This is a genomic window from uncultured Jannaschia sp. (assembly GCF_947503795.1).
Classification (GTDB): domain Bacteria; phylum Pseudomonadota; class Alphaproteobacteria; order Rhodobacterales; family Rhodobacteraceae; genus Jannaschia.
Map to the genome: position 1 here is coordinate 2107002 of NZ_CANNEZ010000001.1, position 112412 is coordinate 2219413.

Sequence of the window (112412 nt, forward strand, 5' to 3'; positions counted from 1 at the left end):
CCGCGCCGTAGACCGACTTCAGCCCGGCATCGAGATCGCGCATCACCTCCTGGAAGGCAGCCGACATGTGGTTGAGCGAGCGGTCCGTAAACACGACCGAGAACTCCTCCAGCCCCGTCGGGTCCACCGTGTCGAGCATTGCCATCGTCGATCCTCCCCTGGCTGCGCCCGCTTTTTCCATGGGGCCGCGCGCTTGGCAAAGCCTATCTCGGCATACGACGCGGCGGGCGCCCGGTCGCGCGCCCCGTGACCGATGGTCGCCAACGCCTTAGGCTTTGGCCGCGCGCCACTCCCGGCGCGACGGGGGGACGCGCATGATCTACCACCATCTCTACAGCGATGCGGACGGCGAAAGCCGCTGGCGCGACGTGACCGTCGATCTCGAGGAGCGCAGCTTCGCCCCGCCCGCTCGCGCCATCGAGATCTCGGCCCCCCGCGATGCCCGCCGCAGCCTTTTCCTGCGTCTGCGGGCCGGCTGGAACGAACCGATCCACCCGACCCCGGTCCGCCAGATGCTCGTCCCGACCGCCGGCCGCATCCGCGTCACGGCCAGCGACGGGGAGGCACGCGAGATCGCGCCGGGCCGGATCTGGCTGATGGAAGATCGCAGCGGCAAGGGACACCACACCGAGGTGATCGGCGACGAGGATTTCCTCTGCGTGATCGTGCAATACGACTGAGGCGCGCTCAGATCGGGCCGGCCAGCCGCTCTTCGCTCAAAAGGACGTTCGCCTCGACCTCGCCCACCCCCGGCAGCGCCATGACCCGCCGCCGCAGGACCCGCTCGAAATCCGCCAAGTCGCGTGCCGTGACCCGCAGCCTGTAATCATAGCGCCCGAGTACGTGATCGACCCGCCGCACCTCGGGGATCGCGCTGACGGCGCGCTCGAAATCCTCGAGACTGACCCGCCCCTTCGTCGCCAGCTTCACCCCGAGGAACACGGTTACCCCGAAACCCAGCTTCTCGAGATCGAGATCGAGGACGCGCCCGCGCAGCACACCCGCCTCGCGCAGACGCCGCATCCGCCGCCACGCCGCCGGCTGTGACAGCCCCACGGCCCGGCCCACGGCCCCGGCCGACAGCGTCGCGTTGCCCTGAAGCACCCGCAGGATCGCCCGGTCCAGATCGTCGATCATCGGGCCGCCTCCTCTGGCCGGAAATACCTCGGGGGGTCGAGGGGGGCGGCGCCCCCCCGCCACGACATCCGCCTCACAGCGGCAGGCTCTGGTCGGTCTTGACCGTCGCCACATGCATCAGCGCCTCGATCTCGGCGATGTGCGGCAGGGTCAGGATACCGTCGCGATAGACCGACTGCCAGTGCCCCATGTCGCGGGCGATGGCGGTCAGGCGCGCGTCGACGCGGCCGAGAAAGGTCTGGACCTCCGTCACCTCGGGCACCTCGCGCGCGGCCTCGAGAAAGGCCTCGAAGGCGCGCGGGCGGGACTTTTCGAGCTGGATGCGCAGCGACACCTCGACCGTGTAGCCCAGCGCCGCCCAGTCGATGACCGCATGCACGCCACGCACGACCCCCGTCTCGCGCAACTTTTCGATCCGCCGCGCGGCCCGCGCGCCCGTGATCCCGAGCCGGGCGGACAGGTCCGCCGCGCTCATCTCCGGATCCGCGAGCCAGAGGCGCAGCAGACGACGGTCGATATCGTCGAGCATGAATTATCCGTTCAGCATCATTTCGGCGAATGGATAATGCAATCAGAGCGACAGTTCCACCTGTATCCCTTCTCGCATACGCCGATCCGACCGCATATCCACGGGCTCAGGATTTCAAACCGGAGGGATACCCCATGCGCGTTTACTATGACCGCGACTGCGACGTGAACCTGATCAAGGATATGAAGGTGGCCATTCTCGGCTACGGCAGCCAGGGCCATGCCCACGCGCTGAACCTGCGGGATTCGGGTGCGAAGAACCTCGTCGTGGCGCTCCGCGACGGCTCGCCGTCCAAGGCCAAGGCCGAGGGCGAGGGCCTGAAGGTCATGGAGATCGCCGAGGCCGCCGCCTGGGCCGATCTGATCATGTTCACCATGCCCGATGAGCTGCAGGCCGAGACCTACAAGCGCTACGTCCACGACAACATCCGCGAGGGCGCCGCGATCGCCTTCGCCCACGGTCTCAACGTTCATTTCGGCCTGATCGAGCCGAAGGCGGGCGTCGACGTCATCATGATGGCGCCCAAGGGCCCCGGCCACACGGTGCGCGGCGAATACGTCAAGGGCGGCGGCGTGCCCTGCCTCGTGGCGGTCGACAACGATGCTTCCGGCCGCGCCCTCGAGATCGGCCTCAGCTACTGCTCGGCCATTGGCGGCGGACGCTCGGGCATCATCGAGACCAACTTCCGCGAGGAATGCGAGACCGACCTCTTCGGCGAGCAGGCCGTCCTCTGCGGTGGCCTGGTCGAGCTGATCCGCATGGGCTTCGAGACGCTGGTCGAGGCGGGCTATGCCCCCGAGATGGCCTATTTCGAGTGCCTGCACGAGGTGAAGCTGATCGTGGACCTGATCTACGAAGGCGGCATCGCCAACATGAACTACTCGATCTCGAACACGGCCGAGTACGGCGAGTATGTCTCGGGTCCGCGCGTTCTGCCCTACGACGAGACGAAGGCGCGCATGAAGGCGATCCTGACGGACATCCAGACCGGCAAGTTCGTGCGCGACTTCATGGGTGAGAACCAGGTCGGCCAGCCCTTCTTCAAGGGCACGCGCCGGATGAACGATGCCCACCAGATCGAAGAGGTCGGCGCCAAGCTGCGCGAGATGATGCCGTGGATCTCGGACGGCAAGATGGTCGACAAGGCCCGCAACTGATCGGCCTCACGACGGAAACACGGCGGGCGCGGGGGACAACCTCCGCGCCCGTTTTGCATTCAGACGTCGGCGGGCTTGCCGTGGCTGTCCTTGTCGGCGGCCAGCGTGGACTTGCGCGCCTTGTCGTCATCCATGCGCTTGTGGATCTTCTCCTGGCTCATGAAGGCGAAGACGACGACGCCGAGCAGCGTCATGAAGGCGAGTGCGGGCAGCAGGAAATCGACCATGTTGGGACCTCTGGGTTCGGGTTGCAGGCGTATTCCGTCGAAACGCGCCGCCCGAAGCCGGGGTTCCGCCGGTCAGCCGGGCGGAAAGGTCGCATCGAAGGCGCGCGCGCCCGGTGGCGTGAAGCGGATGGCGCGACTGGCGGGATCGCGCCGCACCCAATGCCGCGCCTCCATCGCCGTAAGGATCGCACGCCCGAGCCGCCCCGAGAGATGCGAGCGACGCTCGGACCAGTCGAGGCAATCGCGGCAAAGCGGCGCACGCCCCGGAAGACCCGTCGGGTCCACCTCCAGCGGTGCGAGCGCGTGGGCCATCGCCGCCGTCGCGACGGGTCCCTCGGTCAGCGCACCTGACCGCATCAGCGCGTCATACATCTGCACGCCGCGCCGCCCCGCGAGGTGGTTGTAGCAGACCCGCGCCTCGCGCAGGTCGGCGTCGCGCGGGCCGGGCCGGACGCGCGAGGTCCGGGGTGCCGCGAAGGCCATCAGCCCCTCCAGCAGAGTCGCCACCTCGGGGCCGGCCAGCCGCAGATAGGCGTGGCGCCCCTGTCGCGCCCGCGCCAGAAGACCGCCCGCCTCGAGCTTGGCGAGGTGACTGCTCGCGGTCTGGGGCGTGATCCCCGCCGTCTCCGACAGCTCCCGCGCGGTCAGGGCGCGCCCATCCATCAGCGCGGCCAGCATCGCCGCGCGCGCGGGGTCGCCGATCAGCGCGGCGGTTCGGGCGATGTCAGGGCCGTTTCGCATGGTTCGATCATGACCGAACCATGCACCGCCGTCGAGCCGCTAGCCTCGTCATGGAACACACCCGGAGGCCCCATGCTCACCTGCATCATCCGCTACGAGATCGACCCCGCCAAGCGCGACCACTTCGCGCGCTACGCCCGCAACTGGGGCACCGCCATTCCCCGTTGCGGGGCCGATCTCACCGGCTATTTCGCCCCACATGAAGGCTCAAGTACGCTGGGCTACGGGATCTACGACATCGAAAGCCTCGCCGCCTACGAGGCCTATCGCGCCCGCCTTGCCGACGACCCGCTTGGGCGCGAGAACTACGATTTCGCGCGGGCCGAGGGATTCCTGCGCTCCGAAAGCCGGACATGGCTGAAGCGGGTGGACCGGTGATCGCGGTCATCTTCGAGGTCCGGCCCACGGATGCGGACGCCTATCTCGACCACGCCGCGCGGCTGCGCCCGCTCCTCGACGGCCATCCGGGATTCGTATCGGTGGAGCGGTTCCGCAGCCTCGCCGATCCCGGCCGCTACGTCTCGCTGTCGTTCTTCGAGGACGAGGCGAGTGTGCGCGCCTGGCGCACCCGCCCCGAGCATCGCGCGACGCAGGTGGCGGGCCGGGCGGGCCTTCTGTCGGACTACCGGCTCAGGATCGCGGAGGTCGCGCGGGATTACGGTCTGCATGATCGCGCGGCCTGTCCGCTGGATTCGCTGGCCGTCCACGCCGCGCCGCGCTAGCTCCCCGCGAATGTCCACGACCAACACCGCACCCGTCACCCGTCCGACGCTGGACAACTGGATCTCCATCGTCTCGCTCGGGGTGATCTGGGGCGGGACGTTCATGATCGTCGCGATCGCGCTGCGCTGCTACGGCCCGGTGACCGTGGCCGCGGCGCGTGTCGCGCTCGGCGGGCTCGCACTGGTCGGGCTGGCGCTGGCCTCTGGGCGACCGTTCCCGCGCCTCGACGGACTGCTCGTGGCGTTCCTCCTGGGGCTTGGCCTTCTCAACGCCGCCCTGCCGTTCCTCCTGCTGGCCTGGGGGCAACAGCACGTGCCCTCGGCCTTCGCGGGGCTCAGCATGGCGGTGCTGCCGCTGTTCCTCCTGCCGCTCGCGCATGTCTTCGTCCCCGGCGACCAGCTTACGCCCCGCCGGAGCGCGGGCTTCGGCATGGGATTGATCGGCGCGGTCGTCCTGCTCGGGCCGGGCGTGCTGGCCGCGGGCGAGGGCGATCTCGCGGCGCTCGGGCGGCTCGCCTGCATCGCGGCGACGCTCTGCTACGCGGTCTCGTCGATCATGACCCGGCGCTGCCCCCCGATGGACGCGACCTGGCTCTCGGCGGCGATCCTCGTGGTGGCGGCCCTCGGGCTGGTGCCCGCGATGCTCTGGTTCGAGGGCGTCCCCGGCCCCGCCACACCGGGCCAGATGGGCGCGATCGTGGCCCTCGGGCTGGTGCCGACGGCACTGGCGGGGCTCCTCCGGGTGCGGATCATCCGGACCGCCGGGCCGGGCTTCATGACGCTGGTGAACTACCAGGTGCCTGTCTGGTCGATCGTCTTCGGCGTCACGCTTCTGGGCGAGGACCTCCCTGGTCGCTTCTACGTGGCACTGGCGCTGATCGCGGGCGGCCTCTTCGTCAGCCAGTCCGGGCGCAAGACCTGACGCCGCGCGTGCCGTTGACAGGCGCGGCCGGGCGACGGACACCAAGGCAATGCTGGACATTCGCCCCGTCGGATATGTGATCGGACTGCTCTTGTTGATCCTCGGGGGTGCCATGGCGCTGCCGCTCGGGGTCGACCTGGCGGCGGGCAACGGCGAATGGGCGCCCTTCGCCGAGAGCATGATCCTGACGACGCTGGCAGGGATGTGCCTCGCGCTGGCCTGCTCGAACGCCGTCCGCGACCGGCTGAGCCTGCAGCAGACCTTCATGTTGACGACGGGCGTCTGGCTGGCGCTGCCGGTCTTCGCGGCCCTGCCCTTCATGCTGGGCGCCACGGAGAGCAGCTACACCGACGCCTTCTTCGAGGCGATGTCGGGCCTCACGACGACCGGTTCGACGGTGCTGAGCGGCCTCGACACGCTGCCCCCGGGCCTCCTGCTCTGGCGGGCGCTCCTGCAATGGTTCGGCGGGATCGGCGTGATCGTCATGGCGATGGTGTTCCTGCCGGAGCTGCGCGTCGGCGGAATGCAGATCTTCCGCACCGAGGCCTTCGACACGATGGGCAAGGTCCTGCCGCGCGCCGCCGAGATCAGCTCCAGCATCGGCGTGATCTATATCGGCATCACCCTCGCCTGCGCGATGTCCTACGGGGCGGCGGGCATGGACGCGTTCGACGCGGTGACCCATGCCATGACGACCGTCTCGACCGGCGGGTTCGCCAATTACGACGCGAGCTTCGGCGCCTTCAAGGGGCCGATCGAATACATCGCCGTCGCCTTCATGATCGTCGCCGCCCTGCCCTTCGTCCTCTACATCCAGGCGCTCGCGGGGAACGGCCTGGCGCTCTGGACCGATCCGCAGGTGCGCGGCTTCGTCGGCGCGCTCGCGGCGGCGGCCGCGATCGTGGTCACGGTCCTGACGCTGGGATCGTCCTACCCGCTGGAACGGGCCTTCCGCGAGGCGCTCTTCAACGTCACCTCGGTCATGACCGGCACGGGCTATGCCAGCACCGACTACATGCTCTGGGGCGGGTTCCTCATCACGGTCTTCTTCTTCATCGGCCTGATCGGCGGCTGCGCCGGCTCGACCTCCTGCTCGGTCAAGGTGTTCCGCTACCAGATCCTGTTCGCCGCGGTGAAATCCCAGATCCGCCGCATTCACTCGCCCCACGGGATCTTCCGGCCGCGCTATGACGGGCGCACCGTGACCGACGACGTACTGTCCTCAGTGATGTCGTTCTTCGTCCTCTTCGTGGTCACGTTGGGCGTGTTCGCCGTGGCCCTCGCGATGACGGGGCTCGATTTTGTCACCGCCGTCTCGGGCGCGGCGACGGCGGTCGCGAATGTCGGGCCGGGCCTCGGCGACACGATCGGGCCGTCGGGCAACTTCGCGCCGCTGAACGACACGGCGAAATGGCTTCTCTCGGCGGCGATGCTGATCGGTCGGCTGGAACTGATGGCCGTCTATGTCCTCTTCACCCGGCGGTTCTGGCTGGCCTGACGGCCGGCGCGGAGGGGCGCGTCGTCGTCGCGCGGGGATCGGAAAGACCAAGCGCCTCACCCCGGACCAGCTCGCAACGCGACAGGACCGGCTGGGCTCCGCCCGTTCGCGCCTCGGTGGCCCCACCGGGGCCCCCGCCGGGCTGCGCCCGGACAGGCGCTCACTCCCAGCAACTCACCAATACGGTCATGCCGGTGGCGCGGACGGTCAGGTCCTCGGGGGCGAGCGGGGTCGAGAGGTCCGAGGTCTCGGGCGCCACGCCAGCCGCCGCCAGCACATCCGCCAGCCGACGCGCCTTGACGGCGAAGGCCACGTCGCCCGGCAGCGCGCGGTCGCCGTCCCCGGTATCCGGCAGCAGCATACCCGCGACCCGACCCGCGCCATCGAGCACCGGGCCGCCCGCATCGCCGTCCCGCGCCACGAGCGACAGGCGCACCCGGTCTTCGGCCCCGTCGAGACCGCGCACATCCTCGAGCGTCCCGAAGCTCAGCGTCGCCGCACCCAGCACGCCGCCATAGGGGAACCCACCGACCGAAACCGCCGACCGAAGCCGTCCCTCCTCGGGGGCCAGTCGCGCGATCTCGACCGGCGCCAGCCGGGCCAGGGGGCGCAGGATCGCCACCGGCCCGTCCACCGCCGCGATCTCGACCTCGTGCATCCGGTCGAGCGTCACGCGCCCGCAGCCCGCGACCGTGTCGGCGGCGGTCACAACCGTCCCCTGCCCGTCCACGAAGAACCCCGAAGCCGAGCGCAGCGGACGCCGCACCTCGAGCCCGGAGACCATGTCGAAGCTCTGCTCGGACGCCTCGAACCCGGCATCGACCGCGAGCGGCGCACCGATCGAGGTCAGCGTGCGCTCCATCTCGGGCAGCGCGCGTGCGGCGAGATCGCCCTGCGCGGGCGGCCAGGACAGGATGTAGCCCATGATGTGCCCGTCCTCGAGCTTGGCGAAGACCTGCGTCGCGCGGTCGGCGGCCAGCCCCGAGATCCGGAAACTCTCGCGCGATTTCGACCGCTCGCCCTCGGGCGGGACGATGTCGAGCGTTTGAAGGATCTCGTAGAGCCCGGCCAGCGTCGCGCGGTCGCCGGGCTGCGAGATCAGCGACAGGCGCACGCCGCTGTCGCCGCGGGGGAGGTAATGCACGAAGGGCGCCTCGATCCGGTCGAAGGACACGAGCCCCATCGGCGCCGTGATCGACAGGCCCGCGGAGGCGAGCCGGACGGGCGCGAGCCCCAGCTCCGACTGCGCTTCGGCATATTGCTCCAGCAACGTCGCGCGCTGGCGGGTCGTCAGGACGCCGGTAACCTCGACGCCGTTCTCGGTCTGCCACGCGGCCATCGAGGTGCGGGTGCCGCGTCCGTAGCTGCCGTCGATGGCAGCGGTGTAGAAGCCGAACCACTGCAGCGCGCGCTGCAGGTCCATCTTCTCGTCCCGCGTCAGCAGGGCCTCCGAGCGCTGCGCCTCGCGCCGCGTCTCCTCGGGCTCGACCAGCGGTGTCGGCGCCACGATGGCATCGGCGTTGTCCGAGGCCGCCGTATCCTCTGCGTCTGGCGCCTCCGGGGCGGCCGGGGTGGTCCCCACGACCGCGCCCGCGCCGACCGGCCAATAGCGGTCGCGATAGGTCTCGCCCTCAACGATGTAGCTGTCGCGCGGGATCAGCCCGTCGCGCCGCAGCCGCGACAGCGTCGCGCGGGCCCCCTCCGCGTCATAGGGCCCCAGCGCGATGCCGTACCACCCGCCCCGCAGGCCGAAGCCGTTCACGTTGGGAAGGATTCCGCCATAGGCCCGCACCCGCTCCTGCGCGACGGTCAGCGACGGGTGCGCCTCGATCTGCACGTAGATGTCCTGCGCCCGCGCGCCGGTCGTCCAGAGGGCCATAACCATCAGTGCCGTCGCCAGAATCGCGCGCATCGCCAAACCTCACCAGAAGTGTCCGGGCATCTTCCTTCCCGATCGCGACGCGATTGCAAAGGGCACCGATGGTCACATTGCCCCGTCCAGCCCGCGTTGACCCACCGAGTGTTGCCCACTAGACGCGGTGCCGACCCCCGAGACAGGCCCCCGCCCCATGATCGACGCCCCCGAAACGGCCCCGCCCCGCTCCTTCCAGGAGATTATCCTGCGGCTCCAGAGCTACTGGGCGACGCAGGGCTGCGCGATCCTGCAGCCCTACGACATGGAGGTTGGCGCGGGCACGTTCCACCCGGCGACCACGCTGCGCGCGCTGGGCCCGAACCCCTGGACCGCGGCCTACGTCCAGCCCTCGCGGCGGCCGACCGACGGGCGCTACGGCGAGAACCCCAACCGGCTGCAGCACTATTACCAGTATCAGGTCCTCATCAAACCCAGCCCGCCCGACCTGCAGGAGCTCTATCTCGGGAGCTTGCGCGCCATCGGGATCGATTTCGAGCTCCACGACATCCGCTTCGTCGAGGACGACTGGGAGAGCCCGACGCTCGGCGCATGGGGCCTTGGGTGGGAGGTCTGGTGCGACGGCATGGAGGTCAGCCAGTTCACCTATTTCCAGCAGGTCGGTGGCCATGACTGCCACCCCGTGTCCGGCGAGCTGACCTACGGGCTCGAACGGCTTGCGATGTATGTTCTCGGCGTCGACCACGTCATGGACATGCCGTTTAACGACCCGGACGCGACGATCCCGATGACCTATGGCGACGTCTTCCGCCAGACCGAGGAGGAATACGCCCGCTGGAACTTCGATGTGGCCGACACCGCCGTCCTCCTCAAACAGTTCGAGGAAGCCGAGGCCCATTGTCACGAAATCCTGTCGCGAGACGCCGACGACCGAAAGACCGGCCGCCGCATCGTCATGGCCCACCCGGCCTACGACCAGTGCATCAAGGCCAGCCACATCTTCAACCTGTTGGACGCCCGAGGCGTGATCTCGGTCACCGAACGCCAGGCCTATATCGGCCGCGTACGGACGCTGGCGAAGGCCTGCGCGGACGCGTTCGTGCAGACGCGGGCTGGGGGTTGGAGAGAGGACTTGGCGTGAGCTGACTCTGCGCCATTCGGATCGCTCACGTGCGGACGGCCCAAAAGAGACATTGAACGCAGCGATCGACCCCGCGGTGCAGCTTCACCAAAGCAGACATCATAAAGGATGGCCGAGAAGTGGCTTTACCCGCTCAGTGCGGTATCTCTTCCTGAATTCGCGAAGCACCATTTCGAGCGTCGCCTCAAACGCGCTCTGGTCAAACATCATCGTTTTCTTTGCTTCGTGGAGATACCGCCAGTCGATAAATGCATCTTTGTGCTGTGAAAGAATGTCACGAATACCGTAGTCGATGAAAAAGACACTGGGATGACGAGGATTAACTGATCGCTTGAACTCATCGTCAAGCCTCTGCCGGCTCTCGAGCAGCAAGGCATCAAACAGCTTGGTCACGTCATGTGACTTGACTACATTTGGATCGTCGTAGTCAAAAACGAACCATGCCTTGAGCGCCAACTCCATCGAAAGCGCCAGCAGCATTGGCTCTACGCCGACATGTTCGCGATCGGCCCAGTCTTCAACCCCCTCAAAACGCTGGTCTGGAAAGCTCTTTGTCTTTCGCAAAATCGCCCAAGCGGCATCGCCAATCCTGATTGCTGTCGATAAACGGGCACTCATCGTTAGTCCTCTAGTTTGTCCGTACACAGATTGGAGACCAAGAAGCCGCTATGCAAGAAAACAATCGCACGGTGTCGACGGCCCGTTGCTGCCGTTTGCATGACAAGTCGATGGCGCAGTGCGGCTGCCCCGAAGCGGACCTTCCGCGCGGGATTGATACGACGTAGGTGCGATCGGCATCTCAGTGGGCAAAGCCGCCCTTCCTTTTGCAGTTTCAAAAATCCGGCTCGAGCGCGCGGTGCGTGATCAAATGCATACCTCGGAAGGCTCTTGAAGCTGACACTATTGTGCATGTCTTGCCGCACGTCGATTGCCATCCTGACCTGCGCGTTCGGAGGACTCCAACTTGAATGGAATAGCCTTTCGACGGCCTCTAAAGTGATCGCTACCGCTTCAAAGTTCCGAGAGAGATCTTCGCTCAGGGAGTTCCTACTTACTTCGGCGGTCCCGCAATCTGCCAAGGGCACCTGACCGACAACCCCGCAGGCAGTGTCGTGCAGATCAGGCACCTTCGAGAACAGCCGCAATCCGCAGTTTGATACACGCCGGTTGGTCCGTCCGGTTCAGAGAGAACATTTGGGCTTGTTTGTGATCGGAGAGTGCAATCCAAATACATTAAATGCGGGCGATATTTTTTCGGCGATGCTTGGCATCTCCGGTGCACAAGTGCCGACCTATAGATTGGCCATTCTCATTCTTGACGAATCGAGGGGTCGGTCTGCCGCACAATCTGGCAAATACGCTGGATCTGCGACGGAAAACCATCGATAGTCGTGCGCAACGAACTCTATCGTCGGAGTGGCCGTACTTGGGAGTTAGGGACCCGGTGGCCTCAAAATCGCTTCGGTACGTAGCGTGGACGCCTGAAAGGCCGTGGCAACCAAGATCTTGGATCAATGAGCAACGAATATCAGTCCATCTTTCAAGTCTGATTTGGGAAATCTAATGCCTGTCCGCTCTCATGAACAACGACGCGTTGCTCTGTCTTCCCAAGGCTTGGCAGGTTTGCTTCGGGACATCGCATCGTCCGGGTCCGGAGAACGCGTCAGTGTCGGCGATATCACGAGCGCGCTCGGGCAGGCTGGTCTGGGCGGTGCCATCCTCGTCCCGTCTCTGATCGCCCTGTCACCCGCGACGGCGATTTTCGGGGTGGCGACGGTCTGCGGGATCGCGATCGCAGTGATCGCGACGCAGATCATGCTGAACCGAAAGAAACTCTGGTTGCCGAGATGGATGTGCCGCCTGCGGGTCCGCAGGACGGCGCTCGTCTGGCTTCGCAACCGTCTCGAACGGCCGTTCGTCTGGCTGGAACGGCGATCCAGCCAAAGGCTGACGTGGCTGATGCGGACGCCGATGGGCTATGTGCCGGGAATCCTCAGCTTTCTGGTCGGCGCGTCGATGCCATTTCTCGAACTTGTCCCTCTGTCCGCCACGACGGGCGGGGGTGCCGTCACCCTGATGGTCCTCGGGCTGCTCTTGGATGACGGTCTGCTCGTTCTGGGCGGAATACTCGCAGCCGTTTGCGTGGCATTGCTGGTCATCGGAATTGGCAGCGGACTCTCGGGTTTGATTTTGTAACGGACGTAGTGGTTCTCGCGGCGCATGATCGTCCCGCGCGTCATCCGATTAAAATCGAATATGCCGACGGATCGGTTCCCGCTGCAATCTTCGGGCAACGGGATGCCACCTGTCCATCACCCTTTCAGGCAACGCAAATCACCTTTGAGAACCGTATGATACGCCGCGCGTCCCGTCCGCCGGCCCACGGCTACCCGAGTTTATCTGCGATCTCCGGCATCAGCCCTGCCAGCCCGGCGGCGTTCCGACCGACGGCCTCGTCAGCTGTCGCGGTCTCGTTCATCTCTTGGCTGAAAGTCTCGGGCCCGACGGACCGGATCGGCCCCATCCCGCGCAGGACGTCAAGCGTGCGGGTGAGGTCGAAGTCGCCCTCGCCGGGCACGCGGCGGTGATAGAGCAGGTCGGTCTGGAGGTCTTCGACGATCTCGGCCCCGCCATCGGCGACCTGCACTTCGAGGATGCGATCCATCGGTACGGTTGCCAGCAGATCGTGATCGGGGTCGGACCGCCAGAAGTGCCACGTGTCGAAGGTCAGCCCGACATCTGCACCCGATGCCTGGATCAGTGACCAGCCTTCGCGCAGGCCCGCGATCTTGGAGGTCGGCATGAACTCGAAGGTGGGGCGCAGGCCCCGAGCCTTGGCGCGTTCGGCAAAGGCGGCCATCGCGTCCGCGTAGGCCGTTTCCTCATAGGCGGCGCCAGCGGATTCGACCATGTTGATCTGCCCTGTCTCCAGCACATCGGCCATGCGGAACACCTCATCCTCGGAGTAGCCGATGAACCCGCGAGTGAACTCGTCGAGACCTTCCAGCGACCAGCCGGGGACCCAGCCCGTGTAGGGATCGATGGTCGCGATGCCGACGCCTGACGCCCGGATGGCACGCGTGATATCGGCATCCGTCAGGCCACCCTCCCGCCAGCGGGCGACATCGGCGGGGAAGACGGTCATGTGGGTGAAGCCGCTCTCGGCCACGGCGTCGAGCCGCGCCTGAAGCGGGTGCACCATGAGGGCAGCGCCCCACATGACAAGGCGGGGCTGGTCGGTCATCTCGGTGTCTCCGGTCGTTTGGGCGCGGGCGCCGGTGGCAGTGGCGGCAAGGGTCGCGGCGGTGCCCGCGAGCATGGTGCGACGGTCCATCATTGGTTCTCCTCCAGGAAGTCGAGGATGCGCGACGATAGGGCGTCCGGTGCCTCCTCGGTCAGCCAGTGACCCGCTCCGTCGACGGCGCCCCCGGTGACGTCCGAAGCGATCGCCTCCATCATTTGCAGGACGTAGGGCTCAGGCGACAACGCCCCGGCGTTGAGTGCTAGCACCGGCATCGGCAGGGGTGTGCGCATCTTCACCGCATTGTCTTCGGCGTCCTGCGGGAAGGCGCGATACCACTCGAAGCCCGTGCGCAGGGTTTCGGGGTCTTCGTAGGCCTCGACGGACGCCGCCACGACCTCGTCGGGCGGTCCTGCCGGGTCGGCCCAAAGCTCCGTCATGAAGTGATGGACATAGAAGTCGACCGAGTTGCCCACTACGGCCTCGGGCACCTCCTCGACCATGTGAAAGGCGAAGTGCCAGGCACGCGGGTCGGAGGCAATGAAATTGTAGACCTGTGTACCGGGCAGCGGGGCGTCCATCACCGTCAGGGTCGCGACGTCCTCCGGGAAAGCACTGGCGTAGGCGTAGGCGACCATGAGGCCGATATCGTGCCCGACCAGATGAACCGGCCCGATGCCCGCGCTCGCGATGGCGGCGTGGATGTCCTCGGCCATACCCGCCTTGGTGAAATCGTCGTCGGAGTTCGTGCTGTCGCGGATACCGGGCAGATCGCAGGCATGGACGGTGTATTGGCCCGAAAGAGCGGGCAGGACGGGCTTCCATTCCGCCGCTGTCTGAGGCCAGCCGTGCAGCAGGAGCATCGGTGGCCCCTCCCCGCCGACCATGCAGGTCAGCACCTCGTCATTGCCCGCCAGATCGACGCGCTCGAAGCCTTCGGGCGGCTCCATGACGGCCTGTGCGAGAACTGGTCCGGCCATGATCGTGCCGATGGCGAATACTGCGTAGCGGATCATTCTGTATCCTCCTCTTGGGATCTGCCCGTTCCGGCATCGTCCGTGGACGCACCGTTCACGCCGGCGTTCGGCCCGTTGATGTGGCGCCCGTAGATCTGCGTGACCGCCTCGCCTTCGGGGCTGTCCCAGACGTCGAGCAGTTCCGAGGTCATGGAGATCCAGTTCGTCGTGATGGCGCCGGCGTCGCGCAGCCGGAACAGCGCGGCCAGTTCGGCCTGCGCCGAGTCCGCGCCGGAGATGTCGGTGATGACGCGCACGTCGTAGCCGTCCCGCAACATGCCGAGCGACGTGTGCAGCGTGCAATTGTCGGTGCTGATGCCGCCGATCAGGACCGTGCCGCGTCCGGTCGCCTCGATTGCCGCGCGCAGGGGACCACTGTCCCATGCCGACGGCGTCTCGCGTCCGAACGGCTGGCCCTCGCCCGCATGGGCCGCGATGGCGGGATGCAGATCGCCGTAGTAGCCGCCCTCGCTGCCCACAACCATCACCGGAATGTCAAACGTCTCGGCCACCTTGGCCAGCGCGACCGCATTATTGAGCATTTCGTCCACTTCGATCGTGTCGACGATGGGAAACAGGCCGGACGTGTAGTCCACCAGAACCAAGACGGCATCGTCGGCTTCGAGCCGTTGCAAGGCTTCCGCGGCGTTTCGTTCGGCCGGCAACTGCGTGGCCTGCGCCTGCGCCGCGACGGCCTGCGGGAGAGAGATGCAGCACCCCAGGACAAGCGCGGCCCCGATAGCGTGTGAGTATAGTCTCATTGATCTGGGCCCTCTGATGATGTGATGCGTGAAAGGTGAGGCCTGTCCATCCAGACGACAACGTGGAACCCGTCTCACTGCTGGACGTTGTCGTTGCATGAATGGAACGCCACGGGATCTGAACGACATCGTCGCCTTCGTCGAAATCGTCCGTGCGGGCGGTATCTCCCCGGCTGCCTCCCGAACCGGCATGCCGCGGTCGACGTTGAGCCGCGGGCTGAAGCGGCTGGAAGGATCGCTCGGGGTGACGCTTGCCCGACGCAGCCCCAAGGCCTTCTCCCTCACCGATGACGGTCGGCGCTATTTCGAGGAAGTGCAGGGGGCCGTGGAGCAGTTGCGCGCATCGCACGACAAGGTGACGTCGGGCTCGCGGGACCGCACGATCCGGGTCTCCGTTCCAATCCTGATATCCCATTTTTTCTTGCCGCCCGCACTGGAGCTGTTCCGCCAATCCTTCCCGTCCACAGCCGTGCGCGTGCGGGTCGAGGAAGACCGCATCGACATGGAGGCGCAGGGCATCGATCTCGTGGTGCGCGCCGGCGACCCCCGCGGCGATGCCAAGGTCGGGCGGGAACTGTTTCAGTCCCGCCGCCGCATATACGCTGCGCCGGACTATCTGGAGCGTCGCGGAACGCCGGTGGCGATAAACGACATCTCAGGACACGACACCATCAGTTGCGTGCCGCTGCTACGGATCGACGAAGCGATCACCTGGACGTTGGACGGGCCGTCAGGGCCAGTCTCGTCGACGATACGGCCCGTCCTCGCCATCAACGATCCTGAGGCCGGCTGCGACCTCACCTGCCGGGGTGCCGGTCTTTGCCTTCTGCCGGAGTTCGTCGCCTGGCCCGCCGTGCGGTCGGGCCGGCTGACGCGCGTTCTGACCGACTGGCAAGAGTCCGCCATACCCGTCCGCGCCCTTCTTGCCGACGGTCGGAACGCGACCGAGCCCGTCCGCGGCCTCATGACCGCACTCGCGGAGCGCGCCCCAGCCATACTTGGCAACTGACGAAAGGCACGGACAAAAAATGGCTAAGCATTGTTAGAACGCCGAATGTTCATTGCGAAGGGTCCCGAACAAGAGTGCCCCACAGGACGAGCAAGCCGTTTCCGGCGTTAACGCTCAGTAGATCCGCGAGGGATCTTGTCAGGTTTCTGAGATCGGGCTGAACGGGAATTGCCGCGTTCCTATCTGCAAAACAGTTCTTCGTCCCTAGTTCAGCATGGGTCGGAACGGTCTCGAAGCGGACTGGCGGCACTGCGGCAGGACCTGGCTCACCGGACTACAGGAGTAGTACCTCCCCGGCCCAAACCGGCCGTTCATGGTGTGTGCAGCGGCTGGCGGGCTCGAGCCCAAGAGTACAGTCTTTACACACGCAGCAATAACAAGATTTCCTAGCTCCGACTTCTGCTCAAAACCAGTCCGAAGGTAACAAGACAGGCAGAAACGAAACGCCAAACGCCAAAGCGTTCTTTTAACAGGAAAGTTGAAATCAGGGCGGCAAATAGAACACTGGTTTCACGCAGGCCGGACACCATTCCCATCGGTGCGACAGCTAATGCGTACACGATTATCCAGTACGCACCGACTTGCATCGCACCCCCAGCTATACCGGTAACGACATTATTCTTCGCAACCTCAATGACCTCTTTTCGCTTACACATGAATGCGATCAGAAATGTCAGTAATCCATTACCTATCGTCAGCCAGACGGCAAATCCCAGAACTGAACCGGCCTGACGTGCGCCCAATCCATCAGCAACCGTATAGGACGCGATACAAACGCCGGTCATTAAAGCAAATACTAGCGCTTTGGAGTTGATGTTGCTTGCTTTTCCGCCGTCGAAGGTCAGTGCCATCACGCCGATGGAAAGGCACAGAATGCCCAATAGTGCTACTTGGCTGATATGCTCTCCAGCAAAGACATACGCTCCCAAAGAAACAAGGATAGGCGCCGAGCCTCGGGCAATCGGATAGACTTGCCCGAGATCACCGTGGTCATAGGCTATAGGCAGAAAGAAGTGATACCCAGTGTGGATCAAGATCGACAGCGCAAGAATCGCCCAACTGGCAGGATCAGGGCTGTCCACGAACGGCAGGGCAAAAAGTGAGAGAACACTTCCAGCCAAAGTGACGACTGCCATCACCGCTACACGGTCGCCACTTACCTTTATCATCGCATTCCAGGCAGCATGCAGAGCAGCGGCCAGCAAAATCAAAAGTGCCAAATCATAGGTCATGTTTGCGGAGGCTACTCATTGGCCGGAGAAAAGCTAGAAGCGACTTCTGACCAATGACCGCTTCGTCCGCCGGGCAGGCCTTGGTGCCGTTGGCCGCAAATGTCCGCTCTCCGCCCTCAGCGCCCGGCACACCAAGCCCACCCTCACTCCCGAAACACCGCAATCTCCCCCAGCCCCTTCTTCACCTTCGCCGCCGCCGGCACCGCAGCCCCTTCGGCGGGATGCCCGGCCACGAGGATCATCACGGCCTTCTCGTTGTCCGGGCGTCCCAGCAATTCGCGCAGGAAGCCCATCGGGTTGGGCGTGTGGGTCAGCGTCGCCAGCCCCGCGGTGTGGAGCGCGGCGATGAGGAACCCGCTGGCGATGCCGACGCTTTCGGGGACGTAGTAGTGCTTGACGCGGGTGCCGTCGGCCCGCGTCCCCCAGCGCTGGGCGAAGATCACGATCAGCCAGGCCGCGTCCGTCAGATGCGCCTTCTCGGCATCAGTCCCCAGCGGCCCCAGCGCGTCGAGCCATTCCTGCGACGCGCCGCCTTCGTAGAACTTGCGCTCCTCGGCCTCGGCGGCCTCGCGGATGCGGGCCTTGAGGTCGCCGGCCGCAATCGCCTCGAAATGCCACGGCTGCTGGTTGGCGCCTGAGGGGGCGGTGCCCGCGGCGGCGATGCAGGCCTCGATCACCGCGCGGGGTACGGGCCGGGGGTCGAAGTCGCGCACCGTCCGGCGCGTCGCCAGCCCGTCGCGGAACGCTTCTGCCGCCGCCAGCATCTCGGCCTCGTCGCGCGCGCCCGGCCCCTCCAGCGGCGTCGCCTCGTAAGTCGTCCCGGCCGTCATCGCATCACCTCCGTCATCGCACCCGATCCATGCACCGATCCGCCCCGCGGGGCCAGACCGCGCCGCCCCAGTCTTGTCCCCGCCCGGCGTGCGCGCTACCCCCGCGCCGACCCCATCCTTCGGAGACCGTCTTGGGCAAGTTCGCCGTCATCGCCATCCTTCTGGCCGCTTTGGGTGCCGGCGCGGGACTCTGGTTCGCCCAGACCCGCGGCTATTACGCGCCGGTCGAGGGGCCGGTGACGCTGACGCTACTCGCCGAAGACGGGCTGACGACCCTCCCCGCAAGCGGGGTCGCAGCCATCGCCTCGGGCTCGTCGCCGCTGGGCTTCCGCGCCTGTTTCACGACCGATCTGGACCTCGCCGCGCTGGAGGGCGAGATCGCCGCGACCCCGCATCCCGACGCCGCCCCGACCATCGCGCCGCCCTGGTTCGACTGCTTCGAGGCGGAGACGATCGGCGCCCTCCTGACCTCGGGCGAGGCCCGCGCCTTCATCGCATATCAGGACGTCGCCTTCGGCGTGGACCGGATCGTGGCGCTCGCCGATGACGGGCGTGGCTGGGCCTGGCACGAACTCAACGATTGCGGGCGGAAGGCCTATGACGGCACCGCCGTCGGCCGCGCCTGCCCCGCGCGCGAGACCTTCGTGCCGCTCACCGAAGGAAGTCTCTGACATGTCCGACCTGCTGATCGAGCTCTTCTCGGAAGAGATCCCCGCCCGCATGCAGCGCCGCGCCGCCGCCGACCTGCAACGGCTGGTGACCGACGGTCTGGTCGAGGCCGGGCTGACCTATGCGGGCGCGGTGGCGCATACGACGCCCCGGCGCCTCGCCCTGTCCGTGCACGGCCTCACTGACGAAAGCCCGACCACCACCGAGGAGCGGCGCGGCCCCAAGGTCGGCGCCCCCGACAAGGCGATCGAGGGATTCCTGCGCGGCGCGGGCGTGGCGCGCAAGGATCTCGAGGTCCGCGCCGACAAGAAGGGCGAGGTCTACATCGCCCGGATCACGACCCCCAGCCGCCCCGCCGCCGCCATCGTGGCCGAGGTGCTGGAGCGCACGATCCCCGACTTCCCCTGGCCCAAGTCGATGCGCTGGGGCGACGGCACGCTCCGCTGGGTCCGCCCGCTGCGGCGCATCCTCTGCATCCTGACACGCGAGGACGGCGCGGAGGTGGTGCCGCTCGAGGTGGACGGCATCGCTTCGGGCAACGTCACCGAGGGCCACCGCTTCATGGCCCCCGCCCCGATCACCGTCACCTCCTTTGACGATTACGAGGCGAAGCTCGCGCGTGCGTATGTCGTCCTCTCCTCCGAAACCCGCGCCGACACGATCTGGCAGGACGCGACCAACCAGGCATTCGCCGCCGGGCTGGAGGTGGTCGAGGATGCGGGCCTTCTGGCCGAGGTCGCAGGCCTCGTCGAATGGCCCGTGGTCCTGATGGGCCGGATCGGGGATGCCTTTCTCGATCTGCCGCCCGAGGTCCTCCAGACGTCCATGCGTGAGCACCAGAAGTTCTTCTCGGTCCGCGACAAGACCGGCCGGATCACCCATTTCATCACCGTCGCCAACCGCCAGACCGCCGATGATGGCGCGACGATCCTCGCGGGCAACGACCGCGTGCTGTCGGCGCGCCTCTCGGACGCGGTGTTCTTCTGGGAGAACGACCTGCGCGTGGCGAAGGCGGGGGGCGAGGACTGGGCCGCGCCGTGGCTCGCGAAGCTGGCCGACGTCACCTTCCACGCAAAGCTCGGATCGCAGGCCGAACGCATCGACCGCATCGCGGCGCTGGCCCGCGAGATCGCGCCCTCCATGGGGGCCGACCCCAAGCTTGCCGAACGCGCGGCGCGGCTGGCCAAGGCCGACCTGTCGTCCGAGATGGTCTACGAGTTCCCGGAGCTCCAGGGCTTCATGGGCCGCACCTATGCCGCCGCTGCGGGCGAACCCGCCGAAGTGGCCGCGGCCGCCGAAGAGCATTACTCGCCGCTGGGTCCCTCCGATGACGTCCCCACCGCGCCGGTCTCGGTCGCCGTGGCGCTGGCGGACAAGCTCGACACGCTGGCGGGATTCTGGGCCATCGACGAGAAGCCGACCGGGTCGAAGGATCCGTATGCGCTGCGGCGGGCGGCGTTGGGGTTTATTCGGTTGGTGCTAAACAACGGGATAAGCCTGTCATTGAGCGGAATCATCGCGACATGGATTGGATCTGCTATCAAATCTTTCCGGTTGAGGGGATACCACACGGTTCTTCCGCCAGAAGAAGGAACGAAGTTCAGTTTTGGCCCGGATTTCGACGAACCGGTAAATTTCGAAGACTTTGGCGATCAAATCGGTTTCGTGAGATCGGATCGGCTGGATGAAAATTTGATGCAGTTCGCGGACATAGTTTTCAGTTTGCCAAGTGTTTGGTCCCCGGACCTCCTCGCCTTCTTCCACGACCGCCTCAAGCAACACCTCAAGTCCGAGGGCATCCGCCACGACGTGATCGACGCCTGCCTGACGGGCGAGCGAACCGATGATCTGACCGATCTCGTGGCCCGAGCCCGTGCGCTCAACGCCATGATCGCCACCGAGGACGGGGCGAACCTGTTGCAGGGCTACAAGCGGGCCAAGAACATCCTCGATCAGGCGCAGGCGCAGGACGGGGTGGAATACAGCTATGGCGGTGATGCCAAGTTGGCTGAGACCGAGGAAGAGCGCGCGCTCTTCGCTGCCCTGGCGGATGCGCGCCCGAGGATCGACGCGGCCATGGCGTCCGAGGACTACACTGCCGCGATGTCCGCGCTGGCGAGCCTCCGCGCGCCCATCGACGCTTTCTTCCAGGCGGTGCAGGTCAATGCAGAGAACCAGATCACGCGGCGCAACCGCCTGAACCTGCTGTCGGAGATCGTAACCATGGGGACCAAGATCGCCGACCTGTCGCGCATCGAGGGCTGAGACCCACCACGCTCGACCACCACGACCCTGCGGGGCCCGCCTGCGACCGGGCGAACCCCGCCCCGACCCTGCTATGCAGCAACGCAACACCAGGCGCATTGGCCGCATCCGGGATGCGGGAAATCGTTCGGAAACGGCGGCGCGACCTGTAACGTCACGTTTACACGAACGACCTTGCCGCATTGCAGCATTACGCTATGCTGCAAGTGCAAAGGAAACCGGCCATGCTTGATACGCCACGCTTCACCGAAATCACGCCGACCGCCGATATCAAGGGCGAGCGGCATGGCAAGCGTGCCAAGTGCCTGCAGCGGCTGATCCGCATGGAGCTGCCGGTTCCGCATACCGTCGCCATCCCGTTCGACGCCGTGCGCGACATCGCGGGGGGCAAGATGATCGACCTCTCGACGCTGATCTCGCTCTTCGACGGCGAGCCGCGCCTGCTGTCCGTGCGGTCCTCCTCCGAGACGCCCGATTGGGGCGGCCCCGGCGCCGTCCTCAATATCGGCATGAACGATCACGCCCATGCCTGGCTGTCGAACACGCTGGGCGACGCGGTGGCCGACAAGCTCTACCTGCGCTTCATCCGCTCCTTCGCGATCGAGGTGATGCGACTGGACGAGGCCCCGTTCGAGGCGGCCACCACCCCCGCCGCCGCCCGCGCCGTCTTCGAGGAGGAGATGGAAGAGCCGTTCCCGCAGGATATCCGCGACCAGCTCGCCGCCGTGCTCCGCGCGATGGCCCGCGCGTGGGAGGGCACCTCCGCGCGCCTTCTCCGTCAGGCCCAGGGCGCGCCCGCCGATGCGGGGCTCGGGCTCGTGGTACAGCGCATGGCGCAGGGCATGGGGCCGGGCCAATCCGGCTCGGGCGTGGTGCAATTCGTCGATCCGGCGACCGGCGTGCCGCAGGTCACGGGCCGCTACATGGGGCAGGCCATGGGCCGCGAAGCGCTCCGCGCGCCCGACCGCGCGCTGTATCTCACGCGCGACGCGCGCGGCCCCTCGCTCGAGGAATTGCTGCCCGAGGTCTATGCCGAGCTTCTGGACGTCGGCGCCCGCTGCCGCGCCCGCCTGCGCGAGGAGATGCAGGTCGAATTCACCATCGACCAGGGCCGCCTCGCCGTGCTCGACGCCGTCCGCTGCCCGCGCGAGGCGCGCGCCGGGGTCGCCATCGTCACGGCGCTGGCCCGCGACGGCATCATTCCGCGCTCCGAGGCGCTGCTCCGGATTGCGCCTGCCACGCTCAGCCGCCTGCTTCACCGCCAGATCGACATCGACGCGCCCCGCACGGTGCTTGCGCGCGGCGTCGCCGCATCGCCGGGGGCCGCGTCCGGTCGCCTCGTCTTCGATCCGGCCGAAGCGCAGGCGGCGCTCTCGCGCGACGAGGCCTGCATCCTCGTCCGCCGCGAAACCTCGCCCGACGACGTGCGCGGCATGCATGCGGCCGACGGCGTGCTGACCGAGCGCGGCGGCACCACCAGCCACGCCGCCGTGATCGCGCGCGGCCTCGGCTTGCCCTGCGTCACAGGCGCCACGGGCCTGCGCGTGTCGGGCAAGGACAGGACCGTCACGCTGGCCGACGGGCGCGTGCTGGGCGAAGGCGACAACATCACGATAGACGGCTCCTCGGGCGAGGTGCTCGACGGGCTCGTCCCGACGCAGGAGCCGATGCTCGACGACGCCTTCCGCGACATCATGGCATGGTCGGACCAGGCACGGGATATCGGCGTGCGCGCAAATGCGGACACCGTGGCCGACGCGACGCTGGCGCGCGGCTTCGGCGTCGACGGGATCGGACTTTGCCGGACCGAGCACATGTTCTTCGACCCCGCCCGCCTGACCGTGATGCGCGAGATGATCTTCGCCGAAGGCCCATCGGACCGGGCCGCGGCGCTCGAACGCCTGCTCCCGATGCAGCGGGACGATTTCACCGAGCTTTTCACGCTGATGTCGGGCCTGCCGGTCTGCATCCGCCTGCTCGATCCGCCGCTGCACGAATTCCTGCCCTCCGAGGGGCAGGGCATCAGCGATCTGGCCGCCGCGCTCGACCGGCCGCTGTCCGAGGTGAAGACCCGGATCGCGGCGATGCAGGAATACAATCCCATGCTGGGGATGCGGGGCGTCCGCCTCGGGATCGCCATGCCCGAGATCTACGAGATGCAGGCCCGCGCCATCTTCGAGGCGACCGTCGCGGCCCTTGGCGAGGGCTCCGTCGTCACCCCGGAGATCATGATCCCGCTGGTCACCGCCCGGCGCGAGGTCGAGCTGGTCAAGCGCCGCATCGACGCCATCGCCGCCGCCGTCCGCGAGGAATCGGGCACCGAATTCGACTACCGCCTTGGCGTGATGGTCGAGACGCCGCGCGCCGCTCTGCGCGCCGGCGAAATCGCCGAGATGGCCCATTTCCTCAGCTTTGGGACCAACGACCTGACGCAGATGACCTATGGCCTGTCTCGCGACGACGCGGGGCGGTTCATGTCGGCCTATGTCAATGAGGGCGTCTATCCCGAGGACCCGTTCGGCACGCTCGACGTGGACGGGGTGGGCGAACTTCTTCTGCTGGGGGCTGCGCGCGGGCGGGCGGTTCGGCCCGACATCACGGTGGCGCTCTGCGGCGAACATGGGGGCAGTCCCGAATCGATCGCCTTTTGTCGTTTGGCCGGATTCGACTACGTGTCCTGCTCGCCCTTCCGGGTGCCCGTGGCCAAGCTCGCGGCGGCCCATGCGACAATTCTCGGCAGCGATGCGGCAGATTCGCGCCGATCCTGACTAAAATCGGCAGGAATTCGCGAATCCGGTCCCGTTAGCGCCGCCGAACGCAACCTTTCGCCCAATGCTGCGGTTGCAAACATCGCTTCGAGACCGCACCTGTCCCGCTCAGACAAAAGGGTGGACGTTGACGGAACGATAACCCGCAAAGGGTACAGCCGTCACAGCGTCCGAACGGATAGGACAGACTTGAATATGCTTAAGGTTTTCGGCGTGGTCCGCGTGGTTGCGGTCTCTCTTTTCGTGTGCGTTGCGACCCAGGGTGCGGCACAGGTGGTACAACCCCAGCTCGGCGGTGTCGGGCTCTCCGGCTGGACGAAACTGGCCAGCCTCAACTCCGGCCCCGAAGCGGGCGGCTCGGTCCTCGACCGCCGCGCGCGGCCCCTCTCGGACGCGCGGGCCGACGACGCCGCCCGGATCGAGCAGATCGATCGCGATCTTCTCAGCGACATGGACCGCGCCACCGGCAACGCGCAGTGGCGCTGCCTGACCGAGGCGATCTATTTCGAGGCGCGGGGCGAGCCTGTCGCGGGCCAGGTCGCCGTCGCCGAAGTCATCCTCAACCGCGTCGACAGCCCCCGGTATCCCCGCTCGATCTGCAAGGTCGTGAACCAGGGCACCGGCCGGCTGCACGCCTGCCAGTTCAGCTATACCTGCGACGGCATCCCCGAGCGCGTGACCGAGCCGGCCGCCTGGGACAAGGCCGGCAAGATCGCCCGCCTCCTGATCGACGGCGCCCCGCGCGCGCTGACCGCCGACGCGACGCATTACCATGCCGATTACGTGAACCCGCACTGGGCCAAGGTCTATCCGCGCACGGCCAAGGTCGGGCAGCACATCTTCTACAAGCAGATCCCCGGCGCCTGATCGGCCGCCGCATGACGCAAACGACCCCCGGGCCGACGGTCCGGGGGTTTTTTTCCGTCCCGACCCGTGGTCTGAGATGGAGGCCCTTCGCGCCTTGGACCCTCTGCCCCATGTCCGACCGTCACGCCCGCGACCAGCATGCGCTGCGCCTCGCCTTCGCCGCCCCGCTCGACCGGGCGCGCGCGGACGCGTTGCCGCTGGACCGGATCTCGCTGCGCGAGCATGTCCGCGAGGTCGAGATCGGTGCCTTCCAGCTGGAACGCGGCGTATTGCAACGGGTCCGCTTCGACATCGTGGCCGAGGTCGTGCCTGACACCGAGGCGGTGCTGGGCGACGACGTGGACGGCATCCTGTCCTATGACACGCTGATCGAGGCGATCGATGTCGAACTCGAGGCGGAGCGCCTGAACCTGCTCGAGACGCTGGCCGAGCGCATCGCCGCCCGCGTCCTCCTGCACGACCGCGCCGCCCGCGTCTTCGTGCGGATCGAGAAGCTGGATCGCGGCCCGCATGTGCTGGGCGTCGAGATCGTGCGGTCCCGCGCCGCCGGTCCCGTGGTCCCCTTGGCCGAGGATGCGCCCACGCCGCGAATCGTCCTGCTGGCCGAAGGGGCGCAGGACGATCCCGCGCTGGGCGCGATGCTGGACCGGCTTGCGGGCGACCCGGTGCCCACCATCCTGATCGCAACGCCCGATTTCGACGCACCGCGCGCGGCCCACCCGATGCCCCAGCGCCGGATCGACCTTCTGGCGATGGAGCAGGCGGCCTGGCGGCTGGCGGCCCGCGACGATCGCTGCGTCGTTGTCGACAGCCGGACCGAGCTCGACTGGTCGATGCGCCGGGGCGGCATCACCCTCTGGGCGCCGTCCCGCATCGTGCTCGACGCGACCCATGGCCCCGAGAATGCCGACCCCGCAACGCTGGCCCGCTGGTTCGCGGCCGAGTTCGACGCGGTCGAGCTTGTCCTCCCCGGCCCGGCCGCGCCCGGCGGCTCAGTCCCCGAGCGGCAGGCCGGATCGCTCGACGCGGTCTGATGGCCTATCTTCTGCCCCTGCCCGCGCGGGACGCCGACGGCCCGAACCTCGCGGGCGGATGGCTGCGCTTCGATCGCGTCGCGCGGCTCGAACGGGGCCGCCCGCGCGAGGTCGTGCCCGTCTCTGACTGCGACGCGGCCGAACTCGCCCCCCTCATCTCCCCCCGGGCACCGGTCGCGGGCCTCACCTTCGATGCCCCGCGCGTCATGGGCATCCTGAACATCACGCCCGACAGCTTCTCGGATGGCGGCGCCCATCTCGCGGTGGAGGCAGCCACCGCCGCCGCCGAAGAGATGGCGGGCGCAGACATCCTTGACCTCGGTGCCGAGAGCACGCGCCCTGGCGCCGCCGAGATCCCCGCGGCCGAGGAGATCGAGCGGCTCGCTCCCGTCCTCGCCGCGCTCGGCGGCCGCCGGATCAGCGTCGACACCCGCAAGGCCGAGGTGGCCCGCCACGCCCTCGGGGCCGGGGCCGCGATGATCAACGACGTCTCGGCTCTGGCCTTCGACCCCGAGATGGCCGCCACCGTCGCGGCCTCGGGGGCGGCGATCTGCCTGATGCACAGCGTGGGCACGCCCGCGACGATGCAGGACGACCCGCATTATGGCGATGTCCGTCTCGACGTGTACGATGCGCTGGCGGACCGGATCGGTGCGGCACTCGCCGCGGGCATCCCGCGCGACCGCATCGTGGTCGATCCGGGCATCGGTTTCGGCAAGACGCAATCCCACAACCTCGCCCTCCTGCGCGATATCGGCCTGTTCCACGGGCTCGGCGTGCCGATCCTGCTGGGCGCGTCGCGCAAGCGGTTCATCGGCGATCTGGGCGCCGCGCCTGCGCCGCGCGATCGGGGACCGGGAACGCTGGCGGTGACGCTGGCATCCGTGGCACAAGGCATCCAGATTCACCGTGTGCACGACGTGCCCGAGACGGTGCAGGCGCTCGCGCTCTGGCGGGCCGTGACGGGAGAGTGAGCATGGGCCTGTTCGGGACCGACGGCGTGCGCGGGCGCGCCAACGAGGGCAATATGACCGCCGAGATGGCGCTGCGCATCGGGGCGGCGGCGGGGCGCTACTTCCGGCGCGACGCGGGCCATTCGCTGCATGCGCACCGGGTCGTCATCGGCAAGGACACGCGGCAATCGGGCTACATGATCGAGAACGCGCTGACCGCGGGCCTGACCTCGACGGGCATGAACGTGCTTCTGCTCGGGCCGGTCCCGACCCCTGCCGTCGGCCTCTTGGCGCGGTCGATGCGCGCCGATCTCGGCGTGATGATCTCGGCAAGCCACAACCCCGCCGACGACAACGGCATCAAGCTCTTCGGGCCGGACGGCTTCAAGCTGTCGGATGCCGCCGAGGCCGAAATCGAGCGCATGGTCGAGGAAGGGGTCCGCCCCGCCGAGGCGCAGAACATCGGCCGGGCCAAGCGGATCGACGACGGGCGCGGGCGCTATGTCGAATACGCCAAGACGACGATCCCCGCCGGCATGACGCTGGAAGGGCTGAAGATCGTGGTCGATTGCGCCAACGGGGCCGCCTACCGCGCTGCCCCAGAAGTGCTGGCCGAACTGGGCGCAACCGTCATACCGATCGGCGTCGCGCCGGACGGGCGCAACATCAACCGCGAATGCGGCTCGACCCATACCGACACGGCGGCGGCGGCGGTCGTCGCCCATGGCGCCGACCTGGCCATCTCGCTCGATGGCGACGCGGACCGGGTGATGATCCTCGACGCCGCCGGGCGCGTGGCGGATGGCGACCAGCTCATGGCGCTCTTCGCGGCGCGCTGGGCGGGCGAGGGTCGGCTCGCGGGCAACACGCTTGTGGCGACCGTGATGTCCAATCTCGGCCTCGAACGGCATCTCGCGTCGCAGGATCTCAAGCTTCACCGCACCAAGGTCGGCGACCGTCACGTGGTCGAGGCGATGCGCCGGGGCGGCTTCAACCTCGGCGGCGAGCAATCGGGCCATATCGTCATGACCGATTACGCCACCACCGGCGACGGCCTTATCGCGGGACTGCAATTTGCCGCCGAGATGGTGCGAACCGGGCGCCCCGCGTCCGAGCTGATGGACGTGTTCGAACCGGTGCCGCAGCGGCTCGACAACGTGGCCTATGCCAACGGCGCGAACCCGCTGGCCGCCGCCGGCGTGCAGACCGCCATCGCAGCGGCCGAGGACGCGCTGACCGGCAAGGGCCGCCTCCTGATCCGGGCGTCGGGGACCGAGCCGTTGATCCGCGTGATGGCCGAATGCGAAGATCCGGCCCTTTTGGATCGCGTCGTCGACGACGTGGCCGAGGCGGTCCGCGCCGCGGGCTAGACTCCCGCCAGATGCGCCGCCGCCCCGAGGGTCGCGGCCAGCACCAGCGTCTCGAAGAGGCCGCGCTTCAGGACCAGCAGCCAGACCAACGCGATCGCAGCCAAAGCGCCGGCGATCGGGTCGAAGGACGCCCAGTCGGGCACCGGCGGGCCGAACCCGCCCTCGTCCACCCGCCGGAAAAGGACGTGGATGGCAAACCAGAGCGACAGGTTCGCGATTACCCCCGCGACCGCCGCCGACACCATGTCGAGCGCGCCGCGCAGACGCGGCATCGCCGAGAGCCGATCGAGATGCGGCGCTCCCGCGAAAATCCACAGAAAGCACGGCGCGAAAGTCGCCCAGAGCGTCACGAGACCCGTCGCCGCCGCCACCGGCCAGCCCCCCGCCTGCGCCCCGCCCAGCCAGCCCGTGAACAGCGTCACGAGGATCAGCGGCCCCGGCGTCGTCTCGGCCAGGCCCAGCCCGTCGATCATCTGCTCGGGGCTCAGCCAGCCCTGTGCCTCGACCGCCGTTTGCGCCAGAGCGGCGAGCACGGCATAGGCGCCGCCGAAGCTAACGGTGGCGAGCCAGCTGAAGAACACCGCCGCCTCGGCCGGGACCGAACCGGGCGCCAGCGCCATCACCGCCAGAAGCGGCAGCCACCAGATCGCAAGCCAGGTCGCCACCGTTCGGACCGTGCCCGCGTGGCGGACGGGCGCATCCTCCGGCGCCGTGCCCGAGGGGCGCGCGAGCCCCAGCAGGATCGCCGCCCCCAGCACCGCCCAGAAGGGCGCGCCGAAGACGAAGAGCGCCGCGAAGGCCGCGACCGCGACGCCGAGCGCGACCGGCCCGCGCAACGCCTTGGCCCGGAGCTTCCAGAGCGCGCCCGCCACGATCGCCAGCGCCGCGGCCTTCACCCCGAGGAACGCCGCCTCGACGAGCGGCAGCCGCCCATAGCTCAGGTAGAGCGCCGCCAGCGCCGCCATCACCACCGCGCCGGGCAGTACGAAGAGCAGGCCCGCAAGAAGCCCCCCGGCCGTGCCGCGCAGCCGCCAGCCCGCGAAGGTCGCAAGCTGCATCGCCTCGGGCCCCGGCAGGAGCGAGCAGAAGCCCAGCCCCCGGAGGAACAGGTCCTCGTCGAGCCAGCGCGTCCGGTCCACCAACTCGCGATGCATCAGCGCGATCTGCGCCGCCGGTCCTCCGAAGGACAACACGCCGATGCGCCCGAAGACGGCCGTCATCTCGGCCCAGGACGGCACGGTCATGCCGACCGCCCGGCCAGCCAATCATCGACCAGATCGAGCGCGTCCAGCGGTGTCACAACCCGTGTCAGACGCCCGGCCAAAATCCGTTCGGGGCCGCCGGCAAGCTGCGCCAGCGCGGGATGATCGAGACCCGCCAGCGCCGCCATTTCGGCCGCCGTTCCGGGCACGGGTTCCGCGTCGCGCACCGCCAGCGCGGGCTCCAGCCAGTCCCGCGTGACCGGCAGGACCGAGGCGCGGCGATCCACGAGGCGCCGCAGCACCCAAAGCGCCGCGAGCTCGTCCCAGCCCGCATCCGCGGCCACGATCCAGCGCGCGGGCAAGTCCCGCGCTGTCATCAGCGGCAGCCCCGCGGCTACCCAGTCCAGATGGCCGCCGGTCATCGACAGGGCCGCTACGCCCCGCGCGCGAAGAAGACCCGCGCCGATCTGGCTCAGCTTGCCGCCCTTCTGGCAGGTGCAGACGGCCGGACCCGCGGGCAATGGCCCGTCCTCGAGCGCGGCCAGTGTGTCCGCGCGGGCGCCGGGAATGCGGCGCGGATCGGCGGCCGCATCCTCGTCGTCGCGCAGGTCGATCAGGACCGGCGCGTCGGGCGCGTGCAGGATCGTGGCAAGTGCTGCGGGGGTGATCGTGGTGTGGTCATGGGCCAAGGGGCATCCTCCGATTGAACGGTTTCTGGATGCGCGACTTGGGTCCGGGGACCTGTGGCGGGGTGTGCGCGACCCCGTGGCGAACCGTGCCACGGGCGCGCGGACGGGTCTAGCCCGGATGCACGAGCGTCCCGAAGAGACGCGGCTCGAGCGTCTCGGCGGCGAAGAGCGGGCCATGGGTCAGGACCGAGACCGCGTCATGGCTGTGCAGGCTCTCCTGATGCGAGGCGACGACGCGATGATCGCCGGTGCCCGCCAGCGCGGCAAGCCCTTCGGAGAAGAGGCGGACGGCGTCCTCCACGAAGATCGGGTTCGCGGCGTTGAGTTCGGCGAAGGCCTGCTCGTCCTCGCGCTTGACCATGACCTGCGTCTCGGTCGGCACGACGCGGCGGCACATGTCGATCACGTCCTCGATCGCCACATCGCCCGTCACCTCGATCGAAAGACGCGCGACGGAGCGCTGCGAATGCGGCGTGGCGAGCTGGCCCCGGGTGCGCCGCGCATGTTCCGACAGCTCCAGCGAACAGGGGCAGGTCGAGGAATAGACGTAATCGAGATGGATCATCCGGCGGCGCGTGTCCCCCGACCGGATCACCTCGAAGGCGGCATCGTAATACTGCCAGCCGGTCAGGCCCGAGCGCAGGCTCTCGACCTCGAGCGGCAGCGCGAAGCGCAGAAGGATGCGCGCGTCCTCGGCCCCGAGATCGGCGAGATAGGCGTCGAGCGCCGCATCCACCGCGTCGAACCCGGCCGCCCCTGCGGCATGGGCATAGAAGCTGCGCATGATGCGGCTCATGTTGATGCCCTTCCGGCCCGCCGCGAGGCTGACCGTGCCGGTGACCGACGCATCGACGCCGCGCGGCCCCGCGCGCGTCGGCACCTGAAGCGGCAGGCGGAAGTTCGAGATCCCGACATGCTGGATCGCGACATCCGCGCCCCGGATCAGGTCGGCGGGGCCGTTCTGCAGGTCGGGCAGCGTCGCGCGGTAGGCCTCGTCGGCCACCAGCGCCGGGTAGGCATCGGCGAGGATCGGGTAGGCCTCGGGCAGCGGCGCCCCCCCGGCCTCGGCATAGCGGCGAAGCGTCTCGAGCGCATCACGCACGTCGTCTTCGTCGGGCTGGCGGTCAATATCCGGTGCGTGGACGTTCATGGCCGTCCCTCCCTTCGGTTCGCGCATAGGCCGCATCATGTGGGGATTACGCGGCGGAATCCAAGCCCGATCCGACCGGGAGGGGGCCGAACGCGGGGCCCCGGCTGGACGGCAGGGACGCGTTCAGGCCGCGCGCGACGCGGTGCCGTGTCCAAGGTCGCGCATCATGTCGGTCGCCCGGATCGTCACGCCATCGCGGACCTGCGGCGCGGGGGCGACCACCGTCCAGCCCAGCCGTGCGAGGAACGGGCGCGCCAGGTCGCTGGCCCGCGCCGTCAGACGGGTGTGGCCCGCCGCGCGCGCGCCGTTCTCGAGGACCGCGAGCAGCGCATCGGCGGTGCCCTGCCCCCGTTCTTCGGGCGCGACGTAGGCGAGGTCGAGATAACCGTCGCCGCGCAACGTCATGAAGCCCACGGGCGCGCCGTCGCGCTCGGCCACGCGGACGGTCTGGTCGGCCAGGCGCTGCGCGAACGCCGCCACATCGGGCCGTGCGGGCAGCCACGCCACCCGTTCGGCGTCGTCGTAGCGGGGGGCCGCGCCCTCGTGGACGCCGCGCCAAAAGATCTCGATCAGCGCGGGCAGGTCCGCCGCCCGACCCTCGCGGATCTCAAGCATGGTCCAGCGCCCCCAGCACGTCGGCCAGGAGATCGCCCGCGTCTTCCAGCCCGCAGGACAGCCGGATCAGGCCCGGCGTGATCCCCAGCATCGTCTTCTGGTCATCGGGCAGCCGTTGATGCGTCGTCGTCGCCGGATGGGTCGCGATGGATTTCGCGTCGCCCAGGTTGTTCGAGATCAGCACAATTTCCAGCGCGTTCAGCACCCGGAAGGCGGCGTCCTTGCCACCGGTCACGTCGAAAGACAGGACGGTTCCCCCCTCCTCCATCTGCGCACGGGCGAGGTCACATTGGGGATGAGAGGCCAGATGCGGATGGATCACGCGGGCGAGCTTCGGGTGACCTTCGAGCGCCTCGGCCAGCGCGCGGCAGGTCGCGGCCTGCGCCCGGACGCGCAGGTCCATATGCTCCAGACCCTTCAGCATCACCCAGGCGTTGAAGGGCGACATGCTGCCGCCGGTGTGCTTGAGATAGGGCTCGGCCGTCTTGCGGATGAACTCGGTCGTCCCGCAGATCACCCCGCCCAGACAGCGCCCCTGCCCGTCCACATGCTTGGTCGTGGAATAGACGACGACATCCGCGCCGAGCTCGACCGCCCGGCTGAAGACGGGCGTGGCGAAGACGTTGTCGACGATCACCAGCGCGCCGACGGCATGGGCGAGTGCCGCGACACCGGCGATGTCGACCACTTCCAGCGTCGGGTTCGAGACGCTCTCGAAGAAGCAGGCCTTGGTGTCAGGCCGGATCGCGGCCTGCCACGCCGCAAGGTCGGTGCCGTCGATCAGCGTGACCTCGACGCCGTAGCGGGGCAGCACCTCGTCGAGGATATAGAGACACGACCCGAACAGCGCGCGGCCCGCCACGACGTGGTCCCCGGCCCGCAGCATCGAGACCAGCGCGCCGTTGACCGCCGCCATGCCGGAGGCGGTGGCGAAGGCGTCCTCGGTCCCCTCGATGGCGGCGATCCGGTCTTCGAACATCGCGACGGTGGGGTTGCCGTAGCGCGCGTAGATGAACTCCTCGCGGCATGCCTCGAGGAACCGTGCCTCGGCGGCTTCCGCACTGTCGTAGACGAAGCCCTGGGTCAGGAACATCGCCTCCGAGACCTCGCCGTATTGCGAGCGGCGGGTGCCCGCGTGGACGGCCTTCGTGCGGGGCGAGAGCGGGCGGTTGGACGTGTCTTTCATGGCGGACCTCTTCGGGGGCCGATGGCGTGTCACCAGAGTATCGAGGGAGGGCCACAGGCGTGCCCGATGCCTCTTTAGCGGAGTTGCGACCGGGTTTCCCCGATCAGAGGGCCGCAAGCTGGATCAAATCCCCTCGGGGACGGCGATAGCCCGCATCCGCCCCCCGGATCAAGTCACAAGCTTGCAACCGGGGCCACGGCCCGCCACCGTCGCCGCATCCCGCACGGAGGCCCCCATGTCCGATCCCATCGACCTCTATTTCTGGCCCACGCCCAACGGCTGGAAGGTCTCCATCGCCCTCGAGGAGATGGACCTGCCCTACAAAACGCATCTCGTGAACATCGGCGCGGGCGACCAGCACAGGCCGGACTTCCTCGCCATCAGCCCCAACAACCGGATGCCTGCCATCGTCGACCCCGATGGCCCCGACGGCGCGCCCATCGCCATCTTCGAGAGCGGCGCGATCCTGCAATACCTCGCCCGCAAGACCGGCACCTTCTGCGGCGCGACCGAGCGCGAGCGGATCGCGGTGGACCAGTGGCTGATGTGGCAGATGGGCGGCCTCGGACCGATGGCGGGCCAGGCGCATCACTTCCTGAAATACGCGCCCGCGATGGACCCGCCCAACGACCTGCTCTACGCCAAGGACCGCTACCGCGCCGAGACCGGGCGCCTCTACGGCGTGATGGACCGGCAGCTTGCCAAGTCGCGCTATATCGCGGGCGAGTGCTACTCGATCGCGGATATGGCCTGCTGGGGCTGGGCCTCGCTCTGGGAAGGGCAGCAGCAGACGCTCGACGACAAGCCCAACCTCGCGCGCTGGCTCGACGAGGTCGGCGCGCGCCCCGGCGTCATCGCGGGCCGCGCGCTCCATGCCGACCGGCGCGCGGCCGACCCCAAGGTCAATGCGCAGGCCAAGGGGCTGATGGCGGGCAAGGGCTAAGACGCGCATGTCCCGAGCTTCCTCTGGAACAACACCGCGTGCTTCGCGTAGGGTTCGCGGGACACGGCTGGGGAGTCACCGATGAAATCCGAGGGGCTGCAAAAGATCGCCTTCACGGCCCTCGCCGTGCTCGTCGCGCTGGCGGGCTCCGGCATGCTCGATGGCGGGGCCCTCTGATCCATGGCGCGACGGTTCGGCGGTGAATTCAGCCCCCAGGGCAAGACGGCGGCGGGCGGACCGCCGCCCGCGCCGTTGAAGCCTCCCATGATGGGCCGCGCGCGCACGTCGATCCTGATGGCGCTGGCCGTCATCCCCGTCATCGCCGCCTTCGTCCAGACCGGGGCCATTCCGCTGGCCGTCAACCTTCTGTCCGGGGCCGCGATCTTCGGCTCGGCGATCCTGACGCGCGAAGGGCTCAAGGCCGAGGCCGCATGGGCCGCGCGCCGCATCGCCCGCCGCCCCGCCGTGCCGCGCAAGATCTTCGGGGCCGTCCTGATCGGCGTCGGCGTCGCGCTGGGGGCGATGACGGGCTTCGGCGGCCTCGTCGCGGGCGTCATCTACGGCATCGTGGCCGCGGCGCTTCATCTGGTGTCCTTCGGCCTCGACCCGATGTCCGACAAGGGGATGGAGGGCGTCGACGCCTTCCAGACCGAGCGCGTCGCCCGCACCATCGAGGAGGCCGAGACCCATCTCGCCGCGATGGAGGACGCCGTGTTGCGCGCCAGGGATCGCGAGGCCGAGGCCCGCGTCGCCTCGGTCGCCGCCAAGGCCCGCGCGATGTTCCGCACCGTCGAGGACGACCCCCGCGACTTGACGGCGGCGCGCAAGTTCCTCGGCGTCTACCTGATGGCCGCGCGCGACGCGACGGCCAAGTTCGCCGACCTTTACGCCCAGACGCGGGATGCCGGCGCCAAGACCGAGTATTTCGCCCTTCTGGACGACCTCGAGCGGGGGATGGACGCCAAGCGCGAGACCCTGCTCGTCACCGACCGCACCGACCTCGACGTCGAGATCGAGGTGCTGCGCGACCGCCTGAAACGCGACGGCCTGCCCGTCCGAGACTAGACCAACCGGAGAGACCGCATGGACACGACCACTCGCCAGAAGGCCGCCGAAGACGCATCCGAGATCGCGGCCGTCACCGCCGTCACCCTGCCTGAGCCGGGCGGCGCGATCGTCCCGCTGGACCAGGCCCCCGCCCCCGTCGCGGCCGATATCCGCAAGCGGATGGACGAACTCGATATGACCGACACCCAGTCGATCATCGAATTCGGCTCGTCGGCGCAGGCCGAGTTGCAGCAGATCAGCCAGGCCATGCTGCAGGACGTCAAGAACAAGGATGTCGGCCCCGCGGGCGATTCCCTGCGCGGCATCGTCAGCACGATCCGCGGCTTTTCCGTCTCCGAACTGGACGTGCGCCGCAAGCGGTCCTGGTGGGAGAAGCTTCTGGGCCGCGCCGCACCCTTCTCGAAGTTCGTTAGCCGGTTCGAGGACGTGCAGGGCCAGATCGACAAGGTGACCGACGACCTCCTCAAGCACGAGCATGTGCTCCTCAAGGATATCAAGTCGCTCGACAAGCTCTACGAGAAGACGCTCGATTTCTACGAGGAGCTGGGCCTCTACATCTCGGCGGGCGAGGCCAAGCTGGCCGAGATCGACGCGACCGTGATCCCCGCAAAGGAGGCCGAGGTCGAGGCCGCGCCCGAGGATCAGAAGATGATCCAGAGCCAGGAGCTGCGCGACCTGCGCGCCGCCCGCGACGATCTCGAGCGCCGGGTCCACGACCTCAAGCTGACGCGGCAGGTGACGATGCAGTCCCTGCCCTCGATCCGGCTGGTGCAGGAGAACGACAAGAGCCTCGTGACCAAGATCAACTCGACCCTCGTGAACACGGTCCCGCTGTGGGAGACGCAGCTGGCACAGGCCGTCACCATCCAGCGCTCGCGCGAGGCCGCCGAAGCCGTGCGTGATGCCAACGACCTGACCAACGAACTCCTGACCTCGAACGCCAAGAACCTGCGCGAAGCGAACTCCGTCGTCCGCCAGGAGATGGAGCGCGGCGTCTTCGACATCGAGGCCGTGCGCCAGGCCAACGAGGACCTCGTCGCGACCATCAACGAAAGCCTCCAGATCGCCGACGAGGGCAAGGCCCGCCGCGCCGCCGCCGAGGAAGAGCTCGAGAAGATGGAGCGCGAATTGCGAGAGACGCTGGCCTCCGCCTCGGCCCGCCGCGACGGCGTCGGCGACAACACGGGCACGTCGGTTCCCACGGCGTGAGGCACGCCCGGCGGATCATGGCGGCGCTTCTCGGCGCCGCCCTCGCGACCTCGGCCTGCCAGCCGGTCGCGACCCCCGTCGATCCGTCGCCGACCCCGACCGCACGCCCCGCCGTGCCCGTCTCCAGCGCCGGCCCCTCGGCCGAAAGCCAGGCCGCCGCAGCCTTCTACCGCCGGATCGAACGGCGCCTCCTGACCGAAGGCCTGCTGCGCCGCGACGGCGGCGGCCCCGACACGGCCTATGGTGCGACCGAGCTGGCGCGCAATTTCGAGCGGATCGCGCTGTTCTCCGAATACACGCAGATCGGCGGGCGCTACGTGGCCCAGCAAAGCCGCGCCCAGCTTCGCCGCTGGGACGGACCCGTCCGCCTCCAGCTCCATTTCGGCGACAGCTCCGATTCCGCCACCCGCGAACGAGACAGCCTGCGCGTGCGATCCTACGTCGCCCGCCTGCGCCGCCTGACCGGCCATCCGATCAATGTCGTCAACTCGGGCGGCAACTATCACGTCTTCGTCGTCTCGGTGGACGAACAGCGCCGCCTCGGCCCGGCCATCAGCCAGCTTGAGCCCGGCCTCAGCCGCGGCACGGTGCGCGAGATCACCAATCTCGACCGCAACACCTATTGCGCCGTCTACGCCTCCTCGACCGCCGACCGGCCCAACACCTACGTCTCCGCCATCTCGCTGATCCGGTCCGAGCACCCGGACCTCATGCGCCTGTCCTGCTACCACGAAGAGATCGCGCAGGGCCTGGGCCTCGCCAATGACAGCCCCTCCGCGCGCCCGTCGATCTTCAACGACGACGAGGAATTCGCGCTCCTGACGACCCATGACGAAGAGCTTCTGACGATGCTCTACGACCCGCGGCTCTCGATCGGCATGAACGCCGCGCAAGCCCGCCCCATCATCCAGCGCATCGCGTCCGAACTGCGGCCCGCCGGCCCGGTCTGACGCGCTCAAGGGAGGTCCCCATGCCCATCTTCGACTTTCTCTCCGGCCAGTTCATCGACGTCATCGAATGGACGGACGACACCCGCGACACGCTCGTCTACCGGTTCGAGCGCCACGGCCACGAGATCAAGTACGGCGCCAAGCTGACCGTCCGCGAGGGCCAGGCCGCCGTGTTCGTCCACGAGGGGCAGCTCGCCGACGTCTTCATGCCCGGTCTCTACATGCTCGAGACCAACAACATGCCGATCATGACGACGCTCCAGCATTGGGATCACGGGTTCAAATCGCCCTTCAAGTCCGAGATCTACTTCGTCTCGACGACCCGCATGACCGATCTCAAATGGGGCACCAAGAACCCGATCACGCTGCGCGACCCGGAGTTCGGCCCCGTCCGCCTGCGCGCCTTCGGGACCTATTCGATCAAGGTCGGCGACCCCGCGAAGTTCATGACGGAAATCGTCGGCACCGACGGCGAGTTCACCCGCGACGAGATCCAGTTCCAGATCCGCAACATGATCGTGCAGGCCGCCTCCCGAGCGCTCGCCGGAAGCCGTATCCCCGTCCTCGACATGGCCGCGAACACCGACGATCTCGGACGCATCGTGGCCGAACAGATCAGTGCGACGATCGCCGAGTACGGCCTCACGGTGCCCGAGCTCTATATCGAGAACATCTCGCTGCCGCCGGCCGTCGAGGCGGCACTCGACAAGCGCACCTCCATGGGGGTTCTGGGCGATCTCGACCGCTACCGCGACTTCGCCACGTCCGAGGCGATGCAGACCGCCGCCGCCACGCCGAACTCGGGGATGGGCGCGGGGCTTGGCATGGGGATGGGCATGGGCATGGCGCAGCAGATGGCCAATCCCGGCCCTTGGGGCGCGGCGCCCGCCGCCGCACCGCCGCCGCCCCCGCCGGTCGAGCATGTCTGGCATATCGCCGAGAACGGCGCGACCAAGGGCCCGTTCTCCAAGGCGCGGCTCGGACGGATGGTCGCCGATGGCGAGGTCACGCGCGAGACGCTGGTCTGGACCCAAGGCCAGGACGGCTGGATGACGGCCGAGGACGTGACCGAGCTGGCGCAGCTCTTTACCGTGATGCCCCCGCCCCCGCCCCCGGCGGGCTGAGGACATGCGGGACGCGATCGTTCCCGACGCCCCGGCCGAGGCCACGCGGCGCACCGGCGTCCGCCCGGCCATGCGCGCGGCATGAGCCGGGGCCCGGCCGCCCTCCGCCCCGTGGTGATGGCGCTGCACTGGACCGCGCTCATCGCGATGGTGGCTTGGCTCTTCGGGGCGCTGCCGGGCTGGGCGCTGGCCCTCCACGCGCTCGGCTGGGGCACGATCACCGCCGTCTTCGGCCTGCGCGGCGGCCCCTCGCCCGCGCTCAAGGGCGCGCTCCGCCGCGTCGCGCATCTCGCCCATGCGGTCCTTCTCGCGCTCTACGGTCTCGCGGCACTTGCGACCGCGCTCGACCTTGCCGCCGCCCGCGCTCTCGTGCTCGCCACGCTCGCGGCAGCCGCCCTCCACGCCGTCTTCAACCTCTGGCGCGCCTCCGTCCTCGGCGACGGCGCCCTTCGCCGCATCACGCCGAAGGTGCTGCATTGACCCGCGCACCCCACCCGTCCTCTGGCCCGAAATACCTTCGGGGGTTCTCCAAGGGGGCGGACGGCCCCCTTGGGCGGGGGAGCGCGAGGGGGCGGGCCCCCTCGCCCCGCTTCACCCGCCGCACCTGGCTGAAGCTGATCCACTGGACGACGGTCCCGTTCTTTGTCTGGTTTCTCCTCGTCACCCCCGCCCATGTCGCATCATGGGGCTGGGCCTGGGTCGAGCTGCATTCGGTCTTCGGCCTGGTCTTCGTCAGCCTCGCCCTCATCTGGACGGCCGATCTCGTGATCCGCGGCCTCGCCTCGCGCCCCGGCCCGAAACTGCGCGGCACCGCGCGCGCGATCCACCGCCCCCTCCATCTCGCGTTGATCTGGGGTCTTTTCGGCGTGGCCTTCACGGGCTTCCTCCTCGGGCTCACGGCCAGCCGGACGCTCTTCGCGGGCACCGTCCTGCCCATCGCGCCGCCCCTCGGCCTGCCCGAGGCCAACCGCTGGGCCGGCACGCTGCACACGGTCGAGTTCTACGCCGTGGCCGCCATCGCCGCGATCCACGTCGCCTATCACCTCTGGCGCCATCTGTGGCTGCGCGACAACGCGCTGCGGATCATGGTGCCGCGCGCCCTACATCGGTTCCTATGAAGATCCCGACCGTCCGCGGCGCCCCGCGCCCGCCCGAAATTCCCAAGACGGAAGAGCATCGCTTCCCGTGCGACAATTGCGGCGGCGACATGCGCTTCGATCCCGGCGGCGACCGGATGATCTGCGACCATTGCGGCAATATCGAAGGGCTGGGCCGGGCCAACCCCGCCGCCATCCGCGAGATCGACATCCGCGCGGGTCTCGACCGCGGCGGCGCAGAGACCGAGGAAACCCGCGTCCTCTCCTGTCCGAACTGCGGCGCGCAGGTCGAATTCGACCCGGCCATCCACGCTGCCGAATGCCCGTTCTGCGCCACGCCCGTCGTCACCGACACGGGCACCAACCGGCATATCAAGCCCGCGGCACTCGTGCCCTTCGGCCTCGACGAAGCGACCGCCCATGCGGCGATGAACGACTGGCTGGGCTCGCTGTGGTTCGCGCCGAACGGCCTCCAGAAATATGCCCGCAAGGGGCGCAAGATGTCGGGCGTCTACGTCCCCTACTGGACCTTCGACGCCCAGACCGACAGCGCCTATGCCGGTCACCGGGGCGACACCTACTACGTCCGCCAGACCGTCATGCGCGACGGCAAACCCGTCTCGGTGCAGGTGCCCAAGATCCGCTGGACGCCCAAGCGGGGGCGCGTCCGGCGCTTCTTCGACGACGTCACGATCCTCGCCTCGACCTCGCTGCCCAAGCGCCACACCGACGCGCTGGAGCCGTGGGATCTCGCGGCGCTGGCGCCCTACGCGCCCCAGTTCCTCGCGGGCTTCCGCGCCGAAGCCTACCGCGTCGAGCTCGAGGACGGGCTGACCGAGGCGCGCGCGCGCATGGATGCCGTCATCGCGCGCGACGTGCGGATGGATATCGGCGGCGACCAGCAGCGGATCACCTCGATCGACACGCGCCTGTCCAACGTCACATTCAAACATGTCCTGCTGCCCGTCTGGGTCGCGGCCTACAAGTATCGCGGCCAGTCCTTCCGCTTCGTCGTCAACGGCCAGTCGGGGCGCGTCCAGGGCGAGCGGCCTTATTCCAAGTGGAAGATCGCACTCGCCGTCATCGCCGCACTGATCGTCGCGGCCATCGCGCTCTTCATCTATGCGGCGGCCGAGGGCGGCGGCATCTCGACCGGGGGCCTCTCGCTGCCATCGGGTGGCGGCGCGGGCTGGCTGTCGGAGTGACCGGCAATCCGGTTGGCCCCGGCGCGCGGGGGGCCTAGGGTCCGCGCGGATGACACGGACGGGAGGCCGAGGGATGATCCTCTGCGCGGGCGAGGCCCTGATCGACATGTTGCCGCGCGAGACGGCGGACGGGCCGGGCTTCTACCCGGCCACCGGCGGCGCGGTGTTCAACACGGCCATCGCCCTCGGGCGGCTCGGCGCGCCCGTGGGCCTGCACACCGGGCTTTCGACCGATCTCTTCGGCACGCGGCTGGCCGATGCGCTCGCCGCTTCGGGCGTGACCGACCGCACCGCGCGCTCGGACCGGCCGACCACGCTGGCCTTCGTGACCCTGACCGACGGGCAGGCGGAATACGCCTTCTACGACGAGGGTACGGCCGGACGGATGCTGTCGCCCGTGGACGCGCCCGACATGCGCGGCGTCACGGCGCTCTTCGTCGGGGGTATCAGCCTCGCGGTCGAGCCGTCGGCCCAGGCCTACGAGGGGCTCGCCCTCGGGCACCAGAACCTGCCCCTGATGATCGACCCGAACATCCGCCCCGATTTCATCGCCAACCCCGTTACCTACCGCGCCCGGCTCGACCGGCTGCTCGGCGCCGCCGATATCGTCAAGCTCTCGGATGAGGACATGGCCTGGCTCGGAACCGATCCGGCAGAGGTTCTGGCCCGCGGCGCGCGCATCGTCCTGCTGACCGAAGGGTCCAAGGGCGCGACCGCGATCACCGCGGAAGGCAAGATCCACGTCCCCGCCATCCGGGCCGAGGTCGTCGACACCGTGGGCGCGGGCGACACGTTCAACGCGGGCGTCCTCGCCGGGCTGCACCGCGCGGGCGCCCTGACCAAGGCGACACGCGACGCGGACGCCCTGCGCACCGCACTCGAGCTGGGCGTCGCCGCCGCCGCGATCACCGTCGCGCGCGCCGGGGCGAACCCGCCCTGGGCCGAGGAACTGAACCTCGCCGATGCCGAGAGCTGAGGTCCGGCGATGAAGGCCCTCGTCCAGCGCGTCACCGAGGCACGGGTCGAGATCGACGGCGCGGTCGCCGGGCGCTGCGGCCCCGGCCTCCTGATCCTCGTCTGCGCGATGCAGGGCGACGCCGAGACCAGTGCCGAACAGCTCGCCGGCCGCATCGCCAAGCTGCGGATCTTCCGCGACGATGACGGACGCATGAACCGCTCGCTCCTCGACACCGGCGGCGGCGCACTCGTGGTCAGCCAGTTCACGCTGGCCGCCGACACGTCGCGCGGCAACCGCCCCGGCTTCTCCGCCGCCGCCTCACCGGACTTGGGCGAGCATCTCTACGAACATTTCGTCGCGGCACTGCGGGCCGAGGGCGTCACGGTCGAGACCGGACGCTTCGGCGCGGACATGGCAGTGCACCTGGTCAATGACGGACCTGTGACGATCCCGATCGAGCGCTGAGGCGCGGGTCCGATCTCGCGCTGACGCGAGGGTCCGATTTCGCACTGAGGCGTGCGCCGGGGTGCATCACTCGGCGGCCGCGGCCCCCGTTTCCAGCATCTCGAACGCCTCCGCGAAGAACCGCTCCGAGCCGAAATTGCCCGATTTCAGCGCCAGCGCCGTATCGTCATTCGTAAAGCACCACGGCACGCCGGGCGCGATCTCCGGGCCGATGCGCAGGCTCTCGACCTCCAGAGCGCGTGTCACGGCACCCGACGTCTCACCGCCCGCGACCACGATCCGGCCTACGCCCATCTCGCGCGCATCGCGGGCCAGTTGCGCCAGCGCATCCTCGACCAACGTGCCCGCGCGGGCCACGCCCAGCGCCTCCTGCGCGGCGGCGACGGTCTTGGGCTCGGCGGTCGCGAAGATGATCTTCGGGGCGTCGACCGGCTGCGCCGCGAGCCATGTCCGCGCCGCCGCGAGCCCGCCCTTCGCCAATTCCATCGGGTCCAGCCGGTAGCCCGACGCGCCCGCATCGATATACGCCCCCACCTGCGCCCGCGTCATCGCCGAGCACGAGCCCGAGAGAACGATCTGCCCGCCCCCGGCCTCCGGCAAATCGGCGGGCGCCGCGAGCCCCGCGCCCGCGTCGCGCCAGAGCGCCGGCAGCGGTTGCGCGATCGCCGAGCCGCCGCAGACCAAGTCCGCGCCCTGCACCGCCTCGGCGATCACGGCGAGATCGTCGCCTTCGACCGCGTCCACCACCACATGCCCGCGCAGGTCGTCCAGTGCCGCGCGCACCGCCGCCGCCCCCGCCCGTACGGTCGGAAACGCGATCAGCCCCGTCTCGCGCGCGACCTGCGGCGCCAGCAGCCGCTCGAGCGACGAGTCCCGCATCGGGGTCAGCGGGTGATCCTTCATCGGGCTCTCGTGCAGGGGCAGTTCGCCCACGTAGAGATGCCCCATGAACACGCGCCGCCCGTTCTCGGGGAAGGCGGGGCAGTGAATGGCCCGGTCGAGCCCCAGATCGGACATCAGCGCGTCGGCCACCGGGCCGATATTCCCGCGCGGCGTCGAATCGAAGGTCGAGCAGTACTTCCAGAAGATCCGCTCGGCCCCCTGCGCGCGCAGCCAGCGCAGCGCCGCCCGCGCCTCGGCCACGGCATCCTCGGGCGGGACGGTCCGGATCTTCAGCGCGATGACCTCGAAGGCCGTCGCCTCGGTCGGGCCCTCGGGCACACCGATCCGAAGGGTCACGGCCACGCCCGCACGCGACAGCATCGCGGCGAGGTCGGTCGCCCCGGTGAAATCGTCTGCGATCGCTCCAAAGAACGTGGATGACATGGCGGACCTCCCGGGGTCCGATCCTGACGGGCGCGCCAAGCCATTGAAAGTGCGCGCCCCTCCGGCGGCGCCCTTTCCGGCCAGATGATGCAGGAAGGTCGCGGATGGACGGCGCGAAGGCACGGGCGTAGCGTCGTGCAGACCCTCTTCCAACGGTGATCCCATGCCCGACACGACCCTGCCGAACTCCTGGGACGCGCGCGCCCGCGCCCACAGCTTCTTCGGCTTCACCGACCTCCCCTCGATCGAGGCGCGTGGTACCGTCGTCGTCACCCATGGCGAGGGGCCCTACGTGATCGACACCGAAGGGCGGCGCTATCTCGACGCGAATTCCGGGCTCTGGAACATGATCGCGGGCTTCGACGACCCCGACCTGATCCGCGCGGCGCAGGACCAATACGCAAAGTTCCCCGGCTACCACGCGTTCTTCGGACGCATGGCCGACACCACGGTCGAGCTGTCCGAAAAGCTGGCGGCGGTCGCCCCCTTCGACGGCGCGCGGACCTTCTACACGAATTCGGGGTCCGAGGCGAACGACACCATGGTCAAGATGCTGTGGTTCCTCCACGGCGCGGAAGGCCGGCCCCAGCGCCGCAAGATCCTGACCCGCGTGAACGCCTATCACGGGGTCACCGCCGTTTCGGCGTCGATGACCGGCAAACCCTACAACTCGGTCTTCGGCCTGCCGCTGCCGGGCTTCGTCCACCTGACCTGCCCGCATTACTGGCGCGAGGGCCGCGAGGGCGAGAGCGAGGCCCAGTTCACCGCCCGCCTCGCCGCGGAACTGGAGGAGGTGATCGCCCGCGAAGGCGCCGACACCATCGCCGGGTTCTTCGCCGAGCCAGTGCAGGGCGCGGGCGGCGTCATCCCGCCGTCCGAGGGCTATTTCGACGCGATCCTTCCGATCCTGCGCGCCCACGACATCCCCGTCATCGCCGACGAGGTCATCACCGGCTTCGGGCGCACGGGCGAGATGTGGGGTTGCCAGACCTACGGCTTCACCCCCGACGCCATCATCGCGTCCAAGGCCCTGACGGCGGGCTATTTCCCCATGGGCGCCGTCATCCTCGGCCCCGAACTGGGCGACCGGCTGCAGCGCGCGACCGACGCGATCGAGGAATTCCCCCACGGCTTCACGGCCTCGGGCCACCCGGTCGGCTGCGCCATCGCGCTGAAAGCCATCGAGCTGGTCGAGGGCGGGCTTCTCGACAACGTCCGCCGCCTGACCCCCGCCTTCGAGGCCGGTCTCGCCCGGCTGGCCGAACACGAGCATATCGGCGAATGGCGGGGCCGCGGTTTGATGGGCGCGCTGGAGGCCGTCAAGGACAAGGCCACCAAGACGCCTTGGGACGGCGATCTCTCGGTGTCCGAGCGGATCGCGAACACCTGCACCGATCACGGGCTGATCTGCCGTCCACTGGGCCAGTCGATCGTGCTTTGCCCGCCCTTCATCACCACCGACGCGCAGATGGACGAGATGTTCGACAAGCTGGGCGCGGCCCTCGACGAGGTCTTCGCGGGTCTGGGCTAGGGCCCGGTCTGCGCCTGCTTGGCGCGGAGATAGCGCAGCTTCTTGCGCAGCTCCGGGTCTTCCAGCCGCGCGAACGCGCCGCCCGAGAAGAGCGGCCAGTCGAGCGCCAGTCCGCGCCGCACGAGCTCGCCCGCGATGTCCTCGTCGTCGCCTCGATAGCAGCGCGCGACATAGCGGTCATAAGACACGTCGCCCGTCAGCACGGCGGTGATCGTCTGCCCCTTGCAGATGTCGATCATCGCCCATTTCGCCTTCTGGCCCCACGGCTCGTCCAGTTCGGGTGCGTCGATCCCCCAGAGGCGCAGGCGCACCCGCCCGATGATGATGGTGTCGCCGTCGATGACGTGCACCCGCCCGCGCAACTCGCGCCCGGCGATGGGATGCGGCAGCGGATGGGGCCGCGGCGCCGGGTCGGTTGACGGGACCGTCCGGGTCGCGCTGCGCGTCCGATGGGGGAAGCCGCTCGGCTCGCGCCAGGTGGCCGGGTCGTCATGGACAGGCGGGCGCCTCGGGGACCGAAGGCGCGGGCGCTCAGGGGACCGGGCGGGCGGGGCCGCGCGCCGGCCGGACGACCGCATCGACGCCCCCGCGACCTTCGCCACGAGCAGGATGATCCCGCCCAAGGCGAAGAACAGGATGACCGCAGAGGCGCCGTCGCCGTCCATCGCCGGGCGAGGATCAGTCGGCCAGCTTGTTCAGCCGCGCCACGAGGCTCGACGTGTCCCAGCGGCCGCCGCCCATCGCCTGCACGTCCTTGTAGTACTGGTCGATTAGCGCCGTGCCCGGCAGGGACGCGCCGATATTCTCGGCCTCCGACAGGCAGATCCCCAGATCCTTGCGCATCCAGTCCACCGCGAAGCCGTGCTCGAATTCGCCGTCGAGCATCGTCTCGTGGCGGTTCACCATCTGCCACGATCCGGCGGCGCCGCCCTGGATCACGTCGATCACCGCGCGACCGTCCAGCCCCGCCTTCTGGGCGAAGGCGATCCCTTCCGAGAGGCCCTGCAACAGGCCCGCGATGCAGATCTGGTTCACCATCTTGGTGAGCTGGCCCGCGCCCACCTCGCCCATGCGGCGCGACTGCTTGGCATAGGCCGCCATTACCGGCTCGGCGCGGGCGTAATCGGCCTCGGCCCCGCCGCACATGATGACGAGCTGGCCGTTCTCGGCCCCGGCCTGCCCGCCCGAGACCGGCGCGTCGACATAGGCGATCCCGGCCGCCGTGGCCGCTTCGGCCAGTTCGCGCGTGACCTCGGCCGAAACGGTCGTGTGATCGACGAAGACCGTGCCCTCGGCCATGCCCGCGAAGGCCCCGTCCTCGCCCAAGCAGACCGAACGGAGGTCATCGTCGTTCCCGACGCAGGCCATGACCATCTCGGCCCCCTCGGCCGCCGCACGCGGCGTCGCGCCGTGGCCGCCGCCATGCTCGGACGCCCAGGCCTCGGCCTTGGCGGCGGTCCGGTTGTAGACCGTGACGTCGTGCCCCGCGCGGGCCAGATGCCCGGCCATCGGCCCGCCCATCACGCCCAGTCCCAGAAATGCAAGCTTCGCCATGGGGCCACCCTTTCATCCGGTTGTACGCGGGGTTAGACCGCCCGTGGGTCAAGGGGTCAACAGGGGTCAGGATGGAACGCGCCTTTCGATGGACGGTCCGCATCGTGGCAGCGGTGCTGCTGGTGGCGGGCCTCTCGGTCGTCGCGGTCCTCTGGCTCGCGTCGCGCAGCCTGCCCGATTACGACCGGACCGAGGCCGTGCGCGGCATCGACGCCCCGGTCGAGATCGTGCGCAATACCCACAACGTGCCCCATATCTTCGGCGCGGGCGACGCGGACGTGTTCTTCGGCCTCGGCTATGCCCATGCGCAGGATCGCCTCTGGCAGATGACGCTGCTCCGGCGCACGGCGCAGGGCCGCCTCTCGGAGGTCTTCGGCAACCGCACCTTGCGCACAGACGAGCTGATGCGCCGTCTCGGGATCTACCGCGCCGCCACCGCCAGCGTCGCCGCCCAGGACCCCGAGACCATGGCGATGCTGCGCGCCTATGCCGCCGGGGTGAATGCCCGCATTTCCGTCGTGAACCGCGATGCCTCGGGGCGGGGCGCGCCGGAGTTCTTCCTCTTCGAGCCGCAGATCGCCCCGTGGCAGCCCGCCGACAGCATCGCCGTCGTCAAGCTGATGGCCCTGCAGCTTTCGGGCCACCTGACCGAGGAGGTGCGGCGCGCCCGCGCTTCGCTGATCCTGCCCGACGAGCGTCTCGCCGACCTGCATCCCGACATCCCCGGCAGCGGCACGGTCGTCCTCGCGGGGATGCGCGACCTCTTCCCGACGCTGGCGCCAACGCAATTCGCCGGGGCCGCGACGCCCGATCTCTGGCCCGTCGCACCCAGCGGGCTCGCGGGCGCGTCAAATGCCTTCGCCATCGCCCCCAACCGCGCCGCCGCGGGGGCCGCACTTCTGGCCAATGACCCGCATATGGGTCTGTCGGCGCCGACGCTCTGGTATCTCGCGCGGCTGGAACTCGAGACGGGCGGCGTCATCGGCGGCACCATCCCCGGCATGCCCATCGTCCTCGTGGGCCGGTCCGAGCGGATGGGCTGGGGCCTGACCTCGACCTATGTCGACGACCAGGACGTGATGATCGAGCGGCTGAACCCCGACGACCCGACCCAGTACGAGACCCCCGACGGCTGGGCCGCCTTCGAGACCGAGCGCTCCATCGTCTCGATCAAGGACGCGAGCCCCGTCACCCTGACCCTGCGCCGCACCCAGAACGGACCCGTTCTCACGGCGGGCCAGTTCGACCTCGGGACGATCACGCCGCGCGGTCATGTCGCCGCACTCGCCTGGACCGGCCTCTCGCCCGAGGACACCTCGATGCGCACCGGTCTCGAGATCATGCGCGCCGAAACGCTCGACGACGCGCTCGACGCCGCCCGGCATTTCATCGCGCCCGCCCAGAACCTGATGCTGACCGACGGCACCCGCACCGCGATGACGATCATGGGCCGCCAGCCCGACCGCGACGCCCGCCACCAGTCGCAGGGCCGCATCCCCGCGCCCGGCTGGCTGGGTGCGAACCGCTGGGCCGGTCTGAAGCCCGCGGAGGCCAATCCCGTCTGGGAGACGCCCGAGAGCGGCCTTCTGGGCAATACCAACAACAAGGTCGTCGACCGCCCCTTCCCCGACCATATCAGCCATTACTGGGGCGACAGCCAACGGGTGCAGCGGATGTCCCGCCTGTTGCAGGCGCGCGAAGTCCATACCCGCGAAAGCCTGATCGAGGCGCAGCTTGATTCCGTTTCGATCACGGCCCGCGCGCTCCTGCCGCTGGTCGGACGCGACCTGTGGTTCACCGGCGAATCCGCGCCCGGCGGCACGCCCGAGCGTCGCCGCCAGACCGCGCTGCAGCTCCTGGCCGCGTGGAACGGCGAAATGTCCGAGCACCTGCCCGAGCCGTTGATCTATGCGGCCTGGATGCGCGCGCTGCAGGACCGGCTGATCCGTGACGACCTCGGCCCGCTCGCCAATGAATACGGCCGCGTCCAGCCCCTCTTCATCGAGCGGGTGTTCCGCGACATCGGCGGCGCCGGAACCTGGTGCGACATCATCCAGTCCACGGCCGTCGAGACCTGCACCATGGTCGCGCGGCTGGCGCTGGACGACGCGCTGCAATGGCTCGACGACCGCTACGGCGCCCGCGTCGAGACGTGGCGCTGGGGCGACGCCCACGAAGCGCGGCACGACCACCCCGTGCTGGGCGACGTCCCCCTGCTGGGCGCGATCGTCAACATCCGGCAAAGCACCTCCGGCGGCGACCACACGCTTCAGCGGGGCCGCACCTCGGGCGAGGATCCCGACCCCTTCACCAACGTCCATGCCGCCACCTATCGCGGCGTCTACGACTTCGCCGACCCCGAAAGCAGCGTCTTCATCACGTCCACGGGGCAATCCGGCCACCCGCTCTCGCGGCATTACGACGATCTGGGCGAGCTCTGGCGGCGAGGCGAATACATCCCGATGACGCTCGATCCCGACCTCGCGCGGGCCGGGGCCGTGGGCGTCACCACCCTGCGCCCCGCGCCCTAGGCGGCGGACCTAGCCCGCGCCACCCTCGCCCAGCGCCTTGCCCAAACGCGGGAGGCGCGCGCGTTTGAGAAGTGGTCGGAGCGGCATCGCCTCGCCCGAGAGGCGCGCGGCTTCGACGCGGACCGCCTCGACCGCCGCGCCGACCGCCTGCCCATCCCGGATCCACAGGTCCATCAGGAACGCGTCGGGCGGCTGCAGCGCGATCCCCTCGGCCGAGACGTCGCGGCGCGGAAAATCCCTGAGGTTCAGCGTCACGAGCACATCCGCCCCCGCATCCGACGCCGCCGCGAGAACGTGGATGTCGTTCGGATCGGGCAGCCACATCCGAGCCTCGGTCGCCGCACCCGGCCGCACTTCGGCGCCCGAAAAGGCCGCCCGGAGGGCCGCGATCTCGCCCCGCGCGATAGTCTCGCCATCGGGCAGTTTCCGTGCCGCGCGCGCCCATTCCTCCAACACGCGCGGCGACCAGAGCGGCTGGTAGAGCCCCGCCCGCGCCACCCCGATCAGGATTTCGCGCAGGACCGTCGGATAGAGCACGCAGGCGTCGAGAAAGACCTTCACGCGCGCGTCAATCCAGCATCCGGAAGGTCAGCGCCTTGAGATACCCGCTCTCGGCCAGCTGCGGATGGACAGGGTGATCCGGCCCTGCGAAGCCTGTGTGGATCAGTTGCGCGGCGCGCCCGCCCCGCCCGATCCCGCGGATCGAGGCCGCGCGGAACTTCGACAGCTCGGCGGCATGGCTGCACGAACAGACCGTGAGGTAGCCGCCCGGCGCGACCAACGGCGCGGCCAGCCGCGCGACCCGCTCGTAGGCGCGCAACCCCGCGGTCAGCGCGGGCTTGGCGGGCGCGAAGGCGGGCGGATCGGCCACGACGATTCCGAACCGCGCCTCCTCGGTCGCGAGCGCGGCCATGACATCGAACGCATCGCCCCGGCGGGTCGCGAACCGGTCCGATGCCCCCATCGCCCCGGCCCCCTGCTCGGCCAGCGCGAGCGCGGGGGCCGAGCCGTCGACCGCCAGGGCCGACGCGGCCCCGCCCGCCAGCGCCGCCAGTCCGAAGCCGCCGACATGGGCGAAGACATCGAGCACCGACGCGCCCCGCGCCAGTCCGGCCACCAGCGCGTGGTTCGGTCGCTGGTCATAGAAGAGCCCCGTCTTCTGCCCGCCGGCCAGATCCGCCAGGTAGATCGCGCCGTTCATCGGCACCTCGACCGGCGCGTCCAGCCCACCGCGCAGCCAACGCGTTTCGCCCTCGAGCCCTTCGGCCGTCCGCGCCCGCCCGCTTGCGTTAAGAAGGATATGGGCCATCCCCATCCCGGCCAGCGCGTCGGCGAATGCCTCGATCCGCGCGTCGGCCCAAGCCGCGTTGGGCTGGATGACGCAGGCCGCGCCGAAGCGGTCGATCACCACGCCCGGCAGCCCGTCCGCCTCGGCATGGACCAGCCGGTAGAACGGGGCATCATAGGCGCGCGCGCGGTGGGCCAGTGCGCGTGACAGCCGCGCGGCGATCCAGGCACCGTCGATTTCGGCCGCGGGGTCGGCATCGAGCATCCGCGCCCCGATCCGCGAGCCAGGCGTCACCGCGACCGCGCCCAGCGGCGACCGCTCGGCATCCTCGAGCACGGCGATCGTGCCGGGGGCCAGCCCCCGCGCGCGGCGGTCGAGCACGAGGTCGTCGGCGAAGACCCACGGATGCCCGTGGCGGATGCGGCGGGCATCGGCGCGGGGCTTCAGGCGGATCACGGGGCGGGAGGTGTCTGTCATGCTCCGCCTCTAGGCCGCGCGGCGCGCCCGCGCAATCGGCCCGGACATGGAAACGGCCCCGCGCGGGGGCCGTCTCGGGTCGTTGTCCAGCGCGCCTCAGGCGGCGCGGGAGGCCGCGGCCGGGGCGGCGGCGGTGCCGCGCAGGCGCGCGACGAGCCGCGCAAGGCCCTGGCGGACATATTCGGCCCGCAGCGCGCGGGCGCGGGTTTCGATGGTGATCATATCATGGGTCATGTTCGTCTCCGGACAACAGGTCTCAGGGCGACCGGACAGGTCAGCCCCGTTGACCCATCACCTAGGCCCCGCCCTGCCCGATGACCAATGCCGGTGCCGCAAGTCCCCGTTGCGTCCCGCGAAAGGCTCCGTCGCGTCAGCCGTCGATGGCGGCGATCTCGGCGGCGACCGCCCGCGCGCCCTGCAGGATCCAGCCGTGCTCGGACGCCACCACGAAGAGCGTGAACCCGTGCCGGGACCAGTCGGCGGCCGTCGCCGCGTTCGGCACCCAGGTCGCGTAGGTCTTGCCCGCGTCCCGGCAGGCCGCGCCGACGCGCGCCATCGCCTTGGGCAGGTCCGGATTGTCGAGCCCGCGATGACCGTAGCCCACCGACAGGTCCGCCGGCCCGATGAAGAGTCCGTCGATCCCGTCCAGCGCCGCGATCGCCTCGCAGGCCTCGACGCCCTCGGGCTCCTCGATCTGGACCAGCACGACGGTTTCGGCGGCCGAGCGGTCGAGGAGGTCGGGCATCGTCTCGGCGGTGTAGTTGGCCCAGCGGGTCGATCCGGCGAAGCCGCGTCCGCCATGGCCGAACCGCGCGGCGGCGGCGATGGCGCGGGCCTTCTCGGCGCTGTCGACATGGGGCACGACGATGCCCGTGGCCCCCATGTCCATCACGTCGAGGATGCGCGCGGGCGTCCCGTCGAGGATGCGCACGAGGACAGGGAAGTCGCGCGCGCGCGCCACCGCGAGACAGGCGTCGAGCGCGGTGCGGTCGAAGGGCGAATGCTCGGCGTCGACGCAGACGAAGTCGAGCCCGGACATCATCAGGATCTCCAGCGCGACATGGCTGGGTGTCTTCATGAAGGTGCCCGCCAGCCGGTCGCCCGCCCGCATCCGCGCCAAAAGGCCCGTGGCCTTGCTCGTGTCGCCCATGTCGATCCCTCCCGTCGCTTCGTGGCCGCCAGCTTGCAGCCCCGCGCCCGCGACACAACCCCACCTGGGGATGGGAGGTAGGGCCACGCCCGCAACGGCCGGCCGACGGGGTCCGCCAGCATGTCGCGGCCTCGCCTGACGGGCGACATACCGGCCGCGAGCGGCGAAGCGGCGCGACACGCTGCCCCCATCACGGCTCGGGGATCGCCGGGGCCGGGGGCGGCGCGGTGAGGTCGGCGAGGTCGGACGGGGGTGGCGCGCGTGTGGCCGGCTGCCCCGGCAGGTCGCCCAGCTTGACCGCCCGCGCGCCGTTGAGCTGGCCCAGCCGCGCGGGCAGCGCCACGCCGAGGCCGGTGCGGTGCCGGCCGGGGATCGAGACGCCCGACGCGCCGCCATGCAATGTCAGCTCCATCAATGACGTCGGCGGCAGCGGCAGCACGTCGCCCACCTTGAGCGCCGTCAACGTCGCCAGCGAGATCCGCAGCGGCGGCAGCACCGCCTCGAGACGCACCGGGGCCGCGCGCACGACCTCGGACAGATCCCCGGCCCAGTCCCGTTCGGCCGGGAGCGTCTCGCCCACGGCGGCGGGCGCTTCGGGCAGCGGCAGCAACAGGACGATCCGCGCCGACCGCTCGCCCCCGCCCAGCGTCAGGCCGACCTCCAGCCGCAGCATCCGGGGGGCGGTCAGCAGCATCGGCAGCGGATCGGGCCCGGCCACGAAGCTGTCGGTGCGCAGGTTGCCCGGTCGCGGGTCCTCGGCATCGGCGGGCAGGATGCGGTCGATCTGGCCCAGGACCGCGCGCGTGAAGGGCTGCGCCAGTGCCGCGTCGATGCGCGTCGGGCGGCGCGGCTCGCGGCCGGGGCCGTCGACGCATCCGAGCGTCTGCACCTCGATCAGCGCGTCGACCATCTTAGGCTCCAGCACCACGACGCCGGTGACGCGCGACAGCGCCTCGGCCTCGGGCGGGGCGTGCGGGTCGAGCCCCGGCGGGTCGATCAGGAAGCACAGCGATTGGGCGTGCAGCCCCTCGAGCGCGACCTCGCCCTCGGCCACGACGGCCTTGCGTTCCGTGATGTCGAGATCGAGCGTCGACGTCGCCTCGCCCACCCGACGCAGCGCGGTGACCAGCGCGCGCAAGGGGCCGGCCGCGACCGCACCGCCCGGAGCGGCGGCTTCGGGGCGACGGCCGACCATGCGGCTGAGAATGGAAGGGGCGGGGTCGGCAGTCATGGGGTCCCGGCGCGGAATCGGTCAGCTCCTTCCTCGCGCCAAAGGGTTAATAAAGCGTCTTGCCGGATTGGATCATTCGGCCGCGCGGGGCATCGCGGGGGCGGCCGGCAGGCGCACCCGGAAGGCCGCGCCGCCCCGGCCCGGAACGTAGTCGATCGCGCCGCCGAGCCGCGCCACCACCTCGCGGCAGATGGCGAGACCCAACCCCGCGCTGCCCGCCGCGGCCTGGTCCGAGAGGCGGGTGAACTTCTCGAAGATCAGCGCGCGGTCCGCGGCCGCGATGCCGCTGCCGTTGTCGACGAACATCACCTCGACCGCGCCCGCCGCGCGCGTCACCGTGATGCGCAGCTCGGGCCGCGCGGCGTCGCAATATTTCGCCGCATTGGTTATGATGTTGATGAAGACCTGCGCCAGCCGGTCGGGATCGGTCAGGAGCGGCACGCGCTCGGACGCGGGGTCGCGCCGAATGTCCAGCGGGCGCGCGCCGGTGCCAGCGGTGGTCACCGCCCGGTCGATCACGTCGCCGAGGTCCACCGGCTCGGGCTTCAGCTCGACCTGCCCGCTTTCCAGCACCGACAGGTCCAGAAGGTCGTCCAGCAGCCGCGTCAGGCGGCGGCTTTCCTCGAGGATGATGCCCGCGTAACGGCCCCGCTCGGCATCGGGCACGTCCGGGTCGCGCAGGATCTCCGAGAAGGCACGGATCGAGGTCATCGGCGTCCGCAGCTCGTGGCTCACCTGACTGAGGAAGGCGTCCTTCTGCACCCCCAGCGCGGTCAGTTTGTCATTTGCCTCGCGCAGCTCGCGCGCGGTGCGGGTCAGCTCGGTCTGCTGCGCCTCGAGACGGGCGGAGTATTCCATGATCTGCGCCGTCTCGTCGGCCACGGCCATCAGGTCCTGTACCGACATCGACGCGTCCCCCGCGATGCCCGAGACCATCGCGTGGGCCGTCGCCGCCCCGACCGACCCCGAGAGCCGCCGCTCCAGCCGCTCCAGAAGCTCGGGCGTCGTCTCGGGCAGTTCGCCCGGTCGGCCCTGTGCGCGGGCCTCCTCGGCGAAGACGGCCTGCGTCTCGGGCGCGCCGAGGATGCGCTGCGCCATGATCAGAAGCTCCTCCGCCCCTGCGGTGCCGCCCCGCCGGCCCTTGGGCGCGACCGTCCGGTCGAACACGCCAACGAAGCGCGGCGCCTGTAGCTGCTCCATCGCCGTCGGCGTCGTCACCAGCGACACCGCGCAGAAGGCGAGGATATTGGCGCTCCATGACAGAAGAAGCGCCGAGAGATACGGATCGCCCGTCATCGCGAGGAGGGCGTCCGGCGCCAGCGCCCCGCCGCCTATCGGCCCGATCAGCACCGGCAGAAGCATCACCCAGGCCCAGACCGCGAAGCCCGCCAGAACCCCCGCCACCGCCCCCGACCGCGTGGCCCCCGTCCAGAACAGCCCGAAGAGGAGCGCGGGCAGGATCTGCGCAACCCCGAGGAACGAGATCAGGCCGATCGAGGCCAGCGCCGCCGTGCCGCCGGTGACGCGCCAATAGGCGTAGCCCATCGCGATCACGGCGATGATCGACACCCGCCGCGTCAGCAGGACGACGTGGCGCACGTCGCCCGAGATCGAGGCGCGCCCCTTGCCCTGCAGCGTCAGCCAGAGCGGCATCACGAGGTGGTTCGACAGCATCGTCGCCAGCGCGACCGACGCCACGATCACCATCGACGTCGCCGAAGAGAAGCCGCCGAGAAAGGCCAGCATCGCCAGACCGTCGCGCCCTTCAGCCAGGGGCAGCGTCAGCACGAAGAGGTCGGGGTTCGAGCCCTCGGGCATCCGCGCGAGGCCGGTAACCGCGATCGGTACGACGAAGACGCACATCGCCAGCAGGTAGAGCGGGAAGGCCCAGGACGCGGTCGCGAGATGCCGCTCGTCCGAGTTCTCGACCACCATGACCTGGAACATGCGCGGCAGGCAGATCACCGCCGCGCCCGACACGAGGATCAGCGCCGTCCACCGCCCCGGCGCCGAGGTCCAGTCCGAGACCGGCGAGGCGGCGATGGCCGGGCCGATGGCGCCGGGTCCGTCGTTCAGGCGCCAGACCACGAAGACGCCGACGGCCAGAAGCGCGGCCAGCTTGACGATGGCCTCGACCGCGATGGCGCTGACGATGCCGTCATGCCGCTCGCCGATATCGAGCTTGCGCGTCCCGAAGAGGATCGTGAAGAGCGCCAGCCCCGCCGCCGACCAGAAGGCGAGACCCGTCAGCTCGGCGGCTTCGGTGCCGGGTGCGGCGAAGACCCCGAAGGACAGCGTCACCGATTGCAGCTGGAGCGCGATATAGGGGGTCGAGCCGACCACCGCGAGGACCGTGACCAGCACCGCCAGCAGGTTCGACTTGCCGTAGCGCGACGACAGGATGTCGGCGACCGAGGTGATCCGCTCGGCCCGGCCGACGCGCACCAGCTTGCGCAGGACCCACCACCAGCCGATGAAGACCAGCGTCGGGCCGAGGTAGATCGTCATGAATTCGAGGCCCGAGCGCGCCGCGTAGCCGACCGCGCCGTAGAAGGTCCACGCCGTGCAGTAGATCGACAGCGAGAGCGTGTAGACGATCGGCCCGCGCAACACCCGCGCCCGGCCCCGGCCCGCCTGCCGCTCGGCCACGGCGGCGATCGCGAAGAGGATCGCGGCATAGCCGAGGCTGACCGCGATCACGAGGTTGAGCGAGAGGTTCACGCCCCCCCGCGCGCCGTCACCCGCCCGCCTCCGTGTCGGTCCCGTCGGCAACGTGGCGGCGCCCGATCCAGACGCCCAGCCCGATCAGCAGAAGCCACGCCACGAAGAGGTATCCCAGCCAGCCCGCCGAGGCCCCGTCCGCCGCCACGCGGCCCGAGAGGACGAGATCCGGCGCAAAGAACAGCACGATCCCGAGAAACGGCAGGAGCCGCGCCGCATCCGCCGTCCGGGCGCGCCGCCGCGCGCGCCGTTGCGCCGCACTCGCCGCCGGGGTCATCCCGTCGGGGGCGGGCCGCATCGCGTCGCGCAGCCCGTTCACGCGGCGGCCCCGGCGAGGCTGCGGATCGCGGCCAGCAGGTCCTGGTTCGAGAAGGGCTTGGTCATGAAGCGGCTGACGCCCAGCGCCTCGGCCCGCTCACGGTCCTTCACCTGCCCCTTGGCGGTCAGCATCAGCACCGGCAGCGCGGGGTCGATGCCCGCGCGCTCGCCCGCCCGGATCGCGGCCAGCACGTCGAACCCCGATTGCCCCGGCAGCATCACGTCGAGCACCACGACGTCCCAAGGTGCGCGCGCCACCGCGTCCAGTGCGGTCGCCCCGTCGGAATGGGTCGACACCCGCCAGCCGTCGCGCTGCAGGATGAAGGCGATGGCCGTAGCGATATTGGCCTCGTCCTCGATCAGAAGGACGCGGCGCGGCTCCGGCGCGGCGGTCTCGTCATCCCTCATGGCGCCCGGCCTCCCCTCCGGTCGTCGAAGCGTCAGGATGGCCCGCAGGGCGCGGGCCTGTCCAGTCCTCGAAGCGTCACGGCTCGCCCGCCGTCGCCGCCTGCGACAGGACCGACGGCTCGCGGCGCGCGGCGCAGGTCGTGCGCGGGCAGGTCCGGCAGCCCGGACCCACCGGACGGGCGCGGCCCGGGCCGCTGGCACGGGTCAGCAGCATCGTCGCGCGCAGCACCGGCGGGTCGCCGAAGGACACGGGCGCGCGCGCCTCGGCGACGGCATGCGCCTGCCAGACCGCGCCGTCGGGCGTGGCGATCGCCTCGACCACCGGGCGGCCGGGCTGCGCCAACGCGACGTAGACCGGCCAGAGCGGGCAGCCCGCCCCCATCACCGGCAGCGGAAAGCCCGCGGCGGGCTTGCGCCGCATCATCGCGCCCGCTGCGTCGCAGATCACGAGGCCCGCGCCCCGATGCACGACACCCATCCGGCGCAGAACCAAGGCCAGGTCACCGCCCGCGGGCCCGATCAGGTCGGACGGATCCGTCGCCGCCTCGACCCGCGCGCGCGGCAGGCGTTCGGCATCGGCGGCATCCTCGCGCAGGATCGCCTCGGCCATCTCGCGCGCCGCCCCGTCCGAGATCCCTTCCAGGAGCGCCGGGATCGCGGCCGCGCCATCCGTCTCCAGCGCGTCGAAGCGGTGCCCGTTCTCGTCGAGGAAGCGCGAGACCGTCTCGACCGGCAGCAGCCGACGGTCGCCCCGCGCGGCCTCGCGGTCGAAATAGTCCACCACCGCCTCGGCGCCGCTGGCGAGCCGTCGGCTCTCCTCGTCGATATTGGCGTGGAAGCGGCCCAGCCAGTTCGGGTCGATCTCGGGCGTCTGTGCGAGGATCGAAGCCGTCGAGCGCACCGAGGCGACCGTGGTCAACAGCTCGTGCAGCGCGTCGGCCAGGCTCGGGTCGTGGGTCAGACGGTCCGACAACGCCTCGATGGTGCGCGCCTGCGCGGCCAGCGCCTCGGCCTGCGCGGCGATCAGACGGGCCCAGTCGGGGTGGCGACGCGCGATCTCGGGCGCCTCGTCCAGCGCTCCGGCCGCCATCCCCTGCCCCGCACCCGCATCGCGCAGCGCACCCGTCAGCACAACGTCCCCGTCCTCGGACAGAAGCGCGCGATCGACCCCCAGCGCATCGGCCAGCCGCCCCAGAAGACCGCCGCCGATCGGGCGGCGATTGTGCTCGATCAGGTTGAGGTAGCTGGGCGAGATGCCCGCCGCGCGCGCCAGATGCGCCTGCTTGATGCCCTCGGCCAAGCGCCGCTCGCGGACGCGCAGGCCGGTGGGCAATGCGCGCGGGTCCTGCCGGGTGCCGTCCAAGCCTCTGACTCCATGCGGTTGCTGCGGACGCGAACCCGCGATGCTGCGCGCGCGCGTCGATGGATTTACAAAACGCGCCATGCGCCTGTCGATTTATTTACAAGATTTTCGCGACCACCGTAAGACTTGTTGAACCATTTTCACCTCTGCCCCGATACTGCGGCCACCCGGTCAATGCGACCGGACCGCCCCGCGACCAGGGAGAGGACGCGGGTGACACCATAAGGGAGGGTCTCAATGACCAAATCGAATCTCACCCGTCGCGGTGTGATGAAGTCGGGTGCCGTCGCCGGTGCCGGCCTCGCCGCTCCGACGATCTTCACCTCGGCCGTCTGGGCTGACGGCCATACCGGCTTCACCAATGCGCCGCAGGGCGACACCGTGACGCTCGGCTTCAACGTGCCCCAGTCCGGCCCCTATGCCGACGAGGGCGCCGACGAGCTGCGTGCGTTCGAGCTGGCCGTGGAGCACCTCAACGGCGGCGGCGACGGCGGCATGCTGTCGACCTTCTCGTCGAAGGTCCTCGACGGCACCGGCATCATGGGCAAGCGGGTCGAGTTCGTCACCGGCGACACCCAGACCAAGTCCGACGCCGCCCGCGCGTCCGCCCAGTCGATGATCCAGCGCGAAGGCGCGATCATGATCTCCGGCGGCTCGTCCTCGGGCGTGGCCGTGGCCGTGCAGGCGCTCTGCCAGGAGGCCGGCATCATCTTCATGGCGGGCCTCACGCACGCCAACGACACCACCGGCAAGGACAAAAAGGCCAATGGCTTCCGCCACTTCTTCAACTCCTACATGTCCGGCGCCGCCCTCGCCCCGATCCTCGCCGCGCAATACGGCAACGACCGGAAGGCCTATCACCTGACGGCCGACTACAACTGGGGCTACACCACCGAGCAGGCCGTGCGCGAATCCACGGAAGCCCTCGGCTGGGAGACGGTGAACACCGTGCTGACCCCGCTGACGCAGACGGACTTCTCGTCCTACATCGCGCCGGTGCTCCAGTCCGATGCCGACGTGCTCGTGCTGAACCACTACGGCGGCAACATGGTCAACTCGCTGACCAACGCCGTCCAGTTCGGCCTGCGTGCCCGCGAAGTCGGCGGCAAGCAGTTCGAGATCGTCGTGCCGCTCTATTCCGAGCTGATGGCCCGTGGTGCGGGCGAGAACATCGCCGGCATCCTCGGCTCGCAGAACTGGGACTGGAAGCTCGAGAACCAGCTGGGCGACCGCTACTCGGGCACCAATGCCTTCGTGCAGTCCTTCGGCACCAAGTACGGCTTCCCGCCGTCGCAGGCGGCCCATACCTGCTATGTGCAGACGCTGCTCTATGCGGATGCGGTCACCCGTGCCGGCTCGTTCAACCCCTGCGCCGTCGTCGAAGCCCTTGAGGGTTACGAGTTCGACGGTCTCGGCAACGGCCCGACTCTCTACCGCGCCGAAGACCACCAGTGCTTCAAGGACGTGGTCGTGGTGCGCGGCAAGGAGAACCCGGAGAACGAGTTCGATCTCGTGGAGATCGTCGAGGTCACCCCGGTCGACCAGGTCACCTACGCCCCCGATCACCCGCAATTCGCGGGCGGGTCGCTGGGAACCTGCAACCCGGGCGCCTGATCGCCTCGCGTCGCCGGGCCCCGCGCGGGGCCCGGCGACATCCACCCCATCCATCCGCCGACGCGCCCTGCCCGGGCCCGGAGGCGACCTGAACGCCTGAACCGGGGGCCGCCGCCATGGAAGCCATCATCCTTCAAGTCCTGAACGGTCTGGACAAGGGATCCGCCTACGCGCTGATCGCCCTCGGCCTGACCCTCATCTTCGGCACGCTCGGTGTCGTGAACTTCGCCCACGGGGCGCTCTTCATGCTCGGCGCGTTCTGCGCCGTGACCTTTTCGCGGCTGCTGCAGGTCTCGCATTCCGTCGTCGACGAGACGCGGACCGACTTCCTCGGCAACCCGCTTCAGGTCGAGGTCCCCTATATCTACGACATCTTCGGACAAGCCGCCGGGGACGCGATCATCGACTGGGCGGTCCCGCTCTCGATCCTGATGGCGATCCCCGTGATGATCGGCATCGGCGTCGCGATGGAGCGCGGCCTGATCCGCCACTTCTACAAGCGCCCCCATGCCGACCAGATCCTCGTGACCTTCGGCCTCGCCATCGTGCTGCAGGAGATCATCAAGTACTTCTACGGCGCCAACCCGATCCCGACCCCCGCCCCCGACGCCTTCGTCGGCTCGTTCGACTTCGGCGTGATGCTGGGCTTCGATCCGGGCGGCATCGTCTATCCCTACTGGCGCCTGATCTACTTCCTCTTCGCCGCCGTCATCATCGCCGCCGTCTTCGCCTTCCTGCAGTTCACCACCTTCGGCATGGTCGTCCGCGCCGGCATGGCCGACCGCGAGACGGTGACCCTGCTGGGCATCGACATCGACCGGCGCTTCACGATCATGTTCGGCATCGCCGCCGCCGTCGCAGGACTCGCCGGAGTGATGTACACGCCCATCAACTCTCCAAACTACCACATGGGCATGGACTTCCTCGTCCTCAGCTTCGTGGTGGTCGTCGTCGGCGGAATGGGCTCGCTACCGGGCGCCGTCCTCGCGGGGTTCCTTCTGGGGATCATCGAGGCCTTCGCGTCCATGACCGAAGTGCTCGACGTGCTGCCCGGCATCAACCAGATCGTCATCTACCTCGTGGCCATCATCGTGCTGCTGACCCGTCCGCGTGGCCTCATGGGCCGCAAGGGCGTGATGGAGGATTAATCCCATGACCGACCAGACAACCCAGGCCCCCGCGGGCAACGTCCCCGCCGCCCAGACCCGCCGCGACAGCCAGGGCGGCGTCCTCGGGCTCACCCGGAAGGATTTCGTCCTCTTCGCCTTCGTGGTCGTGCTGACGATCTTCGCGCCCTTCATCCTCAACCCGTTCCCCGACGGGTCGGCCATGGCCCAGTTCAACGCGGGCTATCCGGACCTGATGCAGCGCTTCGTGATCTTCGGGATCTTCGCGATCGGCTTCAACATCCTCTTCGGCCTGACGGGCTACCTCTCCTTCGGACACGCGGCCTTTCTCGGGGTCGGCTCCTATGCGGGCATCTGGGCGATGAAGCTGCTGACGCTCAACGTCATCCCGTCGATCATCGTGTCGATCGTGGTGGCCGGCCTCTTCGCGGCGATCGTCGGCTTCATCTCGCTGCGGCGCTCGGGGATCTACTTCTCGATCCTGACGCTGGCCTTCGCGATGATGTCGTTTGCGCTGGCCTACTCGGTCCTGACGCCGATCACCGGCGGCGAGACCGGGCTCCAGCTCAAGTATTTCGACCCGCGCATCCTCGACGGCGACCTGCCGCCGGGTGTGACGCCCCGCGCCAACCTCTTCGGCGTCGACATGGCGTCGAGCACGAACCTGCGCTTCGGCGCGTGGACCTTCACGCTCAACGTCGGCTACTACCTCGCCGGTGCGCTGATGCTCGTGGCGTTCTACCTCTCGATCCGCATCTTCCGCTCGCCCTTCGGGATGATGCTGCGGGCCGTGAAGTCCAACCAGAACCGCCTGAACTACACCGGCATCAGCCCCAAGCCCTACACGCTCGCGGCCTTCGTGATCTCGGGGATGTATGCGGGCCTCGCGGGCGGGCTGCTGGTCGCGATGGACACCCAGGTCGGCGCCGAGCGCATGTTCTGGACCGCCTCGGGCGAAGTCGTGCTGATGACCATCCTCGGCGGCGCGGGCACCCTGATCGGGCCGGTGCTGGGCGCGGGCTTCATCAAGTATTTCGAGAACATCGTCTCGACCATCAACGAAAGCACGCTGCACGGCTGGTTCGCCTTCATGCCCGACGGGCTGGAGAACGCCATGGTTGCCATCATCTATCCCTTCGTGGGCAAGGGCTGGCACCTGACGCTGGGCCTCCTCTTCATGGCGGTCGTGATCTTCCTGCCCGGCGGACTGGTGCAGGGCGGCCAGAAGCTGGCCACCGTGTTCCGCCGCGACAAGAACGCCGATCCCGTCGAGGGGCCGGCCGCCGAGCAACGCAAAGCCGCGGAGGACTGATCCATGGGCATTCTCGAAGTCAAGAACGTCGGCAAGCGGTTCGGAGGTCTCCAGGCGCTGTCGGACGTCAATCTCAGCATCCCCGAACAGACGGTCCACGCGATCATCGGCCCCAACGGGGCGGGCAAGTCGACTCTGCTGAACTGCCTCGTGGGCAAGCTGATCCCCGACACCGGATCGGTCAGCTTCGAGGGCCAGTCGGTCCTCGGGCGCAAGCCTTACGAGATCAACCAGATGGGCATCTCGCGCGTGTTCCAGACGCCCGAGATCTTCGGCGACCTGACCGTGCAGGAGAACATGATGATCCCGTGCCTCGCCAAGCGCGACGGGACCTTCGCCCTCCATGGCTATCGCAACATGATGAAGGACGGCGAGATCGTGGACCGCGCGCAGGCCATGCTCGAGGACATGAACATGGCCGACAAGCGCCACATGCACGCGGCCTCGATGTCACGCGGCGACAAGCGGCGTCTCGAGATCGGCATGTGCCTCGCGCAGGAGCCGCGGCTCCTTCTGCTGGACGAGCCGACGGCGGGTATGGCGCGGGCCGACACCAACAACACGATCGACCTCTTGAAGCAGATCAAGGACACCCGGCCCATCACAATCGCCATCATCGAGCACGACATGCACGTCGTCTTCAGCCTCGCCGAGCGGATCACCGTGCTGGCCCAGGGCACGCCGCTGGTCGAGGACACGCCCGACAAGATCAAGGGACACCCCAAGGTGCGCGAAGCGTATCTGGGCGAGTCCTCCACCCACTGACGGAGGTCCATCCCATGAACGTCAAACCCGACTTCACCCGCCACGGAAACCAGGCCGCCACCGCGCCCGCCTATTTCAGCGTCCACGACGTCCACGCCTATTACGGCGAGAGCTACATCGTCCAAGGCGTCAGCTTCAACGTCCACGAGGGCGAGATCCTGGCCCTTCTCGGCCGCAACGGCGCGGGCAAGACCTCGACGCTCCGGACCTGTGCCCGGCTCTCCAATCCCGATCTGCGCCGGGGCGAGATCTGGCTCGACCACCAGCCGCTGCACACAATGTCGGCGCATGAAGCCTCTCAGGCCGGGCTCGGCCTCGTGCCCGAGGATCGTCGCATCATCCCCGGCCTCACCGTCGAGGAGAACCTCAAGCTGGCGCAGATCGCGCCGCCGATCGGCTGGTCGCTGGAGCGCCTCTACGAGCTCTTCCCCAAGCTGGGCGAGCGCCGCAAGCAGGAGGGCGTGACCCTTTCGGGCGGCGAACAGCAGATGCTGGCCATCGCCCGCGCGCTGGCCCGCGACGTCAAGCTCCTCCTGCTCGACGAGCCCTACGAGGGCCTCGCCCCGGTCATCGTCGACGAGATCGAGAAGACGCTCCACGAGGTCCGCAAGCTCGGCATGACGACGATCCTCGTCGAACAGAATGCCGTGCGCGCGCTGGAACTCTCGGACCGCGCCGTCATCCTCGACACGGGCGGCGTCGTCTTCGACGGCACCGCGGCCGAGGTGCTGGGCAACGCGGACCTGCGCGCCGAATATCTCGCCATTTGATCCCCGCACGGCCCCGTCCGGGCCGCGCGACACCATTTTCCCGAAGCCGACGCCGCCCCACCGGGCGAAGGAGGACCCCATGCTCGACGACAAAACCCCGCTCTACCCGCCTTCGGACGAGATGGCCGCGAACGCTCATGCCGACCGCGCCACCTACGACGCGATGTACAAGGCCTCCGTCGAGGATCCCGAGGCGTTCTGGGCCGAGCACGGCAAGCGCGTCGACTGGATAGAGCCCTTCACGCGCGTCAAGGACACGTCCTTCGCGCCCGGCCACGTCTCGATCAAGTGGTTCGAGGACGGCACGCTCAACGTCGCCGCCAACTGCATCGACCGCCATCTCGCGGACCGGGGCGACCAGACCGCCATCATCTGGGAGCCGGACGACCCCAAGGACGACGCGCTCCACATCACCTATTCCGAGCTCCACGGTCATGTCTGCCGCATGGCCAACGTCCTCAAGAACCTCGGCGTGACCAAGGGCGACCGCGTCGTCCTCTATCTCCCGATGATCCCCGAGGCGGCCTACGCGATGCTCGCCTGCGCCCGGATCGGCGCGGTGCATTCGATCGTCTTCGCCGGCTTCTCGGCGGACGCGCTCGCCGCCCGCGTGCAGGGCTGCGACGCCAAGGTCGTCATCACCGCAGACGGCGCCCCGCGCGGCGGCCGTGTCACCAACCTCAAGGACGCGGTGAACCAGGCGCTGATCCACTGCGACGACGACGTCAAATGCCTCGTCGTGCGCCGCACCGGCCAGCAGGTCGCGATCCGGCCCCAGAACGACCACTGGCTGCACGAGGAGCTGGAGGGCGTTTCGGATGACTGCACCCCGGAAGAAATGGCCGCCGAGGACACGCTCTTCATCCTCTACACCTCCGGCTCGACCGGACAGCCCAAGGGCGTCGTCCACACGACCGGCGGCTATCTCGTCTACGCGTCGATGACCCATCAATACACGTTCGACTACAAGGACGGCGAGGTCTTCTGGTGCACCGCCGACGTGGGCTGGGTCACCGGACACAGCTACATCGTCTACGGCCCCCTCGCCAACGGCGCCACCACCGTGATGTTCGAGGGCGTTCCCACCTATCCCGACGCGGGCCGCTTCTGGGAGGTCTGCGCCAAGCATTCCGTGAACCAGTTCTACACCGCCCCCACCGCCATCCGCGCGTTGATGGGCAAGGGGCGCGAGCCCGTCGAGAAGCACGACCTGTCGAGCCTGCGCATCCTCGGCACCGTGGGCGAGCCCATCAATCCCGAGGCGTGGAACTGGTACAACGACGTCGTCGGCAAGGGGAACTGCCCCATCGTCGACACCTGGTGGCAGACCGAGACCGGCGGCCACCTGCTGACCCCCCTGCCTGGTGCCACCGCGACCAAGCCCGGCTCGGCCACGCTGCCGTTCTTCGGCGTCCAGCCGGTCATCCTCGAGCCGACCACCGGCGAGGAGATCCACGAGACGGCCGCCGAGGGCGTCCTCTGCATCAAGGACAGCTGGCCCGCCCAGATGCGCACCGTCTGGGGCGATCACGAGCGGTTCGAGAAGACCTATTTCGCCGACTACAAGAACTACTACTTCACCGGCGACGGCTGCCGCCGCGACGCGGACGGCTACTACTGGATCACCGGCCGCGTCGACGACGTCATCAACGTCTCCGGCCACCGCATGGGCACCGCCGAGGTCGAAAGCGCGCTCGTCGCCCATTCCACCGTCGCCGAAGCCGCCGTCGTCGGCTACCCGCATCCGGTGAAGGGTCAGGGAATCTATGCCTATGTCACCCTCATGGGCGGCGAGGAGCCGTCTGAGGAGCTGCGCAAGACGCTGTCCGACTGGGTCCGCTCCGAGATCGGGCCGATCGCCAAGCCGGACCTGATCCAATGGGCGCCGGGCCTGCCGAAGACCCGCTCGGGCAAGATCATGCGCCGCATCCTGCGCAAGATCGCCGAGGACGATTTCGGCGCGCTGGGCGACACCTCGACCTTGGCCGACCCGTCGGTTGTGGACGACCTGATCGAGAACCGGATGAACCGGAGCTGACGCCGGACCGCACCCACCCCTCCCCGGCCGATCCGGGGCACGGACGTTAACCGGTCCGGCGGAATGCCGGGCCGCGTTAACGGTTTGGCAAGACCGATGGCCGGATCATGACGCTTGCCCAATGGTTCGAGATCGGAGGTCCGACCATGCCCGACGTGATGACCGCTCCCGCCATGCCCCCGGCCTTTGCCGGGCTGGATCCCGGCGCGGCGCTGCCGACCCCGCCGCCCCCGCCCGAGGCACAGCCCGCGGCCCGCACCGACACCGCCCGACGCCGCGATCCGCCCGTGGCCGAAGCGGGCACCGGTGCCGACCTCGCACGGGCCGCGCGCGACGCGCTTGCCGATGCGCGCGCTGCACGACGCGCCATCCTCGCCGTGCTCGGCCCGCCGCCCTATCCGCCGCAGACCGCGTCCGTCATGATGCTGGCCGGCGTCGCCGAACTCCGTGCCGTGATGTACGCCTGACGCGCGCGTCCCCGCGCCTCCATCCGGATCACGACGCTTTCCCTCGCGCCGCGAAAACGGTAAAGCCGCGAAAACAGGCTGCGAGGACGGTAATGACCAAATCCCATGATGGCGACGTCGCCTTCATCAAGGCGCTGGCAGAACTTCTGCGCGAGAACGACCTCACGGAGCTCGAAGTCAGCCGCGAATATGGCGAGGACGACGCCCTCAACGTGCGCGTCGCCCGGCAGATGACCGCCGCCCCCGCGCCGGCCCCCGCCGCCCCGGCCCCGGCGCCTGCCGCCGCAGCCCCCGCCGCGCCGGCCGCCCCTGCCGCCGCACCCGCCGCGGCACAGGACGATCCTGCGCAGGACCCCGGCGCGATCACCTCGCCGATGGTCGGCACCTGCTACCTCTCGCCCGAGCCCGGAGCCGCGAATTTCGTGCAGGTCGGCGACACCGTGTCCGAAGGCCAGACGATCCTGATCGTCGAAGCGATGAAGACCATGAACCAGATCCCGAGCCCCCGCGCGGGCAAGGTCAAGCGCATCCTCGTCGAGGATGGCGCGCCCGTCGAATACGGTGCCCCCCTGGTCATCCTCGGCTGAGGAGCCCCGCCCATGTTCAAGAAAATCCTGATCGCGAACCGGGGCGAGATCGCGCTCCGCGTCGTCCGCGCCGCCCGCGAAATGGGCGTGGCCACCGTCGCCGTCCATTCCACCGCCGATGCCGACGCGATGCATGTCCGCATGGCCGACGAGTCGATCTGTATCGGCCCCGCGCCCGGCAACCTGTCCTATCTCTCGGTCCCGGCCATCGTCTCGGCCTGCGAGATCACCGGCGCCGAGGCGATCCATCCCGGCTACGGTTTCCTGTCGGAGAACGCGGCCTTCGTGCAGGTGCTGGAGGATCACGGCATCACCTTCATCGGCCCCACGGCCGAGCATATCCGCATCATGGGCGACAAGATCACCGCCAAGGACACGATGAAGGCGCTGGGCGTGCCCTGCGTCCCCGGCTCCGAGGGCGGCGTCCCCGACTACGAGACCGCGCAGACCGTCGCCGCCGAGATCGGCTACCCGGTCATCATCAAGGCCACCGCGGGCGGCGGCGGGCGCGGCATGAAGCTCGCCAAATCCGCGGCCGAGCTCGAGACCGCCTTCCGCACCGCGCGCGCCGAGGGCAAGTCCGCCTTCGGCAATGACGAGGTCTATCTCGAGAAGTATCTCGGAACGCCCCGCCATATCGAGGTGCAGGTGTTCGGCGACGGCAAGGGGCGCGCCGTCCATCTGGGCGAGCGGGATTGCAGCCTCCAGCGTCGCCACCAGAAGGTCTTCGAGGAGGCCCCCGGCCCTTCGATCACGCCCGAGCAGCGCGCCGAGATCGGCCGCACCTGCGCCGAGGCCGTGGCCAAGATCAACTATGCCGGCGCCGGCACGATCGAGTTCCTCTACGAGAACGGCGAGTTCTATTTCATCGAGATGAACACCCGCCTTCAGGTCGAGCACCCGGTGACCGAGGCGATCTTCGGCGTCGATCTCGTGCGCGAGCAGATCCGCGTCGCCTCGGGCCTGCCGATGTCCTTCCAGCAGGAGGACCTGACGATCAACGGCCACGCGATCGAGGTCCGCCTGAACGCCGAGAAGCTCCCGAATTTCTCGCCCTCGCCCGGCACGATCACGCAGTACCACGCGCCCGGCGGCCTCGGCGTGCGGATGGATAGCGCGCTCTATGACGGTTACCGAATCCCGCCCTATTACGACTCGCTGATCGGCAAGCTGATCGTCCATGGCCGCGACCGGGACGAGGCGCTGGCCCGCCTGCGCCGCAGCCTGGGCGAGCTGATCATCGACGGCATCGACACCACGATCCCGCTTTTCCGCGAGCTGGTCGAGGACCCGGACGTGCAATCGGGCGACTACACGATCCACTGGCTGGAGAAATGGCTCGACCGGAACCTCGCCTGAGGTCCGGGGTCTTCACGTCGCGGGGCCAAGCCCCTAGCTTGGGCCCATGCCGCGCGACACGCCCCACCTGACCGCAGAGACGCTGCTGATGGCCTATGCGTCCGGCGTCTTCCCCATGGCCGAGAGCCGCGACGATCCCGACATCTTCTGGGTCGATCCCACCCTGCGCGGCGTGCTGCCGCTGGACGGCTTCCGGCTGTCGCGCAGCCTCGGCAAGGTAATCCGGTCGGGCCGGTTCGAGGTCACGCTCGACGCCGCCTTCGACGGCGTGCTCGCGGGCTGCGCCGACCGCGACGAGACCTGGATCAACCCCGAGATCGCACGGCTCTACGCCCAGCTTCACCGCGGCGGGCACGCGCACAGCATCGAGGTCTGGAAGGGCGGCCAGCTCGCCGGCGGGGTCTACGGCGTGACGCTCGGGGCCGCGTTCTTCGGCGAGTCGATGTTCAGCCGCGCGCGCGACGCCTCGAAGGTGGCGCTGGCCTACGCGGTGGCGATGCTGCGGCGGGACGGGTTCACGCTGTTCGATACGCAGTTCCTGACCGACCACCTGGCGCGGCTGGGCGCGGTCGAGATCCCGCGCGCGACCTATCACGCGCGGCTGCGGCAGGCGCTGTCGGGGGGCGCGCGGCTTCGGGGTCCGGTGCCTCAGTCCTCGGCAGTGATGCACCTCAGGAGCCAGACGTCGTAGCGCCGGTGTTCCAGCGCATTCAGCCCCGGCGAGGACGCGACCATCCAGCCCGCGAACAGCTCCTCGACCGCGCGCGCATCGACCACCTGGATCAGGCCGAACGCATCGCCGGAGAGATTCGCCGACGGAAAGCGGCATTCATGCAGCGTCACCTGGAGCGGGCCGTAAGCCATCGTCTGGCCGCTGGCCATCTCGACGTCGATCACCTCGCCCGAGACCTTGTCCAGCGTCCGGAGCACCGCGCCCATGCCGGTGCTCGTGCGCACGGCCTGCGCCTCGGCAATCCCGGTCAAGGCCAGCGACAGGGCGAGAAAGACCCCGGCGACGCGGGTCATTCCGGGCTCCACGCCTCGTAATCGGTCTGCGGCTTGACGTCCGCGCGCCGCAGCGAGCCCTGCCGCAGGAACGCGCCCTCCGAGCCGGTCAGGTTCGGCTGGTGCGGCGCTTCCCAGGCCTTGTGGACCATCGGCATCTCGGTCGGGGGCTTCGGCAGCGTGAAATGCAGCCAGCCATACCAGTCCGGCCCGACGCGCGTCGCATCGTTGTCGCCGGCATAGATCACCCAGCGGCGGGTGGCGTCGGAGTTGCGGTAATAGACGTTTCCCTGCTCATCCTCGCCGACGCGGGTGCCGAAGCGCGCAGTGAAGAGCTGCGTGCCGATGGATTGGCCGTCCCACCACGTCACGAGGCGTTTGAGCAATCCGGCCATGGTGGTTCCTTCCGCGTGTCCGTCGGTCTTCGTCATACGGTCCTGCCTGCGGGGGTCAAGGGCGGCGGGGCCGCGCGGGCCGGGGCTTGCCAACTGAACCGATTGGTTTAGATTGCGCGGGAACCAGCCCGAAAGGCCCGCCATGATCCGCCTCGCCCTGCCCGCCCTCGCGACCGTCCTCGCCGCCACGTCGGCCATCGCACAGGAGACCGTTCCCGCCTCGGCCACCGTCGACGCCGCCCGCGCCCAGATCGAGTCGCTGGCCGCCGAGATGGATGTCGACGGCGACGCCCGCATCTCGCTGGACGAGTTGCAGGGGGCGGCGGCCGAGATCTTCCCCTCCATCGACGCCGACGGCTCGGACGGGCTGACCCGCGTCGAGTTCCTCGGTTGGGAGTTCGGGCTGGCCGAGATGGCCGCGTTCCGGGGCCGCACGCAGGGCTACGAGGCGGCGATGGGGATGGTGTTCGACCTCTTCGACCGGGATGGCAGCCAGGGGATCGACGCGGCGGAGTTCGAGACCGCGATGGTCGAGTCGCATGCCTATGCCGATCTCGACGGCGACGCGGCCCTCTCCGCGGCGGAGTTCCGCTCCAACTTTGTGGTCAACGTCGCGCTGCGCAACGCCCTGGTCCCGCAGGAGGTCCTCGCGGCGCGTCGTCCCTGAGATCCGTCCGCGGCCCCCACCGATGCTATGCGCTGGCCCCGCCCGCCGGGGCGGCGTATCCTCGCGCGCGACGCACGAACCCGAGGACACGCCATGACCGAGACACGCCAATACGGCTTCGACACCCTGCAGGTCCATGCCGGCGCCCGGCCAGACCCGGCCACAGGCGCGCGGCAGACGCCGATCTACCAGTCCACCGCCTACGTGTTCCGCGATGCCGAACACGCCGCAGCACTCTTCAACCTGCAGGAGGTGGGCTACATCTACTCGCGGCTGACGAACCCGACCGTCGCCGTGTTGCAGGAGCGGATCGCCACGCTAGAGGGCGGCGTCGGCGGGGTCTGCTGCTCTTCGGGGCACGCGGCGCAGATCATGGCGCTCTTCCCGCTGATGCAGCCGGGCTGCAACGTGGTCGCCTCGACCCGGCTCTACGGCGGCACGGTCACGCAGTTCAGCCAGACCATCAAGCGCTTCGGCTGGTCGGCCAAGTTCGTCGATTTCGACGATCCGAAGGCCGTGGCCGACGCCATCGACGACGACACCCGCGCGGTCTTCGGCGAGGTGATCGCCAATCCCGGCGGCTGGATCATGGATATCGACGCCATCGCCAAGGTCGCCGACGACGCGGGCCTGCCGCTCATCATCGACAACACCACCGCGACCCCCTACCTCGTGCGCCCGATCGAACACGGGGCCACGCTGGTCGTCCATTCGACCACCAAGTACCTAACCGGCAACGGCACCGTCACCGGCGGCTGCGTCGTGGATTCGGGCAAGTTCGACTGGTCCAAATCGGGCAAGTTCCCGTCCCTCTCCGAGGCCGAGCCCGCCTATCACGGCTTGCGCTTCCACGAGACCTTCGGCGCGCTGGCCTTCACCTTCCACGGCATCGCCATCGGCCTGCGCGACCTCGGGATGACCATGAACCCCCAGGCGGCGCATTACACGCTGATGGGGACCGAGACGCTGTCGCTCAGGATGGACCGCCACGTCGCCAATGCCGAGAAGGTCGCGGGCTGGCTGGAGCAGCACCCGGCGGTCGAACACGTCACCTATGCCGGTCTCGCGTCCTCGCCCTATCACGACCTCGCGAAGAAGGTCTGTCCCAAGGGCGCGGGCGGGCTGTTCACCTTCGCGCTCAAGGGTGGCTACGACGCCTGCGTCAAGTTCGTCGACAGCGTCGAGATCTTCAGCCACGTCGCCAATCTGGGCGACACGCGCAGCCTCGTCATCCACTCGGCCTCGACCACCCACCGGCAGCTCTCGCCCGAGCAGCAGGCCGCGGCGGGCGCGGGACCGGACGTGGTGCGCGTCTCGATCGGGATCGAGGATGCCGACGACCTGATCGCCGATCTGGACCAGGCGCTGGCCAAGGCCGCGCCGCAGATGGCCGCCGAGTGACGGACGCACGCGCGGCGAACGTCGCCGCGCGTCGCACCCGACGATGACGGATCACGAGGTCTTCGGGACGGACGAGCAGCGCGCGCTACTGCGCCGGGGCCGCGCGATGGCCGAGCTCGTGGCGGGCGATCCGCGCTACAGCTACTACGGACGGACGGTCGGCCTCATGACCCCCGAGGATGGCGATCTCGACCGCCTCTCGGCGCTGATCCGGGTGCAGGGCAATGCCAGTTACGCGGCCGTGCCGACCGACGATGCCGCCGCGATTGCGGGCGACCTGACGGCGCGGGGCTTCGTGCCGGTGCGCTACGACACGTGGGAGGGCGGCGCAGACGCCCTGGAAGCCGCCCGGGACGTGGTCGCCCGCCACGAACTGCCGGACGACCTGACCCTCGTGACGCTCGATGCCGCGACCGCGCCAGGGACCGTGGCGTCGTTCGCCGCGATGGCCCTCGGCTGCGGCGTGCTTCCGCTCAGCGGCGACGTGATGCGCGGGGCCGCCGGGCCCGCGATCTGCGTCGCGGCGGTCGACGGCGCGGGCGCGGTGATGTCATGCGCCGCCTCGGCCGCTTATGCGCATCCCGACCATCCGACCTGCGGCGGGCAGGCGTGGTGGGGGATGCTTGCCACCGATCCCGCGCGACGCGGCGAGCGGCTGGCGCTCATCCTCGGGGCGCACGCGATGCTCGAGATGGCGCGGCGCTTCGAACTCAGCCGGTTCATGACAGGCGTCGCGCGTGGGAATGCGCCGTCCGAGGCCGTTTGCAGGCGCATGGGGCTAGCGGTGGCGGGTCACGAGGTCGTCGGCGCGGCCGATCCGGGCGCGCTGGCCGGGGGCCGGATGACCAAGTGACCCGCATCTCCCGCCACACCGCGCGCCGGGCCGTCCCGGATTGCCGCCCCGCGCCAGACGCTTGCGGGGCTGGGTCCGCTTTCCTTGGGCGCGAACCTGCCCTAGACTCGGCGCTTCACCCGTCGCCACTTCGCGGCGCCGCGCCCCCTGTGCTAGCCCCGGACCGATGACGCCAGAAATCGCCCTCCACCTTTCGCTCGACGGCATCGCCGTCCTGTCCCGCGCCCCCGAGGGCGGCTGGTGGCGCGAGGGGGTCGTGCGGCTCGATGCCGAGGACATGGCCGAAGGGTTGACGCGTTTGCGTGACCGGGCCGCCGCCCGCGTCGGCGAGGGATTCACCTCGGTCCTGATCCTGCCCGACAGCCAGCTGCTCTACACGTCGCTCGAGCGCGACGACCGCAAGCCCGACGAGACGATCCGCGCGTTCCTGAAGGGGCGGACGCCCTATGCCGTCGAGGATCTGGCCTATGACTGGGAGCAGCGGGGCGATCGGCTGCAGGTCGCCGTCGTCGCCCTCGAGACGCTGCTCGAAGCCGAGACCTTCGCCGCCGATTTCGGCTTCCGCCCGGTTGCGGTCGTGGCCGACCCCGAAGACAGCATCTATCCCGGTCTGCCGAATTTCGGACGCACCGGCATCGCCACGGAGCTGTTGGGCGGCGCGACCTTGGACCTGAATCTTGGCGACGGCTTCGATGTGACCCCGGCCCCCGCACCGCCCGCGATGCCCGAGCCGGAGCCCGAGCCGGAGATGGCGGCCCCCGAGCCGGATGACGCGCCCCCCGCAGAGCCCGAGCCCGAGCCCGAGGTGACGGCATCCGATCCGGCGGAGACGGCCCCCGCCGAACCTGAGCCAGAGCCGGTGGCGGCAGCACCCACCATACCCGCTCCCGCCCCCGCGCCGGAGCCCGAGCCGGTCGAGGCCGCATTGCCCGAGGCCGCGGCGGAGACGCCCGCCCCTGATGATGCGCGCGAGGCCGCAACACCCGAGGCACCGCAGCCGAAGGAGGAGCCGATCTTCGCGCGCAGCCGGAAGGCGATCGCGGAGGCCGATGCGGAACACCAGCCGACATTCTCGACCCGGCGCAAGCCCGACGCGCAGCCCGAGCCGCTCGAGGAGGTGCGTATCGCGCCGCGCCTGACCACCCCACCCCGGCCCGGCACGCCGCCGCCGCCCCGATCGGGAACGGCCGCACCGACCGTCCGGATCGAGCCGCGGGCCGACGGCATTGCCGCATCCACACCCGCCGCAGCACCCGCGGACCGCCCGTCGAAGGTCGCGCCCGTGGTCGCCGCCGCGGGGGGCCTCGCCGCGACGATCGGCGCGCTGCGCGCCCGCCGGTCCGAACGGCGTATCGCCACCGAAGAGGAGAAGGCCCGCGCCGCCGAGGCCGAGGCGTTGGCACTGCCGGGGCTCGCCCGCGAGAAGGCGTCTCAGCCCGAGCGCTCGGGGCTGGGCCTCGGGCTTTACCTGACGCTGGGCCTCCTGGCGCTGCTGGCCGTGGTCGGGCTCGGGGCGGCGTTCCTCGATGGCGGCGACCCGGTCGAACAGGCCGTGGTCGCGCCCGAACCCGCCCTGCCCGTGCCGGATGCGCCCGCCGCGCCCGACAGCGGCCCGGTCATCCTGACCGACACCGTCCCGATACTGCCCGTCGAAGAGGCGCCAGCCCCGGACGCACCCGCGGCCCCCGACGCGCCCGAGACCGACCTCGCAGCACTTCTGCCCGCGCCCGACGGCACCAGCACCGCCTCGCCGATCCCCGATCTCGTCGACCCGCCGCTGCCCGTGCCCGGGGCCACGCCCGAGGAGCTGGCTGAGGCCGATGCGCCCGAGGCCGATCCCGGCCCGCTCGAGGTGTTCTCGGCGCGGGGCGCGTTCGAGGCCGCGCCGACCCCCGCCGCCCCCGAGCCGCAGGACGCCGCCGAGATCTACCTCGCCTCAATCGATCCGGTGGTCGCCGCCGAGGACGCCGTGGCGCTGCCTGCCGCGCGGACGCCGGAGGACGGGTTCACGCCGCAGACCCTGCCCGCGCCGCCCGGCGTGGTCTTCGATACCGATACCGAGACGGGCCTGATCGCGCCGTCGCCCGAGGGGGTGCTGGCACCGGGCGGCTTCGCGCTGGTGTCCGGGCGTCCGGACGTCATGCCGACGCCGCGCCCCGGCGATGCCCCGGTCGCAAGCGAACCCGATGCCGGGGCCGCCGCGGAGTTGGACGACGAGGCGCGCGCCATCCTGCGCCGCACCCGTCCGGTCGAGCGCCCGACCGATGCCGCCGAGCAGGTCGAACGCCAGAGCTTCGGCGGCCTGACGCGCGAGGAGATCACGCGCACGCGCCCGCAGCCCCGCCCGACCTCGATCCAGGACGCCGCCGTGCGCCGCGCGCAGGAGAGCGAGACCGCAGATCGCATCGCCGCCGAGCAGGATGCCGCAACCCAGACCGCCGCCGAGCAGGCCGCGATCGAGGCCGCCGCCGCCTCGCTGGCCAGCCGGGGGGCGCAGACCGCGCCGACCGGCCCGGTCTCGGAGCTGGCGCTGGTGCAATCCGACCGGCCCCGGACGCGGCCCCGCTCCGTCGAGCGGGACGCGGCGCGGATCGTCACCCAGCGGCGCCAGCAGGCCTCGGCCGCCCCGGCCGCCGCCGCCGCGACCCCGCAGGCCCGGCAGGCCGACCAGGGCAGCCCGCAGATCCGCTCGGCCGGGGGGAACGTCGCCCGCGCGGCGACGGAGCGGAACCAGCTGCGCCTCAACCGGATCAACCTGATCGGGGTCTATGGCCGCCCCTCGGCGCGTCGCGCGCTGGTGCGGCTGTCGAACGGGCGCTACGTCAAGGTCGAGGTGGGCGACCGGCTGGATCGCGGCCGCGTCGTCGCCATCGGCGAGGACCAGCTCGTCTATCAGAAGGGCGGGCGCAATGTCGGGCTGAACCTGCCCAACGGCTGAGCCCGCGTCAGAGCCCGAACGCTGCCCGCGTCGCCGGGCTCCACCCGATCCGCACGTTCGCGCCGTCCTCGATCACCGGTCGCTTGATGAGCGTCGGGAGCGCCGCCATCAGCTCGATCGGATCGCCCGCGCGCGCCTCCGCATCAAGGCCGCGCCACGTGGTCGAACGGGTATTGAGGAGTGCGTCGCCCACCGCCTCCCGCCAGCGCCGGATCTCGGCCGCGACCGGCACCGATTCGCGCAGATCGCGCCATTCGACCTCGTATCCTGCCGCGCGAAGCGCCGTTCGCGCCGCACGACAGCTGTCGCATTGGGCAATGCCGTGCAGGATAAGGGCGGTCGCGTGCGTCATGCCCCGGGTCATGCCCGGCGGTCTTGACAGAATCAATGCAGCCCTTAGCTCAAATGATGTGTTCGTCGGGCACGGAGGCCCCGTGCTTGCGTCCACCATGCCGCCGCGATGTTGCGGGCGGGACGACACTTGAGGAGACCCGGTATGGCCACGGGCACCGTGAAATGGTTCAATACGACAAAGGGATACGGCTTCATCGCCCCCGATGACGGCGGCAAGGACATCTTCGTCCACATCTCCGCGGTCGAGCGCGCCGGACTGACCGGATTGCGCGACAATCAGAAGGTGGAATTCGAGATGCGCGAGGGCCGTGACGGTCGCTCCTCGGCGTCGGATCTCGTCCCGCTGGACTGACCGACCCCCCATCCGATCCGAACCGATCCGCCGAGACGAGCGGGCCGGGATGTCTGGACGCCTGCGAAAGCGGGCGTCTTTTGTGTTTGGGATCGCAGGACGGGACGCCGCCGGGCCCCAACGTCGGGACGACGGGGGCGGAGGCGCGGTCGGCCTGCCCCGTCGCGTGTCGCGGGGCCATGATATGGCGGCTGCGTGCAGCTCGGGCGGTCGAACGGACCCGGTCCAATGGGCCACGACCTCTGGATGGAAAACCGGCGCCGCGCCCTGGTGTCGGGCGGGCGGGTTCCGGCACAGGCCGTCGGCCTGCGATCCTGACCGGGGCGATGTGCCCCGGTCCACCGGCGGGCGGATGAACCCGTCGCTTTCGTTTGCTGTCGACAGGAGGGGTTGTCCGGTCGAGCGGTTAACGCCTCGTGAATGCGCGCATCAAAACGCGCGAGACCCTTCGCTCCACCGGGCTCAGTCGGCCCATTCCCAAGGCGTCGTGTAGTTGCCCATGACGGCGATCACGTCCCGTTCCTCGACCTCTCCGGTCTTTGCCAGCTTGGCCACGAGACCGCGGCGCTTGTCCTCGGTGACGCTCGCGACCTTGGCCGAAACGCCGGCATCGGCGAGGGCGGCGTCGAAGATCCGCGTGATGGCCCGCTTGCGCAGGTCGGGCTTGAAGACCTTGCCGACGGCGGTCTTCGGCAGCTCGTCGAGGATCTCGATATGCTTGGGATGCGCGGCGCGTTCGCCGACATGCTCCTTGCAATGCGCGATGAGGTCGTCGGGGCTGCAGGACGCGCCCGAGACCAGCTCGACATAGGCGCAGGGCAGCTCGCCCGCGAAGGCGTCGGGCTGGCCGATGGCACCCGCCATGGCGACGGCGGGGTGACCGGCCAACGCCTCCTCGATCTCGGCGGGGTCGATGTTGTGACCGCCGCGGATGATGAGGTCCTTGGCGCGGCCCGTGATCCAGAGATAGCCATCCGGGTCCATCCGGCCCAGATCGCCCGTCCGCAGGTAATGGCGACCGTCGACCACGTGGTAAAGGTTCGTGTTCTTGTCGGCCTCGGTATAGGTCGCGCCGTCGCTGACGCCCGGGTTCGAAACGCAGATCTCGCCCACGGTGTCGGCCGCGCATTCCTCGGCGCCGTTGCCCTTCTCCATCAGGATCTTCACGTCGCAATGCATGAAGGGGATGCCGACGGAGCCGATCTTCTTCTCGCCGTCCACCGGGTTGCAAGAGACGAGGCAGGTCGCTTCGGTCAGGCCGTAGCCCTCGACCACCGTGACGCCCGTGTCGCGCTCGAACCGCTTGAAGAGTTCGACCGGCAGCGGCGAGGAGCCGGAGAACGCCGTCTTGATCGACGAGACATCGGCATCGACGGGGCGCTGCATCATCGCGGACATGGCGGTCGGCACGGTGATGAGGAAGGTCACCTTCCAGCGTTCGATCAGCTTCCACATGTTGTCGAAGACGCCGTCGCCCCGGTAGCCTTGGGGCGTGGGGAAGACGACATGCGCGCCGGACGCGACCATCGCCATCAGGATCACGTGGCAGGCGAAGACGTGGAACAGCGGCAGCGGGCACATCACCACGTCCTGCTCGGAGAAGAGCAGGCGATGGCCGACCCAGCCGTTGTAGATCATGCCGGAATAGCTGTGCTGCGCGACCTTGGGCATGCCGGTCGTGCCGCCGGTGTGGAAATAGGCCGCGACGCGGTCGCCGGTGGCATCCGCGAAGGTCAGCTTGTCCTTCGGCTGCTTGGCCACCTCCTGCGTCCAGTTGAGGACGCGGGCCTTGTGCTTGACCTCGACCTTGGGCCGCAGGAGCGGGACGATCAGCTTCTTCAGACCGGTCAGGTAGCGGTGCAGGTCGACCTCGAGCACGGTCTCGACATTCGGGGCCAGCGCCACGGCCTCGGCGACCTTCTGGGCCACGTCGGTCTTCGGAAAGGCGCGCAGCGTCACGACGACCTTGGCCTTCGTCTCGCGCAGGATGGCGCCAATCTGCTCGGGCTCGAGCAGGGGATTGATCGGGTTGGCGATGCCCGCGACGGCCCCGCCCATCAGGACCATCGCTGTCTCGGTGCAGTTCGGGAGGACGTAGGCGACGGTGTCGGTCTCGCCGACGCCGAGGCTGCGGAAGAGGTTCGCGGCCTGCGTGACCTGGGCGCGGAATTCGGTCCAGGTCAGGGTCTCGGCGGGATCGGACGGGCCGGAGAAGAGCTGGTAGCTGATCGCGGGCCGGTCGCCATGCGCGGCGGCGGTGTTCGACAGAAGCTCGTAGAGCGTGGTGGCCGGTTGGGCGTCGGACCAGGGTTCGGCACCCTCGATATCCAGAATGTCCTGCTTGTTGGCAAAGCTCGCCATGTATTCCTCCCTGGGCGTCCCGCAGCCCTCCCGCCACAGGTTCGCGCGTAATTGGGGGTCGCACAAGCGGAACGCAAGACGGACGCTACGGCGGACGGGGCCATGAGGCGGCGCAATCCGCGTCGGGATGGACCCGGCGGGCGGGTCTGTGTGAGGACGAGGCAGGTTGGCGGGCCGCAGGCGCCCGGCCCCGAGCGGCGAGGACGAAGACGATGAGAACGATGGCGGCGCTGGTCTTTCCCGGCTTTCAGACGCTCGACTTCTTCGGCCCGATCGAGATGCTCGGCGGCTTTCGCGACGAGATCGAGGTGGTGACGGTCGCCCAAGGATCGGACCCGGTCGTCAGCCGGCACGGACAGCGGATCGTCGTGGACCGCACGATCGCCGAGGGGACGGAGTACGACCTTCTGTTCCTGCCCGGTGGGGACTCCGCCCTCGACGCCGCCAGGGACCCCGCCCTGATGGACTGGATCCGCACGGTCTCGGGCTCCGCGGAATGCGTGCTCGCCGTCTGCACGGGAACCGTCCTTCTGGGGATGACCGGCGTGCTGGACGGGCGCAGGGCGACGACCAACAAGCTCGACTTCACGGCCACCGTGCCGCTGGCGCCCAGGGTCGAGTGGGTGCGGCAGGCCCGCTGGGTCGAGGACGGCACGTTCTTCACCTCGTCCGGCGTGTCGGCGGGGATGGACATGGCGTTGGGCGTGGCCGCCCGGCTGTTCGGGCGCGCGAAGGCCGAGGAGATGGCCTTCGGCTCGGAATACATCTGGAACAGCGACCCGGAGCGGGATCCGTTCGCCGGGCCGGCCGGGCTGGTCTGAGGGCGGCTACTCCGCCGCGAGGCCGTCGGTGAATTGAAGCCGGGCGAGGCGCGCATAGAGGCCGCCTTCGGCCACAAGCTCGTCATGGGTGCCCTGTGCCGCGATAGCGCCGTCCTGCATGACGACGATCCGGTCGGCCTGCTTCACCGTGGCTAGCCGGTGCGCCACGATGATGGTCGTGCGTCCCTCGGCCAGCGTGGCGACAGCATCCTGCACGGCGCGCTCGCTCTCGGCGTCGAGCGCCGATGTCGCCTCGTCGAGCAACAGGACCGGCGCGTCGCGCAGGATGGCGCGGGCGATGGCGATGCGCTGCTTCTGTCCGCCCGACAGCATGACGCCCCGCTCGCCGACATAGGTGTCGTAGCCCTCGGGCAGGGCGGTAAGGAAGTCATGCGCGGCGGCGGCCTTCGCGGCGGCCTCGACCTGCGCGTCGGTGGCCTCGGGATTGCCGAAGCGGATGTTGTCGCGCGCGCTCGCCGCGAAGATCACCGGGTCCTGCGGCACCAGCGCCATGCGGGCGCGGAAGCCGGCGCGATCCATCTCCCGCAGGTCGGTGCCGCCCAGCGTGATGGACCCGGCATCGGGGTCGTAGAAGCGCTGCAGGAGCTGAATCACGGTCGATTTGCCCGCGCCCGACGGGCCGACCAACGCGACCGTCTCGCCCGGCGCGACATGCAGCGTCACGTCGTCGAGCGCCGCGACGCCCGGACGGGTCGGGTAGCGGAAGGTGACACCCTCGAAGGCGATGGCCTCGCCCAAGGGCAGGGTCGCCGGGGCCTCGGGATCGGTGACGTCGTCCTCGACCTCCAGAAGCTCGACAAGTCGTTCGGTGGCACCGGCGGCGCGTTGCAGCTCGCCCCAGATCTCCGACAGGGCGGCGACCGCGCCCGCTACCATGATCGCGTAGATCAGGAACTGGATCAGCTCGCCCACGGTCATGACGCCGCCGCGCACGTCGCGCGCCCCGATCCAGAGCACGCCAACGATGCCCGCGAAGGTCAGCAGGATCACGATCACGGTCATGATCGCGCGGACACGGATGCGGGTGCGGGCCGAGAGGAAGGATTTCTCGGTCACGTCGTCGAAGCGATCCGAGGCTTCGTGTTCGAACGTGTAGGCCTGCACGGTCTGGGCCGAGAGCAGCCATTCGGACGCCTTGCCCGAGGATTCGGCGATCCAGTCCTGGTTCTCGCGGCTGAGCGTGCGGAGGCGGCGGCCGAGCACGATGATCGGCACGATCACGGCGGGCACGATCAGGAGAACGAGACCCGAGAGCTTGGGCGCCGTCCAGAGCATCAGCGCAAGGCCACCCATGAAGATCAGCATATTGCGCAGCGCGATCGAGACCGACGAGCTGACGACAGACAGCAGGAGCGTCGTGTCGGTCGTGATCCGGCTGAGCACCTCGCCAGTCATGATGCCGTCGTAGAAATTGGGCGACATGCGGATCATGCGCGCGAAGACCGCCTTGCGGATGTCGGCCACGACCCGTTCGCCCAGCCGGGTGACGAGGTAGTATCGCAGCCCGGTCCCCAGCGCGAGAAGCGCCGCGATCACGAGCGCCCACGCGAAGTAGCGGTCGAGCAGGCCCGCGGCCCCGGTCTGGAACGCGTCGACCACCTGCCGCACCGCGAGGGGCAGCACGAGCGACACGCCCGCCGTCAGCGTCAGCGCCGCCAGCGCCGCGACGACCATGCCGATATGCGGACGGAAGAACGGCGTCAGCGCCCTGAGGCTGCCGATACGCTTGGACCGCGCGCGATCCGCTTCCTTGGCGATGTCGGCCATGGGCCCTCCGGTCTGGGGTTTCGAGGTAGCCGCGCGCGGCTGGAGGCGCAAGAACGACGCGGCGGCTTCGGGCTTGACCGTGGCGCATCGGGGACGCGAGGCTGCGCAGCGGGGGGCGCAAGCGATGTACAATCCGATCGATGTGACCGCGATGGTGTTCTACGGGCTGGTCTGCATGGCGCTGGCCGGGTTCGTCCCGGCGTCCCGGCGGCGCGGGATCCGGCTGGCCATCGGGGCGGCGGTCGGCGTCGCGGCGGCGGTGGTGCTGCACCTGGTGCGGGGACCGCTGGGCCTCTGACGGCGGCAGCCGGGGCGGTCGAGGGAAACCGGAGCGGGCGGCGGGAATCGAACCCGCATCATCAGCTTGGAAGGCTGAGGTCTTACCATTACACAACGCCCGCGCGCCGATGGCCCCGTCTATCGCCGGGCCGGGGGGCGGCGCAAGACCCGTGGGCCGTATTGAACCCCGTCCCGCCCGGCGCTAGACCGCCCCGGACCCGCAGCCCCGGAGGCCCCATGTCCATCGACCGAGAGACCGCACGCCGCGTGGCGAAGCTGGCGCGCATCGCCGTGCCCGAAGACCGGCTGGACGCGCTCGCGGGCGAGTTCAATTCGATCCTCGGCTTCATCGAGCAGTTGCAGGAGGTCGATGTGGACGGGGTCGAGCCGATGGTCTCGGTCGAGCCGATGCGCCTGAAGCGCCGCGAGGACGTGGTGACCGATGGCGGCCAGCCCGAAGCCGTGCTGGCCAATGCCCCCGAAGCCCGCGAAGGGTTCTTCGCCGTCCCGAAGGTGGTGGAATGAGCGACCTGACCGACCTCACGATCGCCGGCGCCCGCGACGCGCTGCGCGCCGGCGAGACGACCGCCGTCGCCCTGACCGAAGCGCATCTGGAGGCCGTGGCCGCCTCGGGCACGCTCAACGCCTTCGTGCATCACACGCCCGAGATCGCCCGCGCCCAGGCCGAGGCCGCCGATACCCGCATCGCGCGGGGCGACGCGCCCGACATGTGCGGCATCCCCATCGGGGTGAAGGACCTCTTCTGTACCAAGGGCGTGGCCTCGCAGGCCGGGTCTGCGATCCTCGATGGCTTCAAGCCGGAATACGAAAGCACGATTACCGACCAGCTCTTCCGCGACGGCGCGGTGATGCTGGGCAAACTCAACATGGACGAGTTCGCGATGGGCTCGTCGAACGAGACCTCGACCTATGGCGACGTGGTCAACCCGTGGCGCGCGGGCAATTCCGACGCGGCGCTGACGCCCGGCGGCTCGTCCGGCGGGTCGGCGGCGGCGGTGGCGGCACGGCTCTGCCTCGGCGCGCTGGGCACCGATACCGGCGGCTCGATCCGCCAGCCCGCGGCCTTCACCGGCATCACCGGCATCAAGCCGACCTATGGGCGCTGTTCGCGCTGGGGCATCGTGGCCTTCGCCTCGTCGCTCGACCAGGCGGGACCGATGACGCGCTCGGTGCGCGACGCCGCGATCTTCCTGCGGGCCATGTCCGGGCACGACCCGAAGGATTCGACCTCGGCCGATCTGGCGGTGCCGGATTTCGAGGCGATGCTGACCGGCGACATCAAGGGTCAGACCATCGGCATTCCGCGCGAATACCGCATGGAGGGCATGCCCGAGGAGATCGAGACGCTCTGGTCGCAGGGCACCGAGATGCTGCGCGACGCGGGCGCCGAGATCCGCGACATCAGTCTGCCGCATACGAAATACGCCCTGCCCGCCTATTACGTGATCGCGCCCGCCGAGGCGTCGTCGAACCTCGCGCGCTATGACGGGGTGCGCTTCGGGCACCGCGCCGCGCTGGGCCAAGGCGATGGCATCACCGAGATGTACGAGAAAACCCGCGCCGAAGGCTTCGGCGACGAGGTGCAGCGGCGCGTGATGATCGGGACATACGTTCTGTCGGCGGGGTTCTACGACGCCTACTACAACCGCGCGCGCCGCGTGCGGACGCTGATCAAGAAGGATTTCGAGGACGCGTTCGCGGCCGGCGTCGACGCGATCCTGACGCCTGCGACGCCGTCCTCGGCCTTCGAGCTGGGCGCGATGGCCGATGCCGACCCGATCCAGATGTATCTCAACGACATCTTCACGGTGACGGTGAACCTCGCCGGGCTGCCGGGCGTCGCGGTGCCCGCGGGGCTCGACCGGCGCGGCCTGCCAATGGGCCTGCAGCTGATCGGCAAGCCTTGGGACGAGGGCGGATTACTGAATGTTGCAAGCGTGATCGAGGCGCGGGCGGGCTTCGTGGCGCGTCCCGACAAGTGGTGGTAGTCTCGCGCCAAGAGCAGACGAGGCAGACATGCGTGTTCACTTCACTATTGCGGCCCTCGGGGCCGTCCTGATCCTTTCCGCCTGCGAGCCGCCGGTCCCCGAGAGCGGGGTGGGCGGCGCGGCCTTCGAGACGCCCGAGCAATACGCCGCCCGCCGCGAGGCGCAGCTGCGCGGCACGCCTGCGCCCATCACCCCGCAGGCCACCGTGCGCCCGCCCGACACGCCGGTCCCGGTGCTCGGGCCTCAGGCGACGACCCTGCCCGCCCCCGCGCCCGGCACGACCTCGGAGGCGGCACAGATCGCCAGCCAGACGCGCGCCGTCCTCGGGGCACCGCCCGCGGCGTCGGCCGCCCCCGCCCCCCTGCCCGGTCCGGCAACGGCCGCGGTGAACCCCGGCGAGCTCGACCGCGACAATCCCAATATCAGCCGCGAGCAGGACTTCGCCGCCGTCTCGGCCGAGCGGAGCATCGAGGACGATGCAGCCCGCGTGCGCGCCGCGCGCCAGCAATACCAGCTCGTCCAGCCGACCGAGCTTCAGCGCCCCAATGACAGCGCGCCCAACATCATCGCTTACGCGCTCAACGATGCGCAGGCCGTGGGCACAAAGGCCTTCCGCCGCAATCCGCTGAGCTCGAACCGCCGCTCCGAGCAGCGCTGCGCGGGCTACCGGACGGCGGATGTCGCGCAGGAGGAGTTCCTCGCGGCGGGCGGGCCGCAATCGGACCGCCTGAACCTCGATCCCGATGGTGACGGCAACGCCTGCAGCTGGAACCCGGCGACCTTCCGCGCGCTCGTCCGGCAATAGGCGCATGGCGGTCGTCGACCGGCCCAGCCCCAATCACGGACCGCGCCGCGACGGGCGGACGCGGCCCGACCTGGTGATGATCCATTACACCGCGATGCAGGGCGGGCCCGAGCCGGCGCTGACGCGGCTCTGCCTGCCCGAGGCCGAGGTGTCGGCGCATTACCTGATCGGCGAATGCGGCACGGTGTTCCGCCTCGTCGACGAGATGGCGCGCGCCTGGCATGCCGGGGCCGGGTGCTGGGGCGCGTCGTCGGACCTCAATTCGCGCAGCGTGGGGATCGAGCTGTCGAATGACGGCTTCTCGCCCTTCCCGGCGGCGCAGATGGACGCGCTGGAGGACCTCGTGGGCGATATATGCCGGCGCCACGGGATCGGCCCGGCGGGCGTGATCGGCCATTCGGACGCGGCGCCGGGGCGCAAGATCGATCCGGGCCGGCGCTTCGACTGGCGGCGGCTGGCGCGGCGGGGACTGGCCGTCTGGCCGGACGCGGAACCGGGCGACGCGCCGGATGCGGCGGCGTTCCGGGCGCTGGCGCGACGGGCGGGCTATACCGCGGACGTGGATGACGGGACGCTTCTGAATGCGGTGCGGCTGCGGTTCCGGCCCTGGGCAACGGGGCCGCTGGACCGGACGGATATGGGGCTGATCGCGGACCTCGCGGCGCGCTTCCCCGTTGACGCAGGCGAGGCCGCCGTCTAGCCGCGACGGCGCGGGGGGCCGGGCGGCCGCGGGCAGCGATGCCCGAGGAAAGTCCGGACTCCACGAAGCGACGGTGCCGGGTAACGCCCGGACGGCGAGAGCCGATGGACAGCGCCACAGAGAACAGACAGCCCCGCATGCGGGGCAATGGTGAAACGGTGCGGTAAGGCGCACCGGGGGGGCGGCGACGTCCCCCGCATGGCAAGCCCCACCGGGAGCAATGCCGAATAGGGATCGCGCATGGGGCCGCTTCGCCTCGCGGTCCGGGTTGGCAGCTTCAGGCCCGCGGCGACGCGGCGCCGAGATGAATGGTCGCCGATGGCGGGGGTGACCCCGCCGGAACAGAATCCGGCTTACAGGCCCCCCGCAGCCTTTCCGATTCGCGCCCGCGCGGCGCCCCGGCGCCCGCCCCGACGACGGCGCGACCGGCGGCATCCGGCCGCGCGGAATCCCGCGCATTCGCGAATCCGCTTGCCCGTTGAACAATTTCGGCCGCAGGATCGTTGGCATCCGACTCGACGCGAACAGAAAGGTGGCCCCGGACATGCGTGCCGCCGCCGAATCCCCGACCACGACCCTCGCGCCCGCGCCCCGGGCGTTCGACGACCTCCTGACAGACGCGTGTGCGGGGACGGCAGTGGTCCATCGCGACGGGCGCATCCTCGCGACCAACGAGGCGCTGCTGGAGGGGCTGGGCTTCGCGCCCGAGGACGATCTGACCGGCCTGCCCTTCGCCAGTCTCTGGCACCATGGCGAGCGGCCCTCGGTCGCCGCCGCGATGCGCCGCGCGCGGGCCGGGGCCGAGGAGGAGCTGTCGCTGAACCTCGCCTATCTGCAGGGCGAGACGCGGGGCTGCGTCGTTACGCTGCGCCCGGTCGAGACGGCACCCGTCCTTCTGGTGCAGATGGAGTGCGACTGAGCCATCCGGCGCAACGCCGCGCGCACCCTTGACAGTCGGGGTGCGGCGGATAGAAGGCAGCTTCCGGATTCAAGGGCGACGCGCGCGTGTCGCGGCCCGACCGACGCAGGAGACACCCGATGGCGAAGCCCACCACGATCAAGATCCGGCTGAATTCCTCTGCCGGCACCGGCCACTTCTACGTGACCAAGAAGAATGCCCGCACCATGACCGAGAAGATGGTCGTGCGGAAGTTCGACCCCGTCGCGCGCAAGCACGTCGAGTACAAGGAAGGCAAGATCAAGTAAGGAATCGCCTATTCGGGCGTCACTTACAGAAAGGTTAACGCGACCTTAACCGATCCCGATCTAGAGGGGCCATGCAGACAATCCGTCTGCGTGGCCCTTTTCGTTTTCAGATCGGAGATTATCCATGACCTACACCCTGCGTCCTGCGCGGCCCACGGACCGGCCCGTCGTCGACAACCTGCTGGGGGCGGTCTATCCGCGCCTGCTGCTCGACGATTACGACGACGTCGCGGTCGACGCGATCCTGCCCCTCATCGCCAAGGCCAATCCCGACCTTCTCGACAGCGGCAGCTATTACATGCTGTTCGAGCACGGTGACCTCGTCGCCGTCGGCGGTTGGACCGAAACGGCCCCGGGCGATGACATTCCCGAGGGCACGGCCCATGTCCGGCATTTCGCGACCCATCCCGATCGGCTGAAGCGGGGCCATGCCGGTCGGCTGATGGACCATGTGCGCACCAAGGCGCGCGCGCGGGGAATCAAGCGGCTGGAATGCCTGTCGTCGCTGAACGCGCGGCCGTTCTATTCCAAGCTGGGGTTCCGGGATCACGGGGTGGACGAGGCGCCGATTGCGCCCGGCATCACCTTCCCGGTCGTGCGGATGGCCGCGCAGCCCTGACGTCGCGGCGGCCGGGGGCGCGCGCCCCCGCCGTCATGCCAGAAGACCCGGATCGCGCCCCATCTCGAGCCCCGGAAAGACGAGGCTCGAGAGCGTCGCGCGATCCGTCCCGAAGAGACCGTGCAGCGCCCAAGCGGCGTAGGCGCGGACGTCGCGCGTCGGCATGAGGTCGCGGCGATCGAGGAGCTGCGCCTCGGCCAGGCCGGGCCAGTCGCCCCAGACCTGGCCGCCCATCAGCGCGCCGCCAGCCAGGATCATCGTGCCGCCGGTCCCGTGATCGGTGCCGCGCGTGCCGTTCTCGGCCGCTGTGCGCCCGAACTCGGTCATGCAGAGCACGACCGTCCGGTCCCACTCGGGCCCAAGATCGGCGCGCAGCGTGCCGAGGCCGCGCCCGAGCAGGCGCAGGCCGCGCGTGATCTCGCGCGTCTGGGCGTTGTGCGTGTCCCAGCCGCTGATCGAGAGGGCGGCGATCCGCGCGTCCTGCCGAAGCTGGGCTGCCGCGAAGGAAAAGAGCGCGTCGGTCTGCGCCTGCCGCCCGCCGCCGCCGTCGATGGACGAGCCCGAGAGCGAGAGCGCATCCTCGGCCGCGTTCCGAAAGAGCGGGTCGTCGTGATAGACATGCAGGAGCAGGTCCGCCGTCGCGGGTGCGAGATCGAGCCGCGCATCGGGCGCCCAGCTCGCGTGATCTGCCGCGCCCCGGAGGAGCAGCATGTCGGTGCGCCCGACGGCGAAGGCCGTGCGGCCATGGGTGCCGGGCGTGGTTTGCAGCAGGCGGTTGAGCCAACCGTCGCGGGTCGCCAGCGGCGGCACCTCGCCGGCGGTGCCCGCCTCGAGGATGTCCTGCCCGTCGAAATGGCTGCGCTTGCCGCGATAGGGCGTGCTGACCGCCTGCGCGAAGCCGAGATCGCCTTCGTCCCACCAGGGCGCGAGATCGGCAAGGCCGGGGTGGAGCGCGTGAAAGCCGTTGAGGTCGAGAGCGCCCGCATCCGGGCCGATCGGGAACCCGGGGCGGAGCCGGGCGAGATCCGGGTCGCCATAGGGCTGAAGCGCGTCGAGCCCGTCCATCGCGCCCCGCAGGATGACGACGACGAGACGGGCGTCACCGGGCAGGGCCGCAAAGGCCACGGGCGCCATGAAGGGCGACGCGGCGAGCGAGCATCCGATGCCCTGGAGAAACGCGCGGCGGGTGGGGATCATCGGGTCACCTCCGGTTGAACGCGGGAGAGGCGAGGACGAGCGAGATGCCCGCCGCCCGCTCCTCGGCGGCGGCGGCGGCAAAGCGCAGGCGCCCGTCGGCCAGCGGGCCCAGCGCCGTCTCGACGAAGTCGCGCGGGTCGGGCAGGTCGCCCAAGGCCTCGGGGAGTGCGATGGCCCAGCCGAGCCGCGCGGCCAGAAGCTGCGGCGTGATCCATTCGGGCGCAGCCTCGGGCCAGCCCTGCGGTCCTGGCGGGCGCAGCCAGGTCTGTCCCATCCGCTCCAGCGGCTGGTTGGCGAGGTTGCGGAGCGCGGGCACATCCGCCTCCATGATCGCGCGACCGCGGCCCAGCGCCCGGAGCCCGGCGGCCAGAAGCTCCATCGGGCGGCGGACCTTGGCCAGCGTCGGCTGCCACGCGGCGTCGTGGTCGAGCATCGTGGCATAGACCGCCATCAGGTCGCCGCCGGTCCGCGTCCAGGTGGCAGTCATCCGGGCCACGAGATCGGGGTCGGGCGTGTCGGCGACGAAGTGCCGCGCGAGCTTGGTCGAGAGGTGCCGCGCGGTGTCGGGATGGACGGCGAGGTCGGCCAGCACGCGGTCGATATCGCCCCGGTCGGGCTCGGCCCCGCCATAGCTGCGTCCGAGAACGGTCTCGGCGCCCGGTTCGGCCTGGTTGTGGCGGAACTGGGGATCGCCTTCGCGCGTGATGCTGAGGCCGGTCAGAAGCTCGGCCAGCTGGCGGACATCGGTCTGTCTATAGGCCGCGCCCGCGCCCAGCGTGTGCAGCTCCAGCACTTCGCGGGCGAGGTTCTCGTTGATGTTGCCGCCCGAGCGGCGGCCGCGCGGCGAGTTCGGCCCGGTCGAGCCCCAGTTGTCGAGATAGATCACCATCGCCGGATGGGTCACGGCGGCGGTCAGAAGGTCGGCGAATGACCCGGCGAGATGGGGACGGATCGCCGCCTCGTGATAGCTGGGCACCGAACGGCGCAGCAGGCCGCGCCCGCCCGCGACGGCGAAGTGATCGGCCCAGAACCAGGCCAGCCGTTCGCGGAACCCGTCTTCGGTCAGGGCGGCGCGGGCCAGCGCGCGGGCAAGATCCTCGTGATAGGCGACGACCATGGCGCGCTGGGCGGCGCGGAAGGCGTCGGCCCCGCCGTCGCGGCGCGCGCGGCGCAGGCGAATCCAGTCGAGTGCCGCGGCGGCCCGCATCTCCCAGGACGGCTGCGGCCAGGCCTTGGCCATGCGGTCGGGCCCGGACAGGCGCAACAGGAGGTCGCCTGCGTCCCGCGGCGCCGCGATGTCGGGCGCGCGGCCCGTGCCGAAGCGGATGGCGGCAAGTGTCGAAATCATCCCCGATAGATAGGCGGCAGAGGCCGCCGATCACAGGGTTCGTTCAATCTGTCGGCATTCGGCGCAGGCCGAGTTCCGCCAGCTGGCCCGGCAGCGGCTCGGACGGGGCGCCCATCATCAGGTCTTCGGCGCGCTGGTTCATCGGGAAGAGGATGACCTCGCGGATATTCGCCTCGTCCGCGAGAAGCATGACGATGCGGTCGATCCCGGCCGCACAGCCGCCATGGGGCGGCGCGCCGTACTGGAACGCCTTGACCATGCCGCCGAAGCGCTTGCGGACCTCGTCCTCGCCGTAACCGGCCAGCTCGAAGGCCCGGAACATGATCTCGGGGCGGTGGTTCCGGATCGCGCCCGAGACCAGTTCGTAGCCGTTGCAGGCGAGGTCGTACTGATAGCCGAGAACGTCGAGCGGATCGCCCTCCAGCGCCTCCATCCCGCCCTGCGGCATGGAGAAGGGATTGTGGCTGAAGTCGATCTTGCCGTCGTCATCGGCCTCGTACATCGGGAAATCGACGATCCACGCGAAGGCGAAGCGGTCCTTGTCCGTCAGGCCCAGCTCGTCGCCGATTACCGTCCGCGCCCGTCCCGCGACGGCTTCGAAGTCCGAGGGCTTGCCGCCCAGGAAGAAGGCCGCGTCGCCGACGCCCAAGCCCAGTTGCTGACGGATCGCCTCCGTGCGCTCGGGTCCGATGTTCTTGGCGAGGGGGCCAGCGGCTTCGAGGCCGTCGCCCTGGTCACGCCAGAAGATGTACCCCATGCCCGGCAGGCCCTGCTCCTGGGCGAACTTGTTCATCCGGTCGCAGAACTTGCGCGACCCGCCCGTGGGGGCGGGGATGGCGCGAATCTCGGTGCCGTCCTTCTCGAGGAGCGAGGCGAAGATGGCGAAGCCGGAGCCCGCGAAATGCTCGGACACGACCTGCATCTCGATCGGGTTACGCAGGTCGGGCTTGTCCGTTCCGTACTTCAGCGCGGCATCGCGGTAGGAGATGAGTGGCCAGTCCGCATCGACCGTGCGCCCGCCGCCGAACTCTTCGAAGAGCCCCGCGATCACCGGCTGAATCGTATCGAATACATCCTGTTGCGAGACGAAGCTCATCTCCATGTCGAGCTGGTAGAAATCGGTCGGCGAGCGGTCGGCGCGGGGGTCCTCGTCGCGGAAGCACGGCGCGATCTGATAGTACTTGTCGAACCCCGACACCATCAGGAGCTGCTTGAACTGCTGCGGCGCCTGCGGCAGCGCGTAGACGCGGCCCGGATGCAGACGCGAGGGGACGATGAAGTCGCGCGCGCCCTCGGGGGACGACGCGGTGATGATCGGGGTCTGGAACTCGTTGAAGCCCTTCGACCACATCCGCTCACGGATGGAGCGCACGACGTTCGAGCGCAGGATCATGTTCTTCTGCATCTGCTCGCGGCGCAGGTCCAGGAAGCGGTACTTGAGGCGCGTCTCCTCGGGGTATTCCTGGTCGCCGAACACCATCAGCGGCAGCTCGTCGGCCTTCCCCAGCACCTCGAGGTCGCGGATGAAGACCTCGATCTCGCCCGTGGGGATCTTGGGGTTCACGAGGCCCGCATCCCGCGCTTTCACGGTGCCATCGATGCGAATGCACCATTCCGAGCGAACCTTCTCGACCTCGGCGAAGACCGGGCTGTCGGGATCGCACAGAAGCTGCGTCATGCCGTAATGGTCGCGCAGGTCGATGAAAAGCACGCCGCCATGGTCGCGGACACGGTGCACCCAGCCGGAGAGGCGGACGGTCTCGCCCACGTTGTCGGCGGTGAGACCGGCGCAGGTATGGGTGCGGAAGGCGTGCATCGGAGGCTCCACGGGGGGTTTGGGACGTTCGGGCCTATCGACACGCGCGGGCCCGAGGTGTCAACACCGCCGGGTCCCGCCGGAGCGTCACTGTGCGGCGAGCTTGCGCCCCGAGGCACGTCCCATCACCAGAAGGCGCGGGCGCAGCGTCTCGACGATGAGGACGCTGGGCTGGAAGGGCCGCTCCGCGGCGGCGGCGCCGGGGAAACCGATGATGTCGAGACCGGCCTCGATCGCGGCCTCGGCACTCTCGGGGGTGTCCTCGATGGCGAGCGCGTGATCCGCGTCGACCCCCAGGTCGCCCAGCGCGCGGCGGTAGATGTCGGGGGAGGGCTTGGGGTGCTCGACCATGCTGCGGTCGCCGATCCAGTCGAAATCGCCGGCGCGCACCTCGGGGGCGAGCGCTCGGAGGATGGCGTCCACCTGCCGCCGGTCCGTCGTCGTGGCGAGGCCGACGGCAATGGATTCGGAGCGGCAATGGGCGATCATCTCGACCACGCCGTCGCGCGGCGCGAGGCCCTCGCTGGCGATGAGAGCCTCGAAATGGCGGATCTTGGCGTCATGCAGGGTGGCGGCGTCGACCGGGTCCCCGGCGTCGCGGGCATAGGTTTCGATACGGGCCCGCCCGCCGGGACGCAGCAGAAGCTTGCGGTAGCTGTCGCGATCCCAGACCCAGTCGAGGTCGGCGTCGGCGAATGCACGGTTGTAGGCGCGGCGCTGGAGCTCCGTGGTCTCGGCGAGGGTTCCGATCGCGCCGAAGAGCAGGGCTGAAACAGACATGTTTCTCTCGTCGTCTTTGGGGTGGTCGCCCGTCGCAAGAACCGGTGACGGGGCGTTCGGTTCCATCCGCAGCCCGAAATAGGCGGCGGATGGCCTGTCGCGATGGCTTGCACCCCCGCCCCCGCCCCCCTAGACCACGGCCAATTTGCCAGCACTCGGGGGGAACCCATGCCCAAGCGGACCGACATCCAGTCGATCATGATCATCGGCGCGGGTCCCATCGTCATCGGGCAGGCCTGCGAGTTCGACTATTCCGGCGCACAAGCGTGCAAGGCGCTGCGCGAGGAAGGCTACCGCGTCATCCTCGTGAACTCGAACCCGGCGACGATCATGACCGATCCGGGCCTCGCGGATGCGACCTATATCGAGCCGATCACGCCCGAGGTCGTGGCCAAGATCATCGAGAAGGAGCGGCCCGACGCCCTGCTTCCCACGATGGGTGGCCAGACCGGCCTGAACACGTCACTCGCGCTCGACGACATGGGCGTCCTGGAGAAGTTCGGCGTCGAGCTGATCGGGGCCAAGCGGGCGGCCATCGAGATGGCCGAGGACCGGAAGCTCTTCCGCGAGGCGATGGACCGGCTGGGAATCGAGAATCCCAAGGCGACGATCGTCGCGGCGCCCAAGACCGATCGCGGCTACGACATCGCCGCCGGCATGAAGACCGCGATGGACGCGCTGGAAGAAATCGGACTGCCCGCGATCATCCGGCCGGCCTTCACGCTGGGCGGGACCGGCGGCGGCGTCGCCTATAACCGAGCCGACTACGAACGGATCTGCCGCACGGGTCTGGAAGCGTCGCCGATGGCCCAGATCCTCGTCGACGAAAGCCTTCTGGGATGGAAGGAATTCGAGATGGAGGTGGTCCGCGACAAGGCGGACAACGCCATCATCGTCTGCGCCATCGAGAACGTGGACCCGATGGGCGTCCATACGGGCGACTCGATCACCGTGGCGCCCGCGCTGACGCTGACGGACAAGGAATACCAGTTGATGCGCACCCATAGCATCAACGTCCTGCGCGAGATCGGGGTCGAGACCGGCGGATCGAACGTGCAATGGGCCGTGAACCCCGCCGATGGCCGCATGGTCGTGATCGAAATGAACCCGCGGGTGTCGCGCTCCTCGGCGCTGGCGTCGAAGGCCACGGGCTTTCCCATCGCCAAGATCGCCGCGAAGCTGGCCGTGGGCTACACGCTGGACGAGCTCGACAACGACATCACCAAGGTCACGCCCGCCTCGTTCGAGCCGACCATCGACTATGTCGTCACCAAGATCCCGCGCTTCGCCTTCGAGAAATTCCCCGGCTCCGAGCCCCTGCTGACGACGGCGATGAAATCGGTGGGCGAGGTCATGGCCATCGGGCGGACGTTCCACGAATCCATGCAGAAGGCGCTGGCTTCGATGGAGACCGGGCTGACCGGATTTGACGAAATTCAACTTTCGAACGATCCGGCTGCGATCAAGGCCGAACTGTCGCGCCAGACGCCGGATCGCATCCGCGTCATCGCCCAGGCGATGCGGCACGGCTTGTCCGATGACGACATCCATGCCGTGACCCGGTTCGATCCGTGGTTCCTGGCGCGGATCAGGGAAATCATCGACTTGGAGGCCGAGGTTCGCACGAACGGCCTGCCGGTCGAGGAGGACGGACTGCGCCGCCTCAAACAATACGGCTTCACCGACGCACGGCTCGCGACGCTGACCGGCCGGACCGAGGACAACGTGCGCCGCGCCCGCCAGAACCTCGGGGTCGTTGCACAATTCAAGCGGATCGACACCTGCGCCGCCGAGTTCGAGGCGCAGACGCCTTACATGTATTCGACCTACGAGACGCCCGTGATGGGCGAGGCCGAGTGCGAGAGCCGTCCGACGGACGCCAAGAAGGTCGTGATCCTGGGCGGCGGGCCGAACCGGATCGGGCAGGGAATCGAGTTCGACTATTGCTGCTGTCACGCCTGCTTCGCGCTGTCGGACCAGGGCTACGAGACGATCATGATCAACTGCAACCCGGAGACGGTGAGCACCGATTACGACACCTCCGACCGCCTCTATTTCGAGCCGCTGACCTTCGAGCACGTCATGGAGATCCTGCGCGTCGAGCAGGAGAACGGCACGCTGCACGGCGTCATCGTCCAGTTCGGCGGGCAGACGCCGCTGAAGCTGGCGAACGCGCTGCATGATGCGGGCATTCCGATCCTGGGCACCACGCCCGACGCCATCGACCTCGCCGAAGACCGCGAGCGCTTTTCGGCGCTCGTCCGCGACCTGGGGCTGAAGCAGCCCGAGAACGCCATCGCCCATTCGGATGCGGAGGCGCGGCTCCGGGCCGAGGATCTGGGCTATCCGCTGGTCATCCGGCCCTCCTACGTCCTCGGCGGTCGCGCGATGGAGATCGTCCGCGATACCGCGCAGCTGGAGCGGTATATCCGCGACGCGGTCGTGGTGTCGGGCGACAGTCCGGTCCTTCTCGACAGCTATCTCTCGGGCGCGATCGAGGTGGATGTGGACGCGCTCTCGGACGGGACGGACGTGCATGTCGCGGGGATCATGCAACATATCGAGGAGGCGGGCGTCCATTCGGGGGACAGTGCCTGCTGCCTGCCACCCCACACCCTGCCGGCGGAGGTGATCGCCACGATCCGCGAACAGACCGTGGCGCTGGCCCGGGCATTGCGCGTGGTCGGGCTGATGAACGTGCAATTCGCGGTGAAGGATGGCGAGGTCTACCTGATCGAGGTGAACCCCCGCGCGTCGCGCACCGTGCCCTTCGTGGCCAAGGCCGTGGATTCGGCCATCGCCAGCATCGCCGCGCGGCTCATGGCGGGCGAGCCGCTGTCGAACTTCCCGCTCCGCGACCCCTACCCCGCCGATGCCGAGATCGCGCATGTGCCCATGGGCGACACGATGATGCTGAGCCATCCGGACACGCCGTGGTTCTCGGTCAAGGAGGCGGTGCTGCCCTTTGCACGCTTCCCCGGTGTCGACACCCTGCTCGGTCCCGAGATGCGCTCCACCGGCGAAGTGATGGGTTGGGACCGCAGCTTCGCGCGCGCCTTCCTCAAGGCGCAGATGGGCGCGGGCGTGACGCTGCCCGAGGACGGGACGGTGTTTCTCTCGATCAAGGATGCCGACAAGACCGACCAGCTGGTCGAGACAGCGAGGCTCCTGCGCGAAATGGGCTTCGACATCCTCGCGACGGAAGGGACGGCGGCGTTCCTCGATGGGCATGGAATCGCCTCCGCGCGGGTCAACAAGGCCTATGAGGGCGGGCGCACCGTCGTGGACGTGATGAAGGACGGCGAGGTCGCGCTGGTGATGAACACCACCGAGGGCGCGCAGGCGGTCGAGGATTCGCGGTCGATGCGCAACGTCGCGCTGACGAGCCGTATCCCCTACTTCACCACCCTCTCGGGCGCGAATGCGGCGGCGCGCGCCATACATGCGGCGGCCGAGGGCGATGTCGAGGTCCGCTCGCTCCAGTAGCGGAAACGATTCGCCGCGCGGCCCCCGATTGGGCGCGCCGACGGCCTCTCACATTTACGTGGACGTCGCGAGGGTGCCCAACTTCGCGCACTTTGTCGCGCCGCCGTGGACAGTAATGGGCGGGCGGGAAGATGGTTTCCGGATCGCCGTTTCCGCCACGCAATCGTCGCAATCCCAGCCAAGCATCGCCCAATGCCGGAGTCAGCCTGTAATTAACCAAAACAAGGAAACGGTTGCATGGACCCGACAGGCCTTTCCCTCATGGCGATCAGCGCGACGAGCATCGCCTTGCGCCGCTACAGCGACATGTCGCGCGACGACGTGCCCGCCTTTCCCGCGCACCGGATCGACGGTCCGCCCCGCGCCTCCGCCATCGAGCGGTTGCGGATGTCCGGCCTCCGGATCCGCTCGCTGGTCGATGTCGGTCGGCAGGCCATCTCGCGCCGGCTCGGTCGTTTCGCGGCGGGCCTGGGTCTGGAGCTTCACGCGCAGGTCTCGCTCGCCGGGATCATCGAGGCGCCGGGCGACCCGGCCGTCGAGGCGATCCTGCGGGGGCGTCGCCTGGACTACGTGCTGTCGGACGAATACGGCCTCCCGCTCTGTGGCATTGCGCTGGTGTCGGGCCCCGGCCCGGCCTACCGGGACAGCGTGTGCCAACATGCGCTCGCACTCGTCGGGCTGCCGCTGGTGACGGTCTCCGTCCGGGCGGATTGGGCCGAGACGCGGGCCCGCCTCACGGCCGCGCTGAATCTCGAGCCGCCTGCGGCCAACGACCGGATGCCGATCATCGTCCGCGAGGCGCTTCCAATGCATGTCTGACGGTTCGGACGGGCGCCGTGGGGGCGCCCGTCTGGCCGATCGGCGTTAACCTTCGGGTGAAGACGGGGGCCGTTGCGGCGCCCGTCTTCATCTTTCGGTAACGAATGCGGGGCTAGGCAGAATGCGTCTCATTCGCCGAGGAGCCCGTCATGTTCGCCGCCCTGCCCTCGTCGTTCCAACGAAGCCGCGACCGGCGCGTCATGTCGGCGGCCACCGCCCGGCTGAGCGGGGTCGACGACCTTGCATCGGTCAGCCTTGGCGTGCGCTCGCTGGTGGATGAGGGGCGCGCGGCGCTGTTCGGGCGGCTTTGCGAGCTGGCGCATCGCCACGGTCTGCATGTCGCGCCCGAAGTGTCGCTGATGGCGGTCTTCACCATCGATGGCGGCGCCGAGGGGCGCGGCCTGAGCCTGCGCAAGGCACTGCGCAGCAAGCGGGTCGATTTCCTTCTGGTCGATGGATCGGCGCGCCCAGTCCTCGCCCTCGACTGCGCGGGCGGCGACCGCTGGCGCGACCGCGCGCTCCGGCGCGACCGGCTGAAGCGGCGCGCCTTCGCACAGGCGCGGATCCCGTGGCTGGTGCTGTGCGGCGCGCCCGATTTCGCCGAGGAGGTGGACCTGATCGAGGACCGCATCCGCGCGCGACTGGCCGAGACAGGGGGCGGCCGCAGCGCCGCGTGACGCAAGGGCGCGCGCCCCGCGCCGCTTGACGCCGGACCGACCCGACGGCAGACAGGGCGCCACCCGGCCGCGGGCCCGACGCCGCGGCGCCGTGTGCGCGAAAGGACGACCCAGATGCCCGTCACCATCACCGGATCGGGCGTGTTCACCCCGTCGCAGATCATCACGAACGACGATCTGGTCGTGGCCTTCAACGCCTATGCCGACCGCGAGAATGCCGCCCATGCGGACGAGATCGCCGCCGGCACGCGCGAGGCGATCCCCCATTCCAGCGCCGAGTTCATCCGTTCCGCCAGCGGAATCGAGCAGCGCTTCGTGCTCGATCGCGACGGCGTGCTGGACCCGACCCGCATGTTTCCCCGCCTCGCCGCCAGGCCCGACGACCAGCCGGGTCACATGGCCGAGATGGCGGTCGCCGCCTGCACCGACGCGCTGGCGATGGCGGGGATCGACGCCGCCGAGGTCGACGCGGTGATCTGCGCCGCCTCGAACCATGAACGCGCCTATCCGGCCATCGCGATCGAGATTCAGGACCTCCTGGGCACCGGCGGCTTCGCCTTCGACATGAACGTCGCCTGTTCCAGCGCCACCTTCGGCATCCAGGCGGCTGCCGACATGATCCGCGCGGGCTCGATCCGGCGGGCGATCGTGACCTGCCCCGAGATCTGCTCGGCGCATCTCGAATGGCGCGACCGGGACTGCCATTTCATCTTCGGCGATGTCTGCACCGCACTGGTGCTCGACGGCGACCCGGACGCGCGCGGCTTCCGAATCGACAGCACCCGGTGTGCCACGCAATTCTCCAACAACATCCGCAACAACGATGGCTTCCTCAGGCGCACCCATGACCAGATGGAAGACCGCCGCGACATGCAGTTCATGCAGAACGGGCGGAAGGTCTTCAAGGAAGTGCTGCCGATGGTGGCGGGCCATATCGCCGACCACATGTCCGACGAGGGGATCGCGGCCGAAGACCTCAAGCGGCTTTGGCTGCACCAGGCGAACAAGTCGATGAACGACTTCATCGGGCGCAAGGTGCTGGGCCGCGTGCCGGAGCCCGAGGAACAGCCGAACATCCTGCAGGACTACGCGAACACCTCCTCGGCGGGGTCGATCATCGCCTTCGCCAAGCATTCGGCCGATCTGGGCGAAGGCGACCGCGGCCTGATCTGCTCGTTCGGGGCTGGTTATTCGGTGGGATCGGTGGTCGTGACGCGGACCTGAGATGGCCAAGCTCTATTACAATTACTCGACGATGAACGCAGGCAAGAGCACGCTGCTCCTGCAGGCGTCCTACAACTACATCGAACGCGGGATGCAGACCTATCTGCTGACCGCGAATTTCGATGACCGGGCGGGCACGGGCCGGATCGCCAGCCGCATCGGCATCGAGGCCGAGGCGGATACCTATGCCGCCACAAGCGACCTTTACGCGATGATCGCCACCCGTCTCGAGGCCGGACCCTGTGCCTGCGTGCTGCTGGACGAGGCACAGTGGCTCAGCCGCGAACAGGTCTGGCAACTGGCGCGCGCGGTGGACGATCTGGGCGTGCCGGTGATGGCCTACGGGCTGCGGGTGGATTTCCGGGGCGAGCTGTTTCCCGGCTCCGCCGCCCTTCTGGCGCTGGCCGACGAAATGCGCGAGGTGCGAACGATCTGCTGGTGCGGACGAAAGGCGACGATGGTGATCCGTCAGGATGCGGACGGCCGCGCGCTGACCGAGGGCGCGCAGGTCGAGGTGGGCGGGAACGAGCGCTATGTCTCGCTCTGCCGGCGTCATTTCCGCGAGGCGACGGGCGACCGCGTGCCGCCGGAGATGCCGGTCTGACCGCTCAGGTCATGAGGTCGCGCAGGAGGGTCTCGGCCCGTTCGATCAGGCGCGGCAGGTCGACGGTGGTGACGGCCCCGTCGCGGACGACCTGACGCCCCTCCACGAAGAGATGCCGGACCCGCCGCGCGCCCGCCAGCGGCAGCGCGGCCACGTCCCACGACCCCGCCGCCTCGACGCCATCCACGGGCCAGAGGGCGAGGTCGGCGCGCATCCCTATCGCGATCCGACCCACATCGTCGCGCCCCAGGACCCGCGCGCCCCCGCGCGTCGCGACACGGAGCGTGGCCTCGGGCGACATCGCGTCTGCGCCCCGCGCGACCCGTTGCAGGAGCATCGCCTGCCGGGCCTCGTCCATCAGGTTGGCCGCATCGTTCGAGGCCGAGCCGTCCACGCCCAGGCCCACGGGCACGCCCGCGTCCAGCATGTCGCGCACCGGCGCGATGCCCGAACCAAGGCGGCAGTTCGAGCAGGGACAATGCGCGACCCCGGTGACCGTGCGGGCGAAGAGCGCGATCTCGGCGGCGTCGAGCTTGACACAATGGGCGTGCCAGACATCGTCGCCAGTCCAGCCGAGGTCCTCGGCATATTGCCCCGGCCGGCACCCGAACCGGTCGAGCGAATAGGCGACGTCCTCGTCGTTCTCGGCCAGATGGGTGTGCAGGCGCACGCCCTTGTCGCGGGCGAGGATGGCGGTGTCGCGCATCAGCTCGCGACTGACCGAAAAGGGCGAGCAGGGGGCGAGGCCCACGCGGCACATCGACCCCGGCGCGGGGTCGTGGAAGGCGTCGACCACGCGGATGCAATCATCGAGAATCGCGGCTTCGCGTTCGACCAGCGTGTCGGGCGGCAGGCCGCCATCGCTCTCGCCGATGGACATGGACCCGCGGGTCGGGTGGAAGCGCAGCCCGATCTCGGACGCGGCATGGATCGTGTCGTTGAGCCGTGCGCCATTCGGGAAGAGATACAGGTGGTCCGAGGATGTCGTGCAGCCCGACAGCGCCAGCTCCGCCAGGCCCAGCTGCGTCGCGACATGCATGTGGTCGGGCGTGAAGCGCGCCCAGATCGGGTAGAGCGCCTTGAGCCAGCCGAAGAGACGCGCGTCCTGCCCGGCGGGCACGGCGCGGGTCAGCGTCTGGTAGAGGTGGTGATGGGTGTTGACGAGGCCCGGCGTGACGACGCAGCGGGCCGCGTCCACGATCTCGCCCCGCGTTTCGAGGGACGGGCCGATGGCTGCGATGATGCCGTCGCGGATCAGGATGTCGGTGCCGTCGGCCGGGTCCGGCGCGTCGGTCATGGCGCGGATGCGCGCAGCACCCCGGATCAGCGTCTCAGCCATTCAGGAGGTCGAGCGCCGCGGCGTGGAGCGCGGGCGTGGCGGCGGCGATGGCGGTGCCGCCATCCTGCGCCGGGCCACCCTGCCAGTCGGTGACGATGCCGCCCGCCGCCTGCACCAGCGCCATCGGGGCGAGGATGTCGTAGGCCTGAAGCCCGGCCTCGATGACGAGATCGACATGACCGGCGGCCAGCAGGGCGTAGCCGTAGCAATCCATGCCATAGCGCGTCAGGCGGCAGTGCCGGGCCACGCGGGCGAAGGCGGCGCCCTCGGCCGCGGTGCCGACTTCGGGGAACGTCGTGAGGATGGTCGCATCGGCGAGGTCGGCGGTGGCGCGGACGCGCAGCTTTTGACGCTCGTCCCCGCGCGTCCAATGCGCGACCGAAGCCCCGAAACTTGCGCCGAAGAACCGCTCGCCGGTGAAGGGCTGGTCGACAATCCCCAGCCGCGGGCCGTCCGCATCGCGCAGACCCACCAATACGCCCCAGGTCGGCGTGCCCGAGATGAAGCCGCGTGTGCCGTCGATCGGGTCGAGCACCCAGGTCCAGCCGGTGGTGCCCGCCTTCGCCCCCGCCTCCTCGCCCAGGATGGCGTCGTCGGGGCGCAGCCGGGCGAGGATGTCGCGCATGGCGGCCTCGGCGGCGCGGTCGGCGACGGTTACCGGGTCGAAGCGGTCGCCCTTGCTCGCGACCTCGAGCGGCGTTCGGAAATGTTCGAGCGTGACGATGCGGGCCGCGTCGGCCAATGCCTCGGCCACGGGGGCGAAGGTCTCGAAATCGTCCGCCATGCCCGCACCCCACGCATCCTCGCCTCGGGGGTGACACGAGGGCGCGCGCCCGGTCAAGCCGGTGTCAGGCGGCGGCGTCCGACATCACGCGGGCGAGGTCGAAGAGCCGGCGGCGCTGCGCTTCGGGGACGGCGTAATAGGCGCGGATCAGCTCCAGCGCCTCGCGGTCGCTGAGGATGTCCTGGCCCTTGGCCTTCGCATCCCCGTTGTCGAACCCCTCGAAGAAATGCTCGACCGGCACCTCCATCGCATGCGCGATCTCCCAGAGGCGCGAGGCGGAAATGCGGTTCATCCCGGTCTCGTATTTCTGGATCTGCTGGAACTTGATGCCGACATGTTCGGCCAGCTGCTGCTGGGTCATTCCGATCACCCAACGGCGGTGCCGCACACGCTTGCCCACATGGACGTCGACGGGATGCTTCATGGTCGTCCTCCCTCGGTGTCGTGCCTTTCACTTAGGGCCGAACGCGGGTCGGTCGATATTCGTTCACGCGCGGTCGGGGGCAAACCGTCGCAGGCACGCCAAACTGCTCCGGTCGCGTCACGGTTGCGGCGCGGCACCCGGCAGGGCAGCAGGGGGGGCGACCCTTGAAGAGGAGAGACCGATGCGCGCCTATCTCGTGACCGACCATCAGACCCAACCGGCCGTGACCGAGGTGGACGCACCGACCCCCGGCCCCGGCGAGGTGGCGCTGGCGATCGAGGCCTGCGCGCTGAACTTCGCGGATCTCCTGATGATCAAGGGGACGTATCAGGACACGCCCGCCCTGCCCTTCGCACCCGGCATGGAGGTCTGCGGCACGGTCACGGCCCATGGGCCGGGCGTCGATGCGCCGGCGGTCGGGACGCGGGTCGCGGTGTTCGGCGGGTCGGGCGGATTGGCCGAGGCGGGGTGCTTTCCCGCGGCGCGCTGCGTCGCCGTGCCGGACGACATGCCGTCCGACATCGCGGCAAGCTTCATCGTCGCCTATTCCACGAGCCATGTCGCGCTGACCCACAAGGCACGACTGCAACCGGGCGAACGGCTGGTCGTGCTGGGGGCCGCCGGCGGCGTCGGGCTGACGGCGGTGGAGCTGGGCGCGAAGATGGGGGCCGAAGTCGTCGCGGTGGCGCGGGGCGACGAGAAGCTGGCCGTCGCGCGCGCGCATGGGGCGCATCACCTGATCGACGGCGACGCGCCGGACCTGCGCGACCGGATCTTGGCCCTGGGCGGCGCGGACGTCGTCTATGACGCGGTCGGTGGCGCCGCGTTCAAGGCCGCGTTCCGGGCCACCAACGCGGATGGCCGCATTCTGGTGATCGGCTTTGCCAGCGGCGAGGTTCCGCAGGTCAAGGCGAACCACCTTCTGGTCAAGAATATCGACCTTCTGGGCATGTATTGGGGCGGCTATCTCGCGGTGAAACCCGAGGTGATCCGCACCAGCATCGAGGCGCTTTTCGAGATGTGGAGCCACGGCGAGCTGCGCCCCCATGTCAGCCACAGCCTGCCGCTGGCGCGCACCGCCGAGGGGCTGGAGTTGCTGCGGGCGCGGCGGTCGACGGGCAAGGTCGTGGTCACGATGGGTCGATGATCGGGTTCTTGCCACCCGTTCGATAGAGAAAATCAATCGAAATCGCCGGAATGGCGGGCCATTCCGCCTTGAAATGGTCACGCGCGCCGCCAATATCTCAACACGAGGAAACCCGTCCAATTCGCGGGTTTCCATGGTTTTCACCCTTGGAGGAGTTCCATGGCACAATTCGACGCCCTGCGGACCGGCACGATTTCCGGCGCACAGGCCGCGGAGATCGATCAGGGCCTCCGCGCCCATATGAACAAGGTCTACGGCACGATGTCCGTGGGCATGCTCATCACGTTCGCGGCCGCTTGGGCCATTTCCGGCCTCGCGGTCACGACAGACCCGTCTGCTGCTGTCGCACAGCTGAACGCCGACACCTACGTGACGCAGCTGGGCTATTCGCTTTACGCGTCGCCGCTCAAGTGGCTGATCATGTTCGCGCCGCTGATCTTCGTGTTCGGCCTCTCGGCGATGATCAACCGGATGTCGGCTGCCACGGCGCAGGTCGCGTTCTACGGCTTCGCCGCCGTCATGGGCCTGTCGATCAGCTCGATCTTCCTCGTGTTCACCGGCACGTCGATCATCAGCACGTTCCTCGTGACGTCGATCGCCTTCGCGGGTCTCAGCCTCTACGGCTACACGACCAAGAAGGACCTGTCCGGCATGGGCACGTTCCTCATCATGGGCGTGATCGGCCTGATCGCGGCGATGGTCATCAACATCTTCCTCGCCTCGTCGGCGCTGGCCTTCGCGATCTCGGCGATCGGTGTTCTGATCTTCGCGGGTCTGACGGCCTACGACACGCAGTCGATCAAGAACGAGTACATCGCCCATGCCGCGCATGGCGATCAGGAATGGCTTGGGAAGTCGGCGATCATGGGCGCGCTGCGTCTCTATCTCGACTTCATCAATATGTTCATGTTCCTGCTGCAGTTCCTCGGCAACCGCGAGTGACCTGTCGCACCTGAACGACGAACGGGCCGCCCCATGGGGCGGCCCGTTTTCGTTTGGGTGGCGCGATCAGAGCGTGGCCAGGATTTCGCGGGCGGCCGCGATGCCATCGGGCATCGGTTGGTGGCCCGCGCCGGGATGGGTGATCATCCGGGCCTCGGCCCCTTGTCGGGTGAGCACCTCGGCGCTCGCCCTCGCGCGGACCAGCGGGATGTGCGGATCGGCCTCGTGGCAGGTCACCAGCCCGCGCAGTCCCGAGAGGTCGGTGTCGTAGTCGAGGGCCTTCTCGCCGAAGCCGTAGACCTCGCCCGGCGCATCCGCCGTGCCGACCAGCCCGCCCGAGAGCGCGATCACGGCGCCGAGCCCCGCGCCCTGACGCGCGGCGTATTCCAGCGCGAGGCAGGCGCCTTGCGAGAACCCGACCACGGCGACCTGCGCGCGCGGCAAATCGAGCGAGGCCACGGCGCGATCGACCGCGCCGAGCCCGTCCGCGAGCGGGCCCTCCATCTGCGCCATCGGTGCGAGGAAGCTGGTCGGCCACCAGGACTGACCGGGCGCTTCGGGTGCGGCGCGTGCCGCACCGTCTGCGCCGAGCGGGCCGACGAGGGACATCATGTCCCGCGCCGACCCGCCCCGCCCGTGGATCAGGACAAGGCCGATCACGCCTCGATCCGGGGCAGCGCCGCCTCGATCCGGTCGCGGATCGGCTCGTATTTCTCGGGCAGCTTGAGCGCTTCCCCGAGGCGTTCCAGCGGCTCGTCGCGGGTGAAGCCCGGCGGATCGGTCGCGATCTCGAAGAGCACGCCGCCCGGCTCACGGAAGTAGATCGCGTTGAAATACTGCCGGTCGATCACGGGCGTGACCTGCATCCCGGCAGCGATCATGCGGTCGCGCCAGTCGAGCTGATCGGCATCGTCCCTGGCGCGGAACGCGACATGATGGATCGAGCCCGCGCCCTGCTGGCCGCGCGGCGCGCCATCCGCGCGATAGAGGTCCACGACCGTGCCCCGCGCGTCGCCGGGGGCCTTCAGGCGAAGACGCTCGGTGCCGCCCGCCGTCTCGTGTCCCGCCTCTTCGTAGCCCATGTGATCGACCAGAAGGCGCTGCGTCGGGCCCAGATCCTCAAGCCAAAGCGTCGTCGAGTGAAAGCCGCCCTCGGCGGGGCCGTGATCGCCCGGCTCGGCCACCAGCTCGACCGACGCGCCGTCGGGATCGGTGACGGTCGCGACCTGTTGGCGGAAGCGTTCGACCGGGTCGGAGACGGTGCCGCCCTTGGCGCGAACTTCGTCCAGCCAATCCGTGAAGACGCCATCGCCGACCGAATACCCGTAGGCCGAGGCTATCCCGCTGCCGGGCATGCCGGGGCGGGCGCCGACGAAGGGGAAGAAGGTCAGGATGGTGCCCGGATCGGCGGTGCGATTGCCGTAATAGAGATGGTAGGTGCCCGGATCGTCGAAATTGACGGTCTTCTTCACGAGCCGCTGGTCCATCAGCTTGGTGAAGAAATCGACATTGGCCTGCGGCGGGCCGCTGATGGCGGTGACGTGGTGCAGACCGGTGATGTGCTTGGTCATGGTATCGCTCCGTTCGTGGCGTTGGACCAGAGATAGGCGATCCACGCAGGGCGGTAAGGCCGATCCGTGCACAGGAATGGTTCGGACGCGCGGGTCAGCGCCGCAGGAGTCGTCCCTCGCCGCTGGCACGCGGACGGTGGACATGGGCCGACTGCACGAGCCCGAAGGCCAGAAGCAGCACGATCATGGCCGAGCCGCCATAGCTGACCAGTGGCAGAGGGACACCCACGACGGGGGCGAGACCCATGACCATCGACATGTTGACCGCGAAGAACAAAAAGAACGCCACCGCGACCCCGAGCGTGACCAGCGAGGCGAAGCGGTCCTTGTTGCGCATGGCCGAGCCCACGCAGAACGCGATGATGAGGAGGTAGAGGATCAGGAGCGACATGCCGCCGAGGAAGCCGAACTCCTCGGCCAGCGTAGTGAAGATGAAGTCGGTGTGCTTCTCGGGCAGGAAGTTCAGCCGCGCCTGCGTGCCCTGCATGAAGCCCTTGCCCGTCCAGCCGCCCGAGCCCAGCGCGATCTTCGACTGGGTGATGTGATAGCCCGCGCCCAGGGGATCGCTCTCGGGGTCGAGGAAGGTGTCGATGCGGCGATACTGGTAGTCCTGCAGGAGTTGCCACGTCGTGCCGCGCGATTGCAGCACCGCCGTCACGAGGCCGACGCCGCCGGCGATGACGGTCGCGAAATAGGCCCAGTGGACACCGGCGAGGAACATGACCGCCCCGCCCCCGGTCAAAAGCAGGATCGACGTCCCGAGATCGGGCTGCTGGATCACGAGGAAGACCGGCAGCAGGATCACCACGATCGGGATCAGCACCCATTGGGGCCGGCTGACCTTTGAGGCGGGCAGCCAGTCGTAATAGGCGGCCAGCATCATCACCAGCGTGACCTTCATCAGCTCGGAGGGCTGCAGGCGCATGAAGCCGAGATCGATCCAGCGCTGCGCGCCGCCGCCGGACACACCGATGAACTCGACCGCGAGCAGGAGTGCGATCGTCACCGCGTAGGCCAGCGCCGAGACGTTGCGCCAGAACCAGATGGGCACCATGGCGACGCCGAACATCACCACCATCCCGAGGACGAAGCGCTGCATCTGCGGCTCGGCCCAGCGCCAGCTTCCGCCCGCGACCGAGTAGAGGACGAGAAAACCCAGCGCCGAGACCGCCGTGATCAGGATGACCATCGCCCAGTTCAGCGCCAGCACCTTCTGGAAGCCCGACGGAACGCGGGCGATGTTGTATTCGAGATAGCTCATGCCTCGGAGATGCCGGCGCCGCGGTTAAGGCCCGGATTGACGGGCAGCGACGACAGAAGCTCCTCCATCTGGCCGCGCTGGCCGGACGGGTAGGCCTCGAGCGGCGGCATCCCGCCATGAAGCGCGTAGAGCATGATGTCGCGGGCCACCGGGGCCGCCGCCGCGGAGCCGCCGCCGCCATGCTCGACCACGACCGAGACCGCGTATTTCGGGTCGTCATGGGGCGCGTAGCCGACGAAGAGCGCGTGGTCGCGGCGGTTCCACGGCAGGTCCTCGTTGCGGAACACGCCGCGCGCCCGTTCGGCGGCGGTGATGTTGCGGACCTGGCTGGTGCCGGTCTTGCCGGACCACTTGATCCCGGCGAGGTCGAACTTTGAGCGCCCGGCAGTGCCGCCACGGGCGTTTACGACCTCGTACATCGCGGCGCGGACCAGCTCGAGCTGGCTGCGGGGGATGTCGAGCGGCCCCTTCACGCCGGACGGGCGCGCGATGCCGTCGACGGATCGGACGAGGCGCGGCTCGACCTCGAGGCCGGAGGCAAGGCGCGCGGTCATGACCGCAAGCTGCATCGGCGAGGCGAGGACGAAGCCTTGCCCGATGGACGCGTTGAGACTGTCGCCCACGACCCAGGCTTCGCCGCGCCGTTCCGCCTTCCAGTCGCGATCGGGCACGAGCCCCTCGGAGACGGATGTCATCTCGAGGTCGAAGGCCTTGCCCAGCCCGAGCTTGCGCGCCATGGCGCTGATCCGGTCGATCCCGGCACGCTGGGCGAGGTCGTAGTAGTAGACGTCGCAGCTCTCGCGCAGCGATTTCGCAAGGTCGACCGCCCCGTGGCCGGCGCGCTTCCAGCAGTGGAAGCGGCGGTTCGACACCGTCGTGTGGCCGGGGCAGTAGACCGTCTCGCCCGGCGAGATCTCACCCGCCTCGACCGCTGCCAGCAACGTGACCATCTTGAAGGTCGACCCCGGCGGATAGAGGCCCTGGACGATCTTGTTGTGGAGCGGGCGGTGATCGTTGTCGCGCAAGGAGGCGTAGTCGGGAACGCTGATGCCCGAGACGAAGAGGTTGGGGTCGTAGCTGGGCGAGGAGACGGCCGCGAGGACGTCGCCGTTGCGCACGTCCATCACGACGGCGCTCGCACTCTCGGTGCCGAGGCGGGCCTGCGTGAAGTTCTGGAGCCCCGCATCGATGGTCAGCTGGACGTCGGCACCGGACTGCCCTTCGGTCCGTCCCAGCTCGCGCATGATGCGTCCGGCGGCGTTCTGCTCGACCCGGCGCGACCCGGCGCGGCCGCGCAGCACGCCTTCCAGCCGCTTCTCGGCGCCGATCTTGCCGATCTGGAACTGCGGCGTCTGGAGCAGCGGATCGGGCGTCTCGGCTTCGGCGATGTCGCGCTCCGAGACGCGGCCGACATAGCCCACGACATGGGCGTAGTCGGCGCCCAGCGGATAGACGCGGCTCAGCCCGACCTCGGGCGTGATGCCCGGAAGGGTCGGCACGTTGACCGCGATGGTCGACAGCTCCTCCCATGTCAGGCGGTCGGCCAGCGTGACGGACTGGTGCGGCCGGCGATCCATCTCGCGGAGCGCGCGTTGCAGCTTTTCCTCGTCGAGGCGGACGAGGCCGCGCAGCGCGGTGATGACCCGGTCGACGTCGTCGGCATCCTCGCGGATCATCGAGACGCGGTAGATCTGCTCGTTGCCCGCAAGAAGGGTGCCGTTGCGGTCGTGGATCAGGCCGCGCGCGGGCGCGAGCAGCCGAACCTTGATCCGGTTCTCCTCGGCCAGAAGCAGGAACTCGTCGGCCTGATCGACCTGCAGATGACGCATCCGCCCCAGCAGAAGCGCACCGAAGCCAAGCTGCGCGCCGCCCAGCACCAGCGCCCGCCGGGTGATCCGGCGGCTCGACAGGGTGACGTCTTGCGGATTGCGCTTCATGCGACAGGTCCTTCAGGCGCGGGTGCCGAGGCTGTCCAGCTCGCCGGGGGCGAGCCGTCTCACCCCGATCAATTGCGAGAATACGGCGACTGGCGGGTAGAACACAATCGTTGCAAGGGCATGCAAGCCCTGCCCGATCAGCGGCGGCGTCTCGGCGAATAACAGCACAAGCGCAAGGTGGTTGGCGAGAAACGCCGCGAGGATGCAGCTCGCGACCAGCCCCGCCTCGGACCAGAACGGCAGCGCCTCTGCGTGATCGACCCGGCGGCGCAGGTATTCCGACAGCAGAAGGACGATCAGCGTCCAGAGCCCGAGCGGCCGCATCAGGAGCGCGTCGTCGAGCAGGAGAAGCGGCACGATCAGCCAGACAGGCACGTAGTCGGGGCGGCGCAGCACCCAGGCGCAGATCAGGCAGACCGTCAGTTCCGGGCCGGGCACGCCCCCTTCGCCCGAGCCGAACGGCAAGAGCGCGAAGAACAGGATCACGAAGGCAAGGCCCGCAAAGGTCAGGCGGTAGGCGAGAACGCGGCGCGCGAACATCTCAGCCGTCGCCCTCAGCGGTCGCATCCGGCGCGGGCTCGGGGCGCACCGGGCCCTGCACGGGCCCCGCGGGCGGCGCGATGAGGTCGCCGGTGCTTTCGATTTCGCGCGCGGGCCGGGTGCGCAGCACGCGCAGATATTCCAGTCGGTTGGTATCGGCCGAGAGCCGGACGCGCAGGCGGCCATCGGCGCCCCGCACCACCTGGCCGACGAGGAGATCTGGCGGGAAGACGCCGCCATCGCCCGAGGTCACGATGCGGTCGCCCGCGCGGACGTCTTCGGGGTTCTCGACGAAATCGAGCGCCGGGGCGGCGGTCGTGTCGCCCGCGAGGATGGCGCGCTTGCCCGAGGGCTGGATCGTCACCGGGATGCGGCTGTTGCCGTCGGTCAGCAGGATGACGCGCGCCGTCCGCTCGCCCACGCCCGCGATACGACCGACGAGCCCGAGGCCGTCCATCGCCGCCCAGCCGTCGCGGATGCCGTCGGAGGCGCCCACGTTCAGGAGAACCGAACGGCGGAAGGGCGATCCGCTATCGGTCAGCACGACGCCGGTCACGAAGGTCAGGTCGGGGCTGAGCTGGACGTTGTTGAGGTCGAGCAGGCGCGCGTTCTCCTGCTCGAGCTGGATCGCGGCCTCGCGCCAGGCCTTCATCTGCTGAAGCTCGCGGCGCAGCTCCTGGTTCTGGTCGTAGACGCGGGCGTAGCCCTCGAAATCCTCGATCAGCCGGCCGCCCCACGTGATCGGGACCAGCGCCCATTCGAAGCTCGGGACGACCCGGTCCACCAGCCCGGCGCGCAGCCGCTCGGCGCGCGGGTTGTCGATCCGCCAGAGCAGCACGAGCGCCACCAGGACGGCACAGAGAATGCCCAGCAGGAGCCGCCGGAGCGGCCTGCCGTAGACGTCTTCTCCGGGTCGGGTCCGGGACATGCGCCCCCCTCGTGGATCAGCTGTCGTAGTCGATGACGTGGGACAGTTGCCGCTCGAATTCCAGTGCCTTGCCGGTGCCGAGCGCCACGCAGTTCAGGCTCTCGTCGGCAACGCTGATGCTGAGGCCTGTCTGTTCGCGCAGCGCGAGGTCCAGCTCGCCCAGAAGCGCGCCGCCCCCCGTCAGCATCACGCCGCGGTCGACGATGTCGGCGGCGAGGTCGGGCGGAGTCGATTCGAGCGCGGTCATCACGCCCTCGCAGATCTGCTGCACCGGCTCGGCCAGCGCCTCGGCCACCTGCGCCTGGCTGATCTCGGTCTCCTTCGGGACGCCGTTCAGAAGGTCGCGGCCCCGGATCGTCATCACCTCGCCGCGCCCGTCCTCGGGCATCCGCGCGGTGCCGATCTCCTTCTTGATGCGCTCGGCCGTGGCCTCGCCCACCAGAAGGTTCTGATGGCGGCGCAGATAGCTCACCAGCGCCTCGTCCATGCGGTCGCCGCCGACGCGGATCGAGCGGGCATAGACGATATCCGCGAGGCTCAGCACCGCGACCTCGGTCGTGCCACCGCCGATATCGACCACCATCGAACCCGTGGGATCGGTGATCGGCATGCCCGCGCCGATGGCCGCCGCGATGGGCTCGGCGATGAGGCCCGCCTTCCGCGCGCCGGCACCCAGCACCGACTGGCGAATGGCACGCTTCTCGACGGGGGTGGCACCGTGGGGAACGCAGACGATGATCTTCGGCTTGGTGAAGGTCGAGCGCTTGTGAACCTTGCGGATGAAGTGCTTGATCATCTCCTCGGCGGTATCGAAATCGGCGATGACCCCGTCGCGCATGGGGCGGATCGCCTCGATCGAGCCGGGCGTGCGGCCCAGCATCAGCTTGGCGTCCTCGCCCACGGCCAGCACTTCCTTGCGACCATTCTTCATGTGGTAGGCGACAACCGAGGGCTCGTTCAGGACGATCCCCTTGCCCTTCACGTAGACCAGTGTGTTGGCCGTGCCGAGATCGATGGCCATGTCCTTGCTGAACAGGCTTCCGAAAATAGACATGCGCGTATTCCCCAAACCGTACCGCCCCCGTGGCGGACAGCCCGGGGTTTCGCGGGGTTTATCCGAGGGGTGCGCCGGTGGGAAGGGTGACCGGCGCGTGAGCGGGAGGTTGCCAAGGCTCACGCGCCCGGATCGCGGCCCCTTGGCGGAGCGCGGCCGCCATGTCGCGATGGATGGAGGAGTGGGGCCAGCCGAACGGGTCATCGGTGAGGCCGTGCTTCACCGGGTCCCTGTGGCAGTGGGCGATGGCGGCGTGGAGCGCCGCCTCGTCGTGGATGTGATGTTCCCGGTAGCGACGCTGCCAGAGACCGCGCTTGCGGCGCGCGCTGTGGCTGGTGCGGCGCGGCGGCATCGGCAGGGCGCGCGAGACGCGCGCCTTGATCAGGCGCCAGCGGGTCGCGTGGTCGGCATCGCCCTCGGGCAGCGTCCAGACGCAGTGCAGATGATCCGGAAGCACCACGATCGCGTCGGTTCGCACCGGCCTGTCGCGGAGCGCCGCGCCGTAGGCGTCCCGGAGGAGATCGATTTCATCGACGAGAAGACGGCTGCCCCGGTCGGCGAGGGCGACCGTGAAGAAAATCGTGGCGCCGGGTATCGCGGGACGGATGTAGCGGGACATCCGTCAGGCTCTAAGGGCCGATGCTTAACATGGGGTATAGGGCGCGTGGTCTCCACGCACCCTATACCCCAATTCGCACCTCAACCTGCGTCCTTGTACGAGATCTCGCGCGTGTCGGTGCCCGCCTTCTCGCGGCGTACCAGCAGACGGTTGAGCGCGTTGACATAGGCGCGGACACTGGAGACGACCGTATCCGTGTCCGCCGACTGGCCCGAGACGATGCGGCCGTCCTCCTCCATCCGGACGGTCACCGTGGCCTGCGCGTCGGTGCCTTCGGTCACGGCGGATACCTGGTAGAGCTGCAGCCGGGCGTTGTGCGGCACCAGCGCCTTGACCGCGTTGAAGGCCGCGTCCACGGGCCCGTCGCCGGTCGCTTTGGAGGATTTCGCCTCGCCGTCGATGGTCAGCGTCAGCTGCGCCTCCTGCGGGCCTTCGGTGCCGCAGACGACACGCAGCTTCTCGACCCGGATGCGGTCCTCGGCCTGACGCTCCTCGTCTTGCATCAGCGCGATCAGGTCGTCGTCGTAGATTTCCTTCTTGCGGTCGGCCAGCGCCTTGAACCGCACGAAGACATCGGCCAGCTGGTTGCCCTCGACGTCGTAGCCCAGCTCGGCCAGCTTGGAGCGCAGCGCCGCGCGACCCGAATGCTTTCCCATCACCAGCGAGGTCTCGGAGAGGCCCACATCCTCGGGGCGCATGATCTCGAAGGTCTCGGCGTTCTTGAGCATGCCGTCCTGGTGGATGCCGCTCTCGTGGGCGAAGGCGTTCTTGCCGACGATCGCCTTGTTGAACTGGACCGGGAAGCCCGAGACGCTCGCCACGCGGCGCGAGATGGCCATCAGCTTGGTGGCGTCCACACCGGTCTCGAAGGGCATGATGTCGCCGCGCACCCGCAGCGCCATCACGACCTCCTCCAGCGCGGTGTTGCCCGCCCGCTCGCCCAGCCCGTTGATCGTGCATTCGATCTGGCGCGCGCCGCCCTCGACGGCGGCCAGCGCGTTGGCCGTCGCCATGCCGAGGTCGTTGTGACAATGCGTGGCGAAGACCACCTCCTCGGCGCCCGGCACCTCGGCGATCAGGCGGCGGATCAACTCGGCGCTCTCGACCGGGGCCGTGTAGCCCACGGTGTCGGGGATGTTGATCGTGGTCGCGCCCGCGCGGATCGCGATCTCGACCGTCCGCGCGAGGTAGTCCCATTCGGTCCGGGTCGCGTCCATCGGCGACCATTGCACGTTGTCGCAGAGATTGCGGGCGTGAGTGACCGTGTCGTGGATGCGGTCGGCCATCTCGTCCTGTGTCAGGTTCGGGATGGCGCGGTGCAGCGGCGAGGTGCCGATGAAGGTGTGGATGCGCGGCGACTTCGCGTGGCGCACCGCCTCCCAGCAGCGGTCGATATCCTTGAAGTTCGCGCGGGCGAGCCCGCAGATCGTGGCCCGGTCGGCGCGGCGCGCGATCTCGGAGACAGCCTCGAAATCGCCGTCGGAGGCGATTGGGAAGCCCGCCTCGATGATGTCGACGCCCATCTCGTCGAGCATGGAGGCGATCTCCAGCTTCTCGTCATGGGTCATGGTGGCGCCGGGCGATTGCTCGCCGTCGCGCAGG

At 69.3% G+C, this 112412-nt stretch carries 109 protein-coding genes, 1 tRNA gene and 1 other RNA gene (2 of these 111 cut by a window edge); 60 read left to right on the forward strand and 51 right to left on the reverse strand.

What is annotated here, in order from left to right:
- Positions 1-145, reverse strand: the beginning of a protein-coding gene (locus tag Q0833_RS10995) for an aminotransferase class V-fold PLP-dependent enzyme (protein WP_298434033.1). It extends 998 nt beyond the left edge of the window; only the first 145 of its 1143 coding nucleotides appear in the window; its start codon is at positions 143-145; its stop codon lies beyond the left edge, outside the window.
- A gap of 169 nt (positions 146-314) precedes the next feature.
- Between Q0833_RS10995 and Q0833_RS11000 the strand changes: the two genes are divergently transcribed.
- Positions 315-680, forward strand: a complete 366-nt coding sequence (locus tag Q0833_RS11000) for a cupin (protein ID WP_298434036.1) — start codon at positions 315-317, stop codon at positions 678-680.
- Between the two features lie 7 nt (positions 681-687).
- Here Q0833_RS11000 and Q0833_RS11005 read toward each other — a convergent pair whose 3' ends face one another.
- Together Q0833_RS11005 and Q0833_RS11010 are read right to left on the reverse strand one after the other, a co-directional pair.
- Positions 688-1137, reverse strand: coding sequence for an Lrp/AsnC family transcriptional regulator (locus Q0833_RS11005; RefSeq protein ID WP_298434039.1), 450 nt, complete (start codon positions 1135-1137; stop codon positions 688-690).
- 73 nt (positions 1138-1210) lie between these two features.
- Complete coding sequence (locus Q0833_RS11010) at positions 1211-1666, reverse strand: Lrp/AsnC family transcriptional regulator (RefSeq protein ID WP_298434042.1); 456 nt, start codon at positions 1664-1666, stop codon at positions 1211-1213.
- Between the two features lie 134 nt (positions 1667-1800).
- On the opposite strand from Q0833_RS11010, the gene ilvC reads away from it, so the two are divergent.
- Positions 1801-2823, forward strand: a complete 1023-nt coding sequence (gene ilvC, locus Q0833_RS11015; RefSeq protein ID WP_298434045.1) for a ketol-acid reductoisomerase — start codon at positions 1801-1803, stop codon at positions 2821-2823.
- 59 nt (positions 2824-2882) lie between these two features.
- On the opposite strand, the gene Q0833_RS11020 is transcribed toward ilvC, so the two are convergent.
- Positions 2883-3050, reverse strand: a complete 168-nt coding sequence (locus tag Q0833_RS11020; RefSeq protein ID WP_298434049.1) for a hypothetical protein — start codon at positions 3048-3050, stop codon at positions 2883-2885.
- A gap of 72 nt (positions 3051-3122) precedes the next feature.
- On the reverse strand, positions 3123-3791 hold the full coding sequence (locus tag Q0833_RS11025; RefSeq protein WP_298434052.1) for a helix-turn-helix transcriptional regulator: 669 nt from the start codon (positions 3789-3791) through the stop codon (positions 3123-3125).
- Between the two features lie 72 nt (positions 3792-3863).
- On the opposite strand from Q0833_RS11025, the gene Q0833_RS11030 reads away from it, so the two are divergent.
- From Q0833_RS11030 to Q0833_RS11045, 4 genes are read left to right on the forward strand one after another with little or no spacing between them, the layout of a single operon-like run.
- Positions 3864-4169 (forward strand): NIPSNAP family protein, encoded by a 306-nt coding sequence (locus tag Q0833_RS11030; protein ID WP_298434055.1) that lies wholly within the window; start codon positions 3864-3866, stop codon positions 4167-4169.
- On the forward strand, positions 4166-4513 hold the full coding sequence (locus tag Q0833_RS11035; protein ID WP_298435102.1) for an antibiotic biosynthesis monooxygenase: 348 nt from the start codon (positions 4166-4168) through the stop codon (positions 4511-4513). Before Q0833_RS11030 ends, Q0833_RS11035 begins: the two co-directional genes overlap by 4 nt.
- 10 nt (positions 4514-4523) lie before the next feature.
- The gene (locus Q0833_RS11040) at positions 4524-5435 is read left to right on the forward strand and encodes a DMT family transporter (protein WP_298434058.1); all 912 of its coding nucleotides are present in this window, start codon (positions 4524-4526) and stop codon (positions 5433-5435) included.
- A gap of 49 nt (positions 5436-5484) precedes the next feature.
- The gene (locus Q0833_RS11045) at positions 5485-6933 is read left to right on the forward strand and encodes a TrkH family potassium uptake protein (RefSeq protein ID WP_298434061.1); all 1449 of its coding nucleotides are present in this window, start codon (positions 5485-5487) and stop codon (positions 6931-6933) included.
- Positions 6934-7093: 160 nt separating this feature from the next.
- Here the strand turns inward: Q0833_RS11045 and Q0833_RS11050 are convergent, their stop codons facing one another.
- The gene (locus Q0833_RS11050; RefSeq protein WP_298434064.1) at positions 7094-8845 is read right to left on the reverse strand and encodes a serine protease; all 1752 of its coding nucleotides are present in this window, start codon (positions 8843-8845) and stop codon (positions 7094-7096) included.
- Positions 8846-9002: 157 nt separating this feature from the next.
- On the opposite strand from Q0833_RS11050, the gene Q0833_RS11055 reads away from it, so the two are divergent.
- Entirely contained in the window at positions 9003-9947 is a 945-nt protein-coding gene (locus Q0833_RS11055; protein ID WP_298434067.1) for a glycine--tRNA ligase subunit alpha, read from the forward strand.
- A 99-nt stretch (positions 9948-10046) separates the two neighbouring features.
- Here the strand turns inward: Q0833_RS11055 and Q0833_RS11060 are convergent, their stop codons facing one another.
- Positions 10047-10565, reverse strand: a complete 519-nt coding sequence (locus Q0833_RS11060; protein WP_298434069.1) for a hypothetical protein — start codon at positions 10563-10565, stop codon at positions 10047-10049.
- Positions 10566-11561: 996 nt separating this feature from the next.
- On the opposite strand from Q0833_RS11060, the gene Q0833_RS11065 reads away from it, so the two are divergent.
- Positions 11562-12143 carry an exopolysaccharide biosynthesis protein gene (locus tag Q0833_RS11065; protein ID WP_298434072.1) on the forward strand — a complete coding sequence of 194 codons (582 nt, stop codon included), beginning with the start codon at positions 11562-11564 and terminating at the stop codon, positions 12141-12143.
- A gap of 190 nt (positions 12144-12333) precedes the next feature.
- On the opposite strand, the gene Q0833_RS11070 is transcribed toward Q0833_RS11065, so the two are convergent.
- The 3 genes from Q0833_RS11070 to Q0833_RS11080 are packed head-to-tail and all read right to left on the reverse strand — an operon-like array spanning position 12334 to position 14965.
- Positions 12334-13281, reverse strand: coding sequence for a TIM barrel protein (locus Q0833_RS11070; RefSeq protein WP_298434075.1), 948 nt, complete (start codon positions 13279-13281; stop codon positions 12334-12336).
- On the reverse strand, positions 13281-14204 hold the full coding sequence (locus Q0833_RS11075) for an alpha/beta hydrolase (protein ID WP_298434078.1): 924 nt from the start codon (positions 14202-14204) through the stop codon (positions 13281-13283). The genes Q0833_RS11070 and Q0833_RS11075 overlap by 1 nt, the downstream gene beginning before the upstream one ends.
- Positions 14201-14965, reverse strand: coding sequence for an isochorismatase family protein (locus Q0833_RS11080; RefSeq protein ID WP_298434081.1), 765 nt, complete (start codon positions 14963-14965; stop codon positions 14201-14203). Before Q0833_RS11080 ends, Q0833_RS11075 begins: the two co-directional genes overlap by 4 nt.
- 97 nt (positions 14966-15062) lie before the next feature.
- On the opposite strand from Q0833_RS11080, the gene Q0833_RS11085 reads away from it, so the two are divergent.
- Positions 15063-15974, forward strand: a complete 912-nt coding sequence (locus Q0833_RS11085; protein ID WP_298434084.1) for a LysR family transcriptional regulator — start codon at positions 15063-15065, stop codon at positions 15972-15974.
- Between the two features lie 386 nt (positions 15975-16360).
- On the opposite strand, the gene Q0833_RS11090 is transcribed toward Q0833_RS11085, so the two are convergent.
- Positions 16361-17206, reverse strand: a complete 846-nt coding sequence (locus Q0833_RS11090; protein WP_298434087.1) for a DMT family transporter — start codon at positions 17204-17206, stop codon at positions 16361-16363.
- A gap of 143 nt (positions 17207-17349) precedes the next feature.
- Positions 17350-18036, reverse strand: a complete 687-nt coding sequence (locus tag Q0833_RS11095; RefSeq protein WP_298434090.1) for a nitroreductase family protein — start codon at positions 18034-18036, stop codon at positions 17350-17352.
- Positions 18037-18167: 131 nt separating this feature from the next.
- On the opposite strand from Q0833_RS11095, the gene Q0833_RS11100 reads away from it, so the two are divergent.
- The 7 genes from Q0833_RS11100 (at position 18168) to glmM (ending at position 27962) form a co-directional block, all read left to right on the forward strand.
- The gene (locus Q0833_RS11100) at positions 18168-18707 is read left to right on the forward strand and encodes a DUF6446 family protein (protein WP_298434093.1); all 540 of its coding nucleotides are present in this window, start codon (positions 18168-18170) and stop codon (positions 18705-18707) included.
- A gap of 1 nt (position 18708) precedes the next feature.
- Positions 18709-20970 carry a glycine--tRNA ligase subunit beta gene (gene glyS / locus Q0833_RS11105; protein WP_298434096.1) on the forward strand — a complete coding sequence of 754 codons (2262 nt, stop codon included), beginning with the start codon at positions 18709-18711 and terminating at the stop codon, positions 20968-20970.
- A gap of 224 nt (positions 20971-21194) precedes the next feature.
- Positions 21195-23738, forward strand: coding sequence for a putative PEP-binding protein (locus tag Q0833_RS11110; RefSeq protein WP_298434099.1), 2544 nt, complete (start codon positions 21195-21197; stop codon positions 23736-23738).
- A gap of 273 nt (positions 23739-24011) precedes the next feature.
- Positions 24012-24605 carry a cell wall hydrolase gene (locus Q0833_RS11115; protein WP_298434102.1) on the forward strand — a complete coding sequence of 198 codons (594 nt, stop codon included), beginning with the start codon at positions 24012-24014 and terminating at the stop codon, positions 24603-24605.
- A gap of 110 nt (positions 24606-24715) precedes the next feature.
- On the forward strand, positions 24716-25639 hold the full coding sequence (locus tag Q0833_RS11120) for a dihydroneopterin aldolase (protein ID WP_298434105.1): 924 nt from the start codon (positions 24716-24718) through the stop codon (positions 25637-25639).
- Positions 25639-26613, forward strand: coding sequence for a dihydropteroate synthase (gene folP / locus Q0833_RS11125; RefSeq protein WP_298434108.1), 975 nt, complete (start codon positions 25639-25641; stop codon positions 26611-26613). Before Q0833_RS11120 ends, folP begins: the two co-directional genes overlap by 1 nt.
- Positions 26610-27962 (forward strand): phosphoglucosamine mutase, encoded by a 1353-nt coding sequence (glmM, locus tag Q0833_RS11130; protein WP_298434111.1) that lies wholly within the window; start codon positions 26610-26612, stop codon positions 27960-27962. Before folP ends, glmM begins: the two co-directional genes overlap by 4 nt.
- Here the strand turns inward: glmM and chrA are convergent.
- From chrA to metZ, 5 genes are all read right to left on the reverse strand, one after another.
- Complete coding sequence (gene chrA / locus Q0833_RS11135) at positions 27959-29206, reverse strand: chromate efflux transporter (RefSeq protein WP_298434114.1); 1248 nt, start codon at positions 29204-29206, stop codon at positions 27959-27961. The two genes, glmM and chrA, sit on opposite strands and share 4 nt — an antisense overlap.
- Positions 29203-29853, reverse strand: coding sequence for a hypothetical protein (locus Q0833_RS11140; protein WP_298434117.1), 651 nt, complete (start codon positions 29851-29853; stop codon positions 29203-29205). Before Q0833_RS11140 ends, chrA begins: the two co-directional genes overlap by 4 nt.
- A 109-nt stretch (positions 29854-29962) precedes the next feature.
- Positions 29963-31003: a GTP cyclohydrolase FolE2 gene (gene folE2 / locus Q0833_RS11145; RefSeq protein WP_298434121.1), complete on the reverse strand. Its 1041-nt coding sequence runs from the start codon at positions 31001-31003 to the stop codon at positions 29963-29965.
- A gap of 123 nt (positions 31004-31126) precedes the next feature.
- Positions 31127-31618: a GNAT family N-acetyltransferase gene (locus Q0833_RS11150; RefSeq protein WP_298434123.1), complete on the reverse strand. Its 492-nt coding sequence runs from the start codon at positions 31616-31618 to the stop codon at positions 31127-31129.
- Positions 31611-32804, reverse strand: coding sequence for an O-succinylhomoserine sulfhydrylase (metZ, locus tag Q0833_RS11155; RefSeq protein ID WP_298434125.1), 1194 nt, complete (start codon positions 32802-32804; stop codon positions 31611-31613). The genes Q0833_RS11150 and metZ overlap by 8 nt, the downstream gene beginning before the upstream one ends.
- 235 nt (positions 32805-33039) lie before the next feature.
- On the opposite strand from metZ, the gene Q0833_RS11160 reads away from it, so the two are divergent.
- The 10 genes from Q0833_RS11160 (at position 33040) to dtd (ending at position 41823) form a co-directional block, all read left to right on the forward strand.
- Positions 33040-33747, forward strand: coding sequence for a glutathione S-transferase N-terminal domain-containing protein (locus Q0833_RS11160; RefSeq protein ID WP_298434127.1), 708 nt, complete (start codon positions 33040-33042; stop codon positions 33745-33747).
- 180 nt (positions 33748-33927) lie between these two features.
- On the forward strand, positions 33928-34812 hold the full coding sequence (locus Q0833_RS11165; protein ID WP_298434129.1) for a 5-bromo-4-chloroindolyl phosphate hydrolysis family protein: 885 nt from the start codon (positions 33928-33930) through the stop codon (positions 34810-34812).
- A gap of 18 nt (positions 34813-34830) precedes the next feature.
- On the forward strand, positions 34831-36024 hold the full coding sequence (locus Q0833_RS11170) for a toxic anion resistance protein (RefSeq protein ID WP_298434132.1): 1194 nt from the start codon (positions 34831-34833) through the stop codon (positions 36022-36024).
- Between the two features lie 17 nt (positions 36025-36041).
- Positions 36042-36974 (forward strand): DUF2927 domain-containing protein, encoded by a 933-nt coding sequence (locus tag Q0833_RS11175; protein ID WP_298434135.1) that lies wholly within the window; start codon positions 36042-36044, stop codon positions 36972-36974.
- Between the two features lie 20 nt (positions 36975-36994).
- On the forward strand, positions 36995-38098 hold the full coding sequence (locus tag Q0833_RS11180) for an SPFH domain-containing protein (protein ID WP_298434138.1): 1104 nt from the start codon (positions 36995-36997) through the stop codon (positions 38096-38098).
- A gap of 81 nt (positions 38099-38179) precedes the next feature.
- Positions 38180-38578, forward strand: a complete 399-nt coding sequence (locus Q0833_RS11185) for a hypothetical protein (protein WP_298434141.1) — start codon at positions 38180-38182, stop codon at positions 38576-38578.
- Positions 38575-39216: a cytochrome b/b6 domain-containing protein gene (locus Q0833_RS11190; protein WP_298434144.1), complete on the forward strand. Its 642-nt coding sequence runs from the start codon at positions 38575-38577 to the stop codon at positions 39214-39216. Before Q0833_RS11185 ends, Q0833_RS11190 begins: the two co-directional genes overlap by 4 nt.
- Before the next feature lie 89 nt (positions 39217-39305).
- Positions 39306-40400, forward strand: a complete 1095-nt coding sequence (locus Q0833_RS11195; protein ID WP_298434147.1) for a primosomal protein N' (replication factor Y) - superfamily II helicase — start codon at positions 39306-39308, stop codon at positions 40398-40400.
- 73 nt (positions 40401-40473) lie between these two features.
- The gene (locus Q0833_RS11200) at positions 40474-41376 is read left to right on the forward strand and encodes a carbohydrate kinase (RefSeq protein ID WP_298434150.1); all 903 of its coding nucleotides are present in this window, start codon (positions 40474-40476) and stop codon (positions 41374-41376) included.
- Between the two features lie 9 nt (positions 41377-41385).
- A complete protein-coding gene (dtd, locus tag Q0833_RS11205; RefSeq protein ID WP_298434153.1) occupies positions 41386-41823 on the forward strand; it encodes a D-aminoacyl-tRNA deacylase in 438 nt (145 codons plus the stop codon).
- A gap of 66 nt (positions 41824-41889) precedes the next feature.
- Here dtd and otnK read toward each other — a convergent pair whose 3' ends face one another.
- Positions 41890-43149, reverse strand: a complete 1260-nt coding sequence (gene otnK, locus Q0833_RS11210; RefSeq protein WP_298434156.1) for a 3-oxo-tetronate kinase — start codon at positions 43147-43149, stop codon at positions 41890-41892.
- Positions 43150-43312: 163 nt separating this feature from the next.
- Between otnK and Q0833_RS11215 the strand changes: the two genes are divergently transcribed.
- Positions 43313-44680, forward strand: a complete 1368-nt coding sequence (locus tag Q0833_RS11215) for an aminotransferase (RefSeq protein WP_298434159.1) — start codon at positions 43313-43315, stop codon at positions 44678-44680.
- On the opposite strand, the gene Q0833_RS11220 is transcribed toward Q0833_RS11215, so the two are convergent.
- On the reverse strand, positions 44677-45345 hold the full coding sequence (locus Q0833_RS11220; protein ID WP_298434162.1) for a thermonuclease family protein: 669 nt from the start codon (positions 45343-45345) through the stop codon (positions 44677-44679). The two genes, Q0833_RS11215 and Q0833_RS11220, sit on opposite strands and share 4 nt — an antisense overlap.
- A gap of 13 nt (positions 45346-45358) precedes the next feature.
- Positions 45359-46234, reverse strand: coding sequence for an NAD(P)-dependent oxidoreductase (locus Q0833_RS11225; RefSeq protein WP_298434166.1), 876 nt, complete (start codon positions 46232-46234; stop codon positions 45359-45361).
- 71 nt (positions 46235-46305) lie between these two features.
- Here Q0833_RS11225 and Q0833_RS11230 point away from each other — a divergent pair, with 71 nt between their 5' ends.
- Positions 46306-48765: a penicillin acylase family protein gene (locus tag Q0833_RS11230; protein WP_298434169.1), complete on the forward strand. Its 2460-nt coding sequence runs from the start codon at positions 46306-46308 to the stop codon at positions 48763-48765.
- Between the two features lie 9 nt (positions 48766-48774).
- On the opposite strand, the gene Q0833_RS11235 is transcribed toward Q0833_RS11230, so the two are convergent.
- From Q0833_RS11235 to Q0833_RS11275, 9 genes are all read right to left on the reverse strand, one after another.
- Positions 48775-49326, reverse strand: coding sequence for an RSP_2648 family PIN domain-containing protein (locus Q0833_RS11235; RefSeq protein ID WP_298434172.1), 552 nt, complete (start codon positions 49324-49326; stop codon positions 48775-48777).
- Between the two features lie 7 nt (positions 49327-49333).
- Complete coding sequence (locus Q0833_RS11240; RefSeq protein ID WP_298434175.1) at positions 49334-50530, reverse strand: RSP_2647 family RNA methyltransferase; 1197 nt, start codon at positions 50528-50530, stop codon at positions 49334-49336.
- A gap of 96 nt (positions 50531-50626) precedes the next feature.
- Positions 50627-50764, reverse strand: coding sequence for an RSP_7527 family protein (locus Q0833_RS11245; RefSeq protein ID WP_298434178.1), 138 nt, complete (start codon positions 50762-50764; stop codon positions 50627-50629).
- Between the two features lie 136 nt (positions 50765-50900).
- Positions 50901-51680 carry an aldolase/citrate lyase family protein gene (locus tag Q0833_RS11250; protein WP_298434181.1) on the reverse strand — a complete coding sequence of 260 codons (780 nt, stop codon included), beginning with the start codon at positions 51678-51680 and terminating at the stop codon, positions 50901-50903.
- A 190-nt stretch (positions 51681-51870) separates the two neighbouring features.
- Positions 51871-52911, reverse strand: coding sequence for a FliM/FliN family flagellar motor switch protein (locus Q0833_RS11255; RefSeq protein ID WP_298434184.1), 1041 nt, complete (start codon positions 52909-52911; stop codon positions 51871-51873).
- A gap of 72 nt (positions 52912-52983) precedes the next feature.
- Positions 52984-55632, reverse strand: a complete 2649-nt coding sequence (locus Q0833_RS11260; RefSeq protein WP_298434186.1) for an ATP-binding protein — start codon at positions 55630-55632, stop codon at positions 52984-52986.
- A gap of 16 nt (positions 55633-55648) precedes the next feature.
- Complete coding sequence (locus tag Q0833_RS11265; protein ID WP_298434189.1) at positions 55649-55951, reverse strand: hypothetical protein; 303 nt, start codon at positions 55949-55951, stop codon at positions 55649-55651.
- Positions 55948-56358, reverse strand: a complete 411-nt coding sequence (locus Q0833_RS11270; RefSeq protein ID WP_298434192.1) for a response regulator transcription factor — start codon at positions 56356-56358, stop codon at positions 55948-55950. The genes Q0833_RS11265 and Q0833_RS11270 overlap by 4 nt, the downstream gene beginning before the upstream one ends.
- A 76-nt stretch (positions 56359-56434) precedes the next feature.
- Positions 56435-57721: a short-chain fatty acyl-CoA regulator family protein gene (locus tag Q0833_RS11275; RefSeq protein WP_298434195.1), complete on the reverse strand. Its 1287-nt coding sequence runs from the start codon at positions 57719-57721 to the stop codon at positions 56435-56437.
- Positions 57722-57958: 237 nt separating this feature from the next.
- Between Q0833_RS11275 and Q0833_RS11280 the strand changes: the two genes are divergently transcribed.
- The 10 genes from Q0833_RS11280 to aat all read left to right on the forward strand — a co-directional run bounded on the left by Q0833_RS11280 (position 57959) and on the right by aat (position 68451).
- Positions 57959-59335 (forward strand): substrate-binding protein, encoded by a 1377-nt coding sequence (locus Q0833_RS11280; RefSeq protein ID WP_298434198.1) that lies wholly within the window; start codon positions 57959-57961, stop codon positions 59333-59335.
- Between the two features lie 116 nt (positions 59336-59451).
- Positions 59452-60483: a branched-chain amino acid ABC transporter permease gene (locus Q0833_RS11285; protein WP_298434203.1), complete on the forward strand. Its 1032-nt coding sequence runs from the start codon at positions 59452-59454 to the stop codon at positions 60481-60483.
- A gap of 4 nt (positions 60484-60487) precedes the next feature.
- Entirely contained in the window at positions 60488-61774 is a 1287-nt protein-coding gene (locus Q0833_RS11290) for a branched-chain amino acid ABC transporter permease (protein WP_298434206.1), read from the forward strand.
- 3 nt (positions 61775-61777) lie between these two features.
- The gene (locus Q0833_RS11295; RefSeq protein WP_298434209.1) at positions 61778-62539 is read left to right on the forward strand and encodes an ABC transporter ATP-binding protein; all 762 of its coding nucleotides are present in this window, start codon (positions 61778-61780) and stop codon (positions 62537-62539) included.
- Positions 62540-62553: 14 nt separating this feature from the next.
- A complete protein-coding gene (locus Q0833_RS11300) occupies positions 62554-63309 on the forward strand; it encodes an ABC transporter ATP-binding protein (protein ID WP_298434212.1) in 756 nt (251 codons plus the stop codon).
- 79 nt (positions 63310-63388) lie between these two features.
- Positions 63389-65347, forward strand: coding sequence for an acetate--CoA ligase (gene acs, locus Q0833_RS11305; RefSeq protein WP_298434215.1), 1959 nt, complete (start codon positions 63389-63391; stop codon positions 65345-65347).
- 107 nt (positions 65348-65454) lie between these two features.
- Positions 65455-65814: a hypothetical protein gene (locus Q0833_RS11310; protein WP_298434218.1), complete on the forward strand. Its 360-nt coding sequence runs from the start codon at positions 65455-65457 to the stop codon at positions 65812-65814.
- Positions 65815-65906: 92 nt separating this feature from the next.
- Positions 65907-66401 (forward strand): acetyl-CoA carboxylase biotin carboxyl carrier protein, encoded by a 495-nt coding sequence (gene accB / locus Q0833_RS11315; RefSeq protein ID WP_298434220.1) that lies wholly within the window; start codon positions 65907-65909, stop codon positions 66399-66401.
- 12 nt (positions 66402-66413) lie between these two features.
- The gene (gene accC, locus Q0833_RS11320) at positions 66414-67760 is read left to right on the forward strand and encodes an acetyl-CoA carboxylase biotin carboxylase subunit (RefSeq protein WP_298434223.1); all 1347 of its coding nucleotides are present in this window, start codon (positions 66414-66416) and stop codon (positions 67758-67760) included.
- A gap of 46 nt (positions 67761-67806) precedes the next feature.
- Entirely contained in the window at positions 67807-68451 is a 645-nt protein-coding gene (gene aat / locus Q0833_RS11325; protein WP_298434226.1) for a leucyl/phenylalanyl-tRNA--protein transferase, read from the forward strand.
- Here aat and Q0833_RS11330 read toward each other — a convergent pair.
- The gene (locus Q0833_RS11330) at positions 68409-68786 is read right to left on the reverse strand and encodes a DUF2155 domain-containing protein (RefSeq protein ID WP_298434229.1); all 378 of its coding nucleotides are present in this window, start codon (positions 68784-68786) and stop codon (positions 68409-68411) included. The two genes, aat and Q0833_RS11330, sit on opposite strands and share 43 nt — an antisense overlap.
- A complete protein-coding gene (locus Q0833_RS11335; protein ID WP_298434232.1) occupies positions 68783-69160 on the reverse strand; it encodes an NADH:ubiquinone oxidoreductase subunit NDUFA12 in 378 nt (125 codons plus the stop codon). Before Q0833_RS11335 ends, Q0833_RS11330 begins: the two co-directional genes overlap by 4 nt.
- Before the next feature lie 142 nt (positions 69161-69302).
- On the opposite strand from Q0833_RS11335, the gene Q0833_RS11340 reads away from it, so the two are divergent.
- From Q0833_RS11340 to Q0833_RS11355, 4 genes are all read left to right on the forward strand, one after another.
- Positions 69303-69827 carry a hypothetical protein gene (locus Q0833_RS11340; RefSeq protein ID WP_298434235.1) on the forward strand — a complete coding sequence of 175 codons (525 nt, stop codon included), beginning with the start codon at positions 69303-69305 and terminating at the stop codon, positions 69825-69827.
- 93 nt (positions 69828-69920) lie between these two features.
- Positions 69921-71228, forward strand: a complete 1308-nt coding sequence (locus tag Q0833_RS11345) for an O-acetylhomoserine aminocarboxypropyltransferase/cysteine synthase family protein (RefSeq protein ID WP_298434238.1) — start codon at positions 69921-69923, stop codon at positions 71226-71228.
- 43 nt (positions 71229-71271) lie between these two features.
- Positions 71272-72081 carry an N-acetyltransferase gene (locus tag Q0833_RS11350; RefSeq protein ID WP_298434240.1) on the forward strand — a complete coding sequence of 270 codons (810 nt, stop codon included), beginning with the start codon at positions 71272-71274 and terminating at the stop codon, positions 72079-72081.
- Positions 72082-72247: 166 nt separating this feature from the next.
- The gene (locus tag Q0833_RS11355) at positions 72248-75019 is read left to right on the forward strand and encodes a hypothetical protein (protein WP_298434243.1); all 2772 of its coding nucleotides are present in this window, start codon (positions 72248-72250) and stop codon (positions 75017-75019) included.
- A 7-nt stretch (positions 75020-75026) separates the two neighbouring features.
- On the opposite strand, the gene Q0833_RS11360 is transcribed toward Q0833_RS11355, so the two are convergent.
- Positions 75027-75371, reverse strand: a complete 345-nt coding sequence (locus tag Q0833_RS11360; protein ID WP_298434246.1) for an ArsC/Spx/MgsR family protein — start codon at positions 75369-75371, stop codon at positions 75027-75029.
- 144 nt (positions 75372-75515) lie between these two features.
- Between Q0833_RS11360 and Q0833_RS11365 the strand changes: the two genes are divergently transcribed.
- On the forward strand, positions 75516-75725 hold the full coding sequence (locus Q0833_RS11365) for a cold-shock protein (protein ID WP_298434249.1): 210 nt from the start codon (positions 75516-75518) through the stop codon (positions 75723-75725).
- 462 nt (positions 75726-76187) lie between these two features.
- Here the strand turns inward: Q0833_RS11365 and Q0833_RS11370 are convergent, their stop codons facing one another.
- Positions 76188-78086 carry an acyl-CoA synthetase gene (locus Q0833_RS11370; RefSeq protein WP_298434252.1) on the reverse strand — a complete coding sequence of 633 codons (1899 nt, stop codon included), beginning with the start codon at positions 78084-78086 and terminating at the stop codon, positions 76188-76190.
- A 212-nt stretch (positions 78087-78298) separates the two neighbouring features.
- Here Q0833_RS11370 and Q0833_RS11375 point away from each other — a divergent pair, with 212 nt between their 5' ends.
- Positions 78299-78907: a DJ-1/PfpI family protein gene (locus Q0833_RS11375; protein WP_298434255.1), complete on the forward strand. Its 609-nt coding sequence runs from the start codon at positions 78299-78301 to the stop codon at positions 78905-78907.
- A 6-nt stretch (positions 78908-78913) separates the two neighbouring features.
- Here Q0833_RS11375 and Q0833_RS11380 read toward each other — a convergent pair whose 3' ends face one another.
- Entirely contained in the window at positions 78914-80695 is a 1782-nt protein-coding gene (locus Q0833_RS11380) for an ABC transporter transmembrane domain-containing protein (RefSeq protein WP_298434258.1), read from the reverse strand.
- A gap of 124 nt (positions 80696-80819) precedes the next feature.
- Here Q0833_RS11380 and Q0833_RS11385 point away from each other — a divergent pair, with 124 nt between their 5' ends.
- Complete coding sequence (locus tag Q0833_RS11385; RefSeq protein WP_298434261.1) at positions 80820-80993, forward strand: hypothetical protein; 174 nt, start codon at positions 80820-80822, stop codon at positions 80991-80993.
- 32 nt (positions 80994-81025) lie between these two features.
- On the opposite strand, the gene Q0833_RS11390 is transcribed toward Q0833_RS11385, so the two are convergent.
- Positions 81026-81096, reverse strand: a tRNA-Gly gene (locus Q0833_RS11390).
- A 115-nt stretch (positions 81097-81211) separates the two neighbouring features.
- Here Q0833_RS11390 and gatC point away from each other — a divergent pair.
- The 8 genes from gatC (at position 81212) to Q0833_RS11430 (ending at position 86313) form a co-directional block, all read left to right on the forward strand.
- On the forward strand, positions 81212-81499 hold the full coding sequence (gatC, locus tag Q0833_RS11395) for an Asp-tRNA(Asn)/Glu-tRNA(Gln) amidotransferase subunit GatC (RefSeq protein ID WP_298434265.1): 288 nt from the start codon (positions 81212-81214) through the stop codon (positions 81497-81499).
- Positions 81496-82983, forward strand: coding sequence for an Asp-tRNA(Asn)/Glu-tRNA(Gln) amidotransferase subunit GatA (gene gatA, locus Q0833_RS11400; RefSeq protein WP_298434268.1), 1488 nt, complete (start codon positions 81496-81498; stop codon positions 82981-82983). The genes gatC and gatA overlap by 4 nt, the downstream gene beginning before the upstream one ends.
- A 28-nt stretch (positions 82984-83011) precedes the next feature.
- Entirely contained in the window at positions 83012-83788 is a 777-nt protein-coding gene (locus tag Q0833_RS11405) for a hypothetical protein (RefSeq protein WP_298434271.1), read from the forward strand.
- A gap of 4 nt (positions 83789-83792) precedes the next feature.
- The gene (locus Q0833_RS11410) at positions 83793-84488 is read left to right on the forward strand and encodes an N-acetylmuramoyl-L-alanine amidase (RefSeq protein WP_298434274.1); all 696 of its coding nucleotides are present in this window, start codon (positions 83793-83795) and stop codon (positions 84486-84488) included.
- Between the two features lie 10 nt (positions 84489-84498).
- An RNA gene (gene rnpB, locus Q0833_RS11415) (RNase P RNA component class A) lies at positions 84499-84860 on the forward strand.
- Positions 84861-85032: 172 nt separating this feature from the next.
- A complete protein-coding gene (locus Q0833_RS11420; RefSeq protein WP_298434277.1) occupies positions 85033-85407 on the forward strand; it encodes a PAS domain-containing protein in 375 nt (124 codons plus the stop codon).
- A 119-nt stretch (positions 85408-85526) separates the two neighbouring features.
- Positions 85527-85694 (forward strand): 50S ribosomal protein L33, encoded by a 168-nt coding sequence (gene rpmG, locus Q0833_RS11425; protein ID WP_055661766.1) that lies wholly within the window; start codon positions 85527-85529, stop codon positions 85692-85694.
- Positions 85695-85818: 124 nt separating this feature from the next.
- Entirely contained in the window at positions 85819-86313 is a 495-nt protein-coding gene (locus Q0833_RS11430; RefSeq protein WP_298434288.1) for a GNAT family N-acetyltransferase, read from the forward strand.
- Between the two features lie 33 nt (positions 86314-86346).
- On the opposite strand, the gene Q0833_RS11435 is transcribed toward Q0833_RS11430, so the two are convergent.
- From Q0833_RS11435 to Q0833_RS11450, 4 genes are all read right to left on the reverse strand, one after another.
- Positions 86347-87510: a DUF1501 domain-containing protein gene (locus tag Q0833_RS11435; protein ID WP_298434291.1), complete on the reverse strand. Its 1164-nt coding sequence runs from the start codon at positions 87508-87510 to the stop codon at positions 86347-86349.
- Between the two features lie 4 nt (positions 87511-87514).
- The gene (locus Q0833_RS11440; RefSeq protein ID WP_298434294.1) at positions 87515-88858 is read right to left on the reverse strand and encodes a DUF1800 domain-containing protein; all 1344 of its coding nucleotides are present in this window, start codon (positions 88856-88858) and stop codon (positions 87515-87517) included.
- Between the two features lie 43 nt (positions 88859-88901).
- Positions 88902-90674, reverse strand: a complete 1773-nt coding sequence (aspS, locus tag Q0833_RS11445; protein ID WP_298434297.1) for an aspartate--tRNA ligase — start codon at positions 90672-90674, stop codon at positions 88902-88904.
- Positions 90675-90761: 87 nt separating this feature from the next.
- A complete protein-coding gene (locus Q0833_RS11450) occupies positions 90762-91454 on the reverse strand; it encodes an HAD-IA family hydrolase (RefSeq protein WP_298434300.1) in 693 nt (230 codons plus the stop codon).
- Positions 91455-91622: 168 nt separating this feature from the next.
- On the opposite strand from Q0833_RS11450, the gene carB reads away from it, so the two are divergent.
- From carB to Q0833_RS11475, 5 genes are all read left to right on the forward strand, one after another.
- Complete coding sequence (gene carB, locus Q0833_RS11455; protein ID WP_298434303.1) at positions 91623-94940, forward strand: carbamoyl-phosphate synthase large subunit; 3318 nt, start codon at positions 91623-91625, stop codon at positions 94938-94940.
- Positions 94941-95177: 237 nt separating this feature from the next.
- Positions 95178-95759 carry a hypothetical protein gene (locus tag Q0833_RS11460; protein WP_298434306.1) on the forward strand — a complete coding sequence of 194 codons (582 nt, stop codon included), beginning with the start codon at positions 95178-95180 and terminating at the stop codon, positions 95757-95759.
- A 149-nt stretch (positions 95760-95908) separates the two neighbouring features.
- The gene (locus Q0833_RS11465) at positions 95909-96436 is read left to right on the forward strand and encodes a DUF2726 domain-containing protein (RefSeq protein WP_298434311.1); all 528 of its coding nucleotides are present in this window, start codon (positions 95909-95911) and stop codon (positions 96434-96436) included.
- Between the two features lie 114 nt (positions 96437-96550).
- Positions 96551-97660: a beta-ketoacyl-ACP synthase III gene (locus Q0833_RS11470; RefSeq protein WP_298434314.1), complete on the forward strand. Its 1110-nt coding sequence runs from the start codon at positions 96551-96553 to the stop codon at positions 97658-97660.
- A gap of 1 nt (position 97661) precedes the next feature.
- On the forward strand, positions 97662-98264 hold the full coding sequence (locus tag Q0833_RS11475) for a thymidine kinase (RefSeq protein ID WP_298434317.1): 603 nt from the start codon (positions 97662-97664) through the stop codon (positions 98262-98264).
- Between the two features lie 4 nt (positions 98265-98268).
- Here Q0833_RS11475 and Q0833_RS11480 read toward each other — a convergent pair whose 3' ends face one another.
- From Q0833_RS11480 to Q0833_RS11490, 3 genes are all read right to left on the reverse strand, one after another.
- The gene (locus Q0833_RS11480; RefSeq protein ID WP_298434320.1) at positions 98269-99603 is read right to left on the reverse strand and encodes an 8-oxoguanine deaminase; all 1335 of its coding nucleotides are present in this window, start codon (positions 99601-99603) and stop codon (positions 98269-98271) included.
- The gene (gene hisN, locus Q0833_RS11485) at positions 99596-100387 is read right to left on the reverse strand and encodes a histidinol-phosphatase (RefSeq protein WP_298434323.1); all 792 of its coding nucleotides are present in this window, start codon (positions 100385-100387) and stop codon (positions 99596-99598) included. The genes Q0833_RS11480 and hisN overlap by 8 nt, the downstream gene beginning before the upstream one ends.
- 64 nt (positions 100388-100451) lie before the next feature.
- Positions 100452-100811: a helix-turn-helix transcriptional regulator gene (locus Q0833_RS11490; RefSeq protein ID WP_298434326.1), complete on the reverse strand. Its 360-nt coding sequence runs from the start codon at positions 100809-100811 to the stop codon at positions 100452-100454.
- A gap of 181 nt (positions 100812-100992) precedes the next feature.
- Between Q0833_RS11490 and Q0833_RS11495 the strand changes: the two genes are divergently transcribed.
- Both Q0833_RS11495 and Q0833_RS11500 read left to right on the forward strand, forming a co-directional pair.
- Complete coding sequence (locus Q0833_RS11495) at positions 100993-101958, forward strand: NADPH:quinone oxidoreductase family protein (protein ID WP_298434329.1); 966 nt, start codon at positions 100993-100995, stop codon at positions 101956-101958.
- Between the two features lie 159 nt (positions 101959-102117).
- On the forward strand, positions 102118-102900 hold the full coding sequence (locus Q0833_RS11500; RefSeq protein ID WP_298434332.1) for a Bax inhibitor-1/YccA family protein: 783 nt from the start codon (positions 102118-102120) through the stop codon (positions 102898-102900).
- 66 nt (positions 102901-102966) lie between these two features.
- On the opposite strand, the gene Q0833_RS11505 is transcribed toward Q0833_RS11500, so the two are convergent.
- The 9 genes from Q0833_RS11505 to Q0833_RS11545 all read right to left on the reverse strand — a co-directional run.
- Complete coding sequence (locus tag Q0833_RS11505) at positions 102967-103560, reverse strand: dienelactone hydrolase family protein (protein ID WP_298434334.1); 594 nt, start codon at positions 103558-103560, stop codon at positions 102967-102969.
- The gene (locus Q0833_RS11510) at positions 103557-104471 is read right to left on the reverse strand and encodes a ring-cleaving dioxygenase (protein ID WP_298434337.1); all 915 of its coding nucleotides are present in this window, start codon (positions 104469-104471) and stop codon (positions 103557-103559) included. The genes Q0833_RS11505 and Q0833_RS11510 overlap by 4 nt, the downstream gene beginning before the upstream one ends.
- Before the next feature lie 94 nt (positions 104472-104565).
- The gene (rodA, locus tag Q0833_RS11515) at positions 104566-105732 is read right to left on the reverse strand and encodes a rod shape-determining protein RodA (RefSeq protein ID WP_298434340.1); all 1167 of its coding nucleotides are present in this window, start codon (positions 105730-105732) and stop codon (positions 104566-104568) included.
- Entirely contained in the window at positions 105729-107669 is a 1941-nt protein-coding gene (gene mrdA / locus Q0833_RS11520) for a penicillin-binding protein 2 (RefSeq protein WP_298434343.1), read from the reverse strand. Before mrdA ends, rodA begins: the two co-directional genes overlap by 4 nt.
- 12 nt (positions 107670-107681) lie before the next feature.
- Positions 107682-108209 (reverse strand): rod shape-determining protein MreD, encoded by a 528-nt coding sequence (locus tag Q0833_RS11525; protein ID WP_298434346.1) that lies wholly within the window; start codon positions 108207-108209, stop codon positions 107682-107684.
- Position 108210: 1 nt separating this feature from the next.
- Positions 108211-109137 (reverse strand): rod shape-determining protein MreC, encoded by a 927-nt coding sequence (gene mreC, locus Q0833_RS11530; protein ID WP_298434349.1) that lies wholly within the window; start codon positions 109135-109137, stop codon positions 108211-108213.
- Positions 109138-109153: 16 nt separating this feature from the next.
- The gene (locus Q0833_RS11535) at positions 109154-110191 is read right to left on the reverse strand and encodes a rod shape-determining protein (RefSeq protein ID WP_298434352.1); all 1038 of its coding nucleotides are present in this window, start codon (positions 110189-110191) and stop codon (positions 109154-109156) included.
- A gap of 58 nt (positions 110192-110249) precedes the next feature.
- Complete coding sequence (locus Q0833_RS11540; protein WP_298434355.1) at positions 110250-110810, reverse strand: transposase; 561 nt, start codon at positions 110808-110810, stop codon at positions 110250-110252.
- A gap of 80 nt (positions 110811-110890) precedes the next feature.
- Positions 110891-112412, reverse strand: partial view of a 2-isopropylmalate synthase gene (locus tag Q0833_RS11545; RefSeq protein ID WP_298434358.1) — the 3' portion only. The gene runs 47 nt beyond the window's last position; 1522 of the gene's 1569 nt are visible here — the last part of the coding sequence; its start codon lies off the right edge, out of view; the stop codon is at positions 110891-110893.

Coding starts and splice junctions, on each gene's coding strand:
- Q0833_RS11270 (WP_298434192.1), bottom strand. CDS start 56,358: ATGAGGGATGACGAGACCGCCGCGCCGGAGCCGCGCCGCGTCCTTCTG.
- Q0833_RS11370 (WP_298434252.1), bottom strand. CDS start 78,086: ATGGCGAGCTTTGCCAACAAGCAGGACATTCTGGATATCGAGGGTGCC.
- Q0833_RS11535 (WP_298434352.1), bottom strand. CDS start 110,191: ATGTCTATTTTCGGAAGCCTGTTCAGCAAGGACATGGCCATCGATCTC.
- glyS (WP_298434096.1), top strand. CDS start 18,709: ATGTCCGACCTGCTGATCGAGCTCTTCTCGGAAGAGATCCCCGCCCGC.
- Q0833_RS11345 (WP_298434238.1), top strand. CDS start 69,921: ATGACCGAGACACGCCAATACGGCTTCGACACCCTGCAGGTCCATGCC.
- Q0833_RS11120 (WP_298434105.1), top strand. CDS start 24,716: ATGTCCGACCGTCACGCCCGCGACCAGCATGCGCTGCGCCTCGCCTTC.
- otnK (WP_298434156.1), bottom strand. CDS start 43,149: ATGTCATCCACGTTCTTTGGAGCGATCGCAGACGATTTCACCGGGGCG.
- Q0833_RS11225 (WP_298434166.1), bottom strand. CDS start 46,234: ATGGCGAAGCTTGCATTTCTGGGACTGGGCGTGATGGGCGGGCCGATG.
- Q0833_RS11540 (WP_298434355.1), bottom strand. CDS start 110,810: ATGTCCCGCTACATCCGTCCCGCGATACCCGGCGCCACGATTTTCTTC.
- carB (WP_298434303.1), top strand. CDS start 91,623: ATGCCCAAGCGGACCGACATCCAGTCGATCATGATCATCGGCGCGGGT.
- Q0833_RS11000 (WP_298434036.1), top strand. CDS start 315: ATGATCTACCACCATCTCTACAGCGATGCGGACGGCGAAAGCCGCTGG.
- Q0833_RS11355 (WP_298434243.1), top strand. CDS start 72,248: ATGACGCCAGAAATCGCCCTCCACCTTTCGCTCGACGGCATCGCCGTC.
- Q0833_RS11495 (WP_298434329.1), top strand. CDS start 100,993: ATGCGCGCCTATCTCGTGACCGACCATCAGACCCAACCGGCCGTGACC.
- Q0833_RS11525 (WP_298434346.1), bottom strand. CDS start 108,209: ATGTTCGCGCGCCGCGTTCTCGCCTACCGCCTGACCTTTGCGGGCCTT.
- Q0833_RS11165 (WP_298434129.1), top strand. CDS start 33,928: ATGGCGCGACGGTTCGGCGGTGAATTCAGCCCCCAGGGCAAGACGGCG.
- Q0833_RS11185 (WP_298434141.1), top strand. CDS start 38,180: ATGAGCCGGGGCCCGGCCGCCCTCCGCCCCGTGGTGATGGCGCTGCAC.
- Q0833_RS11020 (WP_298434049.1), bottom strand. CDS start 3,050: ATGGTCGATTTCCTGCTGCCCGCACTCGCCTTCATGACGCTGCTCGGC.
- Q0833_RS11220 (WP_298434162.1), bottom strand. CDS start 45,345: ATGGACGGCGACGGCGCCTCTGCGGTCATCCTGTTCTTCGCCTTGGGC.
- gatA (WP_298434268.1), top strand. CDS start 81,496: ATGAGCGACCTGACCGACCTCACGATCGCCGGCGCCCGCGACGCGCTG.
- Q0833_RS11300 (WP_298434212.1), top strand. CDS start 62,554: ATGAACGTCAAACCCGACTTCACCCGCCACGGAAACCAGGCCGCCACC.
- Q0833_RS11050 (WP_298434064.1), bottom strand. CDS start 8,845: ATGCGCGCGATTCTGGCGACGGCACTGATGGTTATGGCCCTCTGGACG.
- Q0833_RS11200 (WP_298434150.1), top strand. CDS start 40,474: ATGATCCTCTGCGCGGGCGAGGCCCTGATCGACATGTTGCCGCGCGAG.
- dtd (WP_298434153.1), top strand. CDS start 41,386: ATGAAGGCCCTCGTCCAGCGCGTCACCGAGGCACGGGTCGAGATCGAC.
- Q0833_RS11170 (WP_298434132.1), top strand. CDS start 34,831: ATGGACACGACCACTCGCCAGAAGGCCGCCGAAGACGCATCCGAGATC.
- Q0833_RS11285 (WP_298434203.1), top strand. CDS start 59,452: ATGGAAGCCATCATCCTTCAAGTCCTGAACGGTCTGGACAAGGGATCC.
- Q0833_RS11045 (WP_298434061.1), top strand. CDS start 5,485: ATGCTGGACATTCGCCCCGTCGGATATGTGATCGGACTGCTCTTGTTG.
- accB (WP_298434220.1), top strand. CDS start 65,907: ATGACCAAATCCCATGATGGCGACGTCGCCTTCATCAAGGCGCTGGCA.
- metZ (WP_298434125.1), bottom strand. CDS start 32,804: ATGAAAGACACGTCCAACCGCCCGCTCTCGCCCCGCACGAAGGCCGTC.
- Q0833_RS11510 (WP_298434337.1), bottom strand. CDS start 104,471: ATGACCAAGCACATCACCGGTCTGCACCACGTCACCGCCATCAGCGGC.
- Q0833_RS11030 (WP_298434055.1), top strand. CDS start 3,864: ATGCTCACCTGCATCATCCGCTACGAGATCGACCCCGCCAAGCGCGAC.
- Q0833_RS11080 (WP_298434081.1), bottom strand. CDS start 14,965: ATGAGACTATACTCACACGCTATCGGGGCCGCGCTTGTCCTGGGGTGC.
- Q0833_RS11240 (WP_298434175.1), bottom strand. CDS start 50,530: ATGACAGACACCTCCCGCCCCGTGATCCGCCTGAAGCCCCGCGCCGAT.
- Q0833_RS11330 (WP_298434229.1), bottom strand. CDS start 68,786: ATGACCCGCGTCGCCGGGGTCTTTCTCGCCCTGTCGCTGGCCTTGACC.
- Q0833_RS11245 (WP_298434178.1), bottom strand. CDS start 50,764: ATGACCCATGATATGATCACCATCGAAACCCGCGCCCGCGCGCTGCGG.
- Q0833_RS11430 (WP_298434288.1), top strand. CDS start 85,819: ATGACCTACACCCTGCGTCCTGCGCGGCCCACGGACCGGCCCGTCGTC.
- Q0833_RS11230 (WP_298434169.1), top strand. CDS start 46,306: ATGGAACGCGCCTTTCGATGGACGGTCCGCATCGTGGCAGCGGTGCTG.
- Q0833_RS11335 (WP_298434232.1), bottom strand. CDS start 69,160: ATGGCCGGATTGCTCAAACGCCTCGTGACGTGGTGGGACGGCCAATCC.
- Q0833_RS11090 (WP_298434087.1), bottom strand. CDS start 17,206: ATGACCTATGATTTGGCACTTTTGATTTTGCTGGCCGCTGCTCTGCAT.
- Q0833_RS11380 (WP_298434258.1), bottom strand. CDS start 80,695: ATGGCCGACATCGCCAAGGAAGCGGATCGCGCGCGGTCCAAGCGTATC.
- aat (WP_298434226.1), top strand. CDS start 67,807: ATGCCGCGCGACACGCCCCACCTGACCGCAGAGACGCTGCTGATGGCC.
- Q0833_RS11295 (WP_298434209.1), top strand. CDS start 61,778: ATGGGCATTCTCGAAGTCAAGAACGTCGGCAAGCGGTTCGGAGGTCTC.
- Q0833_RS11055 (WP_298434067.1), top strand. CDS start 9,003: ATGATCGACGCCCCCGAAACGGCCCCGCCCCGCTCCTTCCAGGAGATT.
- Q0833_RS11460 (WP_298434306.1), top strand. CDS start 95,178: ATGGACCCGACAGGCCTTTCCCTCATGGCGATCAGCGCGACGAGCATC.
- Q0833_RS11110 (WP_298434099.1), top strand. CDS start 21,195: ATGCTTGATACGCCACGCTTCACCGAAATCACGCCGACCGCCGATATC.
- Q0833_RS11475 (WP_298434317.1), top strand. CDS start 97,662: ATGGCCAAGCTCTATTACAATTACTCGACGATGAACGCAGGCAAGAGC.
- Q0833_RS11085 (WP_298434084.1), top strand. CDS start 15,063: ATGAATGGAACGCCACGGGATCTGAACGACATCGTCGCCTTCGTCGAA.
- ilvC (WP_298434045.1), top strand. CDS start 1,801: ATGCGCGTTTACTATGACCGCGACTGCGACGTGAACCTGATCAAGGAT.
- rodA (WP_298434340.1), bottom strand. CDS start 105,732: ATGAGCTATCTCGAATACAACATCGCCCGCGTTCCGTCGGGCTTCCAG.
- Q0833_RS11175 (WP_298434135.1), top strand. CDS start 36,042: ATGGCGGCGCTTCTCGGCGCCGCCCTCGCGACCTCGGCCTGCCAGCCG.
- Q0833_RS11215 (WP_298434159.1), top strand. CDS start 43,313: ATGCCCGACACGACCCTGCCGAACTCCTGGGACGCGCGCGCCCGCGCC.
- folP (WP_298434108.1), top strand. CDS start 25,639: ATGGCCTATCTTCTGCCCCTGCCCGCGCGGGACGCCGACGGCCCGAAC.
- hisN (WP_298434323.1), bottom strand. CDS start 100,387: ATGGCGGACGATTTCGAGACCTTCGCCCCCGTGGCCGAGGCATTGGCC.
- Q0833_RS11070 (WP_298434075.1), bottom strand. CDS start 13,281: ATGGACCGTCGCACCATGCTCGCGGGCACCGCCGCGACCCTTGCCGCC.
- acs (WP_298434215.1), top strand. CDS start 63,389: ATGCTCGACGACAAAACCCCGCTCTACCCGCCTTCGGACGAGATGGCC.
- chrA (WP_298434114.1), bottom strand. CDS start 29,206: ATGACCGTGCCGTCCTGGGCCGAGATGACGGCCGTCTTCGGGCGCATC.
- Q0833_RS11340 (WP_298434235.1), top strand. CDS start 69,303: ATGATCCGCCTCGCCCTGCCCGCCCTCGCGACCGTCCTCGCCGCCACG.
- Q0833_RS11025 (WP_298434052.1), bottom strand. CDS start 3,791: ATGCGAAACGGCCCTGACATCGCCCGAACCGCCGCGCTGATCGGCGAC.
- Q0833_RS11250 (WP_298434181.1), bottom strand. CDS start 51,680: ATGGGCGACACGAGCAAGGCCACGGGCCTTTTGGCGCGGATGCGGGCG.
- Q0833_RS11160 (WP_298434127.1), top strand. CDS start 33,040: ATGTCCGATCCCATCGACCTCTATTTCTGGCCCACGCCCAACGGCTGG.
- Q0833_RS11480 (WP_298434320.1), bottom strand. CDS start 99,603: ATGGCTGAGACGCTGATCCGGGGTGCTGCGCGCATCCGCGCCATGACC.
- Q0833_RS11375 (WP_298434255.1), top strand. CDS start 78,299: ATGAGAACGATGGCGGCGCTGGTCTTTCCCGGCTTTCAGACGCTCGAC.
- Q0833_RS11405 (WP_298434271.1), top strand. CDS start 83,012: ATGCGTGTTCACTTCACTATTGCGGCCCTCGGGGCCGTCCTGATCCTT.
- Q0833_RS11310 (WP_298434218.1), top strand. CDS start 65,455: ATGACGCTTGCCCAATGGTTCGAGATCGGAGGTCCGACCATGCCCGAC.
- mrdA (WP_298434343.1), bottom strand. CDS start 107,669: ATGAAGCGCAATCCGCAAGACGTCACCCTGTCGAGCCGCCGGATCACC.
- rpmG (WP_055661766.1), top strand. CDS start 85,527: ATGGCGAAGCCCACCACGATCAAGATCCGGCTGAATTCCTCTGCCGGC.
- Q0833_RS11280 (WP_298434198.1), top strand. CDS start 57,959: ATGACCAAATCGAATCTCACCCGTCGCGGTGTGATGAAGTCGGGTGCC.
- aspS (WP_298434297.1), bottom strand. CDS start 90,674: ATGCACGCCTTCCGCACCCATACCTGCGCCGGTCTCACCGCCGACAAC.
- Q0833_RS11440 (WP_298434294.1), bottom strand. CDS start 88,858: ATGATTTCGACACTTGCCGCCATCCGCTTCGGCACGGGCCGCGCGCCC.
- Q0833_RS11420 (WP_298434277.1), top strand. CDS start 85,033: ATGCGTGCCGCCGCCGAATCCCCGACCACGACCCTCGCGCCCGCGCCC.
- Q0833_RS11435 (WP_298434291.1), bottom strand. CDS start 87,510: ATGATCCCCACCCGCCGCGCGTTTCTCCAGGGCATCGGATGCTCGCTC.
- Q0833_RS11060 (WP_298434069.1), bottom strand. CDS start 10,565: ATGAGTGCCCGTTTATCGACAGCAATCAGGATTGGCGATGCCGCTTGG.
- Q0833_RS11075 (WP_298434078.1), bottom strand. CDS start 14,204: ATGATCCGCTACGCAGTATTCGCCATCGGCACGATCATGGCCGGACCA.
- Q0833_RS11195 (WP_298434147.1), top strand. CDS start 39,306: ATGCGCTTCGATCCCGGCGGCGACCGGATGATCTGCGACCATTGCGGC.
- Q0833_RS11040 (WP_298434058.1), top strand. CDS start 4,524: ATGTCCACGACCAACACCGCACCCGTCACCCGTCCGACGCTGGACAAC.
- Q0833_RS11465 (WP_298434311.1), top strand. CDS start 95,909: ATGTTCGCCGCCCTGCCCTCGTCGTTCCAACGAAGCCGCGACCGGCGC.
- Q0833_RS11470 (WP_298434314.1), top strand. CDS start 96,551: ATGCCCGTCACCATCACCGGATCGGGCGTGTTCACCCCGTCGCAGATC.
- Q0833_RS11095 (WP_298434090.1), bottom strand. CDS start 18,036: ATGACGGCCGGGACGACTTACGAGGCGACGCCGCTGGAGGGGCCGGGC.
- Q0833_RS11350 (WP_298434240.1), top strand. CDS start 71,272: ATGACGGATCACGAGGTCTTCGGGACGGACGAGCAGCGCGCGCTACTG.
- Q0833_RS11385 (WP_298434261.1), top strand. CDS start 80,820: ATGTACAATCCGATCGATGTGACCGCGATGGTGTTCTACGGGCTGGTC.
- Q0833_RS11490 (WP_298434326.1), bottom strand. CDS start 100,811: ATGAAGCATCCCGTCGACGTCCATGTGGGCAAGCGTGTGCGGCACCGC.
- Q0833_RS11365 (WP_298434249.1), top strand. CDS start 75,516: ATGGCCACGGGCACCGTGAAATGGTTCAATACGACAAAGGGATACGGC.
- Q0833_RS11255 (WP_298434184.1), bottom strand. CDS start 52,911: ATGACTGCCGACCCCGCCCCTTCCATTCTCAGCCGCATGGTCGGCCGT.
- accC (WP_298434223.1), top strand. CDS start 66,414: ATGTTCAAGAAAATCCTGATCGCGAACCGGGGCGAGATCGCGCTCCGC.
- Q0833_RS11450 (WP_298434300.1), bottom strand. CDS start 91,454: ATGTCTGTTTCAGCCCTGCTCTTCGGCGCGATCGGAACCCTCGCCGAG.
- Q0833_RS11500 (WP_298434332.1), top strand. CDS start 102,118: ATGGCACAATTCGACGCCCTGCGGACCGGCACGATTTCCGGCGCACAG.
- folE2 (WP_298434121.1), bottom strand. CDS start 31,003: ATGAACGTCCACGCACCGGATATTGACCGCCAGCCCGACGAAGACGAC.
- Q0833_RS11150 (WP_298434123.1), bottom strand. CDS start 31,618: ATGCTTGAGATCCGCGAGGGTCGGGCGGCGGACCTGCCCGCGCTGATC.
- Q0833_RS11410 (WP_298434274.1), top strand. CDS start 83,793: ATGGCGGTCGTCGACCGGCCCAGCCCCAATCACGGACCGCGCCGCGAC.
- Q0833_RS11180 (WP_298434138.1), top strand. CDS start 36,995: ATGCCCATCTTCGACTTTCTCTCCGGCCAGTTCATCGACGTCATCGAA.
- Q0833_RS11010 (WP_298434042.1), bottom strand. CDS start 1,666: ATGCTCGACGATATCGACCGTCGTCTGCTGCGCCTCTGGCTCGCGGAT.
- Q0833_RS11360 (WP_298434246.1), bottom strand. CDS start 75,371: ATGACGCACGCGACCGCCCTTATCCTGCACGGCATTGCCCAATGCGAC.
- Q0833_RS11005 (WP_298434039.1), bottom strand. CDS start 1,137: ATGATCGACGATCTGGACCGGGCGATCCTGCGGGTGCTTCAGGGCAAC.
- Q0833_RS11290 (WP_298434206.1), top strand. CDS start 60,488: ATGACCGACCAGACAACCCAGGCCCCCGCGGGCAACGTCCCCGCCGCC.
- gatC (WP_298434265.1), top strand. CDS start 81,212: ATGTCCATCGACCGAGAGACCGCACGCCGCGTGGCGAAGCTGGCGCGC.
- mreC (WP_298434349.1), bottom strand. CDS start 109,137: ATGTCCCGGACCCGACCCGGAGAAGACGTCTACGGCAGGCCGCTCCGG.